We start from the raw sequence: 85,324 nt of genomic DNA on the forward strand, positions 1-85,324 counted from the left end.
CCATCTGATGCAGTTCAGTAAACTTGATTCTAGTTTCCTGTCACCCTGAGCTTGTCGAAGGGACGCGCCGCACCGGCGGACCGGTCAGCAATACACCCTGGCAAGAACTACCCACTATTTAGCAGAGACCAAGATCACCGTTTCGCTGCTGCGTGCTTTTCCAACAACCGCAACGTGTGTGTCAACGACTGGGTGTCGCCCCATTCTTCATGGCCAGGGACCACTATCCTGGCCGAACCAAACTGCCGCATCACGTTTCGAATAGAGCTACCCCAGGCTTTCAGGTTGGCGTCGGCTATGTTGCCCATGCCAAAGGCCGCCACGCTTTTCACAAAACAGCCGCCATGCAGAATCTGCTGGTTGGGTAACCAGACAACAATGTTATCGCTGGTGTGCCCTTCGCCGGGAAAATAGCAACGGATCGGTTCCTGCCCGATGGTGAACGTGGTGTCTGACGGTAAGATGCCGTCGGGGGCTTCGTAGCCCAGTTTAACCGATTTTCGGGCGGTCAATGGTGTGCTGATAACCCGTACCCCCGCTTTACGCAATTCGCCTATACCGCCCACCCGATCTTCGTGAGCGTGGGTAACAATGCAAAGCCGCACAGGCTGACGCAGGCTATCGGCTATCCACCGGAGCAGTTGCCGCGTGTTGTCGGTGTTGCCATCGCTATCCCAGCCTGTATCTACCAGAACCACGCCATCGTTTGTGTTGATAATCAGCCCGTTCGATGGAACGCTGGTGCCCTGATACACGCCATAGGTTGTATGAACATATACCTGGGCGCTGAGCGGCGTAACGCTGAGCGGCGGTTTTTGTGGTGCCTGCGCCTGAGCCAGACCACAGAAAAGTGAGAGGAAAAAGAACACGTTCAACACACGCATCAGGTTGGAGGTGATACTAAAAACGGGCGTTACCCATCCACTTCCGCGAATTAGCAACGCCCATTGGACATTGGACAGTAACCTTGAAACCTACTTGGCGTAGGCTACTGAGCGCATTTCGCGGATGACGGTCACTTTGATTTGGCCGGGATACTGCATCTCTTTTTCGATCTTCTGAGAAATCTCATAAGAAAGCGTACCCGCCCGCTCGTCGGTGACATGGTCAGCATCCACCATCACGCGGAGTTCGCGGCCCGCCTGGATAGCGTAGCACTTTGTTACGCCCTGGAAGTTGGTGGCTAGTTCCTCCAACTCTTTTAAGCGCTTGATATAGGACTCCATCATCTCGCGGCGGGCACCGGGGCGCGAACCCGACACGGCGTCGCACACCTGCACAATGGGCGAGATCATGGTGGTCATCTCGATCTCATCGTGGTGAGCGCCGATGGCGTTGATCACTTCGGGGTTCTCCTTGTATTTTTTGGCCAGTTCCATACCCAGCAGGGCGTGGGGCAGTTCGGCTTCTTCGGGCCATACCTTGCCAATGTCGTGGAGCAGTCCGGCGCGTTTGGCCAGCTTGGCGTTGAGGCCCAGTTCGGCGGCCATAGTGGCGCAGAGCTTGGCCACCTCGCGGGAGTGCTGAAGCAGGTTTTGGCCGTAGGATGACCGGAATCGCATCCGGCCCACCATCTTGATCAGTTCGGGGTGGAGGCCGTGAATGCCCAGGTCGATAACCGTGCGTTCACCGATTTCTACGATCTCGTCTTCGATGTTCTTGCGAGTTTTGGCCACCACCTCTTCAATGCGGGCGGGGTGAATGCGGCCATCCTGCACGAGCCGGTGCAGCGATAGCCGGGCTACTTCGCGCCGCACAGGGTCGAACCCGGAAATGATGATGGCCTCCGGGGTATCGTCAACGATGATTTCCACACCCGTGGCCGCTTCCAGGGCGCGAATGTTGCGCCCCTCGCGACCAATGACTTTACCCTTAATATCGTCAGATTCGATGTTAAAAATCGAGACGCAGTTTTCAATGGCGTGTTCGGTGGCGGTGCGCTGAATGGTGTCGATAACTACCTTCTTAGCCTCTTTGGTGGCGGTCAGTTTGGCTTCCTCCACAATGTTTTTCACATAGGCTGAGGCGCGGGTCTCGGCTTCGGCTTTCAGGGTGTCGATGAGCTGCTCACGGGCCTGATCGGCAGAGAGACCGGCAATTTTTTCAAGCTGCGACACCTGTTCGGCCAGCATTTTGTCGGCTTCGGCCTGACGGTGGTCTACGTCTTCGCGACGGCGGTTGAGGGCGTCGGTTTGCTGGGCAAGGGCGTTTTTCTGGCTGTTGATGTCGTTTTTCAACTGGTTCAGTTCCCCTTCGCGAATACGCTGCTGATCGGCCTGCTGGGTTAGTTGCTGTTCACGCTGCTTGAGTTTGGCTTCGTTTTGCTGGAGCAAAATACGCTTCTGATTGCTCTGATCTTCAAACTCGGCTTTCAACTTCAGGTATTTCTCCTTGGCTTCCAGAATGCGATCTTTCTTGAGGTTTTCGGCCTGTAGTTCGGCGTTGCGCACAATGTCGGCGGCTTTTTCTTCAGCCTCCTGTTGTTTGCCGGCAACCGTATTTTGGAGCATTTTTCGTCCAAAAAACGCACCAATGCCCAGACCGAGCAGGCCGGTCAGGAGCATTAGTAGTATACTGGTAGTGGTCATTAATGTGTATCGTTTGAGTTAAACATAGTCACCTATGCACCCTCTTGCCAACACGCATTGCCCTACAGTAAAGCCGGATAGCGGGCCATTGGTCATCTAGATGGCTACGCCGAAGGCGACGCAGCAATCTGGTCTATCTGGGACACTTTGTCATAAATCCTTTTTTGCACCCGTCGGGCCTGATCTTCAGTTTTCAGGCTCGCCACTAAACAATCCAGTGCTACCAGCGCCAGAATGTCCTGTGTGTCGCGCACGCCCCGGCTCCGGTGCACGTCGATGCGGTCGCGAATCATCTTCACAGCATCGCGCAGGAAGGTTTCCTCTTCCGGCAGCGATTTGAAGGTGTAGTCGCGGTCAGCAATTTTGACGTGTATGGAAAGCCGGTCGTCCATATGGTACGCTTACTTCGTATGATCGTGTGGGTATTATGACAAACTACTCAGGTGAGTAATGCAACGGTCTAGGTCGCGGATGTACTCATCGAGTTGATGCTTTACTGCTTCACGGGCAACCGCGTCTGGGAGGCTGCTACTTACAAGATTAACAAATTCTTTTGATTTAGGCACCACAACCATGGCCTCGCCGCCTTTTTTAGGTTGTTTCAACTGTCGCTCCTGTTCACGATTTAGCTCCTGCAACCGCGCCACGTCGCCCTCCAACTGCCGGATACGCTGCTGCTGCTCGTCGGCCAGTGTCGACAAGTCGTAGACCTTGTGTTCAAGGTGGTCCAGTAAGACGAAAATCTGCGATTCGGAGGCCATTTTAAAGGAAGTTTAGAGTTTTCAGTTTAGAGTTGGCTAACCGGTCCGCCAACTCTAAACTGAAAACTCTAAACTTATTTTCTTATCGTCGCCCCCAGGTCGCGTTCGAAGGCGGTGATGAGGCGTTGCATGGTTTTGTCAATTACGGTGTCGGTGAGGGTTTGGGTGGGGTCCTGCAAGGTGAAGCTCACGGCATAGGCTTTCTTGTCGGTGCCCAACTGTGGCCCTTCAAACACGTCAAAAACAGTTAAGCGTTGTAACAATTTCCGTTCCGTTTGTTTAGCCAGCCTGTCAATCTGCTCAAACGTGACCGACTTGTCAATCACCAGCGACAGGTCGCGGCGTACGTCGGGGAAACGGGGTACTTCGGTGTAGGCGAGCGCGGCGCGGTACTGTTTCAGCAAGGCTTTCCAGTCGAAGTCGGCGTAATAAACGGGCTGTTTTGTATCGGCTAACTTAGCCAATTTCGGTTGTACTAACCCAAAAGTAACAATCGGTTTTTGATTAAGCGTATACGTCAGGCCGTATTGAAACACGGTGCTGTCGGCGGGTTGCTGACCCGTAGGCTGCACCCGTAACACAGAGAGTATCTGCTTTACGATGGCTGTAAGATCGTGAAATCCAATAGATTGCGCCTTGTGCTGCCAGGTTTCGGCGGTCTGGTCGCCTACCAGCGCGAGGGCCAAACGGGGGTTTTCAACGTACTTGCCAGCCTTGCCTTCAGTGGCAGGTTGGTGGCCGTAGGTGGTGCCAAATTCAAACAGCTTCAGGTCGCGCTGCCGACGGTTGAGGTTGTACACCAGCGCATCGAGCACCGAGAACAGCAGTGATTGCCGCATCACGGATAGCTCCTCGCTCAGCGGATTCAGCAGCCGCACGTCGGCCAGCGGTAGCGAAGGCCGCAGGGCGTCGTGGTAGGCGGGGCGGGTCATCGAAAGCGACATGGTTTCGACAAACCCGTTGGCGGCCAGCAATTGCCCCACGCGGGCCTGCAACTGATTGGCGTCTACCACCGGGAAGTCCGACAGGGTATCGGCGGCGAGGTGGTCTGACAGGGGCACGTTGTCCAGGCCGTAGATGCGCAGAATCTCCTCCACCACGTCGGCTTCGCGCGTTACGTCCACGCGGTAGGGGGGCACCAGGGCCGTAAAGCCGTTTTCGGTCAGGTCGACGGTCTGAATATCCAGCGCGTGGAGAATCTCGTGCACTCGTTCGTAGTCGATTTTGATGCCGATGAGTCGGTCAATGTTTTTGTACGACACCGCCACCCGAAAGTCCTGGATGGGGTTGGGATACAGATCTACGATATCGGACGAAACATGGCCCCCGGCCACTTCCTGAATCAGCAGAGCGGCATATTTCAGGGCAAAAGGAGGCATGTTGGGGTCGGTGCCGCGCTCGTAACGGAACGAGGCATCTGTTTTCAGGCCGTGGTGCTGCGCCGTTTTCCGAATAGAGGCAGGCGAGAAGTAGGCGCATTCCAGAAAAATCCGCGTGGTCTTCTCCGACACGCCCGACGTTTTTCCGCCGAACACGCCGCCAATGCACATGCCTTCGGTACCGTCGCCGTTGCAGATCATGAGGTCGGTGGCGGTGAGCTTGCGCTCCGTGCCGTCGAGGGTGACGAAGGGCGTTCCGGCAGGCAGCGTTTTCACCACCACAGCCCCCGACGTGATGGCGTCGGCGTCGAAGGCGTGCATGGGTTGACCCAGTCCGTGAAGCACGTAGTTGGTCACATCGACCACGTTGTTGATGGGCGTAAGGCCAATGCTGAGCAGCCGTTTTTTCAGCCAGTCGGGTGATTCTTTTACGGTTAAATCGTTGATAGTCAATCCTGTATAACGTGGGCAAGCCTCGGTGTCTTCCACCCGCACGTCGAGTGTGAAATCGGTTGAATGCACCTGAAATGCCTCGGCCGATGGCCACTTGACGGGTTTGCCCAACACGGCGCGGAGGTCGCGGGCCACGCCCAGGTGCGAGGCTGCATCGGCGCGGTTGGGCGTGAGGCCAATCTCGATCCGGTGGTCAGCTTCGAGCTGAAAATAACGCGCGGCGGGGGTGCCGTTTGGTACATCAGTAGTGAGCACCATAATACCCGCGTGCGACTGCCCCAGACCGATTTCGTCTTCGGCGCAGATCATGCCTTCGGAAGCCGCACCACGAATTTTTGCCTTTTTGATCTGCAACGGTTCGGCAGGCGTCCCTGCGCCGTTGGTAGGGTAGAGGGTAGCCCCCACGGTAGCCACCACCACGCGCTGCCCGGCGGCTACGTTGGGTGCTCCACACACAATGTTCAGGGGTTGTTCGCCCCCCACGTCAACAGTGGTAATGCTTAGTTTGTCGGCGTCGGGGTGGCGCTGGCAGGTCAGTACGGTGCCAATAACCACGCCCGCCAGTCCGCCCGGCACAGCCTCTACAGTTTCGATGCTGTCTACTTCAAGGCCGGTGCTGGTAAGGATATGGTCTAGCTCGGCAGGCGACTGCTCAAGGTCAATAAATTGGGTAAGCCACTTATAGGAAATGTTCATGTGTCAGCTTTAATGTACAAAAATAGTGAAAGAGCGAATGGCGAAAGAGTGAAAGAGTGGCTGTCGCAAGATCAAACCCTTGCGACAGCCACTCTTTCACTCTTTCGCCATTCGCTCTTTCACTCCTTCGCCACATACCGTTCTCCCGCTTTCACGGCCACGTCGAGTTTGTTTTCGGGTGGAGGGAGGGGGCAGGCGTAGGTGGGGTTGTAGGCGCAGTAGGGATTGTAGGCGGCGTTGAAATCGAGGATCACGGTATTGTTGCTGACCGCTTCGGGAGCGATCTCCAGGTAACGGCCCCCGCCATACGATTCATGGCCCGACGTGGCATCCTGAAACAGCACCGTTAGCGTTTTCTGGTAGGTGAGTAATAACAGGCGACATGATTTTCCGGCCAAGGTGAAGGTGGCATGACCATATTTCTCGTACACCTCTTCCGACCCGTCGGTCATGGTAATGACTAGTTTCTCCCGGTTGCCTTCTGGAAACGGCTCTAGTTTGGCCTGGACCCGGAACGAGAGGTCTGGGGCGAAATAGGTCAGACCCTTGAACGTGGTTTTGTTGGTAATGGGCGAATCGGCGCTGTTGCGCATGAACTCATCTTTTTTCTGGCGGGCGGCGGCTAGTTCGGTCTGATAGGCGGCAGGGTCAACGGCGGCGGTTGAAGGCTGGCTGGGCAACAGCAGCAACCAGCCAACGCCAATGCCGACAACGGCCAGAATAAGCCAGAGAATGGGGTGTTTGCGCATGGGGAGAGGGAGGCAGTAGCAATGTGTCCGTAAAATTACGACGCTCACCGTTGCGCCGGTATGTATCTTGCCGCACTTTCACTATGATCCCCTTTCTCGACCTTTCACGGCTCAATGCCCCGCATATGGCCCGAATCGAAGCCGCCATGCTGGCGGTGGCGCGGTCGGGCTGGTATGTGCTGGGGCCGGCTGTGCGGGATTTCGAAACTGCCTTTGCTGCTTACGTGGGGGTGAAGCATTGCATTGGCGTGGCCAACGGGCTGGAGGCGTTGACCCTGACGCTCAGGGCCTGGAACCTGCCACCCGGTAGCGAGGTCATCACGCAGGCCAACGCCTACGTGGCCTCGGTGCTGGCCATTACGCAGGCAGGGCTAGTACCCATGCTGGTTGACCCCGACCCGACTACTTATCTGCTCACCGCCGACCGCGTGGCCGAGGCCATTACCCCACGCACCCGCGTTATTTTGCCAGTGCACCTCTACGGGCGCTGTACGCCCATGGCCCCCCTGCGGGCGTTGGCTAAACAGCACAACCTGCTCCTACTGGAAGATGCCGCTCAGGCCCACGGCGCTACCCAGCAAGGCCAACGGGCAGGTAGCCTGGGCCACGCCGCCGGGTTTAGCTTCTACCCAACGAAAAATTTGGGTGCCCTGGGCGATGCCGGGGCTATTACAACCAACGATGACGAATTAGCTGCCCAGTTGAGGCAATGGCGCAACTACGGGTCGAGCCAGAAATATATAAACGAAGTGCCCGGCCACAACAGCCGACTGGATGAACTACAGGCCGCCGTATTGCAGGCAAAACTGCCGTTTCTGGATGCTGAAAATAACCGTCGTCGTGCTATAGCGAAGCGTTATTTAGCTGATATTCAACTGGCTAATCTGCTGCTGCCGCCCGGTGATACCCCAGACAACGACGCCTGGCACCTGTTTGTGGTGCGCCACCCCCGCCGCGACGAGTTTAGAGCTTATCTGCAGCGGCAGGGAGTGGCTACGGAAGTGCATTACCCTGTGCCACCCTATCGCCAGCCCGCCTACGCCGCCACCTGGCCTGCACCCTGTTTTCCCGTGTCTGATGCCCTGCACGCAGAGGTCGTTAGCCTTCCAATAAATCCGTATTTGACCGATGACGAAATTTCCGTCATAATCTCTGTAGTCAATAATTTTCGCTGATACAGTAATCTTAGGTGCAGCACAGCCTCTATACTATATAGCCTGCACCCACCGCTTGCATCAACGGTGCTACTTTTTTCAACGTATTTATCGGAAACACGGTATTTAATCGCTAGTTATACTAGAATTTTGCAGTACTATGAAACAAGCGTTCTACCTGATCTTCCTGCTGTGCATAGCGTTGCCGGGCCAAGCCAAGCATGTCATTGGCGGTGAGCTTACTATGCAGTATCTGGGCAAGCCCGGTAGCTACCGAATACAGCTTAATCAGTACCTAGACGCCGTTACGGCCGAGTCGACGTATGACGAGTATGTGACGGTGAATATTTTCAGAAAACGAAGCCCTGTGCTTATGGGTAGTTTTGATCTGAGTCGGCGACCAATTGAGAAAATTGTTTACAAAAATGCCATTTGCGCCAAATCGCAGAATTTAAGTACGCTTAATGTAGCCTATTCGGCCAATATTCAGTTAGACATCAATACCTATTCCGACCCGGCGGGGTATTATGTTGTTTGGGAACGTTGCTGCCGGAATAATAACATCGCCAATCTGGCCAACTCCGTCGATGTGGGGATGGTCTTTTACCTGGAATTTCCGGCGCTGACACAGAGCGGTAAGCCCTTTGTCAACTCCTCGCCGACATTTAGCCCGCTCAACGGCAATTTTATCTGCCTCAATCAGCTTTTTACCACCACCTACAGTGCCACCGATGCCGACGGCGACCAACTGCGCTATTCGTTGGTGACGCCCTACCAGGGCTACACCGACGCCACGTTTTTAAACGGCACCACCGACCCCCGGAACACGTATCCACTTGTGACCTGGGGAACGGGTTATAGTGCGGGCAATGCCATTCCCGGTTCGCCCGGCCTACAAATCGATGCCAACACGGGGCAACTCACCGTAAAAGCCTCGAAGGTGGGGTATTTTCTGTTTACGGTGCAATGCGACGAGTACCGCAACGGGGTGAAGATTGGGTCTATCCGGCGCGATTTCCAGATTCCCGTAGTAGACTGTCCCCCCAACACACCACCACCAGCCGTAGTAACTGATAATGGGAAGGTCATTCAGGATGGAAAAATTTGTGAGGGTAGCGCCCTCACACTATCGGCAGATCCCGACCCGAAGTGGGCCTATCAATGGGAGCGCGACGGCATCAATATTGTGGGTGCCACCAGCCCATCTATCAGCGTGACGGTAGCGGGTTCTTATGCCGTGGTGAAAAGTTTCGCCACGCAATGCTCCGGCGACGTTACCTCGCCGCCCATAAAAGTTGACGTGGCACCCCGGCCCTCAGCCAAAATTCGGGTTACCAAATCAGACGGTACTGAGGTTGTTCCCCCGTTTTGCGAGGGCGACAACGTGCTGGCGAGCGCGTCGGGTGTGACGGGGTCGAACACCTACCAGTGGCAGACCACCGCGTCGGCGTTGCAGGTGTCTAATGGGGTGGTGACGGTGCTGAAAGCAGGTCTTTATAGCCTCACCGTGACCGACGGGGCCACCAAATGCTCGGCCACCGACCAGCTACAGATCAATATGCGGTCGGCCCCCAACGCTACGCTGACGGCCTCGGCCCCCCAAATCTGCCAGGGTGATTCGGTCCGCCTGAACACAACCGACAGCCTCAGCTACCAATACGTCTGGGAACCCGTAGCGGCCAATAAACGGGCCGAACTGTGGGTGAAACAACCGGGTACCTACCGCGTTAGAATCACCAACGCCGCTGGCTGCACGGCCGTTTCGCCCGACCGGACCCTGGCCGTATTGCCCCTGCCCCTTGTGGCCGCCGATTCTATTTCGCCCTTATGTGCCAGCAGTTCCCGCATCACGTTGCGGGGCGTTCCGGGCACGGGCGTCTGGACCGGGCCGGGCGTGATTGGCAATCAGTTCGACCCGATGGTGGCCGGTGCGGGATTGCAGCGGCTGCGGTATACGGTGAAAAGTGCCACTGGCTGCGCCAATTCGGCCACTCGTTGGGTGCAGGTGTCGCCATCATTGCAACTGCTTGGCCCTGTAAGCTACCGTGTGCCGCGTGGCGAGGTACAAAAATTACAGCAACAGCCAAGCCTGCCCAACGCCACAGTGCGCTGGCTGCCCCCGATTTACCTGGACCGTCCGGATTCGCCCACGCCCATGTTCCAGGCTGGTGAGTCGACCACCTATACCGTGCAGGCCGAGACTACTACCGGTTGCCAGGCCAAAGCCCAAGTGGCCGTGGTGGTATATGACCGGCTATATGTTCCCTCTGCTTTTTCGCCCAACGGCGATGGTAACAATGAAATCTGGCGACCTATCAACAGCAACAGCTTCCCCGACTGCGAGGTGGCCATCTACAACCGCTGGGGCGAACTGATGTATCAGGGCACGGGGGCCAACGCCGTCTGGGACGGACGCTACGGCCAAACAGTAGTTGAGGCAGGCGTATACACCTACACCATCAAAACCGCACCCGATGACCCGGTGCTGTCGGGGAAACTGACGGTGGTAAAATGATTTGGGATTAGGGATTTCGGATTGGGCTACGCCTGCGTCAGCCCAATCCGAAATCCCTAATCCCAAATCGTATATCCCCAATCCAAAATCCGAAATCAATCCTGGCTCTTTGCTGTTCCCTCTGCATTAGCTAAAATTGACCGCATTCATGTTTACGGGTATTGTTGAAACGATGGGCCGCGTGGTGGCCATCGACGCCGAGGGAACCAACCTGACGTTTCATATTGACGCACCAATTGCGCACGAACTAACCATCGACCAGAGCGTCAGCCACAACGGTGTTTGCCTCACCGTGACGGCCGTAACCGACCATAGCTATAGCGTAACGGCGGTAGACGAAACCCTGAAAAAGACGAATCTGGGTCAACTGGGAGTGGGTGATACCATCAACCTGGAGCGTTGCATGCCCGCCACGGGCCGCTTCGATGGGCACATTGTGCAGGGACACGTTGACCAGACTGGCACCTGTGTGGCCGTGCAGGACCTTAACGGCAGCTGGCTCTACGATTTCGAGTATGACCCCGCAGTGGGCAACATCACCGTTGAGAAAGGGTCGATCTGCATTAACGGCGTGAGCCTGACCGTCTTCGATTCGCACGAAACGGGCTTCCGCGTCACCATCATCCCCTACACTTACGAGCACACCACGTTTCGCAATTTACAGCCCGGCCACGTCGTTAATCTGGAGTTCGACGTCGTGGGGAAATACATCAAGAAAATGCTAGCAGCGTATAAGTAGCACTGCCTACTGCCACTGCCTACTGCTTACTTCTTTCCTTTATTTTTGCCGAATGACGAAACTGAGTACCCGTACCCGCACCGACCTTCTTCTGCATATTGGCATCATTCTGGCACTGACGGTGGTATTGGTGCTGGTGTTCTTTTTCGGCTATCTGCCCTTCTCGACAAACCACGGCCAAACCATTACGGTACCGGACCTGAAACACATGAGTTTAGACGAGCTGGAAAATTACCTCGACGACCGCGACCTGCGCTACGAAGTCAGCGACTGCACGTTTGTGGCCGGGGGGGTGCCGCTCACTGTTTTTGCCCAATACCCACAGCCGGGGTCAAACGTGAAGGAGGGCCGCAAGATCTACCTCACCGTGATTAAGCGCACGGCCCCCACCATGCCGATGCCCAACCTGATCGATCAGACCTCGCGCACGGCCGAGTTGCAACTGCGGTCGCTGGGGCTGGTGCTGGGCGAGTTGACGTATGAGCCTGACCTGGGTAAGAATAAAGTGCTGAAGCAACTCGTCAATGGCAAAGCAATGGCCCCCGGAACGCCCGTGGCCAAAGGCACTACCGTCGACCTGGTGGTGGGCGATGGCGAGGGCAAGGTGTATTTTCCCACACCCGACGTGACCAACATGACCTTTGAAGAAGCCGTGGCGGCCATTCGGGGATCGGGTTTGCGGGTGGGGGTTCGGGTGCCCGTAGACGATCCTGAGCAGGAGGTGGGTACCGTAATCAAACAAAAACCCCGTGCCAGTGAGCGTATCCGGCTGGGGCAGTCGGTGGATATTTGGGTGGTGGGGCCTATTGATACCAATTCCGATGCGCAATAGATCCGGGCTTATACTGGGCCTTTGCTGGCTGTTTTTGAGCCAACTAGCCACCGCCCAAACCCTGCAACTTCCCTTTTTCGACGATTTTTCCACGTCGACCCGGACGGCCTCGCCTACGCGCTGGGCACCGGGCAGCGGCGTATACATCAACAATACGCTGACGGTCAATCACCCCACCGTCAACGTGGCCACCTTCGATGGGCTGCGGGCCGATGGGTTTCCCTATGCACTGAACAACGAAAATGCCGAGGGTGGCACCGACACGCTGACGTCGTTGCCCATTAACATGGCGGGGCTGACGGTGCGCGATTCGGTCTATATCAGCTTCTACTGGCAGCGGCGCGGCTTGGGCGAACTACCCGACACCAGCGATTCGTTACGGCTTGAAGTTCTGGGCAGTGACGGCACCTGGCGCACCGCCTGGAAAATGAGTGGTGGCATGATCGACGCTAACTTTGCACAGGCGTTTGTGCGGGTAGCTAATCCCATTGATTTTCACGCAGGTTTCCGGTTTCGGTTTCGGGCGCAGGGGCGGCAGTCGGGCGCGTTTGATGAGTGGCACCTGGACTACGTGTACTTGAATAAAGGACGCACTCAGTTTGATAGATATATTCGCGATATTGCTGTCCGTCAGTCGGTTACGCCGTTACTGCGTCGCTTCACGGCCATGCCCCTGCGGCAATTTCTGGCCAAACCCACCGCCGAACTGGCCGATTCGGTGGCTACGGATGTCAATAACCTGTTCAACGATTTCAACTTCACCACCTTCCGCTACACCCTTCGCGATGAGGTGGGCGGGCGGGTAATTCAGGATGTGCTTTCGCCCACGGCTACGCTTATTCCAAGCCTGGGGCGGCAGAACAAAGTGGGTCGACCAACGGCACCAACGGCGCTGGCTGGGCGGGCGGTGTTGCGAACCACGTTTAACGTAACTACCTCCGACAACCAGAACAACACCTTGCCTGGCGTAGACCTGCGGCAAAACGATACTATTTCCGGGGTGACGGTGCTGGATAATTATTTCGCCTACGACGATGGCAGCGCCGAAATAGTCAAGCAGATCAACCAGCGGCTGGCGCGGGTGGCGGTGCGGTTCGTGAAAACCCTGCCCGACGCCGTAACGGGCATCCGCATCAACATTGCCCCCACCCGCCGCGACCAAACCGGACAGCAAGTGGTGTTTGGCGTCTATAACGACATAGGCAACGGCAGCGGCCGACCAACGGCGCGGCCACTCATTCAGAAAAGCTTCTCGCTCACGTACGCCGCCGCCCGCAATGGCTTTGTCGATTACATGTTCGATGCTCCCGTCAACGTGCGCGACACCTTCTACGTGGCCTTCTCGCAATTGGAAGACCCACCCATTCCCGTTGGTTTCGACCGGAACAGCCCGTTCAGGAATCAGACTTTTATCAACCTCGGCAACAACTGGGATGTCTCGCCCGATAATGACGGGGCACTGATGATCCGGCCCCTGATGAACAACGGCCTGAGCACGGTCATCACCGCCACCGAACCCATACCGCCCCTGTCGGTGTTCCCCAATCCAACCACGGGGACCATCAACTGGGTGGCGGGCACGGCCACGCAACTCGACGTGCTCGACCTGATGGGCCGCCCGGTGCTGACCCTGCCCCTGTCAACGGGCCAAACCCGTGCTGAATTAGGCCAACTGCCCGATGGGTTCTACCTGCTCCGGTTTACCGACCCGCAGGGACCACCCCGAACGTCGAAATTGCTGATTAGAAAATAGGCGCGTCAGCAAACGTTAGACCTCGAACATTAAACTCTCTCTACCCATGGACATTACCGTACAGGAACTCCGCGAACGCCTGGAAAAAGGCGAAAAACTCAACCTCATCGACGTGCGCGAACCCAACGAATACGCCGATGACAACATCGGTGCCATGCTTATTCCGCTGGGTGAGCTGCCCTACCGGATCGATGATCTGGACGGTATGCAGGATGAAGAAGTGATCGTGCACTGCCGGTCGGGTGCTCGCTCGGCCCGGGCACAGCAGTTTCTCGAAGAAAACGGCTTTACCAACGTCCGCAACCTGGTTGGAGGTATGCTGGCCTATAGAGCCTGAGGAAGTGGTAAGTGATGAGTGCTACATGATGAGTTTGCTGCCGCAAGAGCAATACGCCTGCGGCAGCAAACTCATCATTTAGCGCTCATCACTTACCACTTCCTTCAAAATTCCTTCCAGATCGTCGGGGTGGAACCACTGGAATTCGTTTTGGTGGCGGAACCAGGTGAGTTGGCGTTTGGCGTAGCGGCGGGTGTTTCGTTTCAGCAGGTCTACCATAGCTGCGTAACTATATGTACCGTCGAAATAGCCGAAAACCTCTTTGTAGCCCACCGTTTGCAGGGCGGCCAGGTGTCGGTAGGGGAGTAGTGGTTCAGCTTCCGTCAGCAGGCCCGCCGTCAGCATGGCCTCTACCCGTTGGTCGATGCGGGCGTACAATTCGTTGCGAGGACGGTCAAGCCCAATAAGCACCGTACGAAAAGGCCGGTTCACCTGTCGCCGCTGCCGAAATGAGGAGTAGGGGCGGCCCGTGGTGAGGCATACTTCCAACGCCCGCATCACACGTTGCGTGTTGTTAAGATCCATTAATTGGGCAAAAGCAGGGTCTAGCGCCAGCAACTGAGCTTGCAGTGCCGAGATACCTTCTTCATCAAACTGGCGTTGCAGTCGTTCGCGTAGGGCCGCATCGCCTTCGGGCATATCATCCAGCCCATGCAATACAGCGTTGACATACAGACCCGTACCACCGCTAAGGATGATCAACTCGCGTTCCTGAAAAAGATCGTCGATAACGGTGAGGGCTTCGCGTTCATATTGCCCCGCGCTGATGGGTGCGTGAATAGTATGCGAGTCAATAAAATGGTGCCGGATACCGCCCATGTCGGCAAACGACGGCTTAGCAGTGCCAATGGTCAGTTCTTGGTATAGCTGCCGCGAGTCGGCCGATACAATCTCCGTCCGAAGCTGTTGTGCCAGCGCCACGCTCAGCGCTGTTTTGCCAACCGCCGTTGGGCCGGCTATTACCAATACAGTTTTGGTCAAAGGAAGCAAGCAGACGAATATGCAGGTGTAGTAAATCAAACTACCAGGAGGGGGGCAGAGTTCAAAGCACACATCATGGTTGTGTATAGTATACATCTATAATAGAGTTAGTATTGTATTGAAATATTTTTCCTACTAAATTTGTATAGTAGCGTATGCTATGCTTTTGGCTAACCGTTTAGTCAAATTATAGTAACAAGTAATTTGCCTTAAGCTTAATGCATACGTTGGCTACTCGCTTACTGGATAGCCATTTACACACTATTCACCCTTTGCGTGTGTCAGCAGTGATAGCGAACCCTATCGCCCAAAATCGGTGTGGTTGCCTGTCTATCCTATTAATAAATGTGAATGTTTAGGAACAAGGCTTACCTTTGTAAAGTCGGTTAATTACTTACAAATCAGTCAGTTACAAACCAGTAGGTTAGTGGCGTGTCGTTACAATGAACGGAATAAAACAGCCCGAGTTGATGGTCGAGGAAGATCGGCTACTAATAAAAAAAGCGTTAGAAGTAGTTTGCGGAAAGTGGCGTTTGTTTATCCTGCTACACTTGGCCGAAAAGACCCGTCGTTACTCTGAACTTCGGCGGCTTCTACCCGACGTGAGCGAGAAAGTACTGATTCAGGAATTGAAGGCGCTGGTGCAGTTGGGTGTTTTAGAAAAGGAATCATTCAACGAGGTGCCTCCTCGGGTGGAATACCGACTATCAGATCGGGGAAAGGCGGTAATGCCACTCTTGCTTCAGATCAAAGAAATTGGCAGGTACTTCCTGTAGTTAAATTATACCCTAGTGCTATAAACAGGCACCTAGCGCTACCAGACGCCTGTTTATAGCAGTTCAGCAAAAAGCCAGCGATGAAAACTTTCATCGCTGGCTTTTTGCTGAACTGCCTGTGCCTGCCTTACTCGATGCCGCCCATCCAACGTTTCAGAGGCCGTACAAACAGTAGCATCAGCAGCCCGCTACCTATCGTGAAGATCACCACACTCTGAAACAGGCCGGGCATACTAGCCACGTTTTTCTCGTCGAATCCACCGGCAAACAACCCGGCCACGAGGTTACCCAGCGACGAGCCTATGAACCACAGGCCCATTAGCTGACTAGTGTAGCGTTTGGGGGCCAGCTTCGAGAAGGCACTCAGACCTACAGGGCTTAAAAACAACTCGGCGAGGGTGAAAAACAGGTAGGTACCCGTCAGAAACAGCGGCGACGTGCGAGTGCCCGTGAGGGCAATTTTGGCGGCAATGACCATGATGACGTAGGCAATGCCCAGCAGCAGCAGCGACGTGGCGAATTTGGCCGGCACGGGATAGCTGATTTTTCGGTTGGCCAGAAACACCCAAAGCACGGCTAACACTGGCGAAAACAGCAGGATAAAGGCGGGGTTGAGGTTCTGAAACCAGCTCGACGGGATTTGCCAGCCAAAGAAAACCAGATCAGTGTAGCGGTCGGCGAAGATTTGCAGTGACGAGCCTTGCTGCTCATTACCAGCCCAGTAGAGCGCCGAGGCAAGGAAGAAGACAAACAAGACGCTCACCCGCTTTTTCTCGACGGCATCAAGCCCACCTGCCACCAGGATAAAGATAAAATAGCCCAGCGCAATCATGGAAATGATGGTGCCCATGCCTTTGGCCAAGCCCTGCGCGGTGGTTAAGTCGATGATATTGGTGAATTGCAACGTGGCCAGCACCAGCACCATAACGGCCAGGAAAATAAACAGGGGCCGTTTGCTACTCGTTTCCGCCTTGCCATCAACGGCGGGCGCGGGCACATTGCCCAAGTGACTTAGGTATCGTTGCCCGGCCAGGCGGAAAGTGACAATGCCCAGGGCCATACCCACGGCGGCGGCACCGAAACCATAATGCCAGCCCACTTTCTGACCTAGGTAGCCTACAATGGTGATGCCCAGCAGCGAACCGATGTTAATACCCATGTAGAAAATAGAGAAGGCCGCATCTTTTCTGGCACCACCTTCGGGATATAGCTCACCTACCAGCGTACTGATGTTGGGCTTGAGCAGGCCCGTACCGATGGCGACAATGAACAACCCGAAATAAAACAGGGCCGAACCACCCGGCATAGCCAGCACGATGTGGCCCAGCATGATGATGATGCCGCCGTAAAAAATCGACTTGCGTTGCCCCAGAATGTTGTCGGCGATCCAGCCGCCGGGCAATGAAAGCAGGTAGACCGACGAGGTGTAGATGCCATAGATGGCGGCTCCTTCGGCTTCGGTAAGGCCCATGCCGCCGCGCACATTGTCGATCAGAAACAGCAGCAGAATGGCCCGCATGCCATAGTAGCTAAACCGTTCCCACATCTCAGTGAAAAACAGTACATAAAGCCCCGGCGGGTGACCAACGGGCGTAGCAGCAGTAGGGGTAGTGGTTGGGGTCATAGGGGAAGGGCGGTACTATTTTTTATCAGCGATTACCTCCCGGATGTCGGAGATGATTTTGTTGGCCAGGTAGTCGGCGGTAGAGAGGGTGTCTGATTCGCAGTAGATGCGGATGATAGGTTCGGTGTTTGATTTCCGCAGGTGAACCCACTCTTTATCGAACTCAATTTTCACGCCGTCGATGGTGTTGACGGGGTTTTTGGCATACTTGGCCCGGATGCCTTCCAGCACCGCGTCGACGTCGATACCAGGCGTGAGTTCGATTTTATTTTTCGAGATATAGTAGCTGGGGTACGTCCGACGCAGAATAGACGCCGACTTGCCGAATGTGGCTAAGTGGCTCAAAAACAGGGCAATGCCCACCAGTGCGTCGCGGCCGTAATGCAGTTCGGGGAAGATGATGCCGCCATTGCCCTCGCCACCGATGAGGGCATTTTGCGCCTTCATCATCTCCACCACGTTTACTTCTCCCACTGCCGAGGCGAAATACTGCCCGCCATGCTTTTGGGTCACGTCGCGGAGGGCAGCGGTGCTGGAGAGGTTCGAGACGGTGTTTTTGTTGGTACCGGGGCTTTGTTTTAGCACATAGTCGGCCACGGCCACGAGGGTATATTCTTCGCCAAAAGGCGAACCGTCTTCGCAGATCAGGGCCAGCCGATCTACGTCGGGGTCAACCACAATGCCCAGGTCTTTATCGTCGCGTTTGGTAACGGCCAGAATGTCGGTGAGGTTTTCGGGCAGCGGTTCGGGGTTGTGCGCGAAAAGGCCCGTGGGTTCGCAGTGGAGTTTGGTAATCTGCTCAACGCCAAGGGCTTCCAGCAGCATAGGCACCACAATGCCCCCGGTAGAATTGACAGCATCTACTACTACCCGGAAGTTACGGTTGGCAATGGCATTGCGGTTCACCAGTGGCAAAGCCAACACCGCATCGACGTGTTTCTGAAGCCACGTGTTATCGGTGCGGTAGCTACCTAGTTTGCGTACTTCGGCAAAAACAAATGACTCATTATCAGCAATTTGTAATACAGCTTCGCCATCGGTTGCCGAAATAAATTCGCCGGTTTCGTTCAGTAGTTTCAGGGCATTCCACTGAATAGGGTTGTGGCTGGCGGTGAGGATTATGCCGCCAATGGCCTTTTCGCCGGGTACGGCCAGTTCAACGGTAGGTGTAGTAGACAGGCCCAGATCCAGCACGTCGATGCCCAGCCCCTGTAGGGTGGCGGCCACCAACTGCGAGACCATTGGCCCCGACAGCCGCCCGTCGCGGCCGATAACCACGGTATGCGGACCGCTCTTTTGTGCTTGCCGCGATAGCAGCCATTGCCCGAAGGCGGCCGTAAATTTTACTACATCAAGCGGGGTCAATCCCTCGCCACTTTGTCCGCCAATGGTGCCCCGAATGCCGGAAATTGATTTAATTAAAGCCACGTGTTTGGGTGTAACGGCGTCTAGTGGTTTGTCTGTTTGTGGGTTTGTCTGTTGATTTTATAACAAACAAACCCACAAACAGACAAACCACTAGACAGCCTCTCTCTTTCCCACAAAGATAAATTCACCCTACACCAAACCCTATCAGTTCACTTGGAAAGGGGGTAATTATTATTTGAAACGCACGTCGCCGTAGCTGGCTACTACCCGGATGTGGGGGCCACCGCCGGTGCCAAAATGGCCAATGTACTGCCGGGTTTGACCACGGACAGGCGGGGTGGGCGGCGTTGGGGTATTAAGCCGAAGCGATGGCAGGTTGGGGTAACTAAAGCCCCCGTGTGTGACAGTGATGTCGAAGTTGCCGTTCGATTCGTTCTGCACGGGCATGGCCACGGTAGAATAGTTGGCCTCTACGTCGATCTTATTGGCCGACGCTGCCACCTGCCCAAGCAGGAATCGCCGGGCGTAGTTCAGCCGCACCTTGGCCGACTGCCGGATCAGCCCAATGCTGGCATCGGCGTAGTTCATGCGGGCGTTGACCTGGTTAGTTTCGCCAATTTTCAGCTTGCCGTAGTCCTGCACGATAGACAGCACATTGCCCGAATTGATGTCGATATCGCCAAAGGACATGGTAAGACTGCCGTTCTGAATGTCGCGGACGGAGACGTTGCCAAATTCGGCCTGGATACGCGTGTTGGGGTTGTTGAGGTCGGCCCCATACACGTTACCGAACTTCGACGATAGCGACAGCGGTGCCCAGAAATCGGGGATGGTGGTGTTGCCGAAGCTGTTTTTTATGGCTAGTCGATTGGCTTTGGGCATCGAAATCCGGTAATCGACGCGCAGAAAATTACGCCGGTCGCCCTTTTTCCATCCCCCGTCGAAGCCGTCGGCAATGACCGTTTTGAACGAAAAGGTGTCGTCTTTGCGCTGCTCGTCAATCGTGACGGCATCCAGAATTTTGCGGGCGCGTTCGGGTCGTTCAGACGAAGCCGTCACGGCCACCTCTACCCGCATTTCGTTGCGATCCCAGAGCGTCACGGTCACGTCGCCAAAATGGTTGTCGACCGAAAGCGCGTCTTTGCTGGTGACGGTGTAAGACTTCACAATGGCCCGGTGGAGTTCGGTGCGGTCGTCGGGTTGGCTGCTCCAGCGCTCTACCCGCACCGGGCGGATAGTTAGCCCCCAGGGCAGGGTGTCGGCTTGGGAAGCATCGGCCTGAATGGCATCAGGTGTTTGGGCCAGGCTGTTTTGGCCAATGAGGGCCAGCAGGTAAGCGCTAAACAGAACTGCGTTAAACCGTTTCATGGGTGGTGTTTTGTTGTTTCATGCGTTCGATCACGCGTAGCTGCTCGTTGAGCAGGTCAATCTGGAGCTGCAGGTTCTGGATCATGGCCTGAATCAGCAGTTCCTGGTTGGGTGTTTCGGGCAGGTCTTTTTTCAGGGCCAGGTAGCTGGTTTCCAGCCGGTCGAGGTCGTTGGCGAACTGCTGGTATAGGCCGGGGTTGTTGGCCGCCAGAGCTTTCAGCTCGTCGCGCTTATCATCAATCAGGCTGGCATACTGTGCCACCTCCTTCGCGTAGGCAGGGCTGACAGCCACCACTTCGGGTTGTTCGGTGGCAGCATAGCGGGCGTTGACCCACCACAGCACACCCAGCAGTACCACTATCGAAGCGGCCACCGCCCACCACCGCCGGGCCACGCCAGATCCGCGTTGAACGCCCAAAAAAGGCCCTGACGGCTTATTTTGGCCATTTTCTGCCGAATGGTTATCACCTGCCGGTGGGGGCAGCTGTGCCGCCAGCCGTTGCCAGAAGGCATAGGTGGGGGCATCCTGCTCAAATTCGTCGCGGTGTTCGCGTATAAAGTTTTCGAGAGACATTTTTACTGGTTATTCAATGGTCATTCGGTGGTCATTCATTGCCTTTATAACGAATGACAGCGCAGCGAAATGACTAATGACTAATAACTATAATTCACTAATTAACTTCCTCTTCGCCCGCAGATATTGCGAGCGGGAGGTTGATTCACTGATGCTGAGGATCTGGCCAATTTCGTCGTGGTCATAGCCGTCAAACAGGTAGAGAGTCAGTACTACGCGGTAGCCGTCGGGCAGGCGGGCCACGGCCTGTCTGACCCGTTCCACGTCCCACTGCATCTGCGCTTCGTCGATCCCTTCGCCCTCTTCGGCCCGGTCAAAATTCTCATTATCAAGGGTTTCAGTTGAAACCAGCGGTAGCCGACGCGTTCGTAGGCAACCCACGGCCCGGTTCACCACAATCTGTTTCAGCCAGGCTCCAAACGTACTCTCGCCCCGGAAGCGGTGCAGGTTGCCAAACGCGTCGACGAAGGCATCCTGGAGTACGTCTTCGGCTTCGGCATCGTGCCCCACAATACGTTTGCAGACGTTGTACATGGCTTTGGCGTAGCGCTTATACAGGTCATACTGCGCCCGTCGGTCGCCGAGCAGGCACCGCGCAACAAGGTCAGGGACAGGGTCCAGTGGCAGAATGGGCGTCAAGCGGGGTATGGCCATTTCCCCGCCAGCCGCCACACTGCCAGTTGCCGGATTCGAGGCCATTGGTTTAGATCATCAGTGCAGGAAAGACGCAGCTGCGAAGGAAACGTTGCACGGATTTACGACTTACGATGTACGAATTACGATTTATCGCTTACGCCAGCGTACACATGCGCTGGCGTAAGCGATAAATCGTAATTCGTACATCGTAAGTCGTAAATCACTCCTTCCTCAACCCTTCCTTATATACCTCCACTACCCGTTGGCGGGCGAAGGCGTGGTCGATGATGGGGGCGGGGTAATTCAGGCTGTTGTATTCGGGCACCCAGCGGCGGATGTATTCGCCTTTGGGGTCGAACTTTTCGGCCTGGGCGGTGGGGTTGAAGACGCGGAAGTAGGGGGCGGCGTCGGTGCCGGAACCGGCTGCCCATTGCCAGCCGCCGTTGTTGGCCGCCAGGTCGTAGTCGCGAAGTTTTTTAGCAAAATACGCCTCACCAATCCGCCAGTCGACGAGCAGGTGTTTAATGCAGAAACTGGCCACCACCATGCGCACGCGGTTGTGCATCCAGCCGGTTTCGTTGAGTTGGCGCATGCCCGCATCCACCAGCGGGTAGCCGGTTTTGCCCTGCTCCCAGCGTTCGATGTCTTCGGGTCGGTTCAGGAACTTGATGTTGTCATACTCCCGCCGAAACGCGTGCTGCTCTACGTGCGGGAAGTGGTCGAGCACCTGAAAATAGAAGTCGCGCCAGCACAGTTCGCTCAGGAATGTGGGGCTGGTTTCCTGCGCCTGCCGGGCCAGATTGCGGATACTGATGGTACCAAAACGGAGGTGAATGCCCAGTTCGGAGGTGCCCCGTTCGGCGGGGTAATCGCGCATTTTCTGGTACTGTTTCAGCAACGCATCATCCACCGTCGGCTTGGGAAAATTCTCACCCAGCGGCTCAAAGCCCATGTCGTCGAGCGTGACCATGGGTAGCGGGGCGGTCTTGTGCAGCTGGTCGAAGTACGTCTCGGTTGGGTACGATTTGGTGTAAAACGGGTCTGCAAGCTTGCCAAGCCAGTTGCGACTATAAGGGCCGAAAACGGTGTAGGGCTTGCCCGTGCCGGTAAGCACCTCGTCGTGGTCGAAGAGTGTCTGGTCTTTGTAGCTGTGAAACCCCGCGCCGACGGTCTTCAAAAACGCCGCCACCTCGGCATCGCGGCCTTTGCCGTAGGTTTCGTAGTCGTAGTTGGTGAAGACGTTGGTGATCTCGTATTCCTTTGCCAGTTCCTGAAATACTTCCAGCGGCCGACCATACCGCACGATCAGCGACGACCCCATTTTTTGCAGTTCATCCTGCAACTTGAGCACGTATTTGTAGATAAATTCCACCCGCCTGTCGCGCTTATCGTCGAGGTGATCGAGGATGTCTTTGTCGAAAATAAACAGGGGCAGCACAGGCCGTCCGGCCTTCAGGGCGTAGTACAGTGCGGCGTTGTCGTGCAGGCGCAAATCGCGCCGGTGCCACATAATGGCGATGGGCATAGTTCAGTGAACAGTTAAGGACAGTATACAGTATGCAGTAGTGCCCTGGCTTAACGGTTGGGCACGCGAACAAGGCTACTGTAGCAATAACACTGCATACTGCATACTGTTCTTAACTGCATACTGTAAAAGTTACCACCATTTTTCGTAGCCAGCCACGGGCTTGAAGGTGGATTTGGGTTCAAAATGCTGCCAGAGGAGGGCCGAGACGGTGCGGAGGAGAGCGAAGCCTTCGTTGTCGCGGGTCCAGGACTGGTCTTGCTGGTTTTTGGTCATCACGCAATAGACGTAGTCGCCGTGGGGCGCATGCACCAGCGCCACCTCTGACCGCGATTGGTTGACAGCCCCGTTTTTGCAGGCCACTTTTACTTCGGCGGGCAGTTGCGAGAGGCCGTCGCCGTCCCAATATTGTCGGCAGAGGTTGCGGTACATGCGGTCGCTGGCGTCGGGGCTAACGGCGCGACCCTGCCGGATGTAGTGGAGCAGACTGGCCAGTTCGCGGGGCGTGGTCTGGCCCCAGCCATATTGTTTCTGAAATGGTTGCCGACCCGGCGTGCGCGAGTTCACCCGCGTTTGCGAAAAGCCGTTGGCATCGAGCCAGGCGTTGATGGCCGTACCCCCGCCCGCCAGCGCCTGACACCAGAGGCTGCCGGTATTGTCGGAGACGGTTTCCATCAGCATAACCACCTCGCTTAGGGGCAGCTTGGCGCCGTCTTTCAGCGACCCCACAATGCCGTCATCGTAGTGGAGCGAATCCTTGTAAACCACCTCCTGCCCGTAGCTGATGTTGCCTTGCCTGATCTTATCGAACAGGCCAATCATAATCGGAATCTTAACTGTGCTGGCCGTAGGAAACAGCGTATCGGCGTTAATAGAGGCCGTTTTGCCGGTTTTTAGGTTCAACACATACACACCCGCGTTGCCTTTAAATCCCCGCAGGGCATCGGTTAGTTTTTGGGTGAGTTTGGCGTCTGGTTTATCCGGTGGATTCTGTGCGAAAAGACAAAATGGAAGGAAAATGAGCAGCAGAATGGTGTAGGGGCGAAGCATAGGCGGGTGTTGTTAAACCGATATGGTTGAAAGAAACCGTATCGGTTTAGTAAGTTGTGCCAACTGAAAGACTACTTTCTGGGTCTACCAAAAAACATTGTATCGACGTATGAAAACAGCTCTGTACCTCGCTTTTTCCTGCTTTCCTTTTGGCGCTACGACGCTGGCCCAAACACCCCAAAGCACGCATGTTTACCTCCGGGCAGGCATCGGGTATAGCCGCGCCACCGGCGGCCAGGCCACGTCAGCAACAGGCATACTGCTACTGACAGACTATTCGCGTAGCTATCCAAACGCGAGCGATGCCACTCCGCTTAACGTGGGTGGTTCCCAATGGCTGTTGGTCGGCACTGTGGGTGTCGGTGTAACCGTTCCCGTTAGCCCACATTTTGTTATTCAGGCCGAAATCAACCTGGAACAAAAAGGCTCCAAGGTAAACCTGACAGAAGCGTTGTACGACCGCGGGCTGATCATCTGCGACCCAGGCCCTTGTTCAACGTCTGTCCCACTTTTGGCCGATGGCAGCTTTTCGTCTCGTTTAACCTACCTGACGTTGCCCATTGTGGCCGGTTATCGGTTTGGCCAGCTAACCTTATCTGCCGGACCTTATGTAGGGTATAAACTGGCCGAACAACTTAGTGGCAGTTACTCCTTAAAGAACCCGTTGGTTGTTCCCATAAATACAGCCACCAGAGGCTATAAAGCCTTCGACGCCGGGTTTGTGGCTGGTATAGGCTACGCCCTGACTCCGCGTGTCGGCGTTGACATACGCTATAGCCAAGGATTGCTGTACCCGGCAAAAGCATTTCGGTACGGAATTTCTGGTAGTGAGCGTATGGAGGAATTCTACAATCAGTCAATGCAACTAGCCGTTCGGTACGAGTTAACGCATTGATTATGAATAATATGGTTATTTTATGATGATTAGCTCTGTATGAAAACGATACGCTACTTTCTTCTTTTCATCCTGCTTGCGTCGGTAAATATATTGGCCCAAACGCCAGGTAAGACGCGTGTCTATGTCCGAGCGGGGGTAGGTGCCAGCTTACCAAATTCGAGTGGGCAAAAGGTTCTGGTACTAGAATCGAGTTTTCAGTATGAAACGGAGGTGCTGGCTAAAGCGAGTGATGGAGTGGCGTTGCTGACCGGTAATGCGGGCGTTGGTTTGACCATCGATGTCAGTAAGCACTTCACCATTGGGGCCGAGCTGAACGTAGAGCAAAGAGGGTCACGCGCGGCCGTAGAGAAACTTACTTCCTATTGCACAGGCAATTGTGGCATCATCTATCAGCCACCAGTGTCCAATTCGGCTACCGGCCAAATCACAACCCGCCTGACGTACCTGACGTTGCCCATACTGGCCAGTTACCATGTGGGTGCGTTTTCTGTACTGGCTGGTCCTTATGTGGGTCTAAAGCTGAGTGAGCAACAACGGGGAAGCTACCAGCCTCTGATTAACAATGCCTATACCTACATTACCAATTTCAGTGCGGCTTCCGATGAGTTCAACGCGTTTGATGTTGGGTTCACCGGGGGACTCGGCTATGCATTAACGCCTCGTTTTGGTGTTGATCTACGCTACAGCCGAAGTCTGATCCGGGCCACGAAAGAATCAACTGACTATACGCTCCTGCCGTCGGTCATTAATCAAACTGTGCAAGTAGCGGCTCGTTATAACATAATTCTTTGATTATCAGATTATTAATTATAAAACTGTTTTCATCAGTGGCTGGTCAAAACGATTTTGTAAAACAACATCATTCGGTATGCAACCACGATGGCTGCCAGCGTGAGGCTGCTCAGCGTTGCCGTTAATAAAGACCAGACAACCCCAGTTTGGTAGAACCGGCGGAAGGCTAAAAACAGGTAGATGGCTAGGCTCAACAGGCCAATGAGGGTCACCAGCCTATCGCCGTAACTCACCCACCCCTGCTGCCCAAATAGCGCCATGAAAGGTACGGCAATGAGCAATTTCTCCAGTAGCATAAACAGTAGCATGAACGCCACGAAGTAAGTAGCAAAAACGAGGTGTTCAATAAACGAGCGTCGGGTTCTGATAAATAAAAGATTGAAAACCAGCGCGTAAAGCGGTATCAGCAGCACCAGAAAACCCTTTGAACTACTGGCCATGGCTGTGTTGAAACGGGGGGTAAACTCGTCCAGCGTTTCGTGGCGTTCAGCCAGCCTATGGTCAACGGTTTTGTTAGTGCCAAACGTTATGTAGGGTGTATAGTTTAGGAAACTGTCCAGTGGCTGATTGAACGCATTCGACGAGGTCAGCAGAAAAAATAGAAGGTTGATCAGCAGGAAAAACCCGAGTGGCTTCATGTAGCGTATCCGCCGACCTGCTACGTATTCGGCGGGAAGCTCACCTGGTCGTAGTAGCACTGCATGAAGCGTTCGCAGAAAATTATGGTCAGCGTGGGTGAAGGTTTCGAGTGACTCTTCCAGCATGTGCTTCAGCGACAGGCTGTGCGGGTCGTAGCGTTTCTCACCGCAACTGGGGCAGAAATTCTCCTGATGTGGGTTACCACAGGTCTGGCAGGTCATAAAGAGGCAGGAATATGATCACGCCAAGATACAGCGATAAATTATTCACCCACTACCGCCCTGCCAGCGCCGCCACGGTTTGTGTCACGGCCTCGACGTTGGTAGTAGGAGTGTACCTAAACGCCTTGTTGAACTTGGCCGAGTCGAAGAAGTAGTCGCGGTCATACTGGTAGCGCATCTCGTACATTTCTTTTAGAATGGGTACAAACAAACCCAATGCCCGCATACCCCAGCCCGGCAACACCTGAACGCCGTCGGGCTTCTGTAGCTCGTGGGCAAAGAGCGCGGCCCATTCCCGGCCGGTGGGGGCGTGGGGGTCTACGGGCAGGTTCCAGATTTGGTTATAAGCTGTGGGGGTGTTGCCCAACATGGCCGTGCCAATGCCCAGGTCGGGGGTGTAGCCGGTGGAGTGGATTTTGTCGGCGTCACAGAACCACTGCGCTTTTTTGCCCTTCACCATGTTGTCGTAGATCAGGCTCATGGTCACGCTCTTATCTTTTATTGGGCCAAAGAAATCGGGCGCGCGGGCAATGATCGCGTCGAGCTTTCCGGCTTCGACGGCCTCCAGTATGTGCCGGTCTACCGCTGCCCGTACCTCCCCTTTTTTGCTCGACGGATTCATGGGCGAGGCTTCGGTGAGGTGCTTGACGTTATCGCCGCCGATGGCGTAGACGTTGTCGAAGAAGACCAGTTTACTCTGGTGCTTCATGCAGGCATCGACCACGTTTTTAATCAGTACAGGCCACCGTTCCTGCCACAGTTTGGTGTTGTAATCGTAGCCGATGGTAACGTAGGTGATGGCGCTACCCGCTACGGCCTTGTCCACCTGCGCAGGGTCGTTGAGGTCGGCTGATAGGATTGTGTCGGTCTGGTTTACCTTCTTCGGATTGCGGCTTACGAGCCGGATGGGGTCGGTGGTGTGGTGGGGGAGGGCTTTGGCCAGTTCAACGCCAATAGCCCCGCCCGCACCGAGAATCGTTTGCATGGAAGGGGGGATTTCTGTTTTCAGTTTTGAGTTTTCTGTTTTGAGTTGCTTCGCGCTGTAATGGGCTGACGCCTGGCCCTTCGACAGGCGTCAGCCCATTACAGCGCGAAGCAACTCAAAACTATTTCTTCTCTAGCTCAACCAGCGTCCAGGGGGTAATGCGAGAGGCGGTTTCCTGGCGGATTTTGGCTACTTCGTCGGTCTGAATAATGGGCAATGTACGCCGAAAACCACCTGGTCCCGCTGGCCGAACTGGCGCAACCCCCGCCACCGTACTACCCGACAAGGAAGCCGTTTGAGCAGGGGGCGTGGCGGGAGGGACTGGCCGGGGTGGTGGTCCGCCAAATTCGTAGCGTATATAGTTGGCTACCGAGGCAATCCACTCATCGGTGTTGTCGGCTACGGAGGGCATCAGCGTGGGGTAGCTCTTCCCGTCGATGGGGCCAGAGAGGCCCTGCATCAGAATGCGCAGCAACACCGTATTGTCGACCAGGTGTTTCGACCCGGCAATGGGGGGCGCTACCAGGCTGGCCAGGCCTTTGCCGTCGGTGCCGTGGCAGGATGAGCAGTATGATTTAAAGATTTCGGCCCCCTTCAGCACCGAGTTGCGGTCGGTGGCGGCGAGGCTACCCAGCTTGCTGCCGTAGGTCTTGAAATCGGCATTTTTCTGGATACTCGCTTCCACGGCCATCAGCACTGGGTCGGCGGCGTTTTGGGCCAACAGGTCACTCACGGCCTTTTTGGCCCTGGGCGCGGTGCTGTAGTGCAGCGATTCGAGCACCTGAATTCGTACGTTAGGGTTGGGGTCGTTCTGGAGCGAAGCCACAGCACCAACCAGGGTTTCGTCGTTCTTCCGCAGAAACGGTTCGCCCAGCCAGATAGCCGTACGCCGAAGTTGCGGGTCGCTGTCTTTCAGTGCATTAGCTATTATTTCGGTATCAAGTGCGTCCAATCCTTCCAGCGTCCAGAGGGCGTGAATCTGGGCCAGTGTCGTTGGCTTCTGTGTTTCGCCAAGGCGCTTTCCCGCTGCGAGTTGCCGCAGGGCAGGTACTACCGATCTGTCGCCCAGGGCTACCAGCTGTTTTTGGGCATTGTCGCGCCACCAACCGTTGGGGTGGTTTAGGTACGTGACGAGTTGGGCGGGCGAATCATCGAGCAGGTGAGGCCGGGGCGCTGGCTTGGCACTGTCCTGCACCAGCCGCCAGATGCGCCCATGCTGTACGTGCTTGTCCAGCCCCAGCCGCTCAATCTGTGGCCGAATCCAGCTGCCCTTCGGTGTCCACTGCGACTCCTGAATGATGCCCCGGTTCATGTCTACGATATACAGGTTGCCGTCGGGACCGGTGTAGGTGTTTACGGGCCGGAAATTAAAGTCTGAGGAGGCAATGAATTCCTGCTCGTGGTACACGTTTTCAAGGCGCGTTTTGCCCCCATCGTTCACCACGTGCGCCCGGCGGATAATGCGGGCCACGGGTTCGCAGATAAGGTAGTCGTTCACGAGGTCGGCGGGGAGTTTGTCGCCCCGGTAGATCGATTGCCCGCAACCGGCCGTGAAGTGGTTCAGGGTGCTGTCGGCGCGTAATCGTTTACCGCCGCCCTGCGCATCGGGGTTGGCAATAATGGACCATACGGGCGCAAACGTGGCTTCGTCATAGGCATCGGCAAACTCCAGCGCGCCGTATTTGGGGTTGATCTGGAAACCCGCCCCCGCGTTTTCACCCCCACCCCGGCTGAAAAACAGCCGACCATAATTATCATGCGTGAGGCCCCACTGCCCGTTGGAACCGCTGGGCAACGAATCGACCGCAATGGTGCCGTTGGTATACCGGAACCGGACGGGGTCAACCGTGACGTAGAGCCAGTTATCGAGGTTCCAGTCGAGGCCGCTACGCTGATGTTCCAGATTGCCGGGCGCTTTGCGGTCGACGTGGTAAATGCGTTTTTTGTCATCGGCCACACCGTCGTTGTTGGTGTCTTTATACGACCACAGATCATACGTATCAGTCTCATTGACAAGCAGTTCGTGGTTTACGCAGAGCAGCATCCGGGGCAGCAGCAGCTTATCGATAAAGACCGAGCTTTTGTCCATTTTGCCGTCGCCGTCGGTGTCTTCCAGCAGCATCACGCGGCTCACGGGGTCGTGTTCGCCGGTGGCGTCGGCGTCCTGCATATACGTGTCCATTTCGGCCACGTACATGCGGGCGTTACCGTCCCAGGCAATGGCCACGGGTTCGTGAATCATGGGTTCGCTGGCCACAAGTTCCATGTGGTAGCCCGCAGGCACCCGAAAGGCATTTAAGCTCTGTTCGGGCGTGAGCTGCGCCGGGTTGGCAATGGGGTTGACAACCGGCTTCGGGTTTATCACCTGCTCTTCCGCAACGGCCAGCTGTTGTTGCGGCGTTTTGGCCACCGTGCAGGCCACCACCAGCGCCGACGCGCCCAGCAGGCCACTAATCCAGTGTTTTGTTTTCATGCTATTGTTGGCAGTTCGCCAGCAGGGTTTAGTTCGTTAAGTCGTTCACAATCTTGGTAGTTAAGGGCTAAGCGGAAGTTTCACAGGAGAAGGAACAGGCGGGTAGCTGTCTACCGTTGCCACTGCTTTTTTGTACGTTGTGCTCCCAACTGTCTACACCCTGACCGGGTCTTATGACTATAAAACACGCCTAAGCCTTTATGAAAATCCTGCTAACTGTGGTCGGCTTGCTGCTCGCATCGAAAAGCCTGGCCCAACCTGCGCCCCCTTCAACGCTGCCGTCTCTGTCCAGGATCGATAATATGCCGGTGTATACCTATTCTGGCAATGCCAGGCAGATGCCCATCCGGAATGGTCGCGGTGATGCCCAGCCAATGCCTTTGGCTACTACCCCTTCTCAATTTGATCACAGAGACCTGAAGCGATACCTATCGCCTCAACTTGAACAACACATAAAAGACATCAGCGCCGATACGACCCTGTTACCGAGGCTAGACTTTCTACGGCCGCCAGTGCCTAAAAAAAAGCCTGACTAAGCTTCAACCGCAAAACGCTCAATGTTATGAAGCATATCGTCTGTTCACTGCTGCTGCTGTTCGTAAATGCCTCATTGCTAGCTCAGTCTCCCAATCATGTGCAAGCGTACATGCGGGCGGGCGCAGGTGGCAGTCGGGCCATTGGGGATGGTACTTCATCAGGCGGAACGGTATATACAGTTCTTGGTAATAACGGCATAATGCCCTACGAGTTGGGTGGGAGCCACTGGCTTCTGACAGGTGCTATTAGCGCGGGTATTATCGCACCAGTTGATAATCATTTTGTGATACAGGCTGAACTTAGTATAGAACAGAAAGGATCTGAAAAACAGGTGACGAAAGCAGGACCCGGCGAATACTGTGATTTTGGGTGTTTTCCTTCTGCAGCCAATGGACGCTTTTCATCCCGTCTGACGTACCTGACGTTGCCCGTCATGATTGGCTACCGTTCTGGTAAAGCCACAGTGCTGGCCGGGCCGTATATCGGGTACAAACTGGGCGAAAAGATTCAAGGAACATATACGTATGGGCAATCGTCGGCTAGTGAAATACCCATTTCCAGCAGCGTCGAGCGGTACAAAAAAATTGATGCTGGATTCGTTGCCGCTGCTGCTTATGCTATTTCGCCGCGTTTTGGCATCGACCTGCGTTACAGTCAGGGCCTGCGCCATGTGGCCGAACAGTACAAAGGATACACCGAGCCGTTTTATAACCAGTCGGCGCAGGTTGGGGTTACCTATGCACTGACCCGCAACTGAACCATGACCGCCCACGAATTTATCCAGTCACTTACTGCCCAAACGCCGCCCGCTGAACTCAATCCCATTGCCAAGGCCCTTTGGCACGATGCCCGTGGCGATTGGGCCGCCGCGCATAACATCGCCCAGTCGCAAGAGGGAACGCCCAGTTACGACCACCTCCACGCCTACCTCCACCGCAAAGAAGGCGACGCGTTCAATGCCGGTTATTGGTACCGCCGCGCCCGTAAGCCCGTTTTTCAGGGGGCATTGGAAGAAGAGTGGCAGGCGTTGGTCGAAACACACCTGTGAACCCTCACCTAAAAAAGAAGGGCCGCCTTCCGCAGAAAGCGACCCCGTTCGTCGATGAATTGGTAATATTTTGCAGAAGATTTGAGAGGTAAGAGACAAGAATCAAGACTATCAACATCTTGTCTCTTGCTTCTTATCTCTTGCTTCTCTAACTCAAAACCTCCTCCTGCAACACCTCATTAACGGCGGTCAGGGGCAGGTTCCAGGCATCGGCGACGCCTTTGTAGACTACTTTACCTTCCACCACGTTAAGGCCTACTTTCAGTTCGGCGTTGTCGCGGCATGCTTGCTGCCAGCCTTTGTTGGCCAGTTGCATAACGTAGGGCAGGGTGGCGTTGGTCAGGGCCACGGTGCTCGTATAGGGCACTGCGCCGGGCATGTTGGCCACACAGTAATGCACTACGTCGTCGATGATATAGGTCGGGTCTTCGTGGGTAGTGGGGCGGCAGGTTTCAATGCACCCACCCTGATCCACGGCCACGTCGACCAGCACCGTGCCGGGACGCATCAGCTTCAGCATGTCACGCGTAACGAGGTGGGGCGCTTTGGCACCCGGAATGAGCACCGCACCCACAATAAGGTCGGCGTGTTTCACGGCCTCGCGGATGTTGTATTCGTTCGACATCATAGTATCGACGTTGGCGGGCATCACGTCGGCGAGGTAGCGCAGGCGGGGTAGGCTCACGTCCATCAGCGTTACATGGGCACCCAGACCAGCCGCCATGCGGGCCGACTGTGCCCCCACGATGCCGCCACCCAACACCAGCACATGGGCGGGTTTCACGCCTGGCACGCCACCCAGCAGAATGCCCCGTCCTTTCGATGGCTTCTCCAGGTATTTGGCCCCTTCCTGAATGGCCATCCGGCCCGCCACTTCGCTCATCGGCACCAGCAGGGGCAGACTCCGGTCCGTTTTTTCGACGGTTTCGTAGGCCAGGCAAACGGCACCGCGCTCAATCATAGCGTGAGTGAGTGGCTCTGACGATGCAAAGTGGAAATAGGTAAAGAGCAGTTGATTTTCCTTGATGAGCGGATACTCCTGAGCGATGGGTTCCTTTACCTTGATAATCATCTCGGCAATGCCGTAGATTTCTTCAATGGTGGGGAGCATAATGGCCCCAGCTCCGATATATTCTTCATCGCTGAAGCCGCTGCCTTCGCCGGCGTTCACCTGCACATAAACGGTATGACTAGCCTTACGTAGTTCAGCTACACCAGCGGGCGTGAGTGCCACGCGGTTTTCATTATTCTTAATCTCTTTGGGAACGCCAATAACCATAATGTCGAGCTGTCTGGATGGGTTTGACTCTGATAGTGCAAATGTATAAAAACAGAATATTGGCGCATAGATTCGCAAATAATCAGGACAAATGGCTAGTTTGATGTCATTTGGTAGGATATTTGGAAAGAACTATACGCTGATTGATTGATTCAAAGGATAATGTTCTTCGAGGTGTTGAAAAGGGTTTATGGTTGGTGGTTTTGCTGACGCACGGCCCCTCGACTGCGCTCGGGGTGACAACGACCTTGAATCAACTCTTTGATGTTACTCTAGTCCCCTGTCACCCCGAGCGCAGTCGAGGGGCCTACAGCGCGAAGCAGAACCACAAACCCCCATGACGCTCGATAAAATAGACCAGGCTATTCTGACGTTGCTGCAAACCGACGCCCGGCTCACGATTCAGGAAATTGGGCAGCGCATCAACTTGTCGAAAACACCGGTGCATGAACGCATCAAGCGCATGGAGCGCGAAGGCGTCATTGCCCGCTACGTGACACTGGTGGACAAGAAAAAACTAGGCAACCGCCTTCAGATCTATTGCCAGATCACCCTCGACAAACAAAACCGCGACAGCTTCGATACCTTCGATGCCGCCATTGCCAACCTGCCCGAAATCCTGGATTGCTGCCGGGTGTCGGGCACATTTGATTACCTGGTCAAGCTGATCGTGACCGATATGGATGCTTACAACCGCTTTTATCAGGACCGATTTTCTACCATTCCGGGCATTGTCCATATCAGCAGTTTTTTTGTCATGGCTGAAGTAAAAAGTACCACCGCCGTGCCCATAACTATGCCAGTTTGAGGCAGTTTGGCAACGGGGCGGGCTGGCGTGAATAGGCTGATTCAGAGGTCAAATAGTACCCTGTAGAGAATAAACGTCGTTTAATAAGATTCCCACATTAACTATAGACTACAGCGAGCGCTTTGACGTAAGTTTAGTTGACCGCACCCGCCAAACCGGACGGCCTCAAGCAACTTCGTTATGAAAACATTCCTGCGCTGGCCTTCAGCCCTGTGGCTATTTGTGGCCCTGATCACCGTTTTTGCGGCCTGCAAAGACAAGACTCCCGACCCTGCTCCGGTGCCTGTAGTGACCACCATCGCCAGCATCGACCCGGCCACGGCCCCCGTGGGTAGCACCATCGCCATCAACGGTACCAACTTCAACACCTCGCCCGGCAGCAACACCGTGAGCATTGGCGGCATAACAGCCACCATTGTATCGGCATCGGCCACGCGGTTGGTGGTGACTGTGCCAACCGGCGCACAAACCGGTGCCATTGCCGTAACCACGGGCGGGCAAACGGTACAGAGCACCACGCCGTTTACCGTAGCGCCCAGCCCGATTAAACCCACGGCTACTCTCCAGGGAACACTTTTCGTGAACCGGACGCTGAGCAAGGACACGGTTTATATTCTGAGAGGCTACGTCTATGTGGCCGCCGACTATACCATGACTATTCCGGCTGGTACGGTGATCAAAGGTGGTGGTCCTGAACTGGACCCGCTGGGCAAAAGCGCGGCTGGCACACTTATCGTAGAACGTCGCGGAAAACTCATTGCCAACGGTACGGCCTCGGCCCCCATTATTTTTACGTCGAACAAAGCCGCCGGGCAGCGTAAGCCTGGCGATTGGGGTGGGGTAGTGCTCATTGGTAAATCGCCCACCAACCGGCCCGGCACGACTACCTATTTTGGTGGGGTTCGCGGTACGGCCGAGACCTACAATGAGCCCGAAGACAACAGCGGCTCACTACAATATGTCCGTATTGAATATGCCGGAACGGGGCAACCCCTGGTGGCCGATAGCAAACTGGCTGGCCTGACGCTTATTGGCGTGGGGCGTGGCACGGTGATTAGCAACGTACAAGTCACGCAGTGCAGCGCCGACGCCTTCGCCTTTTACGGCGGCACCGTCGATGCAAAATACCTGGTGGCCAACCGCACCACCCGCAACGAGTGGACCACCAACTGGGGCTACATTGGTCGGGTGCAGTTTGGCGTGGGCCTCCGCGACGCCACCGTAGCCGATCCGACGGGCAGCAATGGTATTGAATCGCAGAACTACGACCCGGGTGAAAACGCCGACGGCTCACCGTTGGTTAAGTTGAGTGGCCTGCCACAAACAGCGCCGGTCTTCGCCAATATGAGCACGTTCGCGTTTAGCACAGCCCCCACGGCCATTTCGGCAGCTTCGCCGGGCTTAGGCTATTACCAGTCGGGGGTGTATCTCCGTCGCAACACGGGTTTCAGTCTCTATAACTCGCTTGTCTACGGCTATCCCGAAGGCGTTCGGCTGGAAGGCACGACCACGGGCCTCGCCGCCAGTCTGGCCAACGGAGCCATTGACCTGCGCGGCAACGTGTTTGCCAACACACTAACTTCAGCGGCCGGTAGTGGCACCATTACCAGCGGGGCGGCCAATACATTCCTGACTACCCCTGCTTTTGCCAATCAGTTTGTGGGCACAGCCGACGTTAGTACGCTGGCCCTGAACGGTGCCAATTTCAATACTACGGCCCCGAATTTTGTACCTCAAAGCGGTTCTACATTGCTGGCAGGGGCAGTAACGAACACCAAGCTCACGAGCGGTTTCTTTGTCGCAACTGCCTACCGTGGCGCTTTCGGCACCGACAACTGGACCACTGGCTGGACCAATTTCAACCCCCAGAATACAGATTACGATAGGTAGTCTGATGTACGAGCGGTCCGCCGCTGCGGTACGAATTACGATGTACGATTTATTGCTTACGCCAGAGCATGTCTACTTTGGCGTCAGCCATAAATCGTACATCGTAATTCGTACCGCAGCGGCGGACCGCTCGTACATCAGATCGTTTGCCCGTGGGTTTGCTTCATCACCGTGCGGAGGGCAGGTTTTATAGCTCCGAAAGCGGCGATGGCGGCTTCGCTGAGCCACGATTGGCCGAAGAGGTTTTGCACCGTGCGCCCCACCCACAATCGCCTGCTGAATAGCCGCGACCAGCCCGCCTGATAGTCGCGTTCCAGTGTGGCACGGTCTAGCTCGTTATGGAGAAACCGAGCAGACAACCCGCTGACGAGCTTGGCCCCGTGAATGGCCATGGCCATGCCGTTGCCGCAGAGGGGCGTAATCAGGCCCGCCGCGTCGCCCGCCATCAGGATATGGTTTTCCACGGCTTTTTTGGGTGCAAACGATACTTCGTTGATTACTTCGGGGCGGTCGTAGAGGAAGGTGGCAGTCTCGAAAACAGCCCGTAAATGCGGATTTTGGCACATCACCGCCTTTTCCATGGCTGCAATGGTACCGTGTTCACGCACGTTGGCGCGGGTGGTGAGGTAGCAGAAACAGTATTTACCGGCCTCGATAGCCGACATGCCGCAGTACCCGTCCGGGAAATTGTGCAGGGCAATCACGTCGTTGGGGAAGTCGATGCCGCTGATATGGTATTTCACCCCCACATAGGGCGAGGGTTCCCGCATAAACGCCCGGTCCAGCGTCTTGTCGAGCTTAGTGCGTTTGCCGAATGTACCCAGCACCAAACGGGCCATAAGGGCTTCACCAGTAGCTAGTTCAACGCTACATTGATCGTTGGCGAACGTGACGTTTTCTACGCTCTGCCCCAACCGAAAATTTACCCCAGCGGCCAGACCGAGGTGGTATAATTCATTATCGAGCACGTACCTGGAGATGCCAAATCCGCCCAGATCGAGGGGGGCTTTGAGCAACCTGCCCGACGGTGCCGAGAGCCAGAACTCGGTAATCCGGGCGGCGTCGAGCAGGGCCAGATTTACCCCTAGTGACTCGATGTAGGGCCGAACTTCGTTAGAGACATATTCGCCGCAGACCTTGTGGAATGGGTAGGTTTTGCGTTCCACCAGGGTGACGCCAAAGCCCGCCCGCGCCAGTTCAATGGCGCTTACCAGCCCCGCCAACCCCCCACCGATAATGATTACGTCCTGCATAGGAGGTAAACGGATTGTGTGAGGGTTTGGTTGAAGGCTGGTCATTGGCTATGCGTCATTAGTGGTCATTCATTGTCACTTGTTGTGTAAGCCATCGGAAGCAACCAATGACACTGAATGACCACCGAATAACCACTAAATGACAACGAATGACCACCAATGACGCATAGCCAATGACCAATAGTTACTTTTGCTCCATGCCAACCTCCATTGCTGAATTCAACGCCGACTGGCAACGCAATTACCCTACTTACCTGGGTCAATACCAGTCCGGGAAGATGTCGTACGTGCCCCATCTGCTGCCGCAAACGGCCGTGCAATTCTCGGTATATCAGACGCTGGATATTCTGCAAAAACGGCTGGGCACCGACCAGATGCGGCAGGCGCTGGACCCGCAACAGAGCGTCCCCTCGCCGATGCTGGGGCAAAAAAACGGCCAATGGCTACGAAAAAGCAATATGGTGGGCATCAACGTGCGCACCATCGGCTCGTTTTGGAACGTCATCAACTACACACTCACCCTACCCGCCTGCCACGACAGTATCCACCTGCTGCCCATCTGGGAGCCGGGGGTGGTGGGTAGCCTCTACGGCATGGTAAGCTGGCAGATCAACCCCGAATTTTACAGCGTCGACCTGGCCCGCTTTATTCCCACGCTCGACACCGTCGACAAGCAACTGAAGGTGGTGGTGAACCTGCTTCACGCCCTGGGGCGCACCGTGGGCATGGACGTGATTCCGCACACCGACCGGTTTTCGGAAATGGCACTGGTGCACCCGGCTCTGTTTGAATGGGTACACCGCGAGGGCTTCCGGCTGGTTGATCATTCCGAAAACGTATACAGCCATGTAGAAGAAGTCATCTGGCAATATCTCAACCAGCACGGCACCGTCGACGGTAGTCCCATTACCTACTCGAAAAGCGTTTTCTTTTCCACTCAGATCCCGATCCTCACCGACGAGCAGCGGCACCTGATCCTCTTCGGCCTCCCCGGCGACTATGGCGGGCGGCTGCGGCGGCGCATCGACCTTATCCGGCACCTTACGGCGCAGGGGTTCGAGACGCTGCCCATGACTATGGCCCCGCCCTACCGGGGGCTGCACATTGTACCTGACGATTTTGTGACAGACGAATTTGGGCAGACGTGGTACCAGTATGCGTTCAACCAGCCGCAGCAATTTTCGCGGGTGTTCGGGCCGTTGGCGCGGTATAAATTCTACCACAGCCTGAACGACAACCGCGACTGGCAACTGGACTTCGACAGGCCCAACCAACCCGCTTGGGACTATATCTGTCAGAAAGTGCGGGCCTGTCAGCAGCGATTTGGTTTCGATTTTATGCGCGGCGACATGGCCCACGTGCAGCTTCGCCCCGACGGCGTTCCGGCTAGTCCTGATGCCCACTACGACCCCTTGCGCACCATTAAGCACTACGTACAGGGTCTGGGTACGTCCCATTTTGCGTTTTTCGCCGAAACATTTCTAGCTCCCGACGATACGATGGCCTACGGCAACGAAGCCGCCCACCTCGAAGCCATCGATGCTGATAGTACGCTGGGCGATTTGCAGTCGATGGTGGTAGGGTCGGCGGTGTTCAACGAGCAGCTTACACGCTACATCGACTTTGCCGAAACACGACAGTTTGCGCCTAATTTTACGGTCATGACCGCCGACAAGGACGATCCGCGCTTTGATCTCTTTTACCGCACGGGCAACGTGTTCCGGTATTTTGTGGGCTTATTTTTGCCGCAGCTGCCCAGCTACGTGGGCCTTGGATTCGAGCAGCGGAATTTGCACGAAGAGCGCGGTGCCAACGAAGAATACACCAAGCTATATGTCTTCCGCATCAACGACGAGGTCGAAACCGATAAGGTGACCCACGGTCCGTTTGTGTGGGGCCAAAACGCAACGCAGTTCAATGCCATCCAACGCATCCGCGCCTTCGCTGAGAGCATCTGGCCTGACCTGACTGCCCAACCCATGCAGTGGCTCCAAAAACCCGATCCTGCCCAAGCCAACGGCACCGCCCTGGCCTGGCAAGTGGCTGATCATTACGTGTTTACGGCATCAATTGGGGAATCGACGGTAGCCGAGGTGCCCGGTATGCTGGTTTTCGAGGAAAGCGGTTGCCGGGTGTACAGAGTAGCGAAGAGCTAGGAGCTAAGAAGTAAGAGTACCGATTGGCCACCGCTTGCCTCTTGCTTCTTGACTCTCACCTCTTCGCTCTTCGCTATATTTCATCCCCCCGGAACAGACCTGGAATAGTAATTGTTAAAACTATACGATACGTTCTTTACACAATAACGGGCTATTTTTGCGTTTACGCCCGTTTTCAAAGGCATTCGCCAACAACCATGAGCAAAGAAGTTGAACTCTTAGAGAGCATCACCAACGCCGAATACAAGTACGGGTTCGAGACCCTGATTGAAGCCGACGAAGCTCCTAAAGGGCTGAACGACGATACAATACGCTTTATCTCCGCTAAAAAGAACGAGCCGCAATGGCTACTCGACTGGCGGATGGAAGCCTTTCGGATTTGGCAAAAAATGGAAGAACCCCATTGGCCAAATGTGAAATACCCCAAGATCGATTACCAGGATATCATTTATTACTCAGCCCCGAAACAACAAAAAACGGTTGGTTCGCTGGATGAGATCGACCCCGAACTGCGCCGCACGTTCGAGCGGCTGGGCATTTCGCTGAGTGAACAAAAACGCCTTGCCGGTGTGGTCGACGAACCCGTCGATGCCGATGGTAACCCCATTGAGCGCCCCCGCGTAGCGGTCGATGCCGTGATGGACTCTATCTCGGTGGCCACGACGTTCAAAAAAGAACTGGCCGAAAAAGGCATTATTTTCTGCGCTATTTCCGAGGCCGTTCAGGAACACCCTGAATTGATCAAGAAATACCTAGGCTCAGTGATTCCAGCCAAAGACAACTACTTCGCTGCCCTCAACGCAGCCGTTTTCTCCGACGGGTCGTTCTGCTACATTCCCAAAGGCATCCGCTGCCCGATGGAACTGTCCACTTATTTCCGCATCAACGCCGCTAACACGGGTCAGTTTGAACGGACGCTGATTGTGGCCGACGAAGGGTCATACGTAAGCTATTTGGAAGGCTGCACCGCCCCTATGCGTGACGAAAATCAGTTGCACGCTGCCTGTGTGGAATTAATCGCACATGACAACGCCGAGATCAAGTACTCGACGGTGCAGAACTGGTACCCCGGCGACAAAGACGGTCGCGGTGGTATTTACAATTTCGTGACAAAGCGCGGCATTTGCCACACCAGCGCCAAAATCTCGTGGACGCAGGTCGAAACCGGCTCGTCGATTACCTGGAAATACCCCTCAGTGATACTGAAAGGTGACAATTCCATCGGTGAGTTCTATTCGGTGGCCGTGACTAATAACATGCAGCAGGCCGACACGGGCACCAAAATGACCCACATCGGTAAGAATACGAAGAGCCGGATTGTATCGAAAGGTATCTCGGCGGGCAAAAGCCAAAACTCGTATCGCGGTTTGGTAGAGGTAATGAAACGCGCCGACAATGCCCGGAATTTCTCGCAGTGCGACTCGCTCCTGCTGGGCGACAAGTGCGGTGCCCACACATTCCCGTACATCGAAGTCAAGAACCAGTCGGCCACGGTAGAGCACGAAGCCACCACGTCGAAGATCGGCGAAGATCAGTTGTTCTATTGCAATCAGCGGGGGATTCCTACCGAGCAGGCTGTGGCTCTGATCATCAACGGCTACGCCAAAGAAGTCCTGAATCAACTTCCGATGGAATTCGCCATCGAAGCCCAGAAGCTGCTGGAAATCAGCCTGGAAGGTTCAGTTGGATAGATGAGTTCAAGGCCTAAAGTTAAGGTGGCCTCGTTGAACATGCTTTTTGATAAAGCCCCTGCGGAAACGTGGGGGCTTTTTTTATATCGAAAAATTCGGATCGGAAATTTGCGTATCATCCCGTATGGACACCATAGCGCAGCGTCGGTAGAAAAGTAGGTTAGTTCAGCTTCTTCTACCGACGTTGCGCTATGGTGTCCATACGGGATGATACGCTTTTTAATTCTGCGCTCTTTTGTCCTCTATCTGGCAATAATTTGTGTGGGTAGTTTTGTGTAACCCTTTACACCCACGCCGGGTCGCGGAGGTTGCCGAAGGCGGGTTTATGGGTTGGTAACGGTGGCTTAACAGGCGTTTGGCTGGGCGCGTGTACCTTGTTGGCCAATCAATAAACGATGCGCTTCGTTATGGCCTGGATGTTCTTGTTGCTCGCCTCCGCCTGCCAGACCGGCTGGACATATTCGCTAAAATATGCCGATTTTGGCGCACTGGCGCAGTTTCGCTTCACGTTACCCGTGTTGGTGCCTATTATCATCAACATCATATCGGGGCTGGCGAACGTATTTTTTTTAAGCCTGGCGTTCAAGCAAATTCCCCTGACCACCGCCTTTGGGGCCTGGACGGCGGGTACACTGGTGCTACTGAAATTAGCCGACGTCGTGTTCCTGAAAGCTGCCTGGTCAGTTGCCGAAGTGTTCTTTATTGGCTTGTTGGCAGTGGGGGTGGTTGGGCTTAAATTGGTAGCACCGAAGTAAGCATTGATAGCACAACCCCACTCACTATGGACCCTCAATTTCCTATCGGCCGCTGGTCGGGGCAGGAACAGTTCACCGCCGCCGACATCACCGACCGTATTGCGCAACTGCGTACTATACCGCAACAGTATCGGCAACTGACCGAATCGCTAAATGATGAAGACCTTTTGCGTACATATCGGCCCGGTAGCTGGAACGTCCGGCAACTGGTGCATCACATGGCCGACACGCACGGGTGGCATTATTTCCGCATCAAACACGCCCTCACGCTGCCCGAAACGGCCCCCGGCATCCTGAGCACCGTCAACGACTGGGCCACCCAACCCGACGGGCACGGTGCGCCGGTAGCACCCTCACTGGCGTTGCTGGAAAGCCTGCACGAGCGGCTGGCGTATCTATACGAACGTCTCGACGAAGCTGATTTGCAAAAGGCCTATTATCACCCGTTTCGGCAGGTGAACGTGACCCTGGCGCAGGCCATCGACATGGTTGTCTGGCACGGGCAGCACCACCTGGCACATATCAGGCTAGCGCTTTTACAGTGACCAGTTCTACAGTATGCAGTATGCAGTGTGGCTGATGTCAGCACACTCTACGCTGGCGTCAGCCACACTGCATACTGCATACTGTAGAACTGGTCACTGATTTTTATTCCACCACAACCCCCATGGCGCAGAACTTGTCGATGCGTTGGTCGATGCGTTCTTCGGGGGTGAGGGTGTTGAGTTCGGCGAGGTTGTCCAGGATGGTCCGTTTCAGGATGTTGGCCATCGCGGCGTGGTCGTAGTGAGCACCGCCAACGGGTTCGTCAACGATACCATCGACGAGTTTGAACGAAGTCATGTCGGTGGCGGTGAGCTTCATAGCTTCGGCGGCCTGCTCTTTGTAATTCCAGCTACGCCACAAAATAGTCGAGCAGTTTTCGGGCGAAATCACGGAATACCAGGTGTTTTCGAGCATCAGCACCCGGTCGCCGATGGCAATGCCCAACGCCCCGCCGCTGGCTCCTTCGCCAATGACGATGCAGATGACGGGCACTTTCAGCAAAAACATTTCTTTCAGGTTGCGGGCAATGGCTTCGCCCTGCCCGCGCTCTTCGGCTTCCAGACCCGGAAACGCACCCGGCGTGTCAATGAGTGTCACGATGGGCTTATTAAACTTCTCGGCCATCTTCATCAGGCGCAGGGCTTTGCGGTAGCCTTCGGGGTTAGGCATGCCGAAGTTGCGGTGCTGCCGCTGCTTGGTGTTGCGGCCTTTCTGCTGCCCGATAATCATGATGGTCTGACCCTCTATTTCGGCAAAACCACCTACCATGGCCGGGTCGTCGCGCACGGTACGGTCGCCGTGGAGTTCAATAAACTGGTCGCACATTCGCTCAATGTAGTCCAGCGTGTAGGGCCGGTCGGGGTGGCGCGAGAGCTGTACGCGCTGCCAGCGCGTGAGGTTGCGAAATAACTCGTGCCGCAGCCGGTCGATGCTTTTCTCTAAGGTCTCAACAGCCTCCGATACATCGACCTTGTTGGTCTCGGCCAGCCGTTTCATCTCATCCAATCGACCTTCTAAATCGGCAATCGGCTTTTCAAAGTCGAGGTAGGTTCTCATAGAAAAGGAGTGGTAAGTGCTGAGTGGTAAGTGGTGAGTTTGCTTCCGCCAGAGCAGTTACGCTGGCGGAAGCAAACTCACCACTTACCACTCAGCACTTACCACTTTTTAAAGTTCATACATCTGCCCTTTGGCGGGGATCTCTACGTTGGGGTAGCCGGCTTCGGCGAGAGTGCCTTTAAAAGCTTCCATGCTGCTGGTTTCGCCGTGGACGAGGAATATGCGCTTCAACGTTTCGGGCGACTGCATCTGTACGAAACCTAGCAGATCGGCGCGGTCACCGTGGCCGCTGAACACGTCGATTTTCTCGATGTTGGCCAGCACCTGTTTTTCTTCGCCCTTGATCGTCAGCGTGGGTTGGCCGTTCAGCAGCCGCCAGCCCAGCGTACCCTCGGCGCAGTAGCCAATGAGCAGGATGGTGCAGTACGGATTGCCAATGTTGGCCGCAACGTGGTACTCGACCCGCCCGCCCTGCACCATACCCGACGACGAGATGATGATGCACGGCTCGTTATAGTCAGACACCGCTTTGCTGGCCTTGCTCGACTCCAGAAATTCGAAGTTCTCAAAATCGAACAGCGTCTCGTTGGCGTCGAAGAAATCGCGGGCTTCTTTGCTAAGCTGGCGCACGTTTTTCAGATACACCTTGGTGCTCTCAAAAGCCATTGGGCTATCTGAGAACACTTTTATGGGCGGAAAACCCCGTTCCGAATATAATCGGTTGAGCGTATACAGCAGTGATTGGGTACGCCCCACCGAAAACGACGGTATAATCAGCCGACCCGGAATATCGACGCAGGTACGCTTAATCACGTCGGCCAGGGCATCTTCGGGGCTTACATCGTCGTTGTGCATCCGGTTGCCATAGGTCGATTCGCACACTAGGTAGTCCACATGGGGCACGGTGGCGGGGTCGACCAGCAGTGGGTAGTTCTTGCGGCCAATGTCGCCAGAGAAGCAGATGCTTTTTTTCTGGCCGTTTTCATACACGTCGACCACAATGTGGGCGGCACCCAACAGGTGTCCGGCGGGCAGAAACGTGACGTTGCAATTGTCGGTAAGGCGAAATTTGCGGCCAAACTGAATGGCTACTACGCTCTCCATGCTTTCGCGCACCTGCTTGTCGAGAAACAGGTCTTTCTGCAACTGCGATTGCTTGTCGCGGACCTTCTTTTTCTTGCTGTTGTTGAGGTCGTTGATCTTCCGTTGATTGAGCGATGCGGCGTCTTTCAGCAGAATATCGGTAAGGGCGAAGGTAGGTTCGGTACACAGAATCTGGCCTTCGTAGCCTTCGCGGTAGAGGTTGGGCAGGTTGCCCGAATGGTCGATGTGGGCGTGGGTGAGCAACACCACGTTCAGGCTGGAGGCTTCAAAGGGGAAGAAAGCAGCCGTGGGTTGTTCAACGGGAGGGGGAACGCTACCGTTATGTGGTCGCTCCAGGTCGGAACCGCAGTCAATCAGGATGCGGTAATCGTCATCTAACTCCAGCAGATACATACTGCCCGTAACCTGCTGGGCGGCTCCCCAAAACGTTAATTTCATGCGTGGTCTATACCGGCTTATATGGTCATCGCCAACAGACTGTAGGCACCCCAAAACCCCAGCGGGGCGGCGTGCCAGATTGGCGTATTTATTCGTTAATTGGGGCAAAAAGGGCTATTGCGTAACGCAGATACGGTATGCCAAAATTCCCTTAGCTTTGCAAAGCTACGAAAAAGGCCCATACCGCCTAACCCCTACGCCGTGCCGACTACCCCCGCCCCAACCCGCTTTCTACGGGTGACTACACTCCTTTTTGCTTTATCAATCAGCTATCTATCAGGGCATTGTAAAAATTCAATCGCCCCAGATCGCCAACTAAAAGGCTCTGCCGATAGAATAACTATAATTGATACCACGGCTTTGCAGCGCATTCGGGCGTGGGCCGAGGCCCTGCAACGTGGTTCGCTGGCGCAAAACGGCATCGTGGCCCTGTCGGTACGGCGCGTGAGCGACGGCCAATGCGTGTTCGGGCAAAACGAACAGACCAGCCTCGCCACCGCCTCGACGCTGAAACTAGTATCTACGGCCACCGCCCTGGCCACGCTGGGCAGCACCTATTCCTACACCACCACTTTGGAATATGACGGCACGATCCGCGACAGCACCCTCCAGGGCAATCTCTACCTGCGTGGCACCGGCGACCCGTCATTAGCCAGCGGTCGGTTTGCGGGATACCCCACCTGGGTACAGTTTCTCAAATCGGTCAGCAACAGTGTTCGGCAGGCGGGCATCCGGCGCATCAGCGGGGCCGTTGTTGGCGATGCCAGCTTTTACGACGACATGCCCACCCCCGACACTTGGCCCTACGGTGACCTGGGTAACTACTACGGCGCAGGTCTTTTCGGACTAAATATTAACGAAAACCTCTACCGTGTGGCGTTCAAAACCGGTCCGGTGGTGGGGGTGGCCGCTCCCGTTTCGCGGGTAGACCCGGCCATGCCCTATCTGGCCCTGACCAACCACGTAACCACCGACCAGCCTACCACCGGTGACGAGGTAGTTATCTACGGCGCACCCTTTCAGAACACGGTGGTGCTGGAAGGTACCGTGCCCGCCAATAGCACCGATTTCATTGTGAAAGGAGCCATGCCCGACCCTGCCTATTTCATCGCCTACGCCCTCACCGAGCAGTTTCGGCGCGATAGCATCCGCGTGGCGGGCATGCCAATGTCGTACCGCATCGGTACCAGCCCCACGGGGGTAGTGGTGGCGGGTGTGGGCAACGACGTGCCGGGGAACATAGGCGCGGGAGGGGCATCACTCACGAGTAAACCCCTGCGCCGGACCGAGATCACCCGTTACCTCTCGCCCCCGATGAGCGACCTGGCGCGGGAGACTAACTTCCAGAGTATCAACCTCTATGCTGAAGCCCTACTGCGGTCGGCGGCGCAGAAACTGACCCAGAACCCACCAGCTATTCCGGCGCGTAGCTGGCCCGCGTCGGTGTCGGCCATGACAGGTTTCTGGCAAAGTAAAGGCGTTGATTTGGCGGGCTTTCGCCCCCGCGATGGCAGCGGCCTTTCCACGGTTGGGGCCATGACTACGGCCAACCTGACGGGTATTCTGGCGGCTATGACCCGCGAGGTGGCCTACCCGGCATTCTACGCCAGCATTCCGGTGGTGGGGCGCACGGGCACAGTGAAAAACCTGGCCAAAAACACCAAAGCGGCGGGCAACATCCGGGCCAAAAGTGGCACTATTGAGGGCGTACGGGCCTATGCGGGCTACTTCACCGCCACCGACGGCAGCCTGATGTGCTTTTCATTTATGATCAACAAATACGCCGAAGGCAAATACGCCGCCCTAACCCCGCAGATCGAGAAGCTCTTCACACTGCTGGTGGCACTGTGAGCGAAAGAGTGAATGGTGAAAGAGCGGCTTGCGCAAGCGTATTCATGCGGAAGCCACTATTTCACTCTTTCACTCTTTCACTATTCGCTACACTTGCCTCTCTGGCAGTACCACTACAAACGTGGAGCCTACGCCTTCCTGACTGCGGGCGGTGAGGTAACCCTGGTGGTAGGCCACCACGCGCTTACAGATGGCCAGGCCAATGCCGGTGCCTTCGTACTGCTGTTTGGCGTGCAGGCGCTGGAAGATTGTGAAGATGCGGTCGAGGTACTTTTCGTTGAACCCAATACCATTGTCGGTGACGAAAATCTGATGGTACAGCTGGTCGGGATAAAGCATGGGATAAGCAGACCCCGGTACCACATCGGCTGTGACCTGGATGCGGGGCGGCGTGTTAGGTCGGCGGTATTTCATAGCGTTGTTGATCAGGTTGGCGAATAGCTGATCTAATTGCGGCGGTACCATTTCCAGAGAAGGCATTGGTCCTACCTCAATCAGGGCATTGGTTTCTTTTAGTGACAGGTCAAGTTCAGCAATAACCCGGTTCAGCACGTCGCTCAGGGGCAGGTACTGAAAAGCCTCAGGTTGGTTGGCCACCCGCGAAAAATTGAGCAGGTCCTGAATCAGTACCGACATCCGTTCGGCGGCGGCCAGCATTTTAGCTAAAAACGTTTGCCCTTCGGCATCAATAGCGTGGCTGTACCGTTCGTGGAGCAAACTACCAAAGGCGCTGATCTTACGCAGGGGTTCCTGCAAGTCGTGGCTAGCCACAAACGCAAAACGTTCCAGCTCCTGGTTCGATATTTCCAACTGGTTGACCTTGGCCGTCAGGTCGGCCTCATACCCGCGTAATTGTCGCTCGTTTTCGGTTCGCCTCCGCAACTCTGCCGTAAGCATGTTATACATGACGAGCAGGATGATGAGCGTGGTGATGGCCAGCGAAAACGTAACAGTTAATCCCGTACGGTACGATTGGTTGGCCAGTGTATTGCGTTGCGTCATCAGCAATTGTTCGCGGCTGATCATCTGCGCCGTCAGTTGCCGAACTCGATCCATGCGGGTTCGGCCTTCCAGCAAATAAGCTTGCCGCAGCGAGTCGGTCTCCGAATTGTCGAGCCTGATCTGCCGGTTTGTAATGATGAGTTTAGCCAGCACCAATTGCCGGAGTTGCTTGCTGGCCCGTTGCTGAATGGGGTTGTCGGCAATGAGACTGTCCAGGTTATTGAGTTGAGGCGCCAACTGAGGTTCGGCCAGCCTATAAGGTTCCAGAAAGGAAGTAAGCCGGGTGGCTACATACCCCCGTGATCCGGTTTCGACGTCTTTTAGCAGCGACAGAATAGTGCTGATGCGACTGATAACCTCAAATGTGTGGCTGATCCGCTGGTTGTCGCGCTTCGATTGGGTGTAGCTATGCAGCGACAGCCCAAACCCTATGATAACCAGAAAAATGGCTACCGTGAAGCCAACGGCAATACGCCGGTTGGTTTGTTCAGTAGGAAATAGGCCAGAAAAAAGACTCATCTGGGGCAGGCAGGGTGGTGGTGAAGGATAGCCCGTTGAAATGGCACAAGAGCTAAAGATAAACGCCTCAACAGGCATTTATTTGCAATATTAGCCAATGGACACCATCCTGTTTACCCCACCGTTTCAATAACCAGATTGTGGTTAGTATAGATGCAGATGTCGGCGGCAATGTGTAGGCTTTCGCTCACCATTTCCTGCGCCGATAGCTGGGGAGCGTGTTTCTTGAGCGCAATAGCCGCCGACTGAGCATAAACTCCACCAGAACCAATAGCCGCCACGTCCATATCTGGTTCGAGCACGTCGCCGGTGCCGGAAATCACCAGCAGGTCGTCTTTCGAGGCCACAATCATCATGGCTTCCAGCTTGCGCAAAAAGCGGTCGGTGCGCCAGTCTTTGGCCAGTTCGATGGCGGCGCGGCGCAGGTTGTTATTATAGTTGCCCAGCTTTTCTTCAAAGCGCTCGATGAGCGTGAAGGCGTCGGCAGTTGACCCGGCAAAACCGGCTAGAATCTGTCCGCCCGCCAGCCTGCGAATTTTTTTGACGTTGCTTTTAGCAACGGTGTTGCCCATAGTGGCCTGCCCGTCGGCTCCCAACGAAACTTGCCCATTGTGGCGGATGCCCACCACGGTGGTGGCGTGTACTGGTGTCATGCGTTACCTGTGCTATTTCTGAACTGACAGTTTTTGCCGGGTCTTGGTTCATTGGCGAAGTGAGAGGTAAGAGCTAAGAGTGGAGATGTTTGAGATACAAAAGCAAACAGGCCTTGCGTTTAGTTACGTATACTATCTCAACCGGGTAACTTCGCTGGTCAACCAACTTCTACCCTCGTTATGCTGCTATCTATCGAAACCAAACGGGCGTTCGACATTGCCAAAGCGCACGTCCACGAGTATCGCCACGGAGCCATTGCGCCCGCTCACCTGCTGCTGGGATTACTCCATAATGACGTCGGCCTGGCGAGCTGGCTGGTGGCGCTGGGCAAAGACATATACTTCCTCCGCGACTGGGCCGACTATCGGCTGGAGATGATGCCCAAGGCTATCAATGGCGTGACCGAACCTGTGCAGGATGCCACCACCACCCAGGTGATGCAACTGGCCGACCTCATCGCCACGCAGTTCGAGAGCATGGAAGTAGAACCGAAGCACGTGCTGGCGGCCTTGCTCAAAGCCAACGTGGCCTTCACCGCCGATCAGCTAAAATCGCTGCCCGTAACGCAGAAAGAGGTGCTGGACGCGGCCAAAGATGATCGCCACATTCAGACGGCTGTGAACGGGCAGGCGGGCGAAACCGCTCCGGCCACGGCTGCGGGATCAGCGGCTGAGGGCGGCGCACCAAATGCCGAATCGGCACTGGCGCGGTTTGGCCAAAACAAAACACAGGACGCCCGCGACGGTAAGGTAGACCCCATTGTAGGCCGCGACCGCGAGCTTCGGCTGATGCTCGAAATCCTGCTGCGGCGCACCAAACCCAACGTTATGCTCATTGGCGAACCGGGCGTGGGCAAGACGGCCCTGGTAGAGGGGTTTGCGCAGGCGATTGTAGCCGGCACCGTGCCCGCCAGCCTCCAGAACGCCGAATTGTATGAGCTTGACCTGGGTTCGCTGGTGGCCGGGGCATCGTATAAAGGTGAGGTGGAAGACCGGATCAAGAACGTGATTAAGGAAGTGAAGCAGCACGACAAGGCGATTTTGTTTATCGACGAAATCCACATGCTGCTCAACCCCAACGGCTCGGTGGGGGCGGGGGTGTCGCAACTGCTGAAACCTGAACTGGCCCGCGGTGAGCTGACCGTCATTGGCGCGACTACGCTTGATGAGTACCGGCAGTACGTGGAAAAAGACGAGGCCTTCAGCCGCCGGTTCGAGCAGTTACACGTGCATGAACCCACCACCGTGGCTGCCACGCGCATGGTGGAGACGCTCATTCCGCGGTACGAAGAACACCACAACCTGAAGGCCGACGAGGGTGTGGCCGAAGAGGCCGTCCGGCTGGCGCAACGCTACGTGAAAGACCGCCGCCTGCCCGACGCCGCCATCGATTTACTGGATCGGACCATGGCCGCCATCCGCACCATGGGCGACACCGCCGCGCAGGATTTGGTGGCCCTCCGCGACCAGCTCACCACCGCCACCGAGCACATTGCTGACTGGGACGAGCCAAAGCAACTAGCTGAATATCAGTGGATATTACAACAGGTACAGCACAAGGTCAGCCCCATTTTGCAGCAGCAACTAGAAGACGACACCCAACCCGACACTATCGAAATTCCCCGCGTACTGCGCGACTATCTGACCAATCGTATTGCCGAACTGATGCCCCTGGCCGAGCAGCCGCACGAACTGGTTACCAAGCTGGACATTGCCGCCATGGTGGCCGCCAAAACGGGCATTCCAATGGGCAAGCTGCAAACCAACGAACGCGAACGCCTCCTGAAAATGGACGACGTGCTCCGCAAGCGCGTGGTAGGGCAAGACCACGCCATCCGCACGCTCACGGCCAGCATTCTCGAATCGCGGGCGGGGCTGTCGGGTGGAAAGCAGCCGACGGGGGCGTTCTTTTTGCTGGGACCCACCGGCACCGGTAAGACCGAACTGGCCAAAGCCCTGGCCGATTTTATGTTCAACGACGAGTCGTTCCTGATCCGGTTCGACATGTCGGAGTTCAAGGAAGAGCACTCGGCGGCGTTGCTGTATGGTGCTCCTCCGGGCTACGTGGGCTACGAGCAGGGCGGGATGCTGGTGAACAAAATCCGCGAGAAGCCGTATTCGGTGGTGTTGTTTGACGAGATCGAAAAGGCGCACCCGTCGGTGTTCGACATTTTCCTGCAAATCCTGGACGAAGGTAAACTCCACGACCGGCTGGGCAAGGAGGGCGACTTCACCAACGCCGTGGTCCTGTTCACGTCCAACATTGGCTCTGAGTTTGTGGTGAGGCAATTTGGCGAGGGCATCATTCCCGCCCCGAATGACCTGATGGAGATTATGTCAAAGCATTTCCGCCCTGAATTTCTGGCCCGCCTCACCGAGATTGTGCCCTTCGCGCCCATTTCGGAAGAAAACGTGGTCAAGATTTTCGACATCCACCTGCGCGGCCTTACCGAACCCATGCGTCGGCAGGGGATTGCGTTGGAGATCAGCCCCGTGGCCCGCGAGTTTCTGGCCCTCAGCGGGTTCACCCCACGCTACGGTGCCCGCCCGCTCAAGGGCGTCATTCGCTCTCAGCTACGCCGCCCCATCAGCCGCATGATTATTTCGGGCGAGGTAAACAAAGGCGACACCCTGCAAGTAGACCTCGACGAAAACAAAGAGCTAACCTGGAACGTCATCTCCGATACGGTAGTGGAAGTGTTATGAACAACCCAACTGTTACCCTCAACAATGGCGTTAAAATGCCTTTGCTGGGCCTGGGCGTGTATGCGCCGCAACATAATAATGAAGTACAGCAGTCGGTAGAAGACGCACTAGAACTAGGTTGTCGGCTGATCGATACGGCGGCGGCGTATGGCAACGAACGCGAGGTGGGCGATGCCATTCTGGCGAGCGGTGTGGCCCGTAACGAGCTGTTTATCACTACCAAAGTGTGGAACGACGATCAGGGCTACAACAAAACCCTACGAGCGTTTGACCAGAGCCTGGACAAACTTAAACTCGACGTGGTAGACCTGTACCTCATTCACTGGCCCGTGCGCGAACACCGCGCCGAAACCTGGCGGGCACTGGAAACGATTTACGCCGACGGTCGGGTGCGGGCTATTGGCGTATGTAATTACTACCAACCGCACCTGGAAGAACTATTCAAAACGGCCACCGTTGTGCCGGCGGTAAATCAGTTTGAGTTTAGCCCGTACTGCTATTTACCCGACGAGCTGGCCTACTGCCGGGCGCATGGTATTCAGCCCGAAGGCTACGCGCCGCTGGTGCGCGGCCTGAAACAAGACGACCCCCGCCTGATTCGCATTGCCTCCAACTATGGCAAAAGCACGTACCAGGTGCTGGTGCGGTGGTCACTGCAACATGGTGTGGTAACGATTCCGAAATCAGTGAAAAAAGAGCGTATCCGGGCCAATTTCGACGTATTTGACTTTGAAATTGATGCTGCTGACTTCGCCGAAATGAACACCTTTTTCGACGATACCCGCATTGCCTGGAACCCCGTGGAGTTCTTGTAAAGCGTAGGCCCAGCCTACGGTTTTTTTCTTTTTGTCATTCCGGTGGTTTTTGTCATCCCAACGACAGGGGGGATGACAAAAAGTATATCAACTGGTTATGTATACATGACAAACGACCTCGCCCTGCTGGCCCTGCGCCCTGCCGTTGATACGGAACCCACGACAACCAATGCCGCCGAAGCGTTTCAGAACCAGACCCTGCGGCCTATTCTCAAACTGCATAACGAATTGTTCCTGAGTCTGTTTCGCAGCTACTTAGTACGCCGAAAACAGGCACCCGACGGTCGGTTTTCGCGCATAACGCCCCCCGAGCAGGAAGCTTATATTGAGCATACCCTTCGCACCGACCAGAAATTCCGCAACCTGCTCATTGGCACGGTCATTGGCCAGTTTACCAGCACCGAACTCGCCGATTTTCTGGCCGACGAAGCCGAACTCACCCGCCGCACCCTTAACATGATTTCCCAGCGGTTGATCGATCAGAATGTCTAACGTTTAAAGTATAAGGTTTAAGGTTGCTTCGCTTGCGGCCACCACACCCCGACCCCTCTCTTTGGTAAGGAGAGGGGAGACGAGCGAGGAAACTTCACAAACGAAAGCAGCCCTATTGACAAGTTAATCTTGGTAAGTCTCCCCTCTCCTTGGTAAGGAGAGGGGTCGGGGGTGTGGTGGCCGCAAGCGAAGCAACCTTAAACCTTATACTTTAAATCTTAACCTTCCTCTCTGCCAGCCACGCCACCATCGTGGCTAACGGCATGGCGTTGAAGGTGCTGGCTTTGGTGAGGCCTCCTTTGCGGGCGGCGTAGACACCGTAGTGCATATCCAGCAGGCCGCGCATGGCGTGGGCATCGGGGTTGATACTGATCCAGACGCCCTTGTTCATGGCGTATTCGATCCAGCGCCAGTCCATGTCGAGGCGGTAAGGGCTGGCGTTCAGTTCGATCACTACGTTATGCGCCGCACAGGCGTCGATGATGGCGCGGTGGTCGATGGGGTAGCCTTCGCGGGCGAGCAGCAACCGGCCCGTGGCGTGGCCTAGGATGGTGGTGTAGGGGTTTTCAATGGCCCGCAGCAGCCGGGCGGTAGCTTTTTCTTCGGTCATGCTCAGCGTCTGATGCACCGAAGCCACCACATAGTCGAACGTAGCCAGCACCTCAGGCGAATAGTCCAGCGAACCGTCGCCTAGGATGTCCGATTCGGTGCCTTTCAACACCCGGAAGTCGATGCCCCGCGCGGCGTAATCGGCGTTAAGCTGGTCAATTTCAAGTTGTTGCTGCCGGATACGGTCGGCTGTGAGGCCATTGGCATAGGAGGCCGTGGGCGAGTGATCGGCGATGCCGAAGTAGGAGAGGCCGATCTCGCGGGCGTAGTCGGCCATCTGCTGAATCGTGTGCTGCCCGTCAGACCAGGTGCTATGGTTATGGACCGTGCCGCGGAGGTCGTCCCAGGTGATGAGGTCGTCGGGTTGGTGGTGTTGTGCCCACGAAAACGCTTGCGGATTTTCGCGCATTTCGGGCACTACAAAGGGTAGGCCTGTTTGAGCATAAATGGCCTCCTCGGCACTGTGCGGGCTGATTTGCAGCGCCGTTTGCAGCAGTGTCTTACCCGTCGGCCCCTTCTCGATCAGGTGAGCCTCGGGTGCCGACCGGATAAACAATTGCCCGTCGAACTGATCGGCGGGGTAGGTCAAAATCGCTACCCGTACATCAGTGCCTTCGGCTTGTCCGCGCCACGCAAACGGCGACGAGTCGGCCCGGTCTTGCATAAGGCCGGGGTGGTTGGCCAGAAACGACTGCACGGCCACGGGTTCGTCTGACTCCACCAGTAATTCCACAGTATCGACTTCGGTAGCCCGCTGCCGCACCTGCCCGCTGATCTCCACGCGGCCCAGTGCACGTAGCTCATCGCGGAGTTGGGTAGCCAGGCGGTCGGCTTTGTCCATGCGAATTTTCCCCGCCTGACTTTCCAGGAACGCCAGGTTGTCGAGGATGTTTTGCTGCATCTTTTCGCCAAACCCCTTGATCGCCGCCACCCGCCCCGACTCCGACGCCTGCCGCAGGGCGTGCAGCGTTTCGATGCCCAGTTCCTGCCAGAGTGTTTTGATCTTTTTCACACCTAACCCCTTGATCCTGAACATGTCGATCACGCCGGGGGGCGTTTGCGCCAGTAGCCCGTCGAGTTCGGCGAGGTGCCCGGTGTCGGCTATTTCGCGGACGGCGTTGGCAATGGTTTTCCCCACGCCGGGCAGTTTGGTCAGTTCCGCAACGGGTTGTTCGGCCAGCGGAACGGGTACTTTGTCGAGCGAAAAGGCGGCCGACGAAAAGGCTTTAATGCGAAACGGGTCGCCATCGTGAAGGTCCAGCAGTTTGGCGGTCTGTTCGAGTAGCTCAATAATATCGGAGTTGGTCATGGGGAAAGAGTCGTAAGTCGCCAGTCTTGAGGAGGAGAAAGGACCAGATTTGGAAGATGTGTGGTCAACGAAACGCAAAATACAGCTTTCGTGGGGAACAGGGCGCTTTGTACGCTGATGGAGGAACGGCCCCAATAGTACTATCGCTTGCCCAATTTTTGTAATTAGCATGTAGTCAGCTACATACCCGTGTTAAGTGTGTGTGCCGGGCAATGTACCTGCTTTTTTGTCCGGCGGTTCTCCTTTTTTGTTCGTACTTTTATTCCCCGTAACGACCAAACTGACACCTATCATGGCGGCTGCGGGCACCAAATCAGCAAAATATATTTTTGTTACCGGCGGGGTAACGTCCTCTCTCGGTAAAGGTATTATCGCCTCGTCTCTGGCCAAACTGCTGCAATCGCGCGGTCTGTCGGTCACCATCCAAAAATTCGATCCCTACATCAACATCGACCCCGGTACGCTCAACCCCTACGAGCACGGCGAATGTTACGTAACCGACGATGGCGCTGAAACCGACCTCGATCTGGGCCACTACGAGCGCTTCCTCAATAAGCCCACCTCGCAGGCCAACAACATCACCACCGGGCGCATCTATTACAACGTCATCACCCGCGAACGGAAGGGCGATTTCCTCGGAAAAACCGTGCAGGTGGTGCCCCATATCACCGACGAGATCAAGCGAAATCTGCGCCTGCTGGGCGATTCAGGCGATTACGATATTGTGATCACCGAGATTGGCGGGTGCGTGGGCGACATTGAATCGTTGCCTTTTATTGAGGCCGTCCGGCAGTTTAAGTTTGAACTGGGTGAACACCACACGCTGGTAATTCACCTCACGCTGGTGCCGTATCTCAACTCGGCGGGCGAACTGAAGACCAAGCCCACGCAACACTCGGTAAAAATGTTGCAGGAGGCCGGCGTACAACCCGACATTCTCGTATGCCGCACCGAACACCCACTGCCCATTGACATTCGCCGGAAAATTGCCCTGTTCTGTAACGTGCAGGTCAGCTCGGTGATTGAGGCTATGGATGCCGAAACGATCTACGACGTGCCCATCCTGATGAAAAAGGAAAAGCTCGATCAGCGGGCCTTGTACATGCTTGACATTTATAATGATCAGGATACTGACCTCGACGTGTGGAAGGGCTTTCTGAGCCGCCTGAAAAATCCGACCAACGAAGTACGCATTGGCCTGGTGGGCAAATACGTGGAACTGCACGATGCCTACAAATCCATTGCCGAATCGTTCATCCACGCAGGCTCCAAAAACGAGTGCAAAGTGCACATCGACTGGATTCAGTCCGAACACCTGGCCGACGAGAACGTGGTGGAAGAGCGCCTGCGCGACCTGGACGGCATTTTGGTAGCCCCCGGCTTTGGCGAACGGGGCATCGAAGGTAAGATTAACGCCATCAAATACGCCCGCGAAAATGGCATTCCGTTTTTTGGTATCTGCCTCGGCATGCAGTGCGCCGTGATTGAGTACGCCCGCAACGTGCTCGGCCTGGCCGACGCGCATTCGTTCGAGATGAACCCCGACACGCCCCACCCGGTCATCAACATGATGGAGGAGCAGAAAAAGGTGGTCGATATGGGCGGCACCATGCGGCTGGGAGCCTACGCCTGCAAGATCAAAAAAGACTCGCTGGCGTATCAGGCTTATGGCAAGCAGACCATCAGCGAACGGCACCGGCACCGCTACGAATTCAACAACGCCTACCTGGAGCAGTTCGAGAAAGGCGGGATGCGGGCCGTGGGCACCAACCCCGAAACGGGCCTGATCGAGATTGTCGAACTCCCCAACCACCCCTGGTTTGTGGGCGTGCAGTTCCACCCCGAATTAAAAAGCACTGTGCTGGCCCCGCAACCCCTGTTTGTGCAGTTTGTGAAAGCCGCTATGGACTACGCAAGCCATAAACGCGCCTACGAAGCCCCCATCGCCACCGAAACCCTTGTTGGTTAATGCCCGTATTGGCGTAATTTTGCAGAAAAAATGAGTCGATAGTCGGCAGTCGATAGTCAATAGTCGCTGATACCGGAACAACTTCGCGCAGTCCATACGCATGCGTCAGCGACTATTGACTATCCACTGCTGACTATCGACTTAACCCCTCATGGATCGTAATCAACTTATTGGCCTGCTGTTAATCCTGGCCTTATTTGTCGGCTATCAATACCTGATGCCGAAACCGCCTGCCACGCCGCCGACTACTCAACAAGCCAAAACGACGAAGCCTGCCTCTGGTACAAATGCCGCCTCGGCCACGGCCGTCGCTGGTAATCAAGCCCTTGATTCTGTTGCTGCCAAAGCGCAGTTTGGTGCCTTTGCCGCCGCCGCCACCGGACAGGAGCGCGACGTGGTGGTTGAAAACCCTGACGTGAAAATCACCTTCAACACCTTCGGCGGGCAGGTGAAAGAAGTGTTGCTGAAAAAATTCAAGACCTACAACGGCAAACCGCTGATCCTGATCGACGCAAAAACGAGTCAGACAGCCCTGGAAATGCCCACCCGCACGGGTAAAGTGGATGTGCATAAATTGTACTTCCAGACCACGGGTACCGCCATGGCTGGTCAGCCCATTACCTTCCGCGCCGACCTGGGCAACGGGCAGGCTATCGAGCAGGTATATACTGTGCCTGCCGCTGGTTATGTGGTTGATTATCAACTGAAAACCGCTGGGCTTGACAATGTGCTGGGCACCGGCGACGTGCGGCTGCTCTGGATGGACCGGATGCAACAGTACGAAAACGACCTGAGCAACAACCGCCGCGCTGCCACCGTCAACTACCTCACCAACGACGATAGCTTTGAGCACCTGCCCGAAAACGAAAGCAGCAACGAGGTAGTGTCTGAGAAGCCCGTGAAGTGGTTTGCCATCAAGCACAAATACTTTCTGTCGGCGTTTATTGCGCAAAATTCACAACTGACCAAAGCGTCGTTTAAAGCCCTGACCGATGCCGCCGACAGCAGCACGGTGAAGACCGCCATTGCCGACGTGAGCTTTCCCCTTGCCGACGTGAAAGCGGGCAAAGGCAACTTCCGCTACTACTACGGCCCTAATGATTTCCAGGAGATAAAAGAAGGCGTGGCCCCCGAATTCGACCGGAACGTGTACCTAGGCTACTCGATCCTGAAGCCGATCAACCAGTACTTTTTCATTCCGGTGTTCAACTTCCTCGAGAAGTTTATCACTAACTATGGCCTGCTGATTTTGTGCCTGGTGATTTTTGTGAAGCTGCTATTGACGCCGCTTACCTACAAAGCCTACACCAGTCAGGCCAAAATGCGGGTGCTGATGCCCGAAATGGCGGCAATCAAAGAGCGCGTGGGCGACGATGCCACCAAACAGCAGCAGGAGCAGATGAAGCTCTACAGCGAAGTGGGCGTGTCGCCGTTGAGTGGCTGCGTACCGGTGTTGGCCACCATGCCCATTCTGTTTGCCCTATTCCAGTTGTTTCCGAACCTGATTGAACTGCGGCAGAAGTCGTTTCTGTGGGCACCCGATTTGTCTACGTATGACTCGTTTATCAAGTTTGGGTTCAATATCCCGTTTCTGGGTAATCACCTGAGCCTGTTTACGGTGATGATGACCATTTCGAGCATTGCCTACGCCCACTACAACAACCAGACTACGCCCCAACAGCCTGGTCCGGTAAACATGAAGGCGCTGAGCTACATTTTTCCGGTCATGTTTATGTTTGTGCTGAACTCGTTTCCGGCGGGTCTTACCTGGTACTACTTTGTGTCGAACGTGGTGACGATTGCGCAGCAACTGGCCATTCGCGGGTTTGTGGATGAGGCGAAGATCAAGGCCGTGCTCGACGAAAACCGGGTGAAAATTGCCGCCGGTGGAGGTAAGAAATCCAAGTTTCAGGAGATGTTGCAGCGGCAACTGTCGGCAGCCGAAGAAGCCCGGAAACAAACGGACAGTACTACTAAGAAGAAGCCCAAAAAATAATCCGGTCGCAAACGCTTAACGTGGCGATAGGACGGATTAGTTAGATAAGCTGAAGTGAAAAAGCAACGTGTGGCTACGTTGCTTTTTTTACATTGCCAACATAATGACAATGAGCCAACTACGTAAGCAAATAGGAATAATAGTGGGCCTGCTGGTACTGGTGACAGCTGGCTACGCCCAAAAAGTGACCGACACCGAGCGGCGCTACCGGACGGGCGTGAGGGCTTTGCAAACCGGCGAGTATGACCGCGCCCGCAACGAGCTGCAAGTGGTGATGCAACGCGGCGGGAGCTTTGCGCCCTACGCCTACTACTACCACGCTGACGCCTCGTTTCAGCAGAAAAAATATCCGGCCACCCGCACCACCATCAAAGAACTGATTGACCGCTTTCCCGAGTGGCGGAAGCGCGACGAGGCGTATTACCTGGCCGCCTGCGCCGCCATGGAACAGGGCCTATTTGACGAGGCCCTTTCCTACACCAACCTCATCACCGATGTCGGCCTACGCCCCGACGTTGACCGGATGGAGCGTAATTTCCTGTCGCGCATTACCGACATAAACCGCCTTAAGGCTCTGCAAACGCAATATCCGAAAGATAGAACACTTGCCCTGGCCCTGATCGAACTCATCCAGGAAAGCTCGACCGACAAGGCCGACCTGGAACTGTCGGACCGGCTCACCAATCGGTTTGGCGTGGTACCCGCGCCCCGTGCGCCCCGCCCCGCGCCGGTGACTCAGCCGGTGGAGGTGGCTAAAACGAAGCCTGCCGTAGTGGCCAAAGTGAAGGGGACGGTCAACGTGGGGGTGATGTTGCCCTTCCGGCTGGACCGCTTCGATCCCGACGACCGCACCCGCACCAATCAGTATGCCTATGACTTGCTGGAAGGCATGAAGATGGCCCGCAACAAGCTCTTCACCGAAGGCATCACGATCAACCTGTTTGCCTATGATGTTGATAATGATCCTGACGAAACGCTGGAACTGCTGAACAACGCCGCTTTCGGGCAAAACGACCTGCTGGTGGGGCCGCTTTTCTCCGAACCAAACAGGCTGGTGTCTGACTACGCCCTGCAAAACAACATCACGCTGGTAAACCCCATCTCTACCAGCCACGACCTGATCACCAACCGGCCCAATGCGTATCTGGCCCAACCCTCTACCTGGCAGCAGGCTACCGGGGCGGTGGCTTTTGTGGAAGATCAGGTTAGCACTAAAAAGGCCGCTGTGTACTTCGGTACTGCCCGGAAAGACTCGCTGCTGGCTTCGGCCTATGCGGGTGAACTGAAGGCCAAGGGATTCCAAGTAGTGGATTTCAAGCGTGTTTCGGGTAAGGGTATGTCGCTCGGTCTAACCGAGAGCAATAAGCCGAGCCATGTGTTTTTTGCCAGCAGCAACGAAGACGACGGCATCCGTATGCTCGACGCTATGAACCGCAGTGGGGTGGTGGGGCCGCTGGTGACGACCTACCCGGCGTTCAACTACTTCCGTAATTCGCTGGCCACTTTCACGCGCCGGACCCTGCTGATGCTGGCTCCTGAGTTTATGGACTTGGGCCGTAACGCCACCAAAACCTTCGAGGAAGCCTACATTACCAAACGGTCTATTCTGCCCTCGGTATTTGTGGCGCAGGGCTACGACCTGATGCTGTTTTTCGGTCGCCAGCTGGCCAAAGGCAGCCTGAAAAACCGCGCCAACCTCGTCACCAGCCCCGATGACGATTACGTCCTCTCCGGCTTCGACTACACCCAATCAAACGACAATAAAATCGTCCCCATCATCAAATTCGACGGGGCACGGTTTCAAAAGGTTAATTAGTGAAGGACTGAAAGAGCGAAAGAGGGTGCCGCAGGCATAGTTATGCATTAGCCCGTTTTACGCTTTCGCTCTTTCGCTCTTTCACTCTTTCACTCTTTCACCATGACGAGCGAACAACTATTTGAGAAAGCGAAGACGCTAATTCCGGGGGGGGTGAACTCACCCGTGCGGGCGTTTCGGGCGGTGGGGGGGAACCCGCTGTTCATTAAATCGGCTAAAGGGCCGTTTATCACCGACGAAGACGACCGGCAGTATATCGAACTGATCAACTCATGGGGACCCATGATTCTGGGCCATGCGTTCGAGCCGGTGGAAAAGGCCGTGCGCGACGCCATTCAGCACTCGTTTTCGTTTGGCGCACCCACCCGCAAGGAGGTCGAAATGGCCGAGTTGATTGTGAGCATGGTGCCGTCGGTAGAAAAAGTGCGGATGGTGAATTCGGGTACCGAGGCTACCATGGCCGCTATCCGCGTGGCGCGGGGCTTCACTGGGCGCGATAAGCTCATCAAGTTTGAAGGGTGCTACCACGGCCACGGCGATTCGTTTCTGATCTCGGCGGGTAGTGGTGCGCTCACCATGGGTACGCCCGATAGCCCCGGCGTGACCAAAGCCACGGCCCTCGACACGCTCACGGTACCCTATAACAACCTGGCGGTGCTGGAGGCCATCATCGAGGCCAACCACAATCAGGTGGCCTGCGTCATTCTGGAACCGGTGGTGGGCAATATGGGCTGCGTAATTCCCGAACCGGGCTATTTGCAGGGGATCCGCGATCTGTGTACCAAACACGGCATCGTCCTTGTTTTCGACGAAGTGATGACGGGTTTCCGGCTGGCGAAAGGCGGCGCACAGGAGCGTTTTGGCATCATGCCCGACCTCACCACGATGGGTAAAATCATTGGCGGCGGTATGCCCGTGGGGGCCTACGGTGGCCGCACCGACATTATGAACATGGTGTCGCCAGCCGGGCCGGTGTATCAGGCGGGTACGCTGTCGGGCAATCCCATTGCCATGTCGGCAGGGCTGGCTATGCTGCATTACCTGAACGACCACCCGGAGGTGTATACGCGCCTGGAAGAAATTGGCAAGCGGCTGGGCGACGGTTTCCGCAACAGCGCGGCGAAGCTGGGCCTGAACTATACGGTTAATCAGATCGGGTCGATGTTCACGCTCTTCATGACCGACAAGCCCGTCACCGACCTCGATTCGGCCAAAACATCTGACATTCCCAAATTCGGCCGCTACTTCCACGCCATGCTTGACCACGGCGTGTACCTGGCCCCCGCCCAATATGAGAGCCTCTTTGTCTCAACAGCATTAACAGATGATTTGATCGAGCAGGTGATTATGGCCAACGAAGAAAGCCTGAAGGAAACAATGTAATCGTTAGCAGACTGTGGGTAAAATTCTTCTATCTGTTCTGGGCGTGGTCCTGTTGGTCACAGTGATTATTTGGCAGGGTTCCCCCTGTGTAGGAATCCTCCCGCCAGTTGCTTCGACAATAGTTAGCCAGCAGGGGGTGTTACGTCAGTTTGTGGATGGGTCAAAAAACTGTCTTTGTGACGAGATACGGGTGCGTTACACAGTTGAAGAGGGAGCCTATCAGATTGACCACCTTGCCTACTATGATCTGGGCATGAAGACGTTGCGAATAGAAACGTCCCCTGGTAGCGGATGGTCTTTCGGTTGGGAGAACGTAGACACGCCGCTGATTGAACGGGTACTTCAGGAAGGAGGGCAGTTTAGCCTGTTTACGAAGTACCGTCCTGAGAGCAAGCATCCTCCCAGCCCTAATGAACTTCCCTACTGACTATGCATTTTTCCGTCGTCATTCCTGTCTATAACCGCCCTGATGAACTGGCTGATTTGCTGGAGAGTTTAACCCGGCAAACCTATACAGATTTTGAGGTGCTGGTGATCGAAGATGGGTCGACAAAGAAGGCCGATGGGGTGGCGGCGGCCTATCGGGACCGACTGAACCTGCGGTATTTCGAGAAAGAAAATACGGGGCAGGGTTTCTCGCGTAACTACGGTTTCGAGCGGGCCACCGGCGATTATTTCGTGGTCTTTGATTCCGATGCCGTGGTGCCGCCGGGCTATTTGGCGGCCGTTGCCGATTACTTAACCCACACATCCTTAGACGCTTACGGTGGTCCAGACGCCGCCAGTCCTGATTTTTCGGATACGCAAAAGGCCATTAGCTACGCCATGACGTCGGTGTTCACGACGGGCGGTATTCGGGGAAAAAAGCAGAACGTGGGTGGTGTTTTTTTGCCCCGCTCGTTTAACATGGGTCTGTCGCGACGCGTATTTAGGGAAACGGGTGGTTTTGCCAAACGCGACATGGGCGAAGACATGGAACTCAGCACCCGCCTCATCCGCCTCGGCTACCGCGTGGGTCTCATCCCCGACGCGGGCGTGTACCATAAGCGGCGCGGCACGCTGGGGGCATTTTTTCGGCAGATCATTAACTTTGGCCGAACGCGGGTACAACTGCAACGGCAGTATAACATCCCCATTAAGGTGGTGCATCTGTTCCCGGTGCTGTTCACGCTGGGCTGGCTGAGCCTGCCGCTGCTGGCCCTGCTCTACGCCCCGCTGGCCCTGCTGGGTTTGGCCGCGTATTTGCTGTTTGCCCTGTTAGTCCTGACCGACGCCACCCGGCAAGAAGGCAGCCTGCGCGTAGGCTGGCTGAGTATGCTAGCCTCGTTCACCCAACTTTCGGCCTACGGACTGGGCTTTTTAGGCGAACTTTTTAGGTGGCGGGGCCATACTCGCGTCAGCAAAAATCGTAATTCGTAATTCGTACATCGTAAATCAATGCCATGGCCAATCCAGGAAAACCACCGGGACAGCGTTTAGTCAACCGGATGAGTGCACGTACTAAATGGCTCTTGCTAGCCCCTGCCGGGCTGGTACTCATTGGCGCGGGCCTGTGTGTGCTGGTAGGTGCGGGCTACGAGATGCAGAGCGGCGCCCCGTTCATGCGCTGGTTTATCAAAGGCACCTACAGCCTGATTCTGGTCAACGGGGGCATTTCGGTCTTCGGCACCGCCGTGCGTTTTCGCGTCATGATGGACACCCGGCAGATCATCAGGCAGGAGCTAAAACGCAATTACAAGAAATACGATAAACGCAAAAAAGCCCCGTCGCAGAAGAGAGACGAGGCTTAAGAAAAGGTTTAAGATTCAACGTCTAAGGTTTAAAGTTGCGGTCCCGCGTCCGGGCTTACGCAGACATACTCTAGCGTAAGCCCGGACGCGGGACCGCAACTTTAAACCTTAGACATTGAATCTTAAACTTACGTTTACGCTGCTTTCTTCTCGGCGAAAGAGGCCTTAATGGCTTCTACGTCAACGTTTTTCAGGGTTGGCTTCAGCGTCAATTGCTTGATGGCGTTCACCTTGTTGGTGGCAATGGCGCGGTTGCGGCGGCCTTTGCGAAGTAGTTTAGTCACTCCCATTGTGGTATGTCGTTAATTGTCGGTTCTTTTTCGGAACGCAAAAGTAGTGATTTTCGACCAAAAATGGTCTTCCATATTGGTGTTTTTGGTCCGTTATCCCTGGTACACCCACTCCCAGGCATCACCAATTTCGTGGTCCTGCACCACGCCCGTGTACACAAAACCATGCCGACTTAAGATCGTGTTAGAGGCGTTTTGTTCGGGGGCTGTCTTGGCCGTTACGATCAGGGTGGGGTCGGTGGCTTTGGCAATGGTCACCAATTGCTGACAAGCGAATGAGGCAATTCCCTGCCCTTCATACGCCTTAAATGTCCCGTAAGCAATCTCGACCCGTCCGTTTTGGGGTGCGCCAACGAACCCGCCCATGCCCACCACTACCTCGTCGCGAATCACGAAATAGCCAATCCAGGGTGGAGTGTAGCCCGTTTCATGGTAATAGGTCGGGTACGCTTCAAACAGCGCCTGACAGTCGGAATTAGCATACCGGGCTAGCGTCGGGTCTTCGTCGATGTGGATAGGTTCGAGGGTCATAGTTTGCCAAATGTAGGGGATAGATACGTAGGCAAGCCGTAATTTTGCGGCATGAAACCATCCGTTGTTAAGGGTACGCGTGATTTTGGGCCGGAGCAGATGAGCAAACGCCTGTTTATTTTCGACACCATCCGGCAGACATTCCGCCGCTTTGGGTTCCAACCTCTCGAAACACCCAGCCTGGAAAACCTCTCGACGCTGACAGGCAAGTACGGCGACGAGGGCGACCAACTGCTTTTCAAAATTCTGAATTCCGGCGATTTTGCGGGTGGCCTCACCGACGCTGATTTAGCCGAAGGCAGCAAAAAATTAACGTCGAAGATCGCCGAAAAAGGGCTTCGGTATGACCTCACAGTGCCTTTTGCCCGCTACGTGGTTATGAACCGCCACGCCCTGCCCATGCCCTTCAGGCGCTACCAGATGCAGCCCGTTTGGCGCGGAGACCGTCCAGCAAAGAGCCGTTACCGTGAATTTTACCAGTGCGATGCCGACGTGGTCGGCACGGATTCGCTGCTGTGCGAGGCTGAAATTGTCTTGATGGTACACGAGGTGATGCGCAACCTGGGCATCCAGAACTTCACGCTCAAAATCAACAATCGTAAAATTCTGGCGGGCATCGCCGAAGCCATTGGCCGCGTTGGAGAGGAGGGAAACCTGGCCGTGGCGATTGATAAACTTGACAAGATCGGCCCCGAAAAGGTAGTGGAAGAACTCCGCGAACGAGGTTTTTCGGCAGAGAACATCGCCGCGCTGCAACCGCTGTTTACGATCAAGGGCACACCCGCTGAGGTGCTAAACAGCCTGAAAACGTGGCTTGCTGGCTCAGAAACGGCCCAACAAGGCATTGCCGAACTAACCGAAACGCTGGGTCTGGTAACGCAACTGGGCCTTGAAAACCCGCAACTGGAACTCGACGTGACCCTGGCGCGGGGCCTGTCATATTACACCGGAGCTATTTTTGAGGTGAAAGCGAATGGAGTCAGTATTGGTAGCATCAGCGGCGGCGGTCGCTACGATAACCTCACGGGCGCGTTTGGTATGCCGGGCCTGTCGGGGGTGGGTATCTCGTTTGGCGTCGACCGGATTTATGATGTGATGGACGAGCTGAACCTGTTTCCGGCCTCGGCAGGGCAGGGGACGCAGGTGTTGCTCGCCTGTTTCGACACCGACGGACGGAGAGTAGCGTTGCCGTTGCTCACTAAACTTCGCTCCGCCGGGGTGCCCGCCGAGCTATATCCCGATTTGGCGAAGGTGAAAAAGCAACTCGATTACGCCAACGCCCGGCAGATTCCGTATGTAGTGCTGATTGGCTCGGACGAAGTGCAGTCGGGGCAACTCTCGGTGAAGAACATGGTGACGGGGGAGCAGGAAAAGCGAACGGCCGATGAAGTAGTTTCGATGCTAACAAGCCTATGATACTGTTTGAGTCAGCCACTCGCGTAAGCAATACGCTGACTTAAACACAAAGTAACCTACTGGTAATCAATTATTTATGAAAAACATTCTTCTTTTAGTCTTCACTTTTTGCACCGCCATCGCCCACGCCCAAAATCCCTATGCGGCGGTAATCCGGCAGCAGGCTACCGAACTGGCCGAGGCCTTGCCTAGGGGCCAATACCAGAAAGTGCCCCTGTATACGCACCCGAAAATCGTGTCCCTAATGGGCGGCGCCGATAAGATGGTGGCCCGCATGACCGAGCAAACCACCACCATGAAGCAACAAGGCATCCGGTTTGTGAGCGCCAGCATTGGGCAGCCGGGTCCGGTGGTGACGGTAGGGAAGGAGTTGCAGTGTGTGGTGCCGCAGACTGTGGTGCTCCAGATGCCGCAGCAGCGCGTTGCGCAACAATCGTCGCTGATTGCGTTTTCGGAAGACGGCGGCAAACGCTGGGTCTTCATCGACACGCAGCCCGGCATGGAACGGGTACGCATGGTGCTCCCCACCATTAGCCCAAAACTGGTGGTGCCCGCCCGTCAGGAGCCGCAGGTGCTGAAGTAAACGTGCAAGACCTGGAAAGGGCTGGTTGATCAGCAGTGCCAGTTGCCTGTTGCCACCAACTTTACGTGGCCACCCACCCGGATGTCGTAGTGGCCATCATGCAGGCCGCCGTTTAGGTAGAGGTACGACTTTCGGTTCATCTGAAAGCCCTGCTCGACGGTGGCCGTGATTGGGCCGCCCCGATGCTTCAGCAGGTAAGCCAGAAAACAGCCATTGGCACTGCCCGTGGCGGCATCTTCCGATACGATGTCGTTTTCGATCAGCATCATCCGGGTGTTGTAGTGGCTACCGGGTTCGATGGTTTCGGCCGTGAAAAAGAAGAGCGACGTAGAGTGGCCACTACGGCTGTTGGCCCGAAATTTCTGCCGCTTTTCCAGAAATGCCCGAAACGACCCATAACCGAGGGTTAGCCGGTTCATGGCAGCCAGGTTTTTCAGCGGAATGATGATGTATGGTAGCCCGGTGCTTACCTCCTGAACAGGCCACGACTCGTCGAGTTGGTCCAGGCCAAGCTCGTCGGCCATTTCCTGATGGGTAAACAGTTCCCGGAACTCGGGCTGAGCCTGCTGCATAAAGAGCAGACCCGACTCTGGCTGGTCTGGCTGGTCAAAAGATACCACAATGTCGCTGTGCGCTAGTGCCAAAACCACATGGGCGGGCACGGTATCGAGCAGGAATTTGGCAATAACATAGCTGGTGCCCAGCGAGGGGTGCCCGGCAAACGGTACTTCGTGTTCGGGAGTGAAAATCCTAACCAGAAAGCGCCCATCGCCCTGGTTGGCCTTGATAAACGTCGTTTCGGCGAAGTTTATCTCACGTGCCATTTGCTGCATCTGTTGCTCGGAAACCCGATTGTCCAGATCAACAAACACCGCTAACTGATTACCCTGATAGCGGCTGGCGGCAAAAACATCAACGATATAGAACGGTACGGTTGCCATCATGCATTACCCAATGCCCGCAAAACGTTCAACTTAATGGCACTCAGCCGTTTATCGTCGGGATTATAAGCGGTCAGTACGTCCAGTAGCTTCTCTACGTTGATCCGGTTCATGTAATTGTAGCCCATCTTGCCTGGCTTTTTGTCGTTGGGCATAAACTTAGTGGCCTCGGCATGAGCACTCAGGTTAATGGGGTTTGGCAGCAAGTGAATGTGCTTGGCCAGTGCCTTGATGTTGGTCTCCATCGTGTGCGCAATGGCCTCGGTGGGCGACTGGATAATCTCTTTTTTGAAGACCGGAAAGGCATACACACCTACCAGATAGGTATTGCCGTCGTGCCAGTCTTTCGACTTGATAAAGACGATAGACACGTGCCGGGATTTCTCAACGTCCGGCGATTTGGCGAACTGATGGGGCAAAAAACCCCGGTAATAACCCGACTCATCGGCGGGGAAAAGCAGGTGCCCAAAGTTCAGCGAACTGTTGGCAATGTCTTGTTCTTTGACAAAATTGAAATTGGCATTATCGAGGTCTTCGGCCGTTGACGGGCCTTGCCAACCCTGTGAATTCCAGTCAACCGCAGCCAGAATACCGTAAAATGCGTCTTTTGTCATGATTACTTCTTTTAAAAACTACGCAGAACAGCTACGTTGAGTTCAATCGATGCTGAGCGTATCCCAGCATAAAAAGGCCAGCCCCTTCATAGAGACTGGCCTTTGGAAGCGCAATTTTGCCCTAAAAAATGGGATTTGCCTATTTCTTCGTCACGCGAACAGAAATTCTCCGATTTTGGGCGCGACCTTCTTCCGTATCGTTCGACGCTACGGGGTGTTCCTGACCGTAACCCTCGGCTTCGAGGCGGCTGCTGGCAATACCCATACCCGATAGCTCTTTCAGTACCGACGCGGCGCGGTCGCCCGATAGCTTCATGTTCTTTTTAGCGTCGCCGGTGTTGTCGGTATAGCCACCAATTTTTACGTTCACGTTCGGGTAGGCTTTCAGCACCTCGGCCACGTTTGTCAACTGCTCCTGCGATTCGGGTTTCAACGTTGCGCTGCCTGTTTCAAACGTCAGCCGGTCGAAATCGAACCAGGTGGTTTTGTCAACAGGCTTGTCAGACTTGATGAAGTTCACCAGGCTTGTTTCAACGCCGGTTATGCCCACGCCTTTGAGCAACTTGCCGCCTTCGAGGGTCAGGTCGGTAGGGGTGAACTGACGCGGTCCGCCGTCGCGGTTGGGGGTATTAACCTCGTTGTTGTCGGCGGCGGTAGACTTTTCCAGGTCAACGCCTTGCATGCCACCCGCCGCCGTGATGTTTTCGCGGGAATGTGCACCCTGATCCGTTGATTTGATAGCGATATACGGCGCAATAACCAGAGACACAATCGACATCAGCTTGATCAAAATGTTCATCGACGGACCCGACGTATCCTTGAATGGATCCCCCACGGTGTCGCCCGTAACCGACGCCTTGTGTGGCTCCGACTTTTTGTAGAACATCTCGCCGTTGATCAGTACGCCCTTCTCGAACGACTTCTTGGCATTGTCCCAGGCACCACCAGCGTTGTTCTGGAAAATACCCATCAACACACCCGACACCGTTACACCCGCCAGCAGGCCACCCAGCACTTCGGGACCGAAAATGAAGCCCACAATGATGGGTACGCTCAGGGCAATGGCTCCCGGCAGAATCATTTCACGGATAGACGCCTGCGTCGAAATGGCTACGCACTTTTCGTATTCCGGCTTGCCCGTCCCTTCCAGAATGCCCGGAATTTCGCGGAACTGACGACGCACTTCTTCCACCATAGCCATGGCCGCACGACCCACCGCCGCAATGGCCAGCGACGAGAAAATGAACGGGATCATGGCGCCTACAAACAGGCCCGACAGCACGTCGGCCTTGTAAATATCAATGGCCGAAATGCCCGACAGGCCCACAAACGCAGCAAACAGGGCCAGGGCCGTGAGCGCTGCTGATGCAATGGCGAAGCCTTTGCCCGACGCGGCGGTGGTGTTACCCACGGCATCCAGAATGTCGGTACGGCCGCGCACTTCTTCGGGGAGGTAGCTCATTTCGGCAATACCACCGGCGTTGTCGGCAATGGGGCCGAAGGCATCGATGGCCAGTTGCATAGCCGTGGTGGCCATCATACCCGCCGCCGAAATGGCCACGCCGTAGAGACCTGCAAACTTGTAGGACATCATGATGCCCGCTGCCAGCACGAGAATAGGCAGCACCGTCGATTCCATACCCACCGACAACCCGCCGATGATGTTGGTGGCCGCGCCCGTGGCTGACTGCCGGATGATCGACAGCACGGGCCGACGACCCATAGCCGTGTAGTATTCGGTAATGACGCTCATCAGGGCACCCACAATGGAACCCGTCACGATGGCGTAGAACACGTCCATACGGGTAAACTCGATACCCCGAATCTCCATCGTGCCTTCGGGCAATACGGCGTTGACGAGGAAGAATGAGGCAATGACGGTAAGGATAATAGATCCCCAGTTGCCCAGGTTCAGCGCGCCCTGCACGTTGCCGTTATCATCTTTCACGCGCACCAGGTAGCAAGCCAGGATCGAGAAGATCAGGCCCATACCGGCAATCAGTACGGGCAACACGATGGGCGCGTGACCCAGAATATTGCTGGCTTCGGGAATTTTGATTTCGCGGCCCAGCACCATGGTGGCCAAAATGGTAGCCACATACGAGCCAAACAAGTCGGCACCCATACCGGCCACGTCGCCCACGTTATCGCCCACGTTGTCGGCAATGGTGGCAGGGTTACGTGGGTCATCTTCGGGAATACCGGCTTCTACTTTACCCACCAGGTCGGCCCCTACGTCGGCGGCTTTGGTGTAGATACCCCCACCCACACGGGCAAAGAGCGCAATGGATTCGGCACCAAGCGAGAAACCCGCCAGCACCTCCAGCGCCCGTTCCATAGGTACGCCGTTGACGTCGCCGTAGACACCGCCGGTGCCCGATACGAAATAATTATAGAGACCAATAAACAGCACGCTGAGGCCCAGAACAGCCAGGCCTGCCACACCAATGCCCATGACCGAACCACCCGTAAACGACACGTCGAGGGCTTTGGTCAAGCTGGTGCGGGCGGCGTGAGCCGTGCGGACGTTGGCTTTGGTGGCCACTCTCATGCCCACGTAGCCTGCAAAGGCTGAGATAAAGGCACCCATGGCAAAGGCCACACCAATAAACCAGTGCGAGTTTTCGACCCGCGAGCCGGCATAGGCCAGCACCAGGGCTACCACAGTACCAAAAATGATGAGGACGCGCCACTCGGCTTTGAGAAAGGCAATGGCCCCGTCGGCGATGTAGCCCGCAATTTCCTGCATACGGTCGTCGCCCGCAGCTTGCCGGTTTACCCAGCTAAATTTGGCGATCATCACCGCCAGGCCCACCAGACCCAACAGGGGGACGATGTAAAGACTATTCTGCATACTACGTAAAAAAAGGTTGATTGAATGGCCGCAAAGATAGAATTTGCCGTAGCATAACCATGCGCGTGCGCGGCTATTCTTGACTTTTAACGAGGTTATTTTGCCCGTTTTTCAGACGTACCGTGCCCGTTTGAGGCTGTTTGCTACTCTTTTATCTGGCTACTCCATCAACATAGACGACAACGTATGAAATCGCTACGACTACTCTTGCCGGGTCTGCTCCTGACAATCAGGGCACTAGCCCAAATGCCACAGCCTACCGAAACGCGTAGCCTGATCCTATTGCCCCATCAGGCTGTTTCGGTGGCTTATGATCAGCTCTATTCCAGTGCCGTTTTATTGCTGCAATCGGGGCAGTTGCTGGCCAACACTTACCTTGTAGCGGGGTCCGACACCCTGCGCCTGTATCCCGAACCGCATAGCGAACGTGGCCCATCGTCGGCGTTGTGCGTATTTCGGAAGCCCGTTTCCCAACTGACGCTGCTGACGGGTGAGCTGGCGGGGGCAGTGTCGCTGGTAAGTTTATATGTACCGCCCCTGCCCGCAGACCACGTAGCCAACGCCCTGCGGTCTATGGCGCGGCAGGACTGTGGCAAGCCCCAGGTGGTGCCGGTTTCGGTATGGCGAAAGGGACTGGCCCCGCCCAAAGAACGGCCTATTGCCACTACCGTGCAGTTTGTGGTTGTCCATCATTCGGCGGGGAGCAACACCGTGGCCGACTATGCCGAAGAGGTGCGCAACATTTATCTGCTCCACACCCAGACCAACGGCTGGAACGACGTGGGCTATAATTTTCTAGTGGGCCAAAACGGGCTGATCTACGAAGGCCGCGACGGGCAGGGGATTATAGACGGCGACAATGTGCTGGGGGCGCACTTTTGCAGCCAGAACTCAGGCACGATGGGCATCTGCCTGATGGGCAATTTCAACGACGGGCAACCCAACGCCGCCTCGCTGACGGTGCTGGAGCAACTCATTGGCTGGAAGCTGAAAAAAGAAGGCATCACCGACCCCAACGCCCGCGCCACCCACGCCAGTTCGGGCAAGGTGCTGAACCTGATTTCGGGCCACCGCGACGGCTCCTGCGCTACCGAATGCCCCGGCGAAAATCTCTATGCGGCGCTGCCCATCATTAGGCAGGTCGTGACACAGACGTGCTCGTTTACAACGGCCGTTGTCCAAACGCCGCTAGCCACCGAACCTACCCTGGGCACCTGGATGGTGTATCCCAACCCCAGCAATGGGCCAATTACGGTGCAACACCAAGCCGATGACCCCGCGCAGGTGCGCTTCACGCTGATTGACGCCCTGGGCCGGAACGTGCCTGTGTATTACCAGCAGACAGCAGCGGCCTCATGGCTAGTGACGCCCGTTGGCAGCGTGGCGGGGGCATACTGGCTGAAAGGTACCGATGGAATTGGGGTGATTGAGACAGCCTTATGGCTGGGACGATGACCTCACGTTCAGTCATTAACGAACGTATTTAACCGACAAATGACCAAATTATCGTCTACTTACGTTGCGCTGACAGCGGGCAACCTGTTTCTTTGCTCTATAACCCATAATGACAGCCATCGTGATTCGAAATTTTCTCCTATTAGCCTGTCTGCTGAGCCATTTGCTCCTATCCACTACCTACGCGCAGGTTCCTTTTGGTAAACCCCGTCTCGCTACCTCCGGCGATATTCAGCAGGGTATCAGGCGGCTCAATGTACTGGGCAGCGTACTCTACATTGCCGCCCACCCCGACGATGAAAACACGCTCCTGCTGACCTACCTCCACAATGAGCGTAATCTCCGCACGGCCTACCTCTCGCTCACCCGTGGCGACGGCGGGCAGAACCTGATTGGCTCGGAGCAGGGCGAAGCCGTGGGGGTGATCCGCACGCAGGAACTACTCGCCGCTCGCCGCATCGATGGCCCCGAGCAGTTTTTCAGCCGCGCCTATGATTTCGGCTTCTCGAAGTCGACGGAAGAGGCCGTGAAAAACTGGGGGCGCGAACAGGTGCTGGGCGACATTGTCTGGATGATTCGCAGCTACCAACCCGACGTAATCGTGACGCGCTTCCCGCCCGACAGCCGAGCCGGACATGGGCACCATAGCGCATCGGGGGCACTGGCCGAAGAGGCTTTCAAACTTTCGAACGACCCCAAAGCGTACCCAGAGCAGCTGAAGCTGGTGAAACCCTGGCAGGCGCGGCGGCTGTTCTGGAACATCTTTATTCCCGGCCAGTTTTTGAGCAACAAAAAGCCCGACGAGGCCGGTACCGTATTGGGCATTGAAACGGGCCTCTATAACCCCCTGCTGGGCAAATCATATGGCGAGATTGCCGCCGAAAGCCGCAGTCAGCACAAGAGTCAGGGGTTCGGGGTGGCCGCCAACCGGGGCACCAAGGTAGATTACCTGCTTCTGAAAGCGGGCGACCAGCCCCAACTGGACCTCATTGAAGGCATCGACATGAGCTGGAACCGGGTGCCCAATTCGGAACGGATTCAGGAGATCATCTACCAACTCAACACCCAGTTTGTGCCGGCCCAGCCCGCCAGCATTGTGCCTACGCTGGTGACGTTGCACCGCGAAATAAGCCAGCTCGACACTACCCAGCTCTACGTGAAAGCCAAGCGGCAGGAAGTGGAAAACCTCATTCAGCAGTGCCTGGGCCTCGTTTTTGAAGCACTCCCTACTGACTATGCCAGCACACCCGGTGGCCGCCTGGACGTGCGGCTAACGGCCGTTAACCGCATCAATTTTCCGGTGAAGCTTACGCGCCTACGACTGCCGCAGGTGGGGCGCGATACTACCTTCTCGCTGCCGCTGAAAGCCAACGAGCAGGCATCGTTTACGTTTTCGGCCCTGCTGCCCAGGAGCCTGAAACCCACGCAGCCTTACTGGCTCGAAAGCCCGCGCAACAAAGGTTTGTTTACCGTGACCGACCAGGGGCTCATTGGCAAAGCCGTGAACCCGCCCGCCCTCACCGCCGAGTTTACCATAGAACTGGATGGCCTTGCGTTCACCTTTACCCGCCCCTGGCTCTACAAATATACCGACCCCGTAGACGGAGAGTTGTACCGCAACTTCGAAATCCGCCCCGATGTGACGGCCACCCTCACCGAACCCGTCTACGCCTTTGCCGATAACCTGAGCAAGACCGTGGAGGTAATCGTGAAAGGCAACCGCCCCAACGCCAGCGGCTCGGTATGGCTTGAAGTGCCTGCCGGGTGGCGCGTCAGCCCATCGACCGAGGCGTTTACGTTTACCGATAAGTTTCAGGAACAGCGTTTTACCTTCACGCTTATGCCTCTGAGCAGCAGTGCGCCAGAGGGTAAACTCACCGCCGTGGTTATGGCCAACGGTGGCCGGTTCAGCAGCGGCCTGCGTACCATCAGCTACCCCCACATTCCGCCGCAAACCTTGTTTCCGCCTGCCGAAGCCAAAGTAGAGCGGCTCAACATAACCGTTCGCGCTAAAAACGTGGGCTACATTGCCGGTGCCGGTGATGAAGTACCTGCTGCCTTGCGGCAGATGGGTTGCACCGTTACTATGCTCGACGAGGCCGAACTGACCAAAGACCTCTCGCGCTACGACGCTATTGTGGTGGGTATCAGGGCCTATAACACCGAAGACCGGCTCAAATTTTACCAGGAAAAGCTGCTGGCCTACGTGCAGAAAGGTGGTACGATGGTGGTGCAATACGCTACGCCGGGTGGAGGCGGCATTAGCCAGTCGGGCCTGAAAGTGAGCCAGATAGGGCCCTACCCGTTCACCATTGGCCGCGACCGGGTGGCTGAAGAAGATGCACCCGTCTCAATTCTGAATCCCAGCCACGTATTGCTCAACAGACCCAACAAAATAACCGACGAGGATTTCCGGGGCTGGGTGCAGGAGCGGGGCATCTACTACGCTGTCGATTATGGGCAGGCTTATGAGTCGCTGTTTGCCATGAACGATACCGGCGAGGCCCCCAAGCTAGGTAGCCTGATCTATACGGCCTATGGTCGGGGTCATTTTATCTACACGGGCCTGTCGTTTTTCCGGCAATTGCCCAATGGCGTACCCGGCGCTTACCGCCTCTTCGCTAACCTGATCTCCATCGGCACAGGACCATCGAGTTCGAGGAATTAAGGAATGTACAATGAACAATGTATAATGTACAATGGGTTCTGACTGACCAGTGCCACATACTCATCGGTTGAACGCGAAGCTGACTAGTCAGGCTGCATTGTACATTATACATTGTTCATTGTACATTCACTCTCATGAAACCCACGTACCTTCTCTTTTCACTACTCAGTCCCCTTTGTTACGCCCAAACTGACACGGTTCGGCTAAATACCGTTACGGTGTCGGCTACTCGGTTTGTGCAGCCTGCCCGCCTTTCGCCCTACCAGATCGAAACCGTTTCGCGAGATCGGATTGCCTTTTTGAATCAGCAAAATACTGCCGACATGCTTCAGCAAACGGGCAACGTGTTTGTGCAGCGAAGTCAGGGTGGGGGTGGTAGTCCGGTGCTACGTGGGTTCGAGGCCAGCCGCGTGCTGCTGGTGGTCGATGGGATTCGGGTGAACAATGCCATTTTTCGGGCGGGGCACCTGCAAAACGTTCTCCGCATTGACCCGGCTATACTCGAACGCGCCGAAGTACTCTTCGGCCCTGGCTCCACGCTCTACGGCTCCGATGCGCTGGGCGGGGTGATGTATTTCCAGACGCGAAACCCAGAACTGTCGGCAGGCGGTACTGTGGTCCGGCTTAACGCCTACGTACGGGCAGCCTCGGCCACCGGCGAACGCACCGCCCACGCCGACGTAAATATTGGCACGCGGCGGCTGGGGTTCCTCACGGGCGTGACCGCCGCCAGCTACGGCGATGTGCTTCAGGGCGATAACCGCAGCGCCGCCTACCCCAACTTCGGCAAGCTGACCCAATATGTCGACAACTCGTCGGTGCCGGATCAGATCGTGGTTAATCCTAACCCAAACCGGCAGGTGGGCACGGCCTATCAGCAGCTTGATCTACTGCAAAAAGTGCTTTTTCAGCCAGCAGAGGGCATTCGGCATACCCTCAACGTGCAATATTCGACCACCGGCAACGTACCCCGCTATGATCGTCTGAGCGAAGTGACGGCCGGAAAACCTACCTACGCCGACTGGTACTATGGTCCTGAAAAACGGCTGCTGACTGCTTACCAACTGGCCGTTACGCGACCTACGGCCCTGTACGATCAGCTTCAGGTATCGGTTGGTTATCAGGCTATCGCAGAAAGCCGCAACAGCCGTCGCCTGGGAGGAGCCACCCTGAAACGGCAGGTAGAGCAGGTGGGAGTCTGGTCGGTCAACGCCGATGCACAAAAACAATTCGGCAGCCATGCCGTGCAGTATGGGCTGGAACTGACGCACAACGACGTAACCAGCACCGCCACCCGCCTGAACGTGAAAACAGGGGCTGTTACTCCCGCCGACACCCGCTATCCCGATGGGGGCAGTACGCTCCAAACGGCCGCCCTGTACGTGACCGACCGGCTGACGGTTTCGCCCGTGATGAACCTACAGGCGGGGCTGCGCTATACGCTTACCAACCTGAAAGCCACCTTCCGCGACAAGACCTTTTTCCCCTTTCCGTATAACGACATCCAGCAGTCGCCGTCAGGTTTGGTGGGGTCGCTGGGGGCGGTCTATACGCCCACGGCAGCTACCAAGATCAGTCTGCTGGGGTCAACGGGCTTCCGGGCACCCAACGTAGACGACCTCACGAAAGTGTTTGAATCGTCGCCGGGAACGCTGATCGTGCCCAACCCAAACATCAAACCAGAATACACATATAACACCGAACTGTCTGTTAGTCAGTGGGTTGGTAATGCATTGCAACTCAACGGGACGGTCTACCAAACCTGGTTTGAGAATGCTATTGTGGTCGATGCGTTCACGTTCAACGGCGCGTCGACCACGGTCTATGACGGCAAAGACAGCAAGGTGTTGGCCCCGCAAAACAAACGCCGCGCCACGGTAGCTGGCTATACCATCGGGGCTAGTGTGCGGCTGGGCAGCGCGCTCACGTTCAACGGGTCGGTGAATGGCACGGCGGGAAAAGTGGGCGACGACAAAAACACTCCCCTCGACCACATTCCGCCTACCTACGGCCGGGCGTCGCTAAGCTACCGCCGGGCAGGGGTGCAGCTGGAAGCCTTCACACTCTTCAGTGGCTGGAAACGTATTGCCGACTACAACCCCGATGGCGAAGACAACGGCACCTACGCCACCCCCGACGGTATGCCCGCCTGGGCCACGGCCAACCTACGCGGTAGTGTCCGCGTTGGTCGCATCGGCAGTATTCAGGCCGCCTGCGAAAACATTTTCGACACCAATTACCGCACCTTCGCCAGCGGCTTCAGCGCCCCAGGCCGCAATTTTATGCTGACGTTGCGATTGGGCAGGTTATAGTGGTTAGTGGTTTGTAGTTGCTTCGCGCTGTAGTGGGCTGACGCCTGGCCCTTCGACTAGGCGTCAGCCCACTACAGCGCGAAGCAACTACAAACCACCAACTACAAACCACTAACCGCAAAAAACATGCCCCAACTACCCCTAAAAACATACCTCCGCTTGGCAACTGTAGGCCTGGTGCTGGCTACGGTTTTTGGGCAACTGACGGGAGGGTACTTCTTTCTTTTTGAGCTGCTGAGTCACTTTTCGGTGCAATATGCCGTGGTGGGGCTGGCGTTGGCCGGTTGGCTTGGCTGGCACAAACAATGGCTTTGGACTGCGCTGTCGCTGGCGTGCGTGGGCTGGCACATGGCCCTGATTATGCCCTGGCTGCTCGCCGAAAAACCGATATCATCCGGGCAGCAATCCCAACTGCGCATTCTCCACGCCAACGTACTGTTTACCCGGCGCGACCTGAGCGAGACGATCCGGTTTGTGCAAGAGCAACAGGCCGACGTGTTGGTGTTGCAGGAAGTGACGGTAGGGCACATGCCTCAGGTGTGGGCAGCGTTGCGGGGCGAATACCCCTACCGCGACACCATCCGGTCGAAGGGACCGTGCCATATAATGGTCTTAAGCCGGACGCCCTTTGTGGCCGATTCGGCAGCGCGGGCGTTAAAGGTTATTCACCTCACCACCACCGTTCGGGGGCACACGTTCGAGTTGTTTACGGTACACCCGCGCACGCCCATCTGGTACCCCTGGTTTCGGGAGCGCAACAGACAACTCGCCTTTGTAGCCGACCAACTAACCCGCGCCAAACACCCCGCGCTGCTCACAGGCGACTTCAATATCAGCGTGTTTTCGCCCGTCTACCGGACACTTTTCAACAGAAAGGCAGCCATTACAGCCTGTAGGCGCGGCTTCGGCCTACAACCCACCTGGCCGCGTTTTCTGCCCCCCGCCTACCTCCCCATCGACCATACGTTTGTCAATAACGGCTTTATGACTGCCCAGTTTACCGCGCTTCCTCAGCCCGGGTCAGACCACAAGGCCATCCGAGTTGACCTGCACTTTCGCTAGAAAAGAGGCCTACTTACCAAAACACCCTAGTATGTAAATGGGTTAAGTTGGTAATATAAACCAAACTAGTCCAACGTTATGGCAGTCAAGAACAGCAAGGCCCTGGAGGTCGTCGAAGAAGAGTATAAAGATCAACATGCCGGTGGCAAAGCCGACAACGGCGCAGGCCATGGGGCTGCTGGTGGCGGGCACAACAGCGGCACGTCGCACAAAAGCAGCAAAAAGAGCAAAGGCGGCAGCAGCGCCGGTAGCTCAACGGGGGGAAGTAAAGGCGGGCATAGTAACTAAGCGTTGAGAAACAAGAAGTGAGAGGTAAGAAACAAGAGACAAAAATCAACGCTACGGAAACACGCTTGCGCAAGCTCTTGCTTCTTGTTTCTCACTTCTTGCTTCTTAACTAAAAAATGTACCGTATCCCGCACCAGGGGATCTCTTCCTGCACCAGCCGCTCGAAGATGGTGATCATCTTGCTTTTCAACTGGTGGTCGTAACGGATGTTCCAGCCCCCAAACTGGCTTTGCTTGTTTTCCTGCAAGGCGGGCACCCACAGCAGTTCTTCAGCTTTAGGGTTGATGGCCAGATTGGCCTGATGTTGCGCCTGATTGTGGGTCAGAAAAATTACTTCACTCTGTAGGTGCGCCTTCACGTCGGGCCGTACTGCCGCGTCGAGCTGCCGGAACAAATCGCGGTAATCGTCGCGCCATTGCTTGCCGCCGTACACAATCACGGGCGAAAAGTTTAGATGTACGTCATAACCCGCGTCATAGAAGTCATTGATAGCCGCAATACGCTTCTCGATGCTATCGGTGCGCACATCGACGAGCTTGCTCACGTGGGCGGGCATGAGGCTAAACCGGATGCGGATCTTACGCTTCGGGTCGAAATCGAGCAGCGACCGGTTTACGAACTTAGTGGCAAAGGTGGCTTTGGCGCGGGGGTGATCGCGGTAGAAAGCAAACACGTCGCGGATGCCGTCGTTCAGGCCGTAATCAACGGAAATATCGGAGTTGCAGCCAATATCGTACGTCCAGAAAGTAGGGTCAGTCTGGTTAGCGGGCTTGGGCCAAGGCAGCGACTGCACGTGCTGATCAACGGCCCCGGTAATCTCGTCAACGTTGGTGAAGAGCGTGATGGGGTTCACCGCTTTGTGCCGATCTACATAGCAATAAGCGCACCCGGCAAAGCAACCATTGGCTAAACTCGGCGCAATGTAGTCTGAGCTGCGTCCGCTCCACTTACAGGTGGTCATCTTCAACTTACCCAGCACCAGCACATCTGATTTCACCTTGAAATGGGTCATGCCCAGCTCTGGCAGGCGGTTGTGCTGCGTCACTTGCAGAGCTTCGGCCTGGGGATATTGGGCCAAAATGGCCTCGCCCCGTTCGTTCATAGCGTCGGCGGTATAAAGCACTAGGGAAGGATTAAATTCAGGCATTTTCGGGCGTTGAGGAGTGTATAAATTTAACGCTTTCTTGGAGTAGAATGTTCCTTAATTTTTGGGTGTAAATGGTTGATAGTTAGGTAGTTGTTAAAAGATAAATTAGGTTTTGATTTACACCTGTTACCTACCAGAATTGAGTGACGCAACTGTTCTTGTTCAGGGGAGTCTGACCGTGGTATAAACGACCAAACCGCAAACCACAAACCCCTTCCCCCAACCCCCTTTCCTTGCCAAACCCGGCCAACCGGCGTAATTTTGAGGTTTACCAGCATACAACCGGCACCAACAACGTATGACACCCCCCGCTAACGAACCTTCGACCGAACGGTCGTTGAATTTTATAGAACAAATCGTTGAAGAAGACATCTCGGCGGGCCTGCACGACGGGCGTGTACTCACCCGTTTCCCGCCCGAACCCAACGGCTATCTCCACCTCGGCCACGCGAAATCTATCTGCCTCAACTTCGGTTTGGCGCAACGCTACGGTGGGCTGACCAACCTCCGTTTCGACGATACCAACCCTGTTACAGAAGACACCGAATACGTCGATTCCATCAAAGACGACGTGCGTTGGCTGGGCTTCGACTGGGCGCAGGAACTGTATGCCTCTGATTATTTCGATCAGCTCTATGCCTTTGCCGAAGCCTTGATCGAGAAGGGATTAGCGTATGTAGACGATTCGACAGCAGCCGAAATTGCCGCGCTGAAGGGGTCGCCCACAGTGCCGGGTCAGCCTAGCCCCTTCCGCGACCGGAGCGTGGCCGAAAACCTCGATCTGTTCCGGCAGATGAAGGCCGGTGCCTACCCCGACGGGGCCAAAGTGCTGCGGGCCAAAATCGACATGGCTTCGCCGAATATGCACTTTCGCGACCCGATCATTTACCGCATCAAGCACGCACACCATCACCGCACGGGCGATGCCTGGTGCATCTACCCGATGTATGATTTCGCGCACGGGCAGTCGGACGCCATTGAGCAGATCACGCACTCGATCTGTACGCTGGAGTTCATTCCGCACCGGCCGCTCTACGACTGGTTTATTGAACAGCTGGGCATTTTTCCCTCGAAACAGTACGAGTTTGCCCGCCTCAACCTAACCTACACCGTCATGAGCAAGCGCAAGTTGAAGCGGCTGGTAGAGGGCGGGCACGTAACCGGCTGGGACGACCCCCGAATGCCAACCCTGGCGGGCATCCGGCGGCGCGGCTACACACCCGACAGCCTCCGCGAGTTCTGCGAACGCATTGGCGTGGCCAAGCGCGACAACCTCATCGATGTGGGGTTGCTGGAATTCTGCATCCGTGAAGAGCTGAACCGGACCACCCACCGCGTGATGGCCGTGGTTGACGATCAACCTATCAAGCTCGTGCTGACCAACTACCCGGAAGGGCAGGAGGAGATTATGCACATTGAAAACAACCCCGAAGACCCCGATTCGGGCACGCGCGAGGTGCCCTTTGGCCGGGAGGTCTACGTGGAGCGCGACGACTTTATGGAGGTGCCGCCGAAGAAGTATTTCCGGCTGGCACCGGGCCAGATGGTCCGGCTCAAGGGGGCCTACATTGTGCGCTGCGACGAGGTAATCAAAAACGGCGCGGGCGAGGTGACCGAACTGCACTGCACCTATATTCCCGAAAGCAAAAGCGGGCAGGACACGTCGGGCATCAATGTCAAAGGCACGATCCATTGGGTGTCGGTGGCTCATGCCGTGCCCGCCGAAGTGCGGTTGTACGACCGCCTGTTTGCCGCCGAAAACCCCGCTATGGAAGAAAAAGAGATGGAGTCAGATGACGACAACGCGTTCCTGTCGCTGCTAAATCCCAACTCGTTGGTGGTCGTGAAAGGTATGGTAGAACCCAACCTCGCGGGCCGGGCTGTGGGTGAGCGCGTGCAGTTTATGCGCAAAGGCTACTTCACCGTTGATGTTGATTCGACCCCCAATCAACTCGTCTTCAACCGCACCGTGACCCTAAAGGACGCCTGGGCGAAAGAGACGAAGAAGAGTTAAAAGCAAATGGAGTAATAATAAAAGGCCCTGTAAATCATTGATTTACAGGGCCTTTTAGTGCACTCAGCAAAGAGTATAGGTTTCTAAACCGACAGCAAATGTCGTGCGAACCTATTCGTGCCATAGGTACGACAGGTTTGTAGCAAGACGAGTGCTTACGATAGAACAAAGCGTGCCGTAGGTACGCTACAACACAGGCGCCGTGGTTGCGTACCTACGGCACGCTGGACATCCGTGTACATGCACCCTATTGGGCTACAAACCTGTCGTACCTACGGCACGAATAGGGCCGCAGATCCTGCTCAACGTCTCAAATTAACCCCTCAAACGTGAGCGTCACGACGCCGTTGAGCAGGATTTGTGCTTTGCGGGGCAGGGCTACCCAAAGTGGGTTGGCGGGGTCGCTGCGTTCTACAATTTGCTCGTTGATACGCGTTTCGTTGCGGCTGAACGACGCTAGTTCAAACGCTTGTAAGGTATCGTTATACCGAATCCGGGCGTGAGGGTTCGATACGTAAGCCGAGTCGAGGCGGATGTAGTTGGGGAACGGCTCGTTGTCGGGCTCACGTCGGGCCAACACCACCTCGCGGTCCTGCATCCAGTAGGTTTCTTCCACGTTCGAGTCGGCCATGTAGCTCTCTATTTTGGCCAGGGCCGCGAGCTGTTCCTTACGTACTGCGGTAGCAACCGGGGCTGGGCCGACGAGGGGTTTGTGCGACGGAGCCGCTGACGTAGGCGGGGTTGCCTGAGGCACCGCGGGTGTTTCTGTTGCCGCCGACGTAGGTGCCGGAAGAGGTTCAGCCACTGGCTCAACAAACTGCTCGAAATCGATTTTTACCGAAAAAGCCCCCGACTCCCGAAAATCGATGTGGCTGAACGCCAGCATGTTGGTATCTAGGGTGTTGTAAACATTGGTGTTTTTTACCTTGCGCGTGGCCTTCACGTTCATGGGTCGGGCGGGGGCAGGCGGGGCGGGTTTGGCTACCTCACCCCCCACGGCATTGCCCGACAGCGACCCGATCACGGCCATGTCGCCGGGGCCAATGTCGCGCCCGTTGTACTCCTTGCCCGGACCAAACTTAAAATACCAGTGCGACGCCACCGGCACGATGGTGTCTTGTGGGCGTTTGCGTTGTTTTAGGTGGGCATAAAACGTCCGCACAGCCTCATCCACAATCACGGGCAGAGCAGCCAGTCGCTCTTCGTAGGCGGCGGGGTGGAGGATCACCAGAAAATGCGAGTCGAACAGCAGCCGGGTACCCACCGTTTCGCGGGCCAGCGACTGGTCGAAACAGGCGATGATGTCGTGCAGGATACGCTCGTTAGAAACGATGGTCGGCGCGGCATCGGTTTCGGCCTTGGGAATGATCAGGTTGCCAAGCTGTTGCAGGAAGCGGTTGGGCTTTTTTTCCATCGAAACGGAAACGTGAGTAAGGTTGTGGGAGGACAATCTATCTAACTAACGTCGGCGTTAGCCAGATGTTTTTAGTGGTATGATTAGAAAGTAGGAGCATACCAATAGCAATTTATCGAGATGTGAAATTATCAACGAATTGATTAGTTCAAAAAGTAGCTTTTTATCTTAGAGATAGGTAATATATGGCGTATCGAAACGCCCACTTGTGATACGTACTATTTTACCCGTAACTCGATGACGAGCTTCAAACTCAAACGTGCCAGATACAAAACTGGATGTATGTTTTGTGATTGTTACTGTGCCAAGATGCTGGTAATCGGTCCAGTATGAATTTTTAAATGAGAATGCCGGACTAGTATCATACGAACCGGTGTTTGCACAGACGCGCGGTAGGTCATCACATAAACTGTCTAATTTATACGTGCCTATCTGTCCAGTGTATTTAGATAGACTTACTAACAAGTATTGACTTTTATTATCATTACCTCCCCCAATGAGCAACGTTTGTTGCGTCGCCAGATAACGTGCTGTAATACTGCCACTTTTAAAATCGTTGGAAACAGGTGTCCATCGCTGACCATCGATATAGCAACCCATTGTGTAACTCCCTGTTTGGGTAGCAGCAGGTAAATCTGATCTCGGTTCTATGGGCGTACACCCAGAAATTAACCCAATTAGTAAGGCGTAACAGATGCCAGCCAAAAAATTTATTCGGTGTACTTTTGTTAATTTTTTCATAATTTTGAATTAGTTAAATTGAGCAATACAAAGCATAACAAAAGGATCCTTCTGCTGTTTAAATAAATTAATCATTCACATTTTTGATTTTCAAAAATTACGTATATTAAAAACAGGTGGCTGGCTTCCACACTATGCCTTGGACAATTGGTATGAATAGAGATCAATCAAACTTCTACAAAGCAGATCATTATAGCACAAAGTAATTGCCTTTTAACCAAACACCTGGCAGCACAAAAAGCGTTTGGTTTATAGAAATAGTTATTCTATGGGAGACTTTATCACTCCTGTGTGGTCAATTTGTCCCACACGTTTTGCTTCTCAAGGAGTTGACTTACAGATGATTATGCTTCCACAAAATCAAGCTCCTTAGCAAAGGTCTCTTCCATGTTGGATAGACTCCAAAACGCCAGTCCGAAGACCACTATACCGATGATGGCGGCGGCGTTGAGGGTGCCAAATGCGGGTTTGAGGGCCTGGAACGAAAGCGTCATGGGGATGAGCATACCCCGCACAATACTGGGCACCGACGTAGTAGCTGTGGCGCGGAGGTTGGTGCCGTATTGCTCGGCCACCATGGTCAGGTACATGGCAATGTAGCCCGTGCAGAAGCCCAGCAGTAGGCAGATGGCGTAGAGCATTCCGACGGTTCTTAGTCCGCCGAAAAGGTATATGGTGCAAAGTAGAACACTGGAAATCAGCAAATAAGCCACCGCTCGTTTGCGGGAACGGAGCCATTGGCTCAGCGGTCCCGATAGCATATCGCCCCCGGCCAGGCCGATGTAGAGTAGCATCACGCAACGCCCCGGCTCTACGGTATTGGGCAGGTGCATGGCCTCGCCAAACTCGTTGGCAAACGTGGCCAAGATACCCACAATAAACCAAGTGGGCAACCCCACCGCCACGCAGCGCAGGTACTTGCCAACGCCCGCCCAACTGCGAAAAAACTGCCCGAAATTGCCGCGACTTACGCCCACGTGTTCCTGCTTCATGGCCGTAAACAGGCCTGATTCAAATACACTCACGCGGAGCAGCAACAGGGCCAACCCCATGCCGCCGCCCACGAAAAAGGCCGTTTGCCAGTCGAAGAGGCTGTTGACGATATAGGCTAAGCCCGCGCCGAGGTAGCCCACCCCCGCCACCATCGAGGTGCCGTAGCCGCGAATGGCTTTGGGCAGAATCTCGGCCACCAGCACCATCGCTGCCCCGATTTCGCCCGAAAGGCCCACGCCCGCCACAAACCGCATGAGGGCGTAGTAATCCGTAGGGCGCATGAACGTGATGTAGGGCACCACCCCGCAGGCGATGTTGGCTAGTGAGTACATCACGATGGAGCCAAACAGCACTGACATCCGCCCGCGCCGGTCGCCGATGATACCCCAAAGAATGCCGCCCACCAGTAGCCCCGCCTGTTGGCAATACAAAATAAATGCCCCAACACTCGACACCTCGGCCTTGCTCAGCCCCATCGACTGCAAACTAGGCACGCGTACAATACTGAAAATCAGCATGTCATATACATCAACGAAAAACCCCAGCGCCGACACAATGACGGGGAGGGTGAGGAGGGGAGAAAGGCGGTGGGGGGGCATGAATTGATTTACGATTTGGGATGTACGACTTACGATTTGTTGCTTACGCAGGCGTAACCCCCCGC

At 55.5% G+C, this 85,324-nt stretch carries 69 protein-coding genes; 36 read left to right on the top strand and 33 right to left on the bottom strand.

What is annotated here, in order from left to right; genetic code table 11:
• Positions 1-134 precede the first annotated feature (134 nt).
• The 6 genes from bla to J2I48_RS24785 all read right to left on the bottom strand — a co-directional run bounded on the left by bla (position 135) and on the right by J2I48_RS24785 (position 6,626).
• Complete coding sequence (gene bla / locus J2I48_RS24760; RefSeq protein ID WP_207338208.1) at positions 135-884, bottom strand: subclass B1 metallo-beta-lactamase; 750 nt, start codon at positions 882-884, stop codon at positions 135-137.
• Positions 885-974: 90 nt separating this feature from the next.
• Entirely contained in the window at positions 975-2,588 is a 1,614-nt protein-coding gene (gene rny / locus J2I48_RS24765; protein WP_207338209.1) for a ribonuclease Y, read from the bottom strand.
• Between the two features lie 104 nt (positions 2,589-2,692).
• Positions 2,693-2,980 (bottom strand): cell division protein ZapA, encoded by a 288-nt coding sequence (locus J2I48_RS24770; RefSeq protein ID WP_207338210.1) that lies wholly within the window; start codon positions 2,978-2,980, stop codon positions 2,693-2,695.
• A gap of 33 nt (positions 2,981-3,013) precedes the next feature.
• Positions 3,014-3,349 (bottom strand): hypothetical protein, encoded by a 336-nt coding sequence (locus J2I48_RS24775; RefSeq protein WP_207338211.1) that lies wholly within the window; start codon positions 3,347-3,349, stop codon positions 3,014-3,016.
• Between the two features lie 74 nt (positions 3,350-3,423).
• Positions 3,424-5,877 carry a phenylalanine--tRNA ligase subunit beta gene (gene pheT, locus J2I48_RS24780; RefSeq protein WP_207338212.1) on the bottom strand — a complete coding sequence of 818 codons (2,454 nt, stop codon included), beginning with the start codon at positions 5,875-5,877 and terminating at the stop codon, positions 3,424-3,426.
• 119 nt (positions 5,878-5,996) lie between these two features.
• Positions 5,997-6,626 carry a DUF1684 domain-containing protein gene (locus J2I48_RS24785; protein ID WP_207338213.1) on the bottom strand — a complete coding sequence of 210 codons (630 nt, stop codon included), beginning with the start codon at positions 6,624-6,626 and terminating at the stop codon, positions 5,997-5,999.
• 83 nt (positions 6,627-6,709) lie between these two features.
• Between J2I48_RS24785 and J2I48_RS24790 the strand changes: the two genes are divergently transcribed.
• The 6 genes from J2I48_RS24790 to J2I48_RS24815 all read left to right on the top strand — a co-directional run bounded on the left by J2I48_RS24790 (position 6,710) and on the right by J2I48_RS24815 (position 13,956).
• Entirely contained in the window at positions 6,710-7,801 is a 1,092-nt protein-coding gene (locus J2I48_RS24790; protein WP_207338214.1) for a DegT/DnrJ/EryC1/StrS family aminotransferase, read from the top strand.
• 139 nt (positions 7,802-7,940) lie between these two features.
• On the top strand, positions 7,941-10,295 hold the full coding sequence (locus J2I48_RS24795; RefSeq protein WP_207338215.1) for a T9SS type B sorting domain-containing protein: 2,355 nt from the start codon (positions 7,941-7,943) through the stop codon (positions 10,293-10,295).
• A 148-nt stretch (positions 10,296-10,443) separates the two neighbouring features.
• Positions 10,444-11,034 carry a riboflavin synthase gene (locus J2I48_RS24800; RefSeq protein ID WP_207338216.1) on the top strand — a complete coding sequence of 197 codons (591 nt, stop codon included), beginning with the start codon at positions 10,444-10,446 and terminating at the stop codon, positions 11,032-11,034.
• A gap of 52 nt (positions 11,035-11,086) precedes the next feature.
• Complete coding sequence (locus J2I48_RS24805; RefSeq protein WP_207338217.1) at positions 11,087-11,866, top strand: PASTA domain-containing protein; 780 nt, start codon at positions 11,087-11,089, stop codon at positions 11,864-11,866.
• Entirely contained in the window at positions 11,856-13,619 is a 1,764-nt protein-coding gene (locus J2I48_RS24810; RefSeq protein ID WP_207338218.1) for a T9SS type A sorting domain-containing protein, read from the top strand. Before J2I48_RS24805 ends, J2I48_RS24810 begins: the two co-directional genes overlap by 11 nt.
• Before the next feature lie 46 nt (positions 13,620-13,665).
• On the top strand, positions 13,666-13,956 hold the full coding sequence (locus J2I48_RS24815; protein ID WP_207338219.1) for a rhodanese-like domain-containing protein: 291 nt from the start codon (positions 13,666-13,668) through the stop codon (positions 13,954-13,956).
• Between the two features lie 78 nt (positions 13,957-14,034).
• On the opposite strand, the gene miaA is transcribed toward J2I48_RS24815, so the two are convergent.
• On the bottom strand, positions 14,035-14,946 hold the full coding sequence (miaA, locus tag J2I48_RS24820; protein WP_229376774.1) for a tRNA (adenosine(37)-N6)-dimethylallyltransferase MiaA: 912 nt from the start codon (positions 14,944-14,946) through the stop codon (positions 14,035-14,037).
• A gap of 461 nt (positions 14,947-15,407) precedes the next feature.
• Between miaA and J2I48_RS24825 the strand changes: the two genes are divergently transcribed.
• The gene (locus J2I48_RS24825) at positions 15,408-15,713 is read left to right on the top strand and encodes a winged helix-turn-helix transcriptional regulator (RefSeq protein ID WP_310587310.1); all 306 of its coding nucleotides are present in this window, start codon (positions 15,408-15,410) and stop codon (positions 15,711-15,713) included.
• Positions 15,714-15,840: 127 nt separating this feature from the next.
• Here J2I48_RS24825 and J2I48_RS24830 read toward each other — a convergent pair whose 3' ends face one another.
• From J2I48_RS24830 to J2I48_RS24860, 7 genes are all read right to left on the bottom strand, one after another.
• Positions 15,841-17,337, bottom strand: coding sequence for a peptide MFS transporter (locus tag J2I48_RS24830; protein ID WP_207338222.1), 1,497 nt, complete (start codon positions 17,335-17,337; stop codon positions 15,841-15,843).
• A 15-nt stretch (positions 17,338-17,352) separates the two neighbouring features.
• On the bottom strand, positions 17,353-18,765 hold the full coding sequence (gene glmM, locus J2I48_RS24835; protein WP_207338223.1) for a phosphoglucosamine mutase: 1,413 nt from the start codon (positions 18,763-18,765) through the stop codon (positions 17,353-17,355).
• A 171-nt stretch (positions 18,766-18,936) separates the two neighbouring features.
• Entirely contained in the window at positions 18,937-20,073 is a 1,137-nt protein-coding gene (locus J2I48_RS24840) for a DUF4097 family beta strand repeat-containing protein (RefSeq protein ID WP_207338224.1), read from the bottom strand.
• On the bottom strand, positions 20,060-20,647 hold the full coding sequence (locus J2I48_RS24845) for a hypothetical protein (RefSeq protein WP_207338225.1): 588 nt from the start codon (positions 20,645-20,647) through the stop codon (positions 20,060-20,062). The genes J2I48_RS24840 and J2I48_RS24845 overlap by 14 nt, the downstream gene beginning before the upstream one ends.
• 87 nt (positions 20,648-20,734) lie before the next feature.
• Positions 20,735-21,301 carry an RNA polymerase sigma factor gene (locus J2I48_RS24850; RefSeq protein ID WP_207338272.1) on the bottom strand — a complete coding sequence of 189 codons (567 nt, stop codon included), beginning with the start codon at positions 21,299-21,301 and terminating at the stop codon, positions 20,735-20,737.
• Positions 21,302-21,503: 202 nt separating this feature from the next.
• Entirely contained in the window at positions 21,504-22,808 is a 1,305-nt protein-coding gene (locus J2I48_RS24855; RefSeq protein ID WP_207338226.1) for a cryptochrome/photolyase family protein, read from the bottom strand.
• A gap of 132 nt (positions 22,809-22,940) precedes the next feature.
• Positions 22,941-23,858: a serine hydrolase gene (locus J2I48_RS24860; RefSeq protein WP_207338227.1), complete on the bottom strand. Its 918-nt coding sequence runs from the start codon at positions 23,856-23,858 to the stop codon at positions 22,941-22,943.
• A 109-nt stretch (positions 23,859-23,967) separates the two neighbouring features.
• Between J2I48_RS24860 and J2I48_RS24865 the strand changes: the two genes are divergently transcribed.
• Positions 23,968-24,753 (top strand): porin family protein, encoded by a 786-nt coding sequence (locus J2I48_RS24865; RefSeq protein ID WP_207338228.1) that lies wholly within the window; start codon positions 23,968-23,970, stop codon positions 24,751-24,753.
• Between the two features lie 39 nt (positions 24,754-24,792).
• The gene (locus J2I48_RS24870; RefSeq protein ID WP_207338229.1) at positions 24,793-25,548 is read left to right on the top strand and encodes a porin family protein; all 756 of its coding nucleotides are present in this window, start codon (positions 24,793-24,795) and stop codon (positions 25,546-25,548) included.
• Positions 25,549-25,580: 32 nt separating this feature from the next.
• Here the strand turns inward: J2I48_RS24870 and J2I48_RS24875 are convergent, their stop codons facing one another.
• The 3 genes from J2I48_RS24875 to J2I48_RS24885 form a co-directional block, all read right to left on the bottom strand.
• Positions 25,581-26,408, bottom strand: a complete 828-nt coding sequence (locus J2I48_RS24875) for a DUF3667 domain-containing protein (RefSeq protein WP_207338230.1) — start codon at positions 26,406-26,408, stop codon at positions 25,581-25,583.
• 52 nt (positions 26,409-26,460) lie between these two features.
• Positions 26,461-27,393: an NAD-dependent epimerase/dehydratase family protein gene (locus J2I48_RS24880; RefSeq protein WP_207338231.1), complete on the bottom strand. Its 933-nt coding sequence runs from the start codon at positions 27,391-27,393 to the stop codon at positions 26,461-26,463.
• 121 nt (positions 27,394-27,514) lie between these two features.
• Positions 27,515-29,866 (bottom strand): DUF7133 domain-containing protein, encoded by a 2,352-nt coding sequence (locus tag J2I48_RS24885; protein ID WP_207338232.1) that lies wholly within the window; start codon positions 29,864-29,866, stop codon positions 27,515-27,517.
• A gap of 562 nt (positions 29,867-30,428) precedes the next feature.
• Between J2I48_RS24885 and J2I48_RS24890 the strand changes: the two genes are divergently transcribed.
• Positions 30,429-31,160, top strand: coding sequence for a porin family protein (locus tag J2I48_RS24890; RefSeq protein WP_207338233.1), 732 nt, complete (start codon positions 30,429-30,431; stop codon positions 31,158-31,160).
• Positions 31,161-31,163: 3 nt separating this feature from the next.
• Positions 31,164-31,451, top strand: coding sequence for a hypothetical protein (locus J2I48_RS24895; RefSeq protein ID WP_207338234.1), 288 nt, complete (start codon positions 31,164-31,166; stop codon positions 31,449-31,451).
• A gap of 148 nt (positions 31,452-31,599) precedes the next feature.
• On the opposite strand, the gene ald is transcribed toward J2I48_RS24895, so the two are convergent.
• Complete coding sequence (gene ald / locus J2I48_RS24900; RefSeq protein WP_207338235.1) at positions 31,600-32,730, bottom strand: alanine dehydrogenase; 1,131 nt, start codon at positions 32,728-32,730, stop codon at positions 31,600-31,602.
• A 337-nt stretch (positions 32,731-33,067) separates the two neighbouring features.
• Between ald and J2I48_RS24905 the strand changes: the two genes are divergently transcribed.
• Together J2I48_RS24905 and J2I48_RS24910 are read left to right on the top strand one after the other, a co-directional pair.
• A complete protein-coding gene (locus J2I48_RS24905; protein WP_207338236.1) occupies positions 33,068-33,538 on the top strand; it encodes an Lrp/AsnC family transcriptional regulator in 471 nt (156 codons plus the stop codon).
• Between the two features lie 180 nt (positions 33,539-33,718).
• Complete coding sequence (locus J2I48_RS24910) at positions 33,719-35,428, top strand: beta-helix domain-containing protein (RefSeq protein WP_207338237.1); 1,710 nt, start codon at positions 33,719-33,721, stop codon at positions 35,426-35,428.
• A gap of 137 nt (positions 35,429-35,565) precedes the next feature.
• Here J2I48_RS24910 and J2I48_RS24915 read toward each other — a convergent pair whose 3' ends face one another.
• A complete protein-coding gene (locus tag J2I48_RS24915) occupies positions 35,566-36,681 on the bottom strand; it encodes an NAD(P)/FAD-dependent oxidoreductase (RefSeq protein WP_207338238.1) in 1,116 nt (371 codons plus the stop codon).
• 197 nt (positions 36,682-36,878) lie between these two features.
• On the opposite strand from J2I48_RS24915, the gene J2I48_RS24920 reads away from it, so the two are divergent.
• The 4 genes from J2I48_RS24920 to J2I48_RS24935 all read left to right on the top strand — a co-directional run bounded on the left by J2I48_RS24920 (position 36,879) and on the right by J2I48_RS24935 (position 41,828).
• Entirely contained in the window at positions 36,879-38,837 is a 1,959-nt protein-coding gene (locus tag J2I48_RS24920; protein WP_207338239.1) for an alpha-amylase family protein, read from the top strand.
• 197 nt (positions 38,838-39,034) lie between these two features.
• On the top strand, positions 39,035-40,528 hold the full coding sequence (gene sufB / locus J2I48_RS24925; RefSeq protein WP_207338240.1) for a Fe-S cluster assembly protein SufB: 1,494 nt from the start codon (positions 39,035-39,037) through the stop codon (positions 40,526-40,528).
• A gap of 407 nt (positions 40,529-40,935) precedes the next feature.
• Positions 40,936-41,283: a DMT family transporter gene (locus J2I48_RS24930; protein WP_207338241.1), complete on the top strand. Its 348-nt coding sequence runs from the start codon at positions 40,936-40,938 to the stop codon at positions 41,281-41,283.
• Positions 41,284-41,309: 26 nt separating this feature from the next.
• A complete protein-coding gene (locus tag J2I48_RS24935; RefSeq protein ID WP_207338242.1) occupies positions 41,310-41,828 on the top strand; it encodes a YfiT family bacillithiol transferase in 519 nt (172 codons plus the stop codon).
• 103 nt (positions 41,829-41,931) lie between these two features.
• On the opposite strand, the gene J2I48_RS24940 is transcribed toward J2I48_RS24935, so the two are convergent.
• Together J2I48_RS24940 and J2I48_RS24945 are read right to left on the bottom strand one after the other, a co-directional pair.
• Complete coding sequence (locus J2I48_RS24940) at positions 41,932-42,885, bottom strand: acetyl-CoA carboxylase carboxyltransferase subunit alpha (protein ID WP_207338243.1); 954 nt, start codon at positions 42,883-42,885, stop codon at positions 41,932-41,934.
• 108 nt (positions 42,886-42,993) lie between these two features.
• Positions 42,994-44,427: an MBL fold metallo-hydrolase RNA specificity domain-containing protein gene (locus tag J2I48_RS24945; RefSeq protein WP_207338244.1), complete on the bottom strand. Its 1,434-nt coding sequence runs from the start codon at positions 44,425-44,427 to the stop codon at positions 42,994-42,996.
• A gap of 360 nt (positions 44,428-44,787) precedes the next feature.
• Here J2I48_RS24945 and dacB point away from each other — a divergent pair, with 360 nt between their 5' ends.
• Positions 44,788-46,278 (top strand): D-alanyl-D-alanine carboxypeptidase/D-alanyl-D-alanine endopeptidase, encoded by a 1,491-nt coding sequence (gene dacB, locus J2I48_RS24950; RefSeq protein WP_229376776.1) that lies wholly within the window; start codon positions 44,788-44,790, stop codon positions 46,276-46,278.
• Between the two features lie 87 nt (positions 46,279-46,365).
• Here the strand turns inward: dacB and J2I48_RS24955 are convergent, their stop codons facing one another.
• Both J2I48_RS24955 and hslV read right to left on the bottom strand, forming a co-directional pair.
• Positions 46,366-47,799 (bottom strand): sensor histidine kinase, encoded by a 1,434-nt coding sequence (locus J2I48_RS24955; protein ID WP_207338245.1) that lies wholly within the window; start codon positions 47,797-47,799, stop codon positions 46,366-46,368.
• A 113-nt stretch (positions 47,800-47,912) separates the two neighbouring features.
• The gene (hslV, locus tag J2I48_RS24960) at positions 47,913-48,452 is read right to left on the bottom strand and encodes an ATP-dependent protease subunit HslV (protein WP_207338246.1); all 540 of its coding nucleotides are present in this window, start codon (positions 48,450-48,452) and stop codon (positions 47,913-47,915) included.
• Between the two features lie 180 nt (positions 48,453-48,632).
• On the opposite strand from hslV, the gene J2I48_RS24965 reads away from it, so the two are divergent.
• The 3 genes from J2I48_RS24965 (at position 48,633) to J2I48_RS24975 (ending at position 52,465) form a co-directional block, all read left to right on the top strand.
• Complete coding sequence (locus J2I48_RS24965) at positions 48,633-51,158, top strand: ATP-dependent Clp protease ATP-binding subunit (RefSeq protein WP_207338247.1); 2,526 nt, start codon at positions 48,633-48,635, stop codon at positions 51,156-51,158.
• On the top strand, positions 51,155-51,973 hold the full coding sequence (locus J2I48_RS24970) for an aldo/keto reductase (protein ID WP_207338248.1): 819 nt from the start codon (positions 51,155-51,157) through the stop codon (positions 51,971-51,973). Before J2I48_RS24965 ends, J2I48_RS24970 begins: the two co-directional genes overlap by 4 nt.
• Before the next feature lie 105 nt (positions 51,974-52,078).
• Positions 52,079-52,465 carry a glyoxalase gene (locus tag J2I48_RS24975; protein ID WP_229376777.1) on the top strand — a complete coding sequence of 129 codons (387 nt, stop codon included), beginning with the start codon at positions 52,079-52,081 and terminating at the stop codon, positions 52,463-52,465.
• A 211-nt stretch (positions 52,466-52,676) separates the two neighbouring features.
• Here the strand turns inward: J2I48_RS24975 and J2I48_RS24980 are convergent, their stop codons facing one another.
• Positions 52,677-54,383 (bottom strand): DNA polymerase/3'-5' exonuclease PolX, encoded by a 1,707-nt coding sequence (locus J2I48_RS24980; protein WP_207338249.1) that lies wholly within the window; start codon positions 54,381-54,383, stop codon positions 52,677-52,679.
• A 292-nt stretch (positions 54,384-54,675) separates the two neighbouring features.
• On the opposite strand from J2I48_RS24980, the gene pyrG reads away from it, so the two are divergent.
• The 7 genes from pyrG (at position 54,676) to J2I48_RS25015 (ending at position 63,337) form a co-directional block, all read left to right on the top strand.
• Entirely contained in the window at positions 54,676-56,352 is a 1,677-nt protein-coding gene (gene pyrG, locus J2I48_RS24985; RefSeq protein WP_207338275.1) for a CTP synthase, read from the top strand.
• Positions 56,353-56,503: 151 nt separating this feature from the next.
• Positions 56,504-58,348 carry a membrane protein insertase YidC gene (yidC, locus tag J2I48_RS24990; RefSeq protein ID WP_207338250.1) on the top strand — a complete coding sequence of 615 codons (1,845 nt, stop codon included), beginning with the start codon at positions 56,504-56,506 and terminating at the stop codon, positions 58,346-58,348.
• Positions 58,349-58,457: 109 nt separating this feature from the next.
• The gene (locus J2I48_RS24995) at positions 58,458-60,164 is read left to right on the top strand and encodes an ABC transporter substrate-binding protein (RefSeq protein WP_229376779.1); all 1,707 of its coding nucleotides are present in this window, start codon (positions 58,458-58,460) and stop codon (positions 60,162-60,164) included.
• A 102-nt stretch (positions 60,165-60,266) separates the two neighbouring features.
• Positions 60,267-61,547, top strand: coding sequence for a glutamate-1-semialdehyde 2,1-aminomutase (hemL, locus tag J2I48_RS25000; protein WP_207338252.1), 1,281 nt, complete (start codon positions 60,267-60,269; stop codon positions 61,545-61,547).
• A gap of 190 nt (positions 61,548-61,737) precedes the next feature.
• Positions 61,738-61,974 (top strand): hypothetical protein, encoded by a 237-nt coding sequence (locus tag J2I48_RS25005; protein WP_207338253.1) that lies wholly within the window; start codon positions 61,738-61,740, stop codon positions 61,972-61,974.
• A 2-nt stretch (positions 61,975-61,976) separates the two neighbouring features.
• Positions 61,977-62,966, top strand: coding sequence for a glycosyltransferase family 2 protein (locus J2I48_RS25010; RefSeq protein ID WP_207338254.1), 990 nt, complete (start codon positions 61,977-61,979; stop codon positions 62,964-62,966).
• A 23-nt stretch (positions 62,967-62,989) separates the two neighbouring features.
• Entirely contained in the window at positions 62,990-63,337 is a 348-nt protein-coding gene (locus J2I48_RS25015; protein WP_229376781.1) for a hypothetical protein, read from the top strand.
• A 134-nt stretch (positions 63,338-63,471) separates the two neighbouring features.
• On the opposite strand, the gene J2I48_RS25020 is transcribed toward J2I48_RS25015, so the two are convergent.
• Positions 63,472-63,627, bottom strand: a complete 156-nt coding sequence (locus tag J2I48_RS25020; RefSeq protein ID WP_207338255.1) for a hypothetical protein — start codon at positions 63,625-63,627, stop codon at positions 63,472-63,474.
• Between the two features lie 93 nt (positions 63,628-63,720).
• A complete protein-coding gene (locus J2I48_RS25025; RefSeq protein ID WP_207338256.1) occupies positions 63,721-64,158 on the bottom strand; it encodes a GNAT family N-acetyltransferase in 438 nt (145 codons plus the stop codon).
• Positions 64,159-64,209: 51 nt separating this feature from the next.
• Between J2I48_RS25025 and hisS the strand changes: the two genes are divergently transcribed.
• Together hisS and J2I48_RS25035 are read left to right on the top strand one after the other, a co-directional pair.
• Positions 64,210-65,574, top strand: coding sequence for a histidine--tRNA ligase (hisS, locus tag J2I48_RS25030; protein WP_207338257.1), 1,365 nt, complete (start codon positions 64,210-64,212; stop codon positions 65,572-65,574).
• Positions 65,575-65,650: 76 nt separating this feature from the next.
• On the top strand, positions 65,651-66,157 hold the full coding sequence (locus J2I48_RS25035; RefSeq protein WP_207338258.1) for a hypothetical protein: 507 nt from the start codon (positions 65,651-65,653) through the stop codon (positions 66,155-66,157).
• Positions 66,158-66,186: 29 nt separating this feature from the next.
• Here J2I48_RS25035 and J2I48_RS25040 read toward each other — a convergent pair whose 3' ends face one another.
• From J2I48_RS25040 to J2I48_RS25050, 3 genes are all read right to left on the bottom strand, one after another.
• Positions 66,187-67,101 (bottom strand): PhzF family protein, encoded by a 915-nt coding sequence (locus tag J2I48_RS25040; protein ID WP_207338259.1) that lies wholly within the window; start codon positions 67,099-67,101, stop codon positions 66,187-66,189.
• Positions 67,098-67,712: a hypothetical protein gene (locus J2I48_RS25045; protein ID WP_207338260.1), complete on the bottom strand. Its 615-nt coding sequence runs from the start codon at positions 67,710-67,712 to the stop codon at positions 67,098-67,100. The genes J2I48_RS25040 and J2I48_RS25045 overlap by 4 nt, the downstream gene beginning before the upstream one ends.
• A 139-nt stretch (positions 67,713-67,851) precedes the next feature.
• Positions 67,852-70,566: a sodium-translocating pyrophosphatase gene (locus tag J2I48_RS25050; RefSeq protein WP_207338261.1), complete on the bottom strand. Its 2,715-nt coding sequence runs from the start codon at positions 70,564-70,566 to the stop codon at positions 67,852-67,854.
• Between the two features lie 186 nt (positions 70,567-70,752).
• Here J2I48_RS25050 and J2I48_RS25055 point away from each other — a divergent pair, with 186 nt between their 5' ends.
• From J2I48_RS25055 to J2I48_RS25075, 5 genes are all read left to right on the top strand, one after another.
• Positions 70,753-72,021, top strand: coding sequence for an N-acetylmuramoyl-L-alanine amidase (locus J2I48_RS25055; protein ID WP_207338262.1), 1,269 nt, complete (start codon positions 70,753-70,755; stop codon positions 72,019-72,021).
• Positions 72,022-72,145: 124 nt separating this feature from the next.
• Complete coding sequence (locus tag J2I48_RS25060; RefSeq protein WP_374758175.1) at positions 72,146-74,689, top strand: PIG-L family deacetylase; 2,544 nt, start codon at positions 72,146-72,148, stop codon at positions 74,687-74,689.
• A 134-nt stretch (positions 74,690-74,823) separates the two neighbouring features.
• Positions 74,824-77,001 (top strand): TonB-dependent receptor plug domain-containing protein, encoded by a 2,178-nt coding sequence (locus tag J2I48_RS25065; RefSeq protein WP_207338264.1) that lies wholly within the window; start codon positions 74,824-74,826, stop codon positions 76,999-77,001.
• Positions 77,002-77,127: 126 nt separating this feature from the next.
• Positions 77,128-78,063, top strand: a complete 936-nt coding sequence (locus J2I48_RS25070) for an endonuclease/exonuclease/phosphatase family protein (protein ID WP_207338265.1) — start codon at positions 77,128-77,130, stop codon at positions 78,061-78,063.
• A gap of 78 nt (positions 78,064-78,141) precedes the next feature.
• Positions 78,142-78,351, top strand: a complete 210-nt coding sequence (locus tag J2I48_RS25075; protein ID WP_207338266.1) for a hypothetical protein — start codon at positions 78,142-78,144, stop codon at positions 78,349-78,351.
• Positions 78,352-78,460: 109 nt separating this feature from the next.
• Here the strand turns inward: J2I48_RS25075 and J2I48_RS25080 are convergent, their stop codons facing one another.
• On the bottom strand, positions 78,461-79,498 hold the full coding sequence (locus J2I48_RS25080; protein WP_207338267.1) for a spore photoproduct lyase family protein: 1,038 nt from the start codon (positions 79,496-79,498) through the stop codon (positions 78,461-78,463).
• A 298-nt stretch (positions 79,499-79,796) separates the two neighbouring features.
• Between J2I48_RS25080 and J2I48_RS25085 the strand changes: the two genes are divergently transcribed.
• Positions 79,797-81,512 (top strand): glutamine--tRNA ligase/YqeY domain fusion protein, encoded by a 1,716-nt coding sequence (locus tag J2I48_RS25085; RefSeq protein WP_207338268.1) that lies wholly within the window; start codon positions 79,797-79,799, stop codon positions 81,510-81,512.
• 310 nt (positions 81,513-81,822) lie between these two features.
• On the opposite strand, the gene J2I48_RS25090 is transcribed toward J2I48_RS25085, so the two are convergent.
• From J2I48_RS25090 to J2I48_RS25100, 3 genes are all read right to left on the bottom strand, one after another.
• On the bottom strand, positions 81,823-82,926 hold the full coding sequence (locus J2I48_RS25090) for an FHA domain-containing protein (protein ID WP_207338269.1): 1,104 nt from the start codon (positions 82,924-82,926) through the stop codon (positions 81,823-81,825).
• 168 nt (positions 82,927-83,094) lie between these two features.
• Positions 83,095-83,667 carry a Riean_0653 family protein gene (locus tag J2I48_RS25095; RefSeq protein WP_207338270.1) on the bottom strand — a complete coding sequence of 191 codons (573 nt, stop codon included), beginning with the start codon at positions 83,665-83,667 and terminating at the stop codon, positions 83,095-83,097.
• A gap of 344 nt (positions 83,668-84,011) precedes the next feature.
• On the bottom strand, positions 84,012-85,259 hold the full coding sequence (locus J2I48_RS25100; RefSeq protein WP_207338271.1) for an MFS transporter: 1,248 nt from the start codon (positions 85,257-85,259) through the stop codon (positions 84,012-84,014).
• Positions 85,260-85,324 lie beyond the last annotated feature (65 nt).

The sequence above is a fragment of the Fibrella aquatilis genome (assembly GCF_017353255.1).
GTDB classification, from domain to species: Bacteria; Bacteroidota; Bacteroidia; order Cytophagales; family Spirosomataceae; genus Fibrella; species Fibrella aquatilis.

Coding starts and splice junctions, on each gene's coding strand:
- bla (WP_207338208.1), bottom strand. CDS start 884: ATGCGTGTGTTGAACGTGTTCTTTTTCCTCTCACTTTTCTGTGGTCTG.
- rny (WP_207338209.1), bottom strand. CDS start 2,588: ATGACCACTACCAGTATACTACTAATGCTCCTGACCGGCCTGCTCGGT.
- J2I48_RS24770 (WP_207338210.1), bottom strand. CDS start 2,980: ATGGACGACCGGCTTTCCATACACGTCAAAATTGCTGACCGCGACTAC.
- J2I48_RS24775 (WP_207338211.1), bottom strand. CDS start 3,349: ATGGCCTCCGAATCGCAGATTTTCGTCTTACTGGACCACCTTGAACAC.
- pheT (WP_207338212.1), bottom strand. CDS start 5,877: ATGAACATTTCCTATAAGTGGCTTACCCAATTTATTGACCTTGAGCAG.
- J2I48_RS24785 (WP_207338213.1), bottom strand. CDS start 6,626: ATGCGCAAACACCCCATTCTCTGGCTTATTCTGGCCGTTGTCGGCATT.
- J2I48_RS24790 (WP_207338214.1), top strand. CDS start 6,710: ATGATCCCCTTTCTCGACCTTTCACGGCTCAATGCCCCGCATATGGCC.
- J2I48_RS24795 (WP_207338215.1), top strand. CDS start 7,941: ATGAAACAAGCGTTCTACCTGATCTTCCTGCTGTGCATAGCGTTGCCG.
- J2I48_RS24800 (WP_207338216.1), top strand. CDS start 10,444: ATGTTTACGGGTATTGTTGAAACGATGGGCCGCGTGGTGGCCATCGAC.
- J2I48_RS24805 (WP_207338217.1), top strand. CDS start 11,087: ATGACGAAACTGAGTACCCGTACCCGCACCGACCTTCTTCTGCATATT.
- J2I48_RS24810 (WP_207338218.1), top strand. CDS start 11,856: ATGCGCAATAGATCCGGGCTTATACTGGGCCTTTGCTGGCTGTTTTTG.
- J2I48_RS24815 (WP_207338219.1), top strand. CDS start 13,666: ATGGACATTACCGTACAGGAACTCCGCGAACGCCTGGAAAAAGGCGAA.
- J2I48_RS24825 (WP_310587310.1), top strand. CDS start 15,408: ATGGTCGAGGAAGATCGGCTACTAATAAAAAAAGCGTTAGAAGTAGTT.
- J2I48_RS24830 (WP_207338222.1), bottom strand. CDS start 17,337: ATGACCCCAACCACTACCCCTACTGCTGCTACGCCCGTTGGTCACCCG.
- J2I48_RS24840 (WP_207338224.1), bottom strand. CDS start 20,073: ATGAAACGGTTTAACGCAGTTCTGTTTAGCGCTTACCTGCTGGCCCTC.
- J2I48_RS24845 (WP_207338225.1), bottom strand. CDS start 20,647: ATGTCTCTCGAAAACTTTATACGCGAACACCGCGACGAATTTGAGCAG.
- J2I48_RS24850 (WP_207338272.1), bottom strand. CDS start 21,301: ATGGCCATACCCCGCTTGACGCCCATTCTGCCACTGGACCCTGTCCCT.
- J2I48_RS24855 (WP_207338226.1), bottom strand. CDS start 22,808: ATGCCCATCGCCATTATGTGGCACCGGCGCGATTTGCGCCTGCACGAC.
- J2I48_RS24860 (WP_207338227.1), bottom strand. CDS start 23,858: ATGCTTCGCCCCTACACCATTCTGCTGCTCATTTTCCTTCCATTTTGT.
- J2I48_RS24865 (WP_207338228.1), top strand. CDS start 23,968: ATGAAAACAGCTCTGTACCTCGCTTTTTCCTGCTTTCCTTTTGGCGCT.
- J2I48_RS24870 (WP_207338229.1), top strand. CDS start 24,793: ATGAAAACGATACGCTACTTTCTTCTTTTCATCCTGCTTGCGTCGGTA.
- J2I48_RS24875 (WP_207338230.1), bottom strand. CDS start 26,408: ATGACCTGCCAGACCTGTGGTAACCCACATCAGGAGAATTTCTGCCCC.
- J2I48_RS24880 (WP_207338231.1), bottom strand. CDS start 27,393: ATGCAAACGATTCTCGGTGCGGGCGGGGCTATTGGCGTTGAACTGGCC.
- J2I48_RS24885 (WP_207338232.1), bottom strand. CDS start 29,866: ATGAAAACAAAACACTGGATTAGTGGCCTGCTGGGCGCGTCGGCGCTG.
- J2I48_RS24890 (WP_207338233.1), top strand. CDS start 30,429: ATGAAGCATATCGTCTGTTCACTGCTGCTGCTGTTCGTAAATGCCTCA.
- J2I48_RS24895 (WP_207338234.1), top strand. CDS start 31,164: ATGACCGCCCACGAATTTATCCAGTCACTTACTGCCCAAACGCCGCCC.
- ald (WP_207338235.1), bottom strand. CDS start 32,730: ATGGTTATTGGCGTTCCCAAAGAGATTAAGAATAATGAAAACCGCGTG.
- J2I48_RS24905 (WP_207338236.1), top strand. CDS start 33,068: ATGACGCTCGATAAAATAGACCAGGCTATTCTGACGTTGCTGCAAACC.
- J2I48_RS24910 (WP_207338237.1), top strand. CDS start 33,719: ATGAAAACATTCCTGCGCTGGCCTTCAGCCCTGTGGCTATTTGTGGCC.
- J2I48_RS24915 (WP_207338238.1), bottom strand. CDS start 36,681: ATGCAGGACGTAATCATTATCGGTGGGGGGTTGGCGGGGCTGGTAAGC.
- J2I48_RS24920 (WP_207338239.1), top strand. CDS start 36,879: ATGCCAACCTCCATTGCTGAATTCAACGCCGACTGGCAACGCAATTAC.
- sufB (WP_207338240.1), top strand. CDS start 39,035: ATGAGCAAAGAAGTTGAACTCTTAGAGAGCATCACCAACGCCGAATAC.
- J2I48_RS24930 (WP_207338241.1), top strand. CDS start 40,936: ATGGCCTGGATGTTCTTGTTGCTCGCCTCCGCCTGCCAGACCGGCTGG.
- J2I48_RS24935 (WP_207338242.1), top strand. CDS start 41,310: ATGGACCCTCAATTTCCTATCGGCCGCTGGTCGGGGCAGGAACAGTTC.
- J2I48_RS24940 (WP_207338243.1), bottom strand. CDS start 42,885: ATGAGAACCTACCTCGACTTTGAAAAGCCGATTGCCGATTTAGAAGGT.
- J2I48_RS24945 (WP_207338244.1), bottom strand. CDS start 44,427: ATGAAATTAACGTTTTGGGGAGCCGCCCAGCAGGTTACGGGCAGTATG.
- J2I48_RS24955 (WP_207338245.1), bottom strand. CDS start 47,799: ATGAGTCTTTTTTCTGGCCTATTTCCTACTGAACAAACCAACCGGCGT.
- hslV (WP_207338246.1), bottom strand. CDS start 48,452: ATGACACCAGTACACGCCACCACCGTGGTGGGCATCCGCCACAATGGG.
- J2I48_RS24965 (WP_207338247.1), top strand. CDS start 48,633: ATGCTGCTATCTATCGAAACCAAACGGGCGTTCGACATTGCCAAAGCG.
- J2I48_RS24970 (WP_207338248.1), top strand. CDS start 51,155: ATGAACAACCCAACTGTTACCCTCAACAATGGCGTTAAAATGCCTTTG.
- J2I48_RS24975 (WP_229376777.1), top strand. CDS start 52,079: ATGACAAACGACCTCGCCCTGCTGGCCCTGCGCCCTGCCGTTGATACG.
- J2I48_RS24980 (WP_207338249.1), bottom strand. CDS start 54,383: ATGACCAACTCCGATATTATTGAGCTACTCGAACAGACCGCCAAACTG.
- pyrG (WP_207338275.1), top strand. CDS start 54,676: ATGGCGGCTGCGGGCACCAAATCAGCAAAATATATTTTTGTTACCGGC.
- yidC (WP_207338250.1), top strand. CDS start 56,504: ATGGATCGTAATCAACTTATTGGCCTGCTGTTAATCCTGGCCTTATTT.
- J2I48_RS24995 (WP_229376779.1), top strand. CDS start 58,458: ATGAGCCAACTACGTAAGCAAATAGGAATAATAGTGGGCCTGCTGGTA.
- hemL (WP_207338252.1), top strand. CDS start 60,267: ATGACGAGCGAACAACTATTTGAGAAAGCGAAGACGCTAATTCCGGGG.
- J2I48_RS25010 (WP_207338254.1), top strand. CDS start 61,977: ATGCATTTTTCCGTCGTCATTCCTGTCTATAACCGCCCTGATGAACTG.
- J2I48_RS25015 (WP_229376781.1), top strand. CDS start 62,990: ATGGCCAATCCAGGAAAACCACCGGGACAGCGTTTAGTCAACCGGATG.
- J2I48_RS25020 (WP_207338255.1), bottom strand. CDS start 63,627: ATGGGAGTGACTAAACTACTTCGCAAAGGCCGCCGCAACCGCGCCATT.
- J2I48_RS25025 (WP_207338256.1), bottom strand. CDS start 64,158: ATGACCCTCGAACCTATCCACATCGACGAAGACCCGACGCTAGCCCGG.
- hisS (WP_207338257.1), top strand. CDS start 64,210: ATGAAACCATCCGTTGTTAAGGGTACGCGTGATTTTGGGCCGGAGCAG.
- J2I48_RS25035 (WP_207338258.1), top strand. CDS start 65,651: ATGAAAAACATTCTTCTTTTAGTCTTCACTTTTTGCACCGCCATCGCC.
- J2I48_RS25040 (WP_207338259.1), bottom strand. CDS start 67,101: ATGATGGCAACCGTACCGTTCTATATCGTTGATGTTTTTGCCGCCAGC.
- J2I48_RS25045 (WP_207338260.1), bottom strand. CDS start 67,712: ATGACAAAAGACGCATTTTACGGTATTCTGGCTGCGGTTGACTGGAAT.
- J2I48_RS25050 (WP_207338261.1), bottom strand. CDS start 70,566: ATGCAGAATAGTCTTTACATCGTCCCCCTGTTGGGTCTGGTGGGCCTG.
- J2I48_RS25055 (WP_207338262.1), top strand. CDS start 70,753: ATGAAATCGCTACGACTACTCTTGCCGGGTCTGCTCCTGACAATCAGG.
- J2I48_RS25065 (WP_207338264.1), top strand. CDS start 74,824: ATGAAACCCACGTACCTTCTCTTTTCACTACTCAGTCCCCTTTGTTAC.
- J2I48_RS25070 (WP_207338265.1), top strand. CDS start 77,128: ATGCCCCAACTACCCCTAAAAACATACCTCCGCTTGGCAACTGTAGGC.
- J2I48_RS25075 (WP_207338266.1), top strand. CDS start 78,142: ATGGCAGTCAAGAACAGCAAGGCCCTGGAGGTCGTCGAAGAAGAGTAT.
- J2I48_RS25080 (WP_207338267.1), bottom strand. CDS start 79,498: ATGCCTGAATTTAATCCTTCCCTAGTGCTTTATACCGCCGACGCTATG.
- J2I48_RS25085 (WP_207338268.1), top strand. CDS start 79,797: ATGACACCCCCCGCTAACGAACCTTCGACCGAACGGTCGTTGAATTTT.
- J2I48_RS25090 (WP_207338269.1), bottom strand. CDS start 82,926: ATGGAAAAAAAGCCCAACCGCTTCCTGCAACAGCTTGGCAACCTGATC.
- J2I48_RS25095 (WP_207338270.1), bottom strand. CDS start 83,667: ATGAAAAAATTAACAAAAGTACACCGAATAAATTTTTTGGCTGGCATC.
- J2I48_RS25100 (WP_207338271.1), bottom strand. CDS start 85,259: ATGCCCCCCCACCGCCTTTCTCCCCTCCTCACCCTCCCCGTCATTGTG.